This is a genomic window from Kitasatospora sp. NPDC057595 (genome assembly GCF_042800875.1).
Classification (GTDB): domain Bacteria; phylum Actinomycetota; class Actinomycetes; order Streptomycetales; family Streptomycetaceae; genus Kitasatospora.
On record NZ_JBHVGL010000015.1, the window covers coordinates 1 to 104,617 of the forward strand.

Genomic DNA, 104,617 nt, shown 5'->3' on the forward strand with positions numbered 1-104,617 from the left:
CCCGGCCGCGGGGGGCGGGGCCCGGCGCCGGCCGCCCGGGGGGGGCGGCGGCTTGGCGCCCCCGCGGGGACGCCCGGGGCGGGGGGGGGGGGGGGGGGCCCCGCCCCCCCCCCCCCACGTCCGTGCTGTTGCTGCTGCTTTTGCCAGTGCTTGCCGTTGCTGTCGCGTCCGTACCGTCCGCCGGTAGGGGCGGTGCGGTCTCTCGGAGTCCGTCGCTCAGAAGCCGCCGGTCTGCTCGTCGCGCCGACGCTGCCAGCGCTGCTCGACCCGGTCCATCATCCCGGCCTTGCGGCGGGGCGCGGCGGCCTGACCGCCGGAGCGCTGCGCCTGGCCCGCGGGCCCGCGGCGCCAGCCCGTCACGGCGAAGACCGCGCACCCGAGCATCACCAGGAAGCCCACCACACTGACCCAGATCTGGTCGACGACCATGCCGCCCATCAGGAGGCCGATGCCGACCACGAAGCCGCCGATGGCCAGATACACCCGCCGGCGGGTGTAGGTGCGCAGGCCGGTTCCCTCAAGCGCCGAAGCGAATTTGGGATCTTCGGCATACAGCGCTCGCTCCATCTGGTCGAGCAGTCGCTGCTCGTGCTCCGAGAGCGGCACGGAGTCCTCCTACTCGTCGGTCGCGGGTGCGACCGGTCCGCCGCCCCGGTCGGGGTGGCAAGTCCAATCAGCCTTCAGAACACGCGGTCGGACGCCTGTACGGGGGCCCGGGCCCGTGTCGTCCATATGCCCCGAGCATCCGGCGGTCATGCTTTCCGGCTTTACCCAGATCATACGGTCCACGGGCCCGTCGCGGAGTGGTCGACCACGCGTGGGCCCGGCCACTTCGGCGGCTCCTCGCCGCACCCTCCTCAACGCGGAAGGGTGCGGACAAGTGCCCGATCCATTGGAATCGGCCCGGACCTGGGGAGATCCCGAGGAGAGGGCGGGGAGACGAGGTGGAAGGCACACCGATGGTGGGCCGGCGAACGGTGGGAAGTCCGTCGGCGAACGGCGGTGGGCCGACAGTGGACCGGCGGCGGGCCGGCGGCGGGCCGGCCGGTCAGCCCAGGGTGGCCAGCAGGTGGAGCTGGGTCGCCACCGCGTGGAAGGCCGGCTGCCCGGCGGCGGCCTCCTCCAGCTTCAGCAGCGCGTCCAGCGCGCCCGGCTCGGTGTCCACCAGGACGCCCGGCACCAGGTCGGCGAAGACCCGCACACCGTGCACCGACTCCACCCGCAGCCCGGCGCCGGCCGCCAGCCGGTCCAGCTCCTCGCCGGTGAAGCGGCGCGGCATCGGGTCGTTCGCGCCCCAGCGGCCGTCGGCGGCGCCCAGCACCGCGCGGGCGTCGTCGAAGTGGCCGCCGAGCGCGCGGGCGAGCACGGCACCGTTGCGGTTGGCGGCCAGCAGGCTCACGAAACCGCCCCGGCGCAGGGTGCCGGCCAGGCTCGCGAGCGCCTCGGCCGGGTCGTCGACGACCTCCAGCACGCCGTGGCAGAGCACCGCGTCGACGGTGCCGGGCGCGACCAGCTCGGGCAGCGTCTGGGTGTCACCCTGCACGGCGCGGACCAGGTCGGTCACGCCGGCCTCGGCGGCTCGCCGCTCCAGCGCGAACAGCGCGTCCGGGCTCGGGTCGACGACGGTGACCCGGTGACCGAGCCGGGCCACCGGCACGGCGAAGTTGCCGGTGCCGCCGCCGGTGTCGACCACGTCGAGCACCGGCTGGTCCAGCTCGGCCACCCGCTTCTCCAGGGCGGCGCGCACCACCTCCCACACCACGGCGGTACGCAGGGCGCTGCGGGGACGCGTCGGGTACAAGGCGAGGCTCCTTGGCACGTGCAGTGTCGATCAGGTTGTCTCCACCTTAGGCCCTCCCGTCCCGGCGCCCCGTTCGGCCGCCCCTTCGCTCACCCGGCCTCGCGCACCTCCGCCTCCCCCGGTCCGTCGGTCCGCCGCCCGTCGGTCCGCCGCCCGTCCGCCCGCTGCCCGTCGAGGTCGTCCAGTGGCAGCCGCGGGGCGGGCGGGGCGGCGTGCAGGCCGAGCAGGCGCTCGACCAGGCGCAGGAACAGGGCCGAGTTGCGGACCAGGTCGTCCGCGTCCCGGACCGAGGCCGAGCCCCGGATGCCCGCCTCGGCGGCCGCCCGGCGGCGCGCGCCCGCCGCGAAGTACGGCGCCCACTCGGCGAGTTCGGGCGCCACCTCGGGCAGCACCTCCCAGGCGCTGCGGATCGCCCGGCGGCGCCGCTCACTCTTCTCCGGGCGCCCGCGCACGGCGAGCACCGCCGCCACGGTGCGCAGCGCCGCGAGGTGCGCGGCGGCGTACCGCTCCAGCGGGTCCTCCAGGCCGCGGGCCCGGGCGAGGGTGCGGTGGGCCTCGGCGAGCAGGTCGAGCGCGGCGGGCGGGGCGGCGGCCCGGCGCAGCACCGGGTGCACATCGGCACCGGCGGACGGCCGGTGGGCGGAGGAGCGCGGCGCGCTCCCCGGTCGGTAGGCGGCGGAGTGGAGGCGGGCGGTGACGGGCTCAGGGTGGCTGATGGTCATGGTCTCCCCCGTTCCGAGGCAGCGCCCGGGCCGGGTGGCCCGTGCCCCTCCATGGTGAACGGCACCACTGACAATCGGGCCCCCCGGTGACCGGCCCGGCCGGCCACCGAAGCGCCGTCCCCCCACGGACGGCGCTTCGGCACTTCCCGGTCCCCCCGGGCACCGGCTCCCCCGTGGCCCGCACCGCCGCCCCGTGTCGGCGGTGCGCGGCCTCCGGCCGGCTCCGGTGCGGACGGGTCCGTGCGATCGCACCGGCCGTCCGCTCCTCCGGGGCGGGGCGCCCGACGCGCCGCCGTCCCGGTGCCACCACTGTGACGTCCGCGCAGGTCAAAGGCCATCCGTGCAGGTACTCAATCGGCCGTCTGAGTATCCGTACTCAGACGGTCGGCACGGGAACCACCGGTCGGCGCGGCGGCGTCCCGGTACGGTACGGCGAGTCGGGCGGATCCCGGCGGGGACTGCGAGCAGGAACGGACGGGGAAACGGATGACGATCGTCCCGCTGATCTTCACCAGCGGACTGGCGAGCGGGATCAACGCCTACGCGGTGGCGCTGCTGCTCGGCCTGCTGGGCCGGTTCGCCGGGGCCGACTCGGTGCCGGCCGCCCTGGAGCGCACCGACGTGCTGCTCGCGGCCGCCGCGCTGTTCCTGCTGGAGGCGGTGGCCGACAAGATCCCGTACGTGGACAGCGTCTGGGACGTCGCCCACACGGTGATCCGGCCGATCGCGGGCGCCACCGTCGGCGCGCTGATCGCCTCCACCGACCCGGGGTCGCTGAGCGAGGTCGCGGCGGGCGCGATGGGCGGCACGACGGCGCTGGTCAGCCACCTCGTGAAGGCCTCGCTGCGGATGGCGGTCAACACCTCGCCCGAGCCGGCCAGCAACATCGCGGTCTCGCTGGCCGAGGACGTCTCGGTGGCCGGGCTGGTCACGCTGGCGATCTTCCACCCGTGGCTGGCCGCCTCGATCGCCGCCGTCCTGCTGCTGGCCGGCGTCCTGCTGGTGTTGTTCGCGATCAACCGGATCCGCGCCTTCCGCGCCCGCCGTCGCGAACGCCGTGCCGCCCGCGCGGCCGGGACCGCCGGGACCGTCGATGCCCCCGGGACCGTCGGGGCCACCGGGCCGGGCAGCCCGTGACCGGGGGATCCGTCCGGCGGTCCTAGGATCGTCACCATGGCACGGATCGTCATCATCGGCGCAGGTATGAGCGGGCTCGCGGCGGCTTCCCGGCTGGCGACCCTCGGGCACAAGGTGACGGTCTGCGAGGCACGCGGCACCTACGGCGGCATGGTCGGCCGCTACGAGCGCGACGGCTTCGCGTTCGACACCGGCCCCGGACTGCTCACCCTGCCCGCCGTCTACCGCGACCTCGCCCTGAAGACCGGGCGCGAGCCGCTGGAACAGCTGGTCGAGCTCGGCCCGGTCGACCCGGAGAGCCGGCACCTGTTCCCCGACGGGACGGCCGTCTCCCTGCCCAACGCCTCCCGGGGCGGCGTGGTCCAGGCCCTCGACGAGGCCTTCGGCCCGGGCGCGGGCGAGCGGTGGGCCGAGGTGCTGAACCACGGCCGCACGGTCTGGGAGGCCACCCGCCGCCCGCTGCTGGAGGAGCCGCTGCCGGCCGACCCGACGCCGCTGCACACCGACCCGTACCCCGTGCCCGGCCCGGCCCGGCGCGGTCTGTTCGGCCGGCGTCGCCCACCGCGCCGGTGGACGCTCGCCGACGTCGCCGCCGAGCAGCTCGGCGGGCACCCGGGACTGACCGCCCTGCTGCACGAGCACGCGCTGCGGTTCGGCCTCGACCCGCGCACCGCCCCCGCCGGGGCCACCGTACTGCCGTACATGGAGCAGTCCTTCGGCGTCTGGTACGTCAAGGGCGGCCTGCGCGCACTGGCCGACGCGGTGTACCGCCGCTGCGAGCAGCGCAAGGTGGAGTTCCGCTTCGAGACGCCGGTCGCCAAGGTCGTCGTCCGCGACGGCCGGGTCTGCGGCGTGCAGACCAAGGGCGACCGGATCGACGCCGACCTGGTGGTCTCCTCGATCGACGCCCGGGTGCTGCACACCCAGTGGATGGGACCGGCCGAGAGCTCGGACGAGTGGCCCGCCGCCGCCGGCCGGCTGCACGGCGTGCCGGGGCGGGTGAGCGTCCTGCTCGCGCTGCGCGGCGCCCGCCCGGAGGGCACGGCGCACCGCACGGTGGTGCACGCCGGTGACCCGGCCGCCGAACTGGCCGGCGTCTTCACCCCGGGCACCCCGCCGACCGACCGGCCGACCGTGCAGGTGCTGCGGCCCGACGACCCGTCGCTGCACCCGGCGGGACACGAGGCCGTGGTGCTGACGGCGACCACCCCGTCGCTGGACCTCGACTGGGGCACGCCCGGGGTCGCGGACGCCTTCGCCGACCGGATGCTCGACCACGTCGACGCGGCCGGCCTGAACCTGCGCGAGCGGCTGCTCTGGCGCGTGGTCCGCACCCCCGAGCACACCGAGCGCGAGACCGGCTCCTTCTTCGGCTCCGTTCCGGCCCCCGCCCTGGCCGGCCTCGACGGCGACCTCCTCCAGGCCCCGAACGAGGACCACCCCGGCCTCTACCTCACCGGCGGCGCCGCCCACCCCGGCGGCGGCCTCGCCCGTGTCGGCATGTCCGCCTGCATCGTCGCCAACCTCATCGGCCCCGCCTGACCCCCGGCACGGAAAGTCGACCCCACCGACTTCCCACGCCCACACCTACGCACATAGACCCCGTGCGAGGCCGCCAGCGCCGCCCCGCATGCGGCGCAAACAGCGCGGAAAGTCGGCCCGGCCGACTTCCCGTGCGCGCGCCTCGCATCTACGCGCATAGAGCGCGTGGCGGCCAGCAGCCAGAGCCCCTCGGAGCAGAAAGTCGGCCAGGCCGACTTCCCATGCACACCTCCACGCCAGCCCCCATACAGCCGCCCGGCGACCCGAGGCCAGGAGGGGCATGTGGCACGGAAAGTCGACCCCGCCGACTTCCCGTGCACACGACGCCGAATGTATGCGCATAGAAGCCGATGAGGTCCCCGGGCGCCGGCAACCGGCGCCCGGGGATGGATGGAGCGGAAAGTCGGCGGAGCCGACTTCTCGGGCGAGCGCCGCGCGAGCGGCATGGGAAGTCGGCGGGGCCGACTTCCCATGCGTGCGGGCGCGCGTCTACGCGCATAGAGAGCACGCGGGGCCGCGCTGGCGGCCGGAGATCGCGAGGCGGGACGGAGTGGGAAGTCGGCCCCGCCGACTTTCTGTGCGCTTGAGGGCGCGCCGGCGGCCGGAGGCCGCGGGCGTGCGCGGACGTCCCGGGTGCGCTCGGGTCAGGGCTGCTGCTGCCAGGTGGGGTGCTGCTGCTGGTAGCCGTACTGGTCGTAGTGGGGCTGCTGCGGCTGGTGCGGGATGCCGGTGATGGGCTGCTCGGGCTGCGGCTGGGGCTCGGTGGGCTGCCACTGCTGCTGGTCGTAGCCGTACTGCTGCTGTTGCTGCTGTTGCTGCTGCTGGTAGCCGGTGTACGGGTCGGCCTGCTGCTGCTGGTAGTTGCCGTACGCGTCGGGCTGCTGCTGGTAGGTGCCGTAGCCCTGGTCGTAGCCGTACTGCTGCTGCCACTGCTGCTGCTGGTCGTAGCCGTACTGCTGCTGTTGCTGCTGCGCCGGGTCGTAGCCGGCCCGGTAGGCCTCGGTGTAGGCGGCGGCGTCCTGCTGCTGCTCGTAGTAGGACGACGCGTACACGCCGTCGGCGGCGAGCTCCTGCATCTCGAACGCGGCGGTCTGCTCGACGGCCGTCTCCTCCGCCGCCGGCGGCACCACGGCCGGGGCCTCCTCGACCGCGCCCACCTCGCCGACCTGCTCCACCGCGACCGCCGCGGCGGCGACGGCCGCGCCCCCGCCGGTGAGCGCACCGAGCAGCGGCACCTTGGCGAGCGGCCCCGGCAGCCTGCCGTCCGCCGCCCGCAGCGACCACCCGGAGGCGTACCCGCGCTTCACCGAGAGCGTCACGAAGGTCTGGCCGACCGCGAACATCGCGGCGCCCGCGCCGATCACCGGCACGGAGCCCGCCGCCATCCCGGCGGCCACCGCGAGGAAGCCCGCCAGGGCGAGGCCGCGCCAGTGCAGCGGGGCCCGGTTCTGGAACAGCAGCTCGGCGACCAGCCAGAGTGCCACCACCGCCAACGCGACGTACAGCAGCAGGTATCCGATGCCCATCCCGCCCGCTACCTCCAGTCGCGTGCCCGCGCCCGCCGCGCGTGTGCGGCGACTGTACCGGTTCAACGGCCCGGGTACCGCATCGCGTTCCCGTCCCCCGCAGGAACCCGGCGGGAACCCTGCGGGAACCCCGCAGGAACGCGACGCGCCGCAGTTCAGCGCCGGTGCAGACCGAGGTTCTGGTAGATCTCCAGCGTCGCCGTCGAGTGGTTCAGCGTGATGAAGTGCAGCCCGGGGACGCCCTCCGCCAGCAGCCGCTCGGACATCGCGGTGGCGTGCTCCATGCCGATCGCGCGCAGCGCCGCCGGGTCGTCGATCACCGCGCGCAGCCTGGCCTCCAGGTCCGGCGGGAAAGCCGAACCGCTCAGCTGCGGGAAGCGCTCCAGCTGCTTGGCGTTGGTGACCGGCATGATCTCCGGGATGATCGGCGTCTCGCAGCCGGCGGCCGTCACCCGGTCGCGCAGCCGCAGGTAGTCGTCCACCTCGAAGAACATCTGGGTGATCGCGTAGTCGGCCCCGGAGCGGACCTTCGCCACGAAGTGCCGGATGTCGTCGTCCCAGTTGGTCGAGCGCGGGTGCATGTTCGGCGAGGCCGCCACGCCGACGCAGAAGTCGCCGATGCCCTTGATCAGCTCGACCAGCTCGTACGCGTAGGTGACGCCCTCCGGGTGGCTGACCCACTCGCCCAGCGGGTCGCCGGGCGGGTCGCCGCGCACCGCGAGGACGTTGCGCACGCCCTGGTCGGCGTACTGGCCGATGATGTTGCGCAGCTCGGCGACGGAGTGGTCGACGGCGGTCAGGTGGGCGACCGGGGTGAGCGTGGTCTCGGTGGCGATCCGGCCGACCATGTTCACCGTGCGCTCGCGCGAGGAGCCGCCGGCGCCGTACGTCATGCAGACGAAGTTGGGGTCGAGCGGTTCGAGCCGCCGGATGGCGTCCCAGAGCTTCTGCTCGCCGACCTCGGTGCGCGGCGGCATGAACTCGAAGGAGAAGGACCGCTTTCCTGCTGCCAGGAGTTCGCGGACCGTCTGCGCGCGGTCCGGTCTGGTCGAAGCGATACCGAGTGCCATGCTGGCAGGTTAGCCGCCGGTGGAAGGGCGCGGACAACTCGGTCCCAGCCCTTGAGACGCCGGATGGACGACAGGTGGACGCCGGATGGACGACACCGGGGCCCTGCGCGGGATCCGCGCGGACGGCGGACGGACGGCGGACGGACGGCGGGCCGCGCGCCCGGCCGGAGCTCGCGCGTACGGCTGTTCCCCTCCACCCCGGATACGCTTGCTGCGCACCCCAGCTACCTCCGGAGCCCCATCGTGACCTCCTCCAGCCACCGGCCGGCCAACCCGATTGACGTGGAGGACGTGCGCGAGCGCGTCAACGCGGCCCTCGTCGGCTTCATGGACGGCCAGTCGGCCCTGCTCGGCAAGGTCTCCCCGCAGCTGGAGCCGGTCACCGAGGCGCTGCGTGACTTCCTGCTGGACGGCGGCAAGCGGCTGCGCCCGGCGTTCTGCTACTGGGGCTGGCGCGGCGCCGGCGGCCCGGCGGCGGGCGAGGGGATCACCCGGGCGGCGGCGGCCCTGGAGCTGCTCCAGGCCAGCGCGCTCGTCCACGACGACCTCATGGACCGCAGCGACACCCGCCGCGGCCTGCCCTCCGTGCACCGCCGCTTCGAGGCGATGCACCGCGAGCGCGGCTGGCGCGGCGACCGCGAGCAGTACGGCGCCTCGGCGGCGGTGCTGCTCGGCGACCTGCTGCTGATCTGGTGCGACGAGCTGTTCCTGAACTCCGGCCTGGACCCGGCGGCGGTGCTGGCCGCCAAGCCGATGTTCGACCTGATGCGCACCGAGGTGATGGTCGGCCAGTACCTGGACGTACTGGAGCCGGTCGCCGGGGACTCCACCGACCAGGGCGCGCTGGACCGCGCGCAGACCGTCCTGCACTACAAGTCGGCCAAGTACACGATCGAGCGGCCGCTCCAGGTCGGCGCCCTGCTCGCGGGGGCCCCGCCCCGGCTGGTGGAGGCCTACGGGGCGTTCGGCCTGCCGCTGGGCGAGGCGTTCCAGCTGCGGGACGACCTGCTCGGCGTGTTCGGCGACCCGGTGGTCACCGGCAAGCCGGCCGGCGACGACCTGCGCGAGGGCAAGCGGACGCTGCTGGTCGCGCACGCCATGCGGGGCCTGCCGGCCGCCGAGGCACGGCACCTGGACGAGCGGCTGGGCGCACCGGACCTGACCGCCGGGGAGGTCGCCGGGCTGCGCGAACTGGTGGCCCGCAGCGGCGCGCCGGAGCGGGTGGAGCAGCGGATCGAGGAGCTGCTGCGTCAGGCGCTGACCGCGCTGGACGAGGCGCCGCTGGCGGACCCGCGGGCCCGCGGGACGCTGCTGGCGCTCGCCGAGGCCGCCACCGTCCGCAAGTACTGACCCCCTCCGCACAGGCGCGGGGGCGGAGCGGACGGCGGCGGCCCCGGTCGGTCAGCGGGCGCGCAGCCGGCGGGCGAACTCGGCGGCCGCGGCCCCCGGGTCGTCCGCGGCGGTGATGGCCCGGACGACGACCACCCGGCGGGCGCCGGCGGCCAGCACCTCGTCCAGGTTGCCGAGGTCGACGCCGCCGATGGCGAACCACGGGCGGTCGGTCCCCAGCTTCGCCGCGTACTCGACCAGGCCCAGGCCCGGCGCGGGGCGTCCAGGCTTGGTCGGGGTCGGCCAGACCGGACCGGTGCAGAAGTAGTCGACGCCGGGCTCGGCGGCGGCCGCGGCCACCTCGGACTCGGCGTGGCAGGACCGCCCGATCAGCACGTCCTCGCCGATGATCGCCCGGGCGGCGGGCACCGGAAGGTCGTCCTGCCCGAGGTGCAGCACGTCGGGGCCGGCCGCGTGGGCGACGTCGGCGCGGTCGTTGACGGCGAGCAGCTTGCCGTGCCGGCGGCAGGCGTCGGCGAAGACCTCCAGCGCCGCCAGTTCCTGCCGGGCCTCCAGGCCCTTGTCCCGGAGCTGGACGATGTCGACGCCGCCGGCCAGCGCCGCGTCCAGGAACTCGGCGAGGTCGCCGCGCTCGCGCCGGGCGTCGGTGCACAGGTACAGCCGGGCGTCGGCGAGCCGATCCCGTCGGTCCGTCACAGCGCCATCGCCTGGGCGCGGCGCTTGACCTCGGTGGCCCGGTTCTCCCAGAGCGCCTGGACGGGGGTGCCGGGCAGCGACGGGTCCTCGCTGAACATCCATTCGAGGATCTCCTCGTCGCTGAACCCGCTGTCGCGCAGCACCGTCAGCGTGCCGACCAGGTGCTTCACCGGGCCGGTCTCGTCGATGAACGCCGCCGGGACCTGCAGCGACTTGTTGGGGCCGCGGCGGACGGCGATCAGGTCACCCTTCTTGACCATGTTGCGGACCTCGGTGACCACCAGACCCCACTTCTCGGAGATGTCGGGGAGGTACAGCCACGCGGGGACCAGGGCTTCAATCTTGGCTTCGATCTCACTCACAAGCACCAGACTGCCACCTCGGCGGCCCGCCGCGCACCAACCGGGTCCGCCGCCCGGCGCTACCCGGCGGCCAGGGCCGACTTCAGCGGGACCGCCGGGTCGGCGGCGCGGGCCGGGTCGAGCACGGCGCCTCGCTCGATCAGCCGCCGTCCCTGGGTCAGGTCGCGCGGCCGGTCGACCGCGAGCAGCGCGCGCAGGGCGCCGTCGCGCAGCCAGAGCACCGACCAGCCGGCGTCCGACGGCGAGCCGCGCCACAGCAGCTCGTCGCCCGCGCCGTGCCGTCCGGCGTACTGCGCCATCCGGCCGAACTGCTCGGACCAGAAGTACTGCACCGGGTCGTACGGCGGCGCGTCCGTTCCGAGCAGGGTGGCGGCGACGGCCTCGCCGGACTGCAGCGCGTGGTCCCAGTGCTGGACGGTCAGCCGGGTGCCGGAGCGCACCGAGGGGTAGCTGACGCAGTCGCCGGCCGCGAGGACACCCGGCACGGTGGTGCGCAGCCGCTCGTCCACCAGCACGGCGCCGGCCGCGTCCAGGGCGACCCCGGTGCCGGCCAGCCAGCCGGTGGCCGGGCGGGCGCCGATGCCGACCACCACCTCGTCGGCGGGCAGGTGCGAGCCGTCGGCGAGCAGCACCGCGCCCGGTTCGACGGCCGCGACGCCGGTGCCGCAGCGCAGGTCCACCCCGGCCTCGGCGTACCAGGCGGCCATCGCCCGGCCGACCTCGGCGGGCAGCGCGCCGGGGACGGGCGCCGGGCCGGCCTCGACGACGGTCACCTCGCAGCCGGCCGCCCGGGCGGCGGTGGCCACCTCGGCGCCGATCCAGCCCGCGCCGACCAGCACCAGGCGCAGGCCGGGGCGGAGCAGGGCGCGCAGCGCCAGCGCGTCGTCCAGGGTGTGCAGCAGATGGGCGCGCTCGGCGCCGGGCAGGGCCCGCGGCTCGGCGCCGGTGGCGATCACCAGCGCGCCGTACGGCTCGTCCCCGGCGTCGGTGTGCAGCAGGCCCGCGCCGCCGGGGCCGCCGGGGGTGAGTCCGGTGGCGCGGCGGCCGGTGAGCAGCTCGACGCCGAGGCCGGCGAAGTCGAGGTCGAGGGCGGTGCTGTCGGTCTTGCCGAGGAGGACGTCCTTGGAGAGCGGCGGCCGGTCGTACGGCGCGTGCGGCTCCTCGCCGACCAGCGTGATCCGCCCCTGCCAGCCGTCGCGCCGCAGCACCGCGGCGCACTGCGCCCCGGCCAGCCCGGCGCCCACCACGACGACCCGATCCGTCTGTCCCGTTCCGTTCAGCTCAGCCACGCCCGTCACTGTACTGAGGCCGGTCCCGGGTCCGAGGTCCTAGGCCGCCCCTCCCCCGTCCCTCCCCGCCCCGCTCCCGGGCACCTTCAGGGGGCGCACCCCCCGGAGTTAAGGTGGGGGCACCATCACGGGAGCCCGGCGCACCGGGCTGAGAGGCGGGCTGGCACGGCCCGCGACCGTCCGAACCTGATCCGGGTCATACCGGCGAAGGGAGAGCAGCTTTGACACGCCTGGTACGGGGCGCCCATGCCGAGGTGCTGGTCATCGGCGGTGGGATCATCGGCCTCGTCGTCGCCTGGCGGGCGGCCCAGCGCGGGCTGCGCGTCCTGCTGGTCGACCCCTGGCCCGGCCACGGTGCCGCCCAGGTCGCGGCGGGCATGCTCGCCCCGGTCACCGAACTCCAGTACGGCGAGGAGCCGCTGCTGCGCCTCGGGATGGCCTCCAACGAGCGGTACGCGTCCTTCGCCGCCGAACTCACCGAGGCGAGCGGCGGCCGGGACATCGGCTACCGGCAGTGCGGCACCCTCGCCGTCGCCCTCGACGCCGACGACCGCGCGGAACTGCGCGAGCTGCACGCCTTCCACCAGCGGCTCGGCCTGGACTCGCAGTGGCTCACCGGCCGTGAGGCCCGCCGACTGGAGCCGATGCTCGCACCCGGCGTGCGCGGCGGCCTGCACGTCACCGACGACCACCAGGTAAACGGCCGCCGGCTGGCCGAGGCCCTGCTGCACGCGTGCGAGCGGGCCGGCGCGGTGGTGCACCGCACCGAGGTCACCGAGCTGCTGGTCGAGCACGACCGCGCGACCGGAGCCCGGCTGGCCACCGGCGAGAGCGTCACCGCCGACCGGATCGTGCTCGCGGCCGGCTCGCGCAGCCACCTGCTGCCCGGCCTGCCCCCGGGCGTGCTGCCGGCGATCCGCCCGGTCAAGGGGCAGGTGCTGCGGCTGCGGGTGCCGGAGGCGTACCGGCCCTTCCTCTCGCGCAACGTGCGCGCCGTGGTCCGCGGCGGCCACCTCTACCTGGTGCCGCGCGAGAACGGCGAGCTGGTGGTCGGCGCGACCACCGAGGAGCAGGGCCACGACACCACGGTCACCGCCGGCGGGGTGTACGAGCTGCTGCGCGACGCGCACGAGCTGGTCCCCGGCATCACCGAGCTGCCGCTGGTGGAGACCGGCGCCGGGCTGCGCCCCGGTTCGCCGGACAACGCGCCGCTGCTCGGCCCGACCGCGCTGCCCGGCCTGGTCGCCGCCACCGGCCACTACCGCAACGGCGTCCTGCTGACGCCCGTCACCGGCGACCTGCTGGCCGACTACCTGGCCACCGGCACCCTGCCGGAGCTCGCCCACCCGTTCGCCCCCACCCGATTCACGAAGGTCCCGGCATGAGCCCCCGCACCAGCGACATCCCCCTGAGCGTCAACGGCGAGCCCCGCGAGGTGCCCGCCACGACCACCCTCGCCGAGGTGGTCGCCACCCTCAGCCAGGCGCACTCCGGCGTCGCCGCCGCCCTGAACGAGGCCGTGGTGCCGCGCGCCGAGTGGCCGCGCACGCCGCTGTCGGCGGGCGACCGGATCGAGATCCTCACCGCCGTCCAGGGAGGCTGACCGATGGCCGACGACCTTCTCACCATCGCCGGGACGCCCTTCTCCTCCCGGCTGATCATGGGCACCGGCGGCGCCCCCAGCCTGGAGGTCCTGGAGCAGGCGCTGCGGGTGTCCGGCACCGAGCTGACCACCGTGGCCATGCGCCGGGTGAACGCCGGCACCCAGGGCTCGGTGCTGGACGTGCTGAGCCGCAACGGCATCCGGGTACTGCCCAACACGGCCGGCTGCTTCACCGCCGGCGAGGCCGTGCTGACCGCCCGGCTGGCCCGCGAGGCGCTCGGCACCGACTGGGTGAAGCTGGAGGTGATCGCCGACGAGCGGACCCTGCTGCCGGACCCGATCGAGCTGCTGGACGCCGCCGAGACCCTGGTCGACGACGGCTTCACGGTGCTGCCGTACACCAACGACGACCCGGTGCTGGCCCGCAAGCTGGAGGACGTCGGCTGCGCGGCGATCATGCCGCTGGGCTCGCCGATCGGCTCCGGCCTGGGCATCCGCAACCCGCACAACTTCCAGCTGATCGTGGAAGGCGCGGGCGTCCCGGTGATCCTGGACGCCGGCGCCGGCACCGCCTCGGACGTCGCGCTGGCGATGGAACTGGGCTGCGCCGCGGTGATGCTGGCCTCGGCCGTCACCCGCGCCCAGGACCCGGTGCTGATGGCCGACGCGATGCGGCACGCCGCCGAGGCGGGCCGGCTGGCCCACCGGGCGGGCCGGATCCCGCGCCGGTTCCACGCCGAGGCCTCGTCCGCGATGGCCGGCCGCGCCGACCTGGACACCCGCGAGCACCCGGCGTTCTGAGGGTCCGCTCCGTCCGTTCCGAGCACCCGACATTCCGGATAATCAATACGATCATCGTTCTGGTGTCACAAACCGGGCACAGAGCGGCCCCGGGAGCGGTGTCTCCCGGGGCCGGCGGACCCCCACGTCCTAGACTCGCCGGGTGGACATGGCATTGCACGACCCCCTGATCGGTACCCTGCTCGACGGCCGGTACCGGGTCGAGCGGCGGATCGCCACCGGCGGCATGTCCACCGTCTACCAGGGCACCGACACCCGGCTCGACCGGGTCGTGGCGCTCAAGGTGATGCACCCCTCGCTGGCCGGCGACACCGCGTTCACCAGCCGCTTCATCCGCGAGGCCAAGGCCGTCGCCCGGCTCGCCCACCCCAACGTGGTCAACGTCTTCGACCAGGGCGCCGACGGCGCGCACGTCTTCCTCGCCATGGAGTACGTGCCCGGCGGCACCCTGCGCGACCTGCTGCGCGACCGCGGCGCGCTGTCCGTGCGAGCCGCCCTGGACATCCTGGAGCCGGTGCTCGCCGCCCTGGGCGCCGCCCACCGGGCCGGACTGGTGCACCGCGACGTCAAGCCCGAGAACGTGCTGATCACCGAGGACGGCCTGGTCAAGGTCGCCGACTTCGGCCTGGTCCGGGTGCTCGACGCCGCCGACGGCGCCACCACCTCCACCACCGCGACGGCCGGCACCGTGCTCGGCACCGTCTCCTACCTCGCGCCCGAGCAGATCCGCCCGGGCGCCGAGACCGACCAGCGGGTGGACGTCTACGCGGCCGGCATCCTGCTCTACGAGATGCTCACCGGCGCCCGCCCGCACACCGGCGAGAACCCCGTCCAGGTGATGTACCGCCACCTGCACGAGGACGTCCCGCCGCCGTCCGCCGCCGTCCCCGGCGTGACGCCCGGGCTGGACGCCATAGTGGCCGGCGCCTGCGCCCGGGACCGCGCGAACCGCCCGCACGACGCGGTCGAGCTGCTCGCCGCGCTCCAGCGGGTGCGCCGCGGGCTCACCCCGGCCCAGCTGGACGCCGAACCGCCGGCCTCCACCCGGCCCAGCCCGCGGTACCCGACCGGCGAGGCGACCTCGGTGCTCACCCCGGTGCTGCTGCCCGCGCCCCCGGTCGAGCGCACCAGCGTGCTGGACGTGCCGCCGGACCTCATGGACCAGCTGCTCACCGAGCCCCGCCCGTACGACGAGCCGCCGCCCCCGCGCGCGCCGCGCCGCGCCCGGCGCCCCCGGTCCGCCACCGCCCGCCGGCTGCCGCGGGGACCGCTGATCTGGACGGCCGTGGTCGCCGCCCTGGTCCTGCTGGTCGGCGGCGCCACCTACACGATCTCCGGCGCGGTGTACGGCACGGTGCCGGGCGTGCTCGGCAAGGACCGGACCGAGGCGGAGCGGATCCTGGACGCCGCGGGCATGCACGGGCGGGTCTCCGAGGTGTACAGCGAGTCCGTCCCGGTCGGCCAGGTGATGGCCGCCGCCCCCGGGGTGGGCACCCGGACCAGGAAGAGCGACGCGGTCACCCTCACCGTCTCGCGCGGGCCCAAGCGGATCGCCGTCCCGGACGTGGTCGGCCGCCCGTCCGCGCAGGCCTCCTCGACGCTGACCGGGGCGCAGCTGACCGCCGCCACGGTGACCGAGACGTACAGCGACACCGTCCCGGAGGGCTCGGTGATCAGCAGCTCGCCGGCGGCCGGGCAGCAGGTGCCGGAGAACACGCCGGTCGCGCTGGTGGTCAGCAAGGGCATGGTGCCGGTCCCGGACGTCACCGGGATGTCCAAGGAGGCCGCCGAGAAGGCGCTCCAGGCGGCCGGGTTCACGATGCAGAGCAGCGGGGTCAACCTGTTCGGCACCGGCAAGGTGACCGGCCAGTCCCCGGCGGCGGGCGAGCGCCGTCCGCAGCGCACCGTGGTCACGGTCAACTTCCCGTTCCTGTAGGCGTTCCCGCGCGACCCGCCGTCCGCTGCCCGCCGTCCGCTGCCCGCCGGCTCAGCGCAGCGGGCCGTCGCCCGGCTCCTCCTGGTGGGAGTAGCGCTGCTCCCGCCACGGGTCGGCCCGGTTGTGGTAGCCGCGCTCCTCCCAGAACCCGCGCCGGTCGGCCCGCATGTACTCGACCGCCCGGACCCACTTGGGGCCCTTCCAGGCGTACAGCCGGGGGACGACCAGCCGGACCGGGAAGCCGTGCTCGGCGGTGAGCGCCTCGCCGTCGCGGTGGGTGGCTAGCAGCGTGTCGGCGGCGGCGAAGTCCTCCAGCCGCAGGTTGGCGCTGTAGCCGTACTCGGCCCAGACCATGACGTGGGTGACGCCGGTGTCCGGCGGCGCGAGGTCGAGCAGGGCCGCGGCGGCCACCCCGGTCCACTCGCCGTCGAGCACCGAGAAGCGGGTGACGCAGTGCAGGTGGGCCCGGACGGTGGTGCGCGGCAGGGCGTTGAAGCCCTCGAAGTCCCAGCTGTGCTTCTCGGCCGAGGCGGTCGCGCCGAACACCTGGAGATCCCAGGTCAGCGGCTTGAAGCGGGGCACCGGGCCGTAGTGCAGGGCGGGCCAGCCGCGCTGGACGCGCTGGCCGGGCGGGAGCCCGGGGTCAGACGGCGACGACGGTTCTTGTTCGGACTGACCCATGGATCCATGGTGACAGACGGCGGGCGGCACCCGAAGTGCGCCCCTTCCGCACTCCACGCGCCCCGCTCGTACGGGCCAACGACGGGGGCGAGGGTTTTCCTGTGCGCTGGGCAAATCGGATATTCCGACACATGTCCTAGTGAGTGTGAACTTACTGGAATTTCGCCCCAAAGCGGTGCCAGGATGCCTCCAGCCGGAGCCGACGGGCACACGGCCCCGATCCCGCACGCAGAGCAGGAAGGCAACACCATGAAGGGCGACGCAGAGGTCATCGAGTTCCTCAACGAGCAGCTCACCGCCGAGCTGACCGCCATCAACCAGTACTTCCTGCACGCCAAGATGCAGGAGAACTTCGGCTGGACGAAGCTCGCCAAGTACACCCGGCACGAGTCCTTCGACGAGATGAAGCACGCCGAGGTGCTCACCGACCGGATCCTCTTCCTCGACGGGCTGCCCAACTACCAGCGGCTCTTCCACGTCCGGATCGGCCAGACGGTCAAGGAGATGTTCGAGGCGGATCGGCAGGTCGAGGTCGAGGCGATCGACCGGCTCAAGCGCGGGATCGTGGTGATGCGGGCCAAGAACGACGTCACCTCGGCCAACATCTTCGAGTCGATCCTGGCGGACGAGGAGGAGCACATCGACTACCTCGACACCCAGCTCGCCCTGGTGGAGAAGCTCGGGGAGGCGCTCTACATCGCCCAGCTGATCGAGCAGCCGGAGTCCTGAGCGCGGCAGACCGCGGGGCTCCGGCCCGGGGCCGCGGTCAGGCGGCGCGCAGCCGCGCCGGCGCGACGACGGGCACCGGCGCCGCGACCGCGGGCGCGGCGGTGGGCACGACCGCGGGCGCGGCGGCCGGGTCGGCCAGGCCCAGCCTGGCGGCCAGCCGGGCGGTCGGGCAGGGCCGGGCGCCGTGCTCGCCGAGCAGCGCCTGGATCCGCCGCACGCAGGAGCCGCAGTCGGTCCCGGCCTTGCAGCCCTTGGCGATCTGGCGCGGGGTGTTGGCACCGCCGTCGATCGCCTGCTTCACCTGGTCCTCGGTGACCGCATGGCACATGCACACGTACATCGCGGTCTCTCCCGGGGGTGAAGCGGTGAAGCGGACTGGATCTTGACTAAGGCAAGCCTTAGTTCACTGAGCCTCACCTTACCCCGGTGGAGCGAGTACGCAAAAGCCTCCCCGGCCCGGGAAACCCCCAGGCCGGAGAGGCTTTTGTCACATGTACTGTCACATGCGCGGCACCCTCGGGCGCCGCCCGTGGATCGCCGTTCAGTTGCCGCCGCGGTACATCTCGGCGACCAGGAACGCCAGGTCCAGCGACTGGCTGCGGTTGAGCCGCGGGTCGCAGGCCGTCTCGTAGCGCTGGTGCAGGTCGTCGACCAGCACCTCGTCGCCGCCGCCGACGCACTCGGTGACGTCGTCACCGGTCAGCTCGACGTGGATGCCGCCCGGGTGGGTGCCGAGCGCGCGGTGCACCTCGAAGAAGCCCTTGACCTCGTCGAGCACGTCGTCGAAGCGGCGGGTCTTGTGGCCGCTGGACGCCTCGAAGGTGTTGCCGTGCATCGGGTCGCAGATCCAGACCGGCTGCGCGCCCGAGGCGGTGACCTTCTCCACCAGGGTGGGCAGGTGCTCGCGGACCTTGCCCGCGCCCATCCGGGTGATGAAGGTGAGCCGGCCGGGCTCGCGCTCCGGGTCCAGCTTCTCGATCAGGGTCAGCGCCTCGTCGACCGAGGTGGTCGGGCCGAGCTTCACGCCGATCGGGTTGCGGATCTTCGAGGCGAACTCGATGTGCGCGTGGTCCAGCTGGCGGGTGCGCTCGCCGATCCACACCATGTGGCCGGAGACGTCGTACAGCTCGCCGGTGCGCGAGTCCACGCGGGTCAGCGCGGTCTCGTAGTCCAGGATCAGCGCCTCGTGGGACGAGAAGAACTCGACCGTCTTGAACTCCTCCGGCGCCACGCCACAGGCGTTCATGAACGCCAGCGCGTTGTCGATCTCGCGGGCGAGCTGCTCGTAGCGCTGGCCGGCCGGCGAGTTGCGCACGAAGTCCTGGTTCCAGGCGTGCACCTGGCGCAGGTCGGCGTAACCACCGGTGGTGAAGGCACGCACCAGGTTGAGCGTCGCGGCGGACGCGTTGTACATCCGCTTCAGCCGCTCCGGGTCCGGGATCCGGGACTCGGGGGTGAACTCGAAGCCGTTCACCGAGTCGCCGCGGTAGACCGGCAGGGTCACGCCGTCGCGGGTCTCGGTCGACTTGGAGCGCGGCTTGGAGTACTGGCCGGCGATGCGGCCGACCTTGACGACCGGCACCGAGGCCGCGTACGTCAGCACGGCCGCCATCTGCAGCAGGGTCTTGAGCTTGTTGCGGATGTGCTCCGCCGAGACACCGTCGAAGGCCTCGGCGCAGTCACCGCCCTGCAGCAGGAACGCCTCACCACGGGCCACGGCACCGAGCCGGGCGCGCAGCTGGTCGCACTCGCCCGCGAAGACGAGCGGCGGATACGAGGCGAGCTCGGCAAGGGTCTTGCGCAGAGCCTCTTGGTCCGGCCATTCAGGCTGCTGCGCCGCGGGCAGGGTCTGCCAGGTGTGGAGATTCGTCACGGTCACGCGCCCAAGGCTACGGGGTGCGACAACCGATTTGTGACCACCGCCCGAGGGGTGAGACACCGTGCGGACAATCGGGTGACGGGCCTCACTCCCGGCCCGGCATCCGCTAGGCTCGGGCCCGTGAACACGCCGCACACCTTCCCCTGGTGGTGGGCCGACCCCCTGGGTGGCCCACAGCCCGCGCGTTCCTAGACGCAGACGACCGGCCGCCCCTCGGGGCGGCCGTCGGCGTTCTCCAGCCGGTCGACAGCCCTCCCGGGAGCGGAATCCCCACCGCCGCAGAAGCCACCCCGGAAGGAACGCCGTTACCGTGACCAGTGCCGCCGACCTGCTCGCCCGACTCACCGCCGCCGACGCACCGGCCTTCGCCCTGCTGCACCGCCGCACCCCGCGCACCGCCCCGGACACCGTCGAGGTGCTGCTCGGCACCGTCGGCGTCCACGACCGGCTGGCCGACCTGCCGGTCCGGCACGGCGCCCCCGCCGACGGCCCCGTGCACGACCTGCTCGCGCTCGTCCCCTACCGGCAGATCCGCGAGCGCGGCTTCGAGGCGCACGACGACGCCACCCCGCTCCAGGCCCTGGCCGTCACCGAGCAGTACGCCCTGCCGCTCGCCGAGGTCGCCGCCGCACTCCCCCGGCTGCCGGTCACGCTGCGCGACGGCGGCTTCGACATCGACGACGCCGAGTACGCGGCGATCGTGCGCCGGGTGATCGAGGAGGAGATCGGCCGCGGCGAGGGCGCCAACTTCGTCATCCGCCGCGACTTCACCGCGACGCTGGAGGCCCCCGGCGGAGCCGGTGACGGACATTGCTCCCCCGCCCTCGCGCTCACCCTGTTCGGCCGGCTGCTGGAGCAGGAACGCGGCGCCTACTGGACCTTCCTGGTGCACACCGGGGACCGCGTCCTGGTCGGCGCCTCCCCCGAGGTGCACGTCCGGCAGAGCGGCGGGACGGTCGTGATGAACCCGATCTCCGGCACCTACCGCTATCCGGCCGCCGGCGCCGGACTGGACTCGCTGCTCGACTTCCTCCACGACCCCAAGGAGCTGGAGGAACTGACCATGGTGGTCGACGAGGAGCTCAAGATGATGTGCACCGTCGGCGACCTCGGCGGCCAGGTGCTCGGCCCGCGGCTCAAGGAGATGTCCCACCTCGCGCACACCGAGTACGAGCTGCGCGGCCGGACCTCGCTGGACGTCCGCGAGGTGCTCCGGGAGACGATGTTCGCCGCCACCGTCACCGGCAGCCCGGTGCAGAACGCCACCCGGGTGATCAAGCGCTACGAGCGCGGCGGCCGCGGCTACTACTCCGGCGCGCTCGCCCTGATCGGCCGCTCGGCCAGCGGCGGCCAGCTGCTCGACTCGCCGATCTGCATCCGCACCGCCGACATCGACCCGGCCACCGGCCGGCTCGCCGTCCGGGTCGGCGCCACCCTGGTGCGCCACTCCGACCCGCTCTCCGAGGTCGCCGAGACGCACGCCAAGGCCGCCGGGGTGCTCACCGCGATCGGCGCCCGCCCGGCCCCCGCCCGGCCGGCCGGCCCGAGCGGCCCGCGGCTGGCCGACGACCACCGCGTCCAGGCCGCGCTGGACGCCCGGCGGGCCGGCCTCGCCCCGTTCTGGCTGCGGATGCAGCAGCCGGCCCCGGCCACCGAGGCGCTGGAGACCCTGGTCGTCGACGGCGAGGACACCTTCACCGCGATGCTCGCCCATCTGCTGACCTCGCTCGGCCACCGGGTCACCGTGGTCCGCTACGACGAGCCGGGCCTGCGCGAGCGGGTCGCCACCCACCCCGGCCCGCTGGTGCTCGGCCCCGGCCCGGGCGACCCGGCCGCCGCGGACGACCCCAAGATGGCCGTGCTGCGCCCGGTCGTCGCCGACGCGCTGGCCGCCGTCCGCGACGGCCGGCGCACCGCCCCGGTGCTCGCCGTCTGCCTCAGCCACCAGCTGCTGTCCGCCGCGCTCGGCCTGCCGCTGGTCCGCAAGGCGGTGCCCTACCAGGGCGCGCAGGAGGACGTCGACCTGTTCGGGACGCGGCGCACGGTCGGCTTCTACAACGCCTTCACCGCCCGCTGCACGGACCAGGACGCCGCCCGGCTGGCCGCCGAGGGCGTCGAGGTGGCCCGCGACCCGCTGACCGGGGACGTGCACGCGCTGCGCGGGCCGGGCTTCGCCGGGCTGCAGTTCCACCCGGAGTCGGTGCTCACCCGGGAGGGCGTGGAGATCGTCGCCGGGCTGCTGCGCGGCGCGGTGGCCGCCGCCCGCTGAGCCGGGGCGCCGGGCGGGGTGCCGGACCGCACCCCGCCCGGTGGGGCGTCAGATCCCGTCGTCCAGCCCCTGCTCGATCGCGTACCGGACCAGCTCGACCCGGTTGTGCAGCTGGAGCTTGCCGAGGGTGTTCTGGACGTGGTTCTGCACCGTGCGGTGCGAGAGCACCAGCCGATCGGCGATCTGCTTGTACGACAGACCCTTGGCGACCATCCGCAGCACCTCGGTCTCCCGGGCGGTCAGCTGCGGGACGACCGGCGCGGCCGCGGCGGGCGGCTCGGCCGCCAGCCGGCGGAACTCGCCGAGCACCAGGCCGGCCAGGCCCGGCGTGAACACCGCGTCGCCGACGGCCGTGCGGCGCACCGCGTCCAGCAGCTCCTCCCGCCCGGCCGACTTGACCAGGTAGCCGGTCGCGCCGGACTTCACCGCCTCCAGCACGTCCGCGTGCTCACCGCTCGCGGAGAGCACGAGGACGCGCACCGTCGGATCGTGCGCGACCACCTGGCGGCAGACCTCGGCGCCGGGCAGACCGGGCAGGTTGAGGTCGAGCACCACCACCTGCGGCGCGCAGGCGCGGGCCCGGCGCACGGCCTCCTCGCCGTCGCCGGCGGTGGCCACCACGTCCAGTCCGGCCTCGGCGAGGTCGCGGGAGACGGCGTCGCGCCACATCGGGTGGTCGTCCACCACCATGACCCGCACCGGTCGCCCCGCGGGCGCCTGCTGGTCGATCGGCTGCTGGGTCGTCATGCTCGGGGCCCTTTCGCGGGAGGTGTCGGCACGGGGGTTCTCACAGCGCGGCGGCCGGGGCGCCGGAGCCGGCGCGCGGCACCCGCAGCTCCACCTCGACGCCCTCGCCGGGCGCCGAGTACAGCTCGGCCGAGCCGCCGAGGTCACGCAGCCGGCCGCGGATCGACTGGGAGACGCCGAGCCGGCCGGCCCGCTCCGCCTCGCCGAGCCGCCCGGGGGCGAAGCCCGGGCCGTCGTCGCGGATCGAGACGGTGACGGCCTGCGGCTCGTCCTCCAGCAGGATCCAGGCGCGCGCGGCGGGCCCGGCGTGCCGGCGGACGTTGTCCACCGCCGCGCCGACCGCGGCGGCGAGCTCGCCGGCCGCCGGGGCCGCGAGCAGCACCGGGGTGCCGGGGGCGGAGAGGGTGACCCGCTCGTCCGCGTACGGGGCGAGCAGGGCGCGCAGGTCCTGCGGCGGCTCCGGCTGCTCCGCGCCGCGCGGGGCGGGCAGCGGGCCGCCGCTCATCAGCGCGCGCAGGGCGCGCTCCTGCTCGCCGGCCAGCCGGCCCAGCTCGGCGAGGTCCGCGCCGTCGGCGGACCCGGCGCCGGACGGGGCCTCGGAGCCCCGGCGCTGGACCAGGGCGAGCACCTGCAGCACGCCGTCGTGGATGTCCCGGGAGAGCCGCTCGCGCTCCCGGGTGGCCGCCTCGACCTGGAGCGCCCGGGTGAGCGTGGCCTCGCTGGCCCGGGCGAGCTCCATGACGTAGCCGATCGCGCAGCCGGACAGCATCAGCAGCACGATGTTGTGGATGTTGTCGCCGGTCGGGCCGCCGTGGCCGAGGATGTTGGCCACCCCGATCACCGAGCCGGCCGCCGCCGCCCAGCGCCAGCCGCCCCGCCCGGCGAAGCCGAGCACGGTGCCGGCCGCCCAGATGGTGGGCAGGGTCGGCGCGCCGTGGCTGATCCGGGACGGTTCGTCGATCACCCCGCTCATCACGATGCCGGTGACGACGAGGACCAGATCGGTGGCGAGCACGTACCAGGTGCAGCGGTGCGGGCCGGAGAAGGCCCGGGTGGAGGCGAGCGTCCACAGCGTCAGCGCGCCGAGGTAGATCCAGCCGGCGACCGGGTGCAGGAACTGCAGGTAGGAGTCGAAGTACCGGAGCAGCGCGTAGCAGAGCGCCAGCACCCGGAAGAAGGAGATGGCCCGCCAGAGCGGCAGTTCGACGGACATGCCGCCCGCCGCCACCGCCGCGCCGACCGTGCCCGGGCCGGGCCCGGTTCTGCCGCCGTCCGTCATGCCCGCCGTCCTCCCCCCGTGCGGCCGGCCCCGGCTCAGGCCGGCCCGGTCCCCTTCTGCGGCTCCTGGCCGGCCTTCTCGGCCTCGGCCGCCTTCTCCGCCTCCGCCTTCTCCTCGGCCTTCTCGGCCTTGGCGGCGGCCTGCTCGGCCTTCTGGACGGCCTTGCGCTCGGCGTCGGCCTTCTTCTTGTCCTCGGCGATCTGCCGCTTGGCGGCGGTCGCGTAGACGTCGACGTACTCCTGGCCGGACAGCCGCATGATCTCGTACATCACCTCGTCCGTCACCGAACGGAGGATGAAGCGGTCGTTCTCCATGCCCTGGTAGCGGGAGAAGTCCAGCGGGCGGCCGATCCGGATGCCCGGGCGGATGCCGAAGTTCGGGACCACCTGGCCGGGCGGCTGCACCTTCTCGGTGTCGATCATCGCGACCGGGATGACCGGCGCGCCGGTCGCCAGCGCGACGCGGGCCAGGCCGCCGACCTTGCCCCGGTAGAGCTTGCCGTCGGGCGAGCGGGTGCCCTCCGGGTAGACGCCGAACAGCTCGCCGCGGTCCAGCACGGCGATCGCCGACCGGATCGCCGCCTCGCCGGCGCCGCGCACGCCCGAGCGGTCCACCGGGAGCTGGCCGACGCCCTTGAAGAAGGCGGCGGTCAGCCGGCCCTTGATGCCCGGCGTGGTGAAGTACTCGGCCTTCGCGATGAAGGTCACCCGGCGCTTGATCAGCGCGGGGAAGAAGAAGGAGTCCGAGAAGGACAGGTGGTTGCTCGCGATGATCGCGGCACCCTCGGTGGGGATGTTCTCCTCACCCTCGATCCACGGCCGGAAGAAGATCCGCAGCAGCGGCGCGACGATCATCTTCATCAGTCGGTAGAACAACCCGGGCCTCCTGTATTGCGGACCGGTCGATCCTAATGCCCCTCGGTGTCCGCCCGTGCCCCGCCCCGCCCCGACGGGGTGTCCGGGCCGCCGGGTGACGGGGTGTCGGGCCGGCTTCCCGGCGGGGGTGTACGGAGCGGGCGGGCCCGTGGGACGATGCGAATTCCGCAGCCGCCCGCACCGGTCCGCCCCGCACGCCCCCGTCCGTACAGCGCCCCCTCCAGCGTCCTCGCCCGCGAAGGAGTCCGCCATGCCGCTGCTGCCCGGCGCCGAACCGTACCGCCACCGGGGCGGGCCGGTGGGCGTCCTGCTCTGTCACGGCTTCACCGGCTCGCCGCAGTCGCTGCGGCCGTGGGCGGAGGACCTCGCCGCCACCGGGTGCACCGTCTCGCTGCCGCTGCTGCCGGGCCACGGCACCCGCTGGCAGGACATGCAGGTGACCCGCTGGGAGGACTGGTACGCCGAGGTCGAGCGGGAGCTGCTGGCCCTGGCGGCGGAGTGCGAGCGGGTGTTCGTCGTCGGGCTGTCGATGGGCGGCGGCCTGGCGCTGCGGCTCGCGGCGGTGCACGGGAGCACGGTCGCCGGGCTGGTGCTGGTCAACCCGTCGGTGCGCTCGGACAACCCCGCGAGTGTCATTCTGCCGGTGCTGCGGCACCTCCTGCCGAGCCTGCCCGGGGTAGCCAACGACATCGCCCGGCCCGGCGCGGTCGAGCTGGGCTACGACCGGACGCCGCTGCACGCCGCCTGGTCGCTGGCCCGGCTGTGGAAGGAGGTCCAGGCGCGGCTGCCGGAGGTGACCCAGCCGGTGCTGCTCTTCCACAGCCCGCAGGACCACGTGGTCTCGGCGGCCAACTCCGAGCTGGTGCTGGCCCGGATATCCTCGACCGATGTGACGGAGCGGCTGTGCCAGCGCAGCTACCACGTCGCGACGCTGGACCACGACGCGGCGGAAATATTCGCGACCGCCCAGGACTTCATCCGACGGTTGGCCCCCGCGCAGGCGGCGGGCGCCACCTCGGTGAAATCCGACCACCACCAAGGCTGAAGGGCCGGAAGTGCACGAGAGCAGCACGGCGGGCGGCGAGGACGAGACGCCCCGCGAGGAGGGTGCGGCCACCGGCGGCGCGCGGCCGGGTGCCGGGCGGACGGAGGGCGAGCAGACGGGTCGCGGACCTTCCGGTGAGACGGTCGCCGGCTCCGGCGACGCCCCGGCGGCGGGCGAGGAGACGGGCGGCGCGACGGGCGGCACGGGCAACGCGGGCGGGGCGGGCAGCGGCACCACGTCGGGCACCGGCACCACGTCGGGCACCGGCACCACGCCCGGCGCGGGCGCGCCGGCCGGCCAGTCCCGCCCCCGGCGCGCGCCCGAGCGCAGCCAGGCCGAGCAGGACGAGATCTTCGCCGCGCTGGTCGCCCAGTTCGACGACCCGGTCGACCTCAACAACCCGAACTGGCCGGAGATCGAGAACCTCCGGGCGCGCGGCGAGCTCAAGGGCTTCAAGGAGCCCGACGGCCCGCCCGGCGAGCCCGGCGACCTCTCCGACCTGGCCCCCCAGCCGCGCCCCCGCTCCGGCCGGCCGGTCATGCCGGCCGCCGGCTCCGGCCCGCGCGACTTCGAGCTGGCCGAGGAGACCGACGAGGGCCACTTCGAGCCGCCGGAGCCGCCGCCGCTGCCGGAGGCCGACACCACCGCCAAGTTCGCCTGGCTGGCGGTGCTCGGCGGGCCCGCACTGCTGCTCTTCGACGCGGTCGTCTGGCGCGAGGTCTCCGGCTGGCCCGCCTGGGTCGGGGTGGCCGCCTTCCTCGGCGGCTTCGCCACCCTGGTGGTCCGGATGAAGGACCGCGACGAGGACGAGCCCGAGGACCCGCACGGCGGCGCGGTCGTCTGACCGCCGCGGCCGGCCCGGGCGTCCGGCTACCCGGCGGGCAGCTGCAGGACGGCGAGCACCGGGAGGTGGTCGGTGGCGGCCCGCAGGTCGGCGCCGGTGACGCCGGGCAGGCCGTGCGGGACGCCGCAGGCGAGCACCTCGACGCCCGGCGTGGCGAAGACGGCGTCCAGCCGCTGGTAGGGGTTCTCCGGAACGGACGTCATCTCGCCGCCCCAGGGCGCCACCACGTGCCCGTCCTGCAGCCGCGCGGCCAGCGAGCGCCAGCCCGGGCCGTCCGGGTGCTCGTTGAAGTCCCCCGCGATCACGCCGAGTTCGGCGTACCTCAGCTGCCCAATGAGCAGCTCGAACTGGCGCCGCCGCTCGTCCGCGTCCAGGCTGAGGTGGCAGCTGGTGACGGTGAACGGCGCGCCGCCGGGCACCTCGACCAGCGCGGTCGCGAAGCCGCGCGCGTGCAGTCCGCGGGTCTTCGGCAGCAGCCGGTCGTGGACGGCCGCCACCCGGACGCCGGGCCGGCCGAGCAGCAGCGGCCCGGCGGCGGCCCGGCCGCCGCCGGCGAGCACCGCGGTGCCGGTCCGCCGGGCGAGCCAGGCCGCCTGCCCCCGGGGACGCCAGTAGCGCGGTGACTCCTGGACGCAGACGAGGTCGGGCGCGCAGGCCCGGATCACCCGGACCAGGGCGCGCCGGTCGTCGCGCAGCGAGCGGACGTTGTAGCTGAGCAGCCGCAGCCGGCCCGCTGCGGGCGGCGGCAGTTCGGCCGGTTCGGCAGGTGCGGCCGGTGCGGTGGTCATCGCGGTTCCTCCCCTGGGCGTCCTCGGTGACGACCGTACGGCAGGACGGGGGCGTCGAGGGGTGAACACCGACACGGCGCGGCCCGTCCCTCCGGGCGGAGGGACGGGCCGCGGTGCGCGGGTCACGCCGTGCGCGTCGGGGGCCTGCCGGTCAGACCGTGCGGGCCAGGTCGGCCGCGCCGGCGATGCCGGCGGCCGAGCCGGTGGAGGCGAGCACCACCTCGGCGCGCGGGCGGTGCACCCCGCCGGTCAGGTAGTGCTCGAAGGCCTTGGCGACCGGGTCGAGCAGCAGCCGGCCGGAGTCGGAGACCCCGCCGCCGAGCACGAAGACGCCCGGGTCGAAGAGCGCCGCGAGGTCGGCCATCCCCCGGCCCAGCCAGTCGGCCAGCTCGGCGTAGCACTCCAGGGCGAGCGGGTCGCCCTCCTCGGCGGCCTGGGTGATGTGGATGCCGCGGATCGTCTCGGCGACGCCGTCGTTGAGCTCCAGCATCCGCCGGCCGCGCACCGGGTCGGCGGCGGCGCGCTCGCGGCCGTAGCGGCGCAGCGCCCGGCCCGAGCCGTACTGCTCCCAGCAGCCCTTGCCGCCGCAGCCGCAGGGCAGGCCGTCCGGGACCATGTTGAGGTGGCCGATCTCGCCGGCCACGCCGAACCGGCCGCGGTGCAGCCGGCCGTCCAGGACGAGGCCGCCGCCGATGCCGGTGCCGACGGTGATCAGCACCATGTCCTCGTGGCCGGCGCCGGCGCCGAACCGGTACTCGGCCCAGGCGGCGCAGTTGGCGTCGTTCTCGATGACCGCGGGCAGGCCGGTGAGCTCCTCGATCCGGCCGCGCAGGGGCTCGTCCTCCCAGTCGATGTTGGGGGCGAAGATCACCGTCGAGCGGCTGCGGTCGACGAAGCCGGGGGCGCCGATGCCCGCCGCGGTCACGCCGGGGTACTGCTCCTTGAGCTCGCGCACGGCCTGCGCGATCGCGTCGACCGCCCACTGCGGGTCGGCCGGGGTGGGCACCCTGGTCCGGGCGAGGATCTCTCCCGCCTCGTCGACCACACCTGCCGCGATCTTGGTCCCGCCGACGTCGACGCCGATGGTCAGAGCCATGTGTCCCTCAGCTATTCACTCGTTCCCGCTGGACGGAACGCTACCGCCCAACCATGCCCCCGTACACACCGCCGCCTACATTAACCGAAGACATTCTTGCGGCAACCTGCTCAAGACCGTTCAAAAGTCGTACATTTTCACCGGTCACTTTCCAGGATGAAGCCAGAACGTGGCCCACAGGGCATCAGGGGTTCACTGCTTGTCGGACGGTCCCTCAGGCGTGTCGTCCAGGTCCACCCGCTCCGGGCGGGCCGGCCCGCCGGCGGTCCAGCGTCGCTCGTGGCCGGTGACGGCGGCCCGGTAGGCGGCCAGCAGTTCGGTGCCGGCGGCGGCCAGACCGGTGCCGGCGGCGGCGAGGTGGCCGTACACCTCGGGCTGCTTGTCGCGCAGGCGGTCGGCCAGCCCGGCCAGCGAGAGCAGGGTCTCGGCGCTCGCCTCCTGGGCCTTCTCCCCGACGACGGTGGCGAACCGGCGGACCTCGTCCACCAGCGGGCCCAGCTCCGGGCCGAACGGGTGCGGGCCGCCGTCCCGGTCGGCGGTGGGCTCGGTCCGGTCCGTGGTGGTCATCGCGCAGGCCTCCTCAGCAGCGGCGGCCGCACCCGCGGCCGCCCGCCCCGACGCTACCGGACCACGACGGGCCCTCCGGACGCCGAGCGGGCCCTCGTCGAGCGGGCCCTAACTCCGGGGCCAGAGCGCGGGGTCGGGGGCGAAGCGGACGGCGAGGACGCCGTCGTGCAGGCCCGCGCCGGCGACCGTGCAGCGGCGCAGCGCCGAGGGCAGCGCGAGCACCCGCCGGTGGGCACCGAGGCCGACCACCAGTTCGTCGCCGCGCCGCACCAGGTCGAGGTCGGCGCGCTCGGCACCGGGCAGGGCGAGGTGCCAGACCAGCAGGCCCTCCGAAGCCAGCCGGTCCTCGACGGTCCACGGCTCGGCCGGGTACGGCTCGGGGCCGGGACCGGCGCCGTAGAGGCGGTCGGCGACGGCCTCCGGGGCGGTCTCGGCGGGCCCGGTGGTGAGCACCGGGACGCCGTCGCAGGCGACGGCCAGCGCGGCCAGCTCCTCGCGGCGGCGGCGGGCCAGGCCGGCCAGCCAGGGGTCGGGCGAGTCGGCGGCCGCGTCCGGCAGCACGCCGTGCACCACCACGGCGTCCGGGCGGTGACCGTGCAGAGCCAGTCCGGTGCGGATCCGGCGCAGTTCGTCGAAGGGGTGGGCGTCGGCCGCGATGACCAGCCGGACGCTGGTGCCGGGCGCGGTGATGGCGGCGCGCGCCTCGGCGAGCGCGCCGGTCGCCTTGGCGCGCGCCTCGTACAGCCAGTCGGCGGGCATCGGCACCCCGGCGAGGCCGGCCAGCAGCGGGCGCAGCGCCCGGGCGGCCTGGCGCTGCTCGGGGACCAGCCGGGCCAGGTAGCGCTCCAGCTGCTCGGGCAGCGCCAGGGTGGCGATGAGGTCGGCGGGCGGCGGGGCGAGCACCACCAGGACGTCCGCGTCGGCCGCGGGCAGCGCGCGCAGCAGGGCGAGCCGGGCGGTGCCGGGGAGGGCGGTGAGCTCCTCGGCGTCGAGCGGATCGGCGCCCAGCAGGTCGAGGGCGGGCTTCAGCCGGCCGCCGATCCCGTCGAGGGCGCGCCGGAAGGCGGCCTGCTCGTCGGTGCGGGCCACGGTCAGGCCGGGCGCGTAGGCCGTCGGCCCGGCCTCCAGCCGGACGCCGAGGGCGGCGTCCAGGGTGCGGTGCGGGTCGTCGGCCGCCAGCAGCAGGGTGCGCCGGCCCCGCCGGGCGGCGTGCAGCGCGGTGGCGGCGGCCACCGCCGGCGCCGCGTGGTCGCCGCTGACCAGGATGGTGCGTGTCGCCGTCATGCCGTGCCGCCCCCGTTCGTCGGTGCCGTCGGTCCTGCCGGGCGCCCGGTCAGAGCGCCTTGCCGGCAGCGGTGTCCTCGACGCGCTTCTTCAGACCGGCCAGGGCGCGGTCGATGATGACCTTCTCGGCCTTGCGCTTGATCATGCCGAGCATCGGGATCTTGACATCGACCGCGAGCTGGTAGGTGACCTCGGTGCGGTCGGCGCCGAGCGGGGCCAGGGTGTAGGAGCCGTCGAGCGAGCGGAGCATCTGGCTGCGCACCAGGGTCCAGCCGCACTCGCGGTCGCCGTCCCAGGTGTAGGCGAGGACGTGCTCGTCGCGGATCGCGCCGGCGTCGAGCACCAGCCGGACCTGGGAGGCGCGGCCGTTCTCCCCCGTCTCCAGGACCTCGATCTCCTTGACCTCTCCGGTCCAGGCCGGGTACGCGGCGAAGTCGGCGATCACGGCCATGACCGTCGCCGGGGTCGCGTCGATGGTGATGCTCGACCTGGTGTGCTCCGCCATGGAATGGCCCTCCGCGTCGTCCCGTGCTGCTGGTCCGGCCGAGCCTGCTCGGCCGGGTGCGCCCGGAGCAGGCTATCGCGCCCCGCCCCCGGGCCCGTCCTTCGGTGCACCCCCGGAGCCGGACCGGGCGCCGCGGCGGCGGACGGGCCCGCGCGGGACCCGTACGGCGGCCCCCGGCGGGCTACCGGCCGGTACCGGCGGGCTGCCGTAGGGTGCCATTCGAACGACCCGGTTCCCGACCTGGTCGGACGGGTCAAGGTGTGACACTTCGAACACCGGAGCCGACCCCCCTGGTCGAAGCCGCCTACCGGGCAGTAACGTCCTGCCGTCCCGCAGCGTCGCGAACGAGGAGCAGTCTTGCTCGACTTCAGCCTTCCGGCCCTCTACCAGGTACCGAGCGGCGGTAACCTCTCGGACATCGTGGTCCAGAACGCCGAGCGGCACCCCGGTGTCGCGGTGCTCAGCCGCAAGGTGGACGGCCGGTGGCAGGAGTTGACCGCCGCCCAGTTCCTGGTCGAGGTGCAGGCCGCCGCGAAGGGGCTGATCGCCGCGGGCATCGAGCCGGGCGACCGGGTGGGCATCATGTCCCGCACCCGCTACGAGTGGACGCTGCTGGACTTCGCGATCTGGACGGCCGGCGCGATCACCGTGCCGGTGTACGAGACCTCCTCGGCCGAACAGGTCGAGTGGATCCTCGGCGACTCCGGGGTGGTCGCCCTGTTCACCGAGACCGCGACGCACAGCGCGGTGGTCGCCGAGGTCCGGGGCCGCCTGCCGGAGCTGAAGCACACCTGGCAGATCGAGGGCACCGCGCTCGCCGCGCTGGCCGAGTCGGGCCGCGCGGTCACCGACGCCACCGTCACCGAGCGCCGCTCGACGGCCACCCCCGACTCGATCGCCACCATCGTCTACACCTCGGGCACCACCGGCCGCCCGAAGGGCTGTCAGCTGACGCACGGCAACTTCCTGGCCGAGTGCGGCAACGTGGTGGAGCGCCTGGCCCCGCTGTTCCGCACCGGCGAGAGCTCCGTGCTGCTCTTCCTGCCGCTGGCCCACGTGTTCGCCCGGATCGTCGAGATCGCCCCGGCGATGGCCCCGATCAGGCTCGGCCACGTCTCCGACGTCCGGGACGTCACCACCGAGCTGGCCGCCTTCAGGCCGACCCTGATCCTGGGCGTGCCCCGGGTCTTCGAGAAGGTCTACAACACGGCGCGGGCCAAGGCCCAGGCCGACGGCAAGGGCAAGATCTTCGACAAGGCCGCCGACACCGCGATCGCCTACAGCCGGGCGCTGGACGCGGGCGGCGCCGGGCTGCTGCTCAAGCTCAAGCACGCCGTCTTCGACAAGCTGGTCTACAGCAAGCTGCGGGCGGCCCTCGGCGGCCGGGCCACCCACGCGATCTCCGGCGGTGCCCCGCTCGGCGAGCGGCTCGGCCACTTCTACCGGGGCATCGGCTTCACCGTGCTGGAGGGCTACGGCCTGACCGAGACCTGCGCGGCCACCGCCTTCAACCCGTGGGACAAGCAGAAGATCGGCACGGTCGGCCAGCCGGTGCCCGGCTCCTCCGTGCGGATCGCCGAGGACGGCGAGGTCTTCTTCAAGGGCCCGCACGTCTTCACCGGCTACTGGAACAACCCGCAGGCCACCGCGGACACCCTCAAGGACGGCTGGATCGCCACCGGCGACCTCGGCTCGCTGGACGACGAGGGCTACCTCACCATCACCGGCCGCAAGAAGGAGATCATCGTCACCGCGGGCGGCAAGAACGTCGCCCCGGCGGTGATCGAGGACCGGATCCGGGCGCACGCCCTGGTCGGCGAGGTCATGGTGGTCGGCGACCGCAAGCCCTTCGTCGCCTGCCTGATCACGGTCGACGAGGACTTCTTCCCCAAGTGGAAGGAGCTGAACGGCAAGCCGGTCGGCGCCACGGTGGCCGACCTGCGCGAGGACCCGGACCTGCTGGCCGCCCTGCAGACGGCGGTGGACGACGGCAACGCGGCCGTCTCGCACGCCGAGGCGGTGAAGAAGTTCCGCCTGCTCGACACCGTCTTCTCCGAGGAGAGCGGCCATCTGACGCCCTCGCTCAAGCTCAAGCGCAACGTCGTGCTCAAGGACTTCGCGGCCGACGTCGAGGCGATCTACCGGAAGTAGCCGCTCCCCCGCGCCCGCAGGTGCGGCCCGCCCCGCCGTTCGGGGCGGGCCGCACCGGCGTGTGCGCTCAGCCCGCCAGCAGCGAGGTCAGCCGCCCGGCCAGCAGGTCCCAGCGCCAGGAGCGGTCCACCCAGCGCCGCCCGGCCTCGCCCATCCGCCGGCGCAGCTCCTCGTCCTTCAGCAGCCGGACGATCCGCTCGGCCGCCGCCGCGGGCGTGCCGCCCGGCACCACGTAGCCGGTCTCGCCCTCCAGCACCGCGTCCGGCGCGCCGCCGGAGTCCCCGGCCACCACCGGCAGGCCGGTCGCCGAGGCCTCCAGGTACACGATGCCGAGCCCCTCGACGTCCAGCCCGCCGCGCCGGGTGCGGCAGGGCATGGCGAAGACGTCCCCGGCGCCGTAGTGCGCGGGCAGCTCCTCCCACGGGACCGAACCGGTGAACCGGACGGCGGAGCGCACCCCGCGGGCGTCCACCAGCTTCTCCAGGTCCGCCCGGTAGGGGCCGCCGCCGACGATCAGCAGCACGGCGTCCGGCACGTCGGCGAGGATCTGCGGCATCGCCTCGATGAGGGTGTCCTGGCCCTTGCGCGGCACCAGCCGGGAGACGCAGACCACCACCGGCCGGTCGGCCAGCCCGAGCCGCTCGCGCACCGCGGCGCCACCGGAATCCGGGTGGAAGGTCCGCTCGTCCACGCCGGGCGGCAGCTGCACCATCCGGGCGGCGGCCTGCGGGCCGACGGCGGCGGCGATCCGGGAGCGGGTGTACTCGCCGAGGTAGGTCAGCACGTCGGTGCCGGTGCCGATCCGGCGCAGCAGCTGCCGGGCCGCCGGAAGCTGGGCCCAGGCGGCCTCGTGGCCGTGGGTCATGCCGAGCAGCCGCCCGGCGCCGGCCCGGCGCAGCGCGGGGGCCATCAGCCCGAGCGGAGCGGCGGCGCCGAACCAGACCGAGTCGCAGCGCTCGGCGCGCAGGATCTCGGCGGCCCGCCGGGTGACCCGCGGTGTGGGAACCATCACCTTCGTCCGGTCGCGGATCACCGGGAACGGCTGTTCGGCGTCGAAGCGCGCCACCTCGGTGCCGTCGCGCCAGGTGGAGGCGTACACCACGACGCTTCCTGCGGGCTGACGGACGGCCATGTTGTGGACGAAGGCCTGGATGCCGCCGGGCCTCGGCGGGAAGTCGTTGGTCACGATCAAGGTCTTGTGCATCAGGCCACGGCTCGCTCGGTCGGGGGGTGCTCGGTGTACCGCTCAGTGATCCGTACGATAGGTCAACACCATGGCCCGCCGGGAACGGATCCGCGCACGGCAACCGTTCCACCCCCGGGTCTGTCCTAGTACCGGGGTGGTCGGCGCGGCCGGTCCGGCCCGTGACCGCGGCCCGGCGCCGACCCGCCCGGACCGCCCGGGCACCCGTCGCGCGGCGCCGCCGGCGGGACGTCCGAGACGAACGAGGGAGCGCAGTGGAGTTGGCCCCGGCCACCGAGTCCGGTACATCCAGCGGCGCCGAGGGCTCCGGCACGGCGCTCGCCGTCCGCCGCGAGCCGGTGCAGGGCTCCACGCGCCCCTCCGGCCGTTCGGGCGCGCTGCTGGCGCTCGGCGCGACCTGGGTGGCCACCCGGACGCTCCTGCTGCTGCTGGTGACCGGCGTGCTGCGGATGCCCGGCGGGGACATCACCGCCGACGTCTGGCTGATCTACCACGGCTGGTACGGCGTGCTGCAGACCGGCACCTTCCCGCTCGACGACGTCACCTGGCAGTACCCGCCCGGCGCCGCCCTGGTGATCCTGCTGCCGGGCCTGCTGCCCTGGTCGTACCTGGTGTCGTTCTGGGTGATCTGCGGGATCGCCGACGCGGCCGCGATGGCCCTGCTGGTGCGCACCGGGCTGCGCAAGGGCCGGGCGCTGACCGGCGCCTGGGTCTGGGTGGCCGGCGTCCCGCTGCTCGGCCCGATGATCTACAACCGCTACGACGTGATCGTCACCGCGATCGCGGTGGCCGGTCTGCTGGCGCTGGTCCGCCGCCCGGCGATCGGCGGCCTGCTGCTGGGTCTCGGCGGCATCGTCAAGATCTGGCCGCTGCTCGGCCTCATCGGCACCCCGTCCGGGCGGCGCACCCGCCGCTCCTGGACGGCCGCGGCCGCCGCGACCGCCGCGATCGGCTTCCTGCTGGCGGCCGGGATGAACGGCGCGTTCGAGTTCCTGACGTTCCAGAAGGACCGCGGCATCGAGGTGGAGTCGGTCGGCGCGCTGCCGATCCACTTCGCCCGCATCGCCGGCGCCTGGGACGGCAAGGTGATGATGAACTACGGCTCGGTGGAGATGCTCGGGCCGTGGGTCGAGGTGGTCAGCAAGGTGATGCTGGCCGGCACCGTGCTCGGCTTCGGCTGGCTGCTGCTGTGGCGCTTCACCGCCCGCCGGCGCAACGCGGCCACCATGTACGACGCGGCGCTCGCCGCGCTGCTGATCTTCACCGTGACCAGCCGGGTGATCAGCCCGCAGTACCTGGTCTGGCTGGTCGGCGCGGCGGCGGTCTGCCTGACCGTGCGCGGCACCAGCCAGCGGCCGGTGGCGCTGCTGATCCTGGCGGCGACCCCGCTGACCCTGGTGGAGTTCCCGCTGGTCTTCGGCGACGTGGTCGCCAGCCGGCCGGGCGCGATCGCCGTGCTGACCGCGCGCAACCTGCTGCTGCTGGCCGCCACCGGGCTGTCCTGCGTGCGGCTGTGGCGCTCCACCCGGCGCGGCGAGCCGCTCCCGGAGACCGTGGTGATGACCCGCCCGGAGCCGGTGCCGGCGGCCGCGTTCTCGGTCCGCCCGGGCATCGCGTACGAGCAGGACCTGCTGGACGGCATCGACCGGCCGGCCGCCGCGCCCCGCGAGCGGCGCCAGGGCGCCCGGCCCTAGCCGGGCTCACCAGGCCGCGAGTGCCCGGAGCTCGGCCTGCCAGAGGCCGGTGAACTCGGCCAGGCCGAGGCCGAGCCGGTCCCGGAGCAGCCCGTCCAGCCAGGCCCGCCGGTCCGCGCCCGGGCCCGCCGCGCCGACCGCCCGGTAGAGCTCCACCAGCCGCCGCGGCCCGTACCGACGGGCGATCAGGTCGCAGGCCAGCCAGGCCTGCTCGTAGACCTGCGCGAGGCCCTCGCCACCGGCCGTGAAGGCGGCGTCCTCGGGCAGCGCGGCGGGCAGCCGCCCGGCGGCGACGTCCCGGGCCAGCTCCGGGGCGAGCTGCCGGGCCGGGCGGCCCGCGTCGTGGTAGCCGGTCCAGTCGGCGACGCCCTCGGAGAGCCAGAGCGGCGTCCAGGCGCTGGTGTCGGCCCGGGTCGCCACGTGCACCGCCTCGTGGGTGACCACCACCTGGCGGCCGAAGTCGCTCAGGTTCGGGTAGCCGTCCGGATTGACCAGGACCCGGTCGGCCGGGGCGTTCAGCGGCGCGCCGGGCGCGGCCACGGTGACCGCGGCCATGCCCGACCAGCCGGACCGCTCCTCCGCCAGCAGCCGGGTGAACTGCTCACCGGTGGCGGGCAGTTCCAGCAGCAGCCGGCCGGCCCAGGCGGTGCCCCAGAGGGCCTCCACGGCGGTCACCGCGCGGTCGCCGACGGCGGCGAGCCCGGCGAGGGCGGGCGCGCCCGAGGCGTCCGAAGCGTCCGCCCCGAGCACGCCGAGCACCAGACAGCGGGCGCCGGCCCCGGCCCGCACGGCGCCGAGGTCCCACAGCGGCGGCGGCCCGCCCGCGCCCTCCTCGCGTTCGACCCGCCAGCCGGCGGCGGACCGGGCCAGGACCAGCCGGCGCGGGTGGACCACCGGAAGACGGTCGTACCCGGTCACCTCGACGGTCAGCTCGGCGGTGGCGGTGCACCGGCCGGCCGGGTCCACCGGGCCGAGCAGCAGGTTCCGGTACCCCGCCCGCAGCGGCAGCTCCGGCGGTCCCGCGGTCAGCGCCCGGGCCCGCCCGTCGAGCAGCGCCAGGACGTCGGCGTGCGCGTCCGAGGCCGCGGCGGCGGGCCGCGCCGGACCGGCCCCGGGCAGCGAGAGCTGGGCCAGCCCGCCGGCCGCGAGCAGCAGGGCGGTGCGCCGCGACGGCAGGCGGCCGACGGCGGGATCCGGGCGGCTCAGAGCCGGATCACCCCCGCGACCGGCATCGTGCTGACGCTCTCGTAGCGGACCCTGGCGCCCGGGTAGGGGGCGTGCACGATCACCCCGCCGCCGGCGTACATCCCGACGTGGTGCATGTCCCGGTAGAAGATCACCAGGTCTCCCGGCCGCGCTTCGGAGAGGCTGACCCGCTGCCCGGCGTACGCCTGGGCCTGCGAGGTGCGCGGCAGGGTCACTCCGGCCTGCCGCCAGCTCCAGTACATCAGACCGGAGCAGTCGAACGCCTTGGGCCCGGTGGATCCGTAGACGTAGGGCGAACCGATCATCCGCACCGCGGCGGCCAGCGCGGCGGCGCCGCGTTCGGAGGCGGGCGGGGTGCTGCCGAGGTCCAGCCGGTCGGTGCCGCGGGTGACGCGCTGCTCGGCGTCCCGGGCGTCCTGGGCGGCGAGCCGGGCGCGCTCGGCGGTGCCGAGGCTGTTGAGCAGCCGCTGCGCCGTGGCGAGCCGCTGCTGGATCTGCTGCTTGCTCTCGGCCAGCGCCTTGCGGGTCTGCTCCAGCTCGGCGAGCTTGGCGGTGGCCTCGGCCCGGCGCTGGTCGAGCACCCGCTGACGGCCCACCACCTCGTGCAGGGTCTCGTTCTGCCGCTCGGCGGCCTGGTCGAGGGTGCGGGCCCGGGAGAGGTAGCCCTCCGGGTCGGTGGAGAGCATCAGCTGGACGGTCCGGGTCATCCCGCCGCCGCGGTACTCGGCGCCCGCCACGGTGGCGAGGTCGCCGCGCAGCCGGTTGAGCTCGTCCTGGGCGACGGCGATCTGCTGCTGCAGCGTCCCGGTCTCGTTCTGGAGCTTCTGCTGGGCCTCCTGGGCGGCGTTGAACCGCTCCGAGGCCTGCTCGGCCTCGTCGTAGAGCTGCTCCACCTGGGCCTTGACGTCCTTGCGGTCGGCCGGGCCGTCCGGCGAGCCGGGCGCGGCCTGGGCACAGCCGGCGGTCGCCACGCCGAGCGCGGTGGTGGCCGCCGCGGTGAACACCAGCGCCCGGGCGAGCGCGTGCGCACCTGACAGCGGGGAACGGCGGTGCACGGCCATGCGACGTCGGCTCCGATCCTGGGCCCGGCCCGCCGCCGCGCCGGGACGGGCGGCGGTCGAAGCGGGCGTCCGGTGGCAGACGTTAGCGAGTCCGGGCAACCGATTCCAAACCCCTCCGAACCCGAATATTCGGACACTTATCGGACGTCAGATCGGTTCGCGGACCGAGCGCCCCGTCGGGCCGGGGAACGCCGCGGGCCCGGTCCCCCGCATGGGGGACCGGGCCCGACGGAGCCTGCCGACCGTGGGTCAGAGGCGCACGATGGTGTTGACCGGCATGTTGGAGGCCGACTCGTAGCGGACCGACGCGCCCGGCTTCGGGGCGTGGATGACCTGGCCGCCGCCCACGTAGATGCCCACGTGGTGGCGGTCGCCGTAGAAGATCACCAGGTCGCCGGGCTGGGCCTTGGAGATGTCCGACCCGATCTGGGTACCGGCGGTGGCCTGCGCCTGCGAGGTGCGCGGCAGCGACACGCCCGCCTGGGCGTACGCCCAGCCGGTGAGGCCCGAGCAGTCGAAGGAGTTGGGGCCGGTGGCGCCGTAGACGTACGGCGAGCCGAGCTTGCTCTCGGCGGCGGCGATCGCGGCGGCGGCGCGCGAGCCGTTGGCGGCGGGCGCGGCCGGCTTGGTGGCCTCGGCGGCCGGGGCCGACGCGGTCGAGGAGCTCGACGAGCCGGAGGAGCTCGACGAGCCCGAGGACGGCGCGCTCAGGTTGCTGCGGTTGTTGTCCCGGGAGGCGCGCTCGGCGTCGGCCTTCTCCTTGGCGGCCTTGGCGGCCTCGGCCTTGGCGGCGTCCGCCTTCGCCTTGGCCTCGGCGGCGGCCTTCTCCTCGGCCGCGCGGATGGCCTGACGCTCCTGCTCGGTGAGCGTGTTGAGCAGGTCCTGGGCCTTCTGCAGCTTGCCCTGGACCTCCTCCTTGGAGGACTTCAGCTGCTGGGTGGTGGCCTCCAGCTCGCCGAGCTTGGCCTGGGTCTCGGTGCGGTCCTGGTCGAGCCTGCGCTGCTGCTCCTGGAGCTCCTTCAGCGCGCCGGACTGGGTGGAGCCGGCCTGGTTCAGGGCGTCGGCCTGGCTGAGGAAGTTGTCCGGGCTGGCGGAGAGCATCAGCTGGACGGTCTGCGAGATGCCGCCCGTGCGGTACTGCTCGCCGGCGATCTCGGAGAGACCACCCTGCGCCTCGATCACCGAGGCCTGCTGACGGGCCACCTTGTCCTGCAGCTCGGCGACCTGCTTCTGCAGCTCCTGCTGCTTGGCCTGGGCGCCGTTGTACTTCTCGGTGGCGACCTCGGCCTGCTCGTTGAGCTGGTCGACCTGCTCCTTGACCTGATCCTTGGTCGGCGTCGGGTCGGCGTGGGCGCCGGACTGCGCGGAGAGGGCGACGGCAGCGGCGGCCACCCCGGTCAGGATCGAGACACGGGCGCGGCCGGCGGGCTTGGGACGACGATGGGACGCCACGAAGGCGGACTCCTTCTTCCTCATCCGCCTACCGGGTGAGCTGACGGGTTCGGGCGGAAGCGTGCCCTACGACGCCTCACCCGCCGCTCGCGCGGCCGGCCTGGCGCCGATTCACCCCGGAGGAACGTGGTTCCCCGGCTCCGCTCCACAGCGGGCCCCCGACTACTGGGTCCTCACTCGAACGGGCGACCCGAAGGCCCCGTCCCACTGCTTCGCGAACTCGGCGGCGAACCCCGCCGCCACCCAGGCTGGGTGATCGACTGTGCGTGGTTCGAGTCACGACCCTAGTAACAGATCCGTGATCCGTTCAAATCCTTGTCAGAAAAAAGCCGGAAGAATGCCCAAGTTCTTTTGTGAATATGACCGACCGTGACCAACCATCCACGTCCGGCTGATCATTTTCCGTCAGACGGTCGAACGGGCGGGCGAAACGCCAACGCCACCCCCGTGCGGAGGTGGCGCTGATCACAGGAGCCCTCGGCGGGCCGCCCGGGCGTGTCGTGCCGGTCCGTCAGACCCGGCGGATCGTGTTGATCGGCATGGCGTCGGCCTTCATCACCTTCACCACGTCACCGGTGTGCGGCGCGTGCACCACCATGCCGTTGCCGATGTACATGCCGACGTGGCTGCGGTCGCTGCGGTAGATGATCAGGTCGCCCGGCTGGGCCTCGGCCAGCGACGGCACCCGGGTGCCGTAGTTGCCCTGGGCCTGCGAGGTGCGCGGCAGCGAGACGCCGGCCTTCCCGTACGCCCAGACCATCAGACCGGAGCAGTCGAAGGTGCTCGGGCCGGTGGCGCCCCAGACGTACGGCGAGCCCTGCTTGCCCATCGCGTTGGAGACCGCGGCGCCGGCCATGCCGCTGGCCTGCGGCAGGCTGCCCAGGTCGGTGCGCTCGTTGCCGCGCGAGGCGCGGTCGGCCTGCTGCTGCGCCGCCTTCAGCGCGGCGCGGTCGGCGGCGCTCAGCGAGTTCAGCAGGTCCTGGGCTTCCTTGAGCTTCTTGTTGACCTCGGCCTTGGACTGGTTCAGGTCCTTGGTGGTGGTGTCCAGCGAGGCCAGTACGGCGGCCGCCTCGGTCTTCTGCTGGTCGAGCCGGCGCTGCTGGTCCTGCAGGCCCTTGAGCGCCTCGGCCTGGCTGGAGCTGGCCTGCTGCACGCTGGAGGCCTTGTCCAGGTAGCCGGACGGGTCCGAGGAGAGCATCAGCTGGACGGACGGGTCGATGCCGCCGGTGCGGTACTGCTCGCCCGCCACCTCGGACAGCCCGGCCTGGAGCTGGGTCATCTGCTCCTGGCCGCGGGCCACCTGGTCCTGCAGCTGGTCGGCCTGCTTGCGCAGCTGGTCGGCGCGCTCCTTGGCGCCGTTGTACCGCTCGGTGGCCTGCTCGGCCTCCTCCTGCAGCTGGTCGATCTGCGCCTTGACGTCGTCCTTCTTGGGCGACGGGCTGGGCGCGGCGTGGGCGGCGACCTGGGCGGAGAGAGCGACCGCGGTCGCAGCGGCAGCGGTGAGCACGGAGACCCGCGCGCGGCTCGGCTGCTTGGGACGGCGGTGGGAGGCCAAAGGGACCGGCTCCTTCTTCCAATGGCCTCACCCGAAGGGGTGAGAATCCGGAAAATAGGTTTGACGCCAGACCCTAGTGAAGATCCACGCTTCGCGCCACTCCCCCGATCGCGTGAACCCGCGCCGCCGATCTGACTTCACAGAACTCGCACACCATCGCCATCACGGCGCTGACCAGCCGTCATACCGACCGGCTCGCAGCCGGGAGCGGTTACGGCCTGGCCAACCGGTTCAGCAGCAGCACCGATGCGACGGGGCGCGCGCCGGCCTTCCGCACGCCCTCCGCGACCTCCCGGTCGGTGGAGACCACCACCACCGGGCGCCCCTGCGGCTCCGCCCGGACCAGTCGGCGGATCAGCTCGTCCGCCGTCTCCCCGGTCCGGCTGAACCGCACCCGCACCCCGCGCGGCGGCGCCATGATCACCGGCACGTCCAGGTCCTGGCCGTCGAACACGCAGGTGACCTCCGCCTGGGTGCGCTGCGCCAGCATCGCCAGCCCGCCCAGCAGCCGGATCCGCTGCTGCTCCAGCGGCAGCGTCGGATAGCCCGTCTTGGTCACGTTGTAGCCGTCCACCACCAGATGGACCTGCGGGATCGCCAGCAGCTGGTCCAGCAGCGCCGGATCGTCCTCGGCCAGGCCGCGCCGCGCCACGTCGTGCGGCGAGGCCGAGCCCGGCTCCACCGCCTCCACCAGGTCCGCCGGGCGGATCTGGGACACCGGCAGCGCCAGCTCCCGCTGGAGCCCCTGCGCCGACTGCAGCACGGTGTCCAGCAGCAGCCGCAGCCGCATGTCCTCGACGCTGCGCCCCTCGCGGGCCGACCGGCGCCCCTGCTCCGCGACGTTCTCCAGCTCCGTGACCCGGTGCCGCAGCCGGCGTGCCTCGCTCTCCGCCGTGTTCCGCTCGGCCGCCGCCTGCGCCCTGACCGCCTCCAGCTCGGCGGCCACCTTGCGGGTCTCCGCCTGCGCCCTCCGGGTGTCGCTCTCCAGCGACCGCAGCCGGCGGCGCAGCGAGTCCGCCTCCCGGCGGACGTCCTCCGACTCGGCCCGCTGCCGGTCCAGGTCGGCGCGCGCCGCCGAGCGCACCTCGGCCAGCTCGGCCTGCAGCTTCTCCACCAGCCGCGCCGCCTCGGCCGCCGCGCCCTCGGCGCCCGCCCGCTCGGCCTCCTCGCCGGCCTCGGCCACCAGCCGGCTCCATCCGGCGGAGCGCACCAGGTAGGCGGCCGCCGCGACGTCCATCGGGTCCGCGGCGCCCGGCACGGTGCCCGACTCCAGGGCCCTGACCAGGTCCGGCTGGCCCAGCCGCAGCCGCTCCGCTATCCGCGACCGGAAGGCCGGCTCCGCCTCCAGCGCCGCCGCCAGCGCGGTCGCCGCGTACTTGGCCCGGCGCGCGGGGGTGAACTTGGCGTACTGGCGCAGCGACTGGGGCAGTTCCGCGAGCGGCAGCCCGCCGAGCGCGTCGGAGGCGAGGCCCACCACGCGCCGGCGCACGCCCTCGGGCAGCGGCCGGTCCAGGGTCTCGGCGCCGCCCGTCGCGCTGCCCGGGACGTCCCGGTCCGACCCGTCGACGGCTGCCGCCGGCTCGTCACCGCCGCCCGACTCCTCGCCGGCGGCCGCCTCGGCCGGGGCGTCGGTGCCGGAGGGGGCGGCCCCTGCCGCGTCCGGCGTCCGCGCGTCCGCAGCGGGCTGCCGCCCCTGCGGCCCGCCGGGCTCCTTCGCTGCGTCCACCACGTCCTCGGCTCCGATCCTGGTCCAGCGGGGTACGGCCCCCGGCCGCCGTCCCCGTCACACTCCGTGCGTTCTCTCTGTATTGTCCCGTGCGGCGGTCGGCCATGCCCCGCACCGCCCGCCGCACGGATCAGGCGATCAGGCCTGCTCGGAGCCCTCGGCGCCGTCGGCCGCGCCCGGGCGGGCGACCAGTTCGACCTGGTCCACCGCGTTGCACCAGCGGCAGCGCACCGACTCGACGGTCTCGCTGAGCACCTGGGTCTCCTCGATCTTCGACTCGCCGGCCAGGTCGAAGTGGAGGAACTCGGTCACCCGGGCGGTCCGGGTCACGTCGAAGCGGGTCAGGTTGCCGCAGAGCGTGCAGCGCCAGCGCGTCTCGGCGGTCAGGGCGGGGACGGTCATCGGGGGTCCTCTCGGGTGGTCCCTGGGTGGGCTCAGGCGCTCCCCCCGGAGCCCCGGCGTCGGCGGCGGGAGGCGGGATTGCCCGCCCCAAGCCTATTGCCTGGGGCAACCTTCACGGCCACCGGCCGACCGGCCCGCGGCGGGTAGCCCACCTGCCGTAACCGCGCGGTGCCCGCCGCGTGCCGGAGGGATGCTGGGGCCCATGGCCCTCCCGGTCCTCCCCGACCGCACCGGCGTGCGCCGCGGCCGGCCGGCCGCCGCCGCACCGGCCGTCTGCTACGCGCTGATCGCGCTCAACACCGCGGTCTTCCTGCTCGGACCGGCGGCCGGGCTCAACCCGCTCTACGGCCACGGCCGGACCCGGGTCTGCGCGGAGCAGCGCTACGAGCAGCGCTGGGGGGCCGTCCCCGCCGAACTGCTGACCGGTCGCCCGCTGACCGCCGGCCAGCTCGCCGAGGCCCCCGACCCGGTGCCCGGCTGCCCGGCCGCGCCCACCCCGGGCAAGCACCCGGCGCTCTCCGTGCTCAGCGCGCTCTTCCTGCACGGCGGCTGGCTGCACCTGCTGGGCAACCTGCTCTTCCTGCACGTCTTCGGCCCCACCGTGGAGCGGCGGCTGGGTCGCCCCCGGTTCCTCCTCTTCTATCTGGCGTCCGGTGCGCTGACCACCTACGGCTTCGCGCTGGCCGAGGCGCACTCGCCGGACGCGACCCGGGTGCTGATCGGCGCCTCCGGGGCGATCTCCGCCGTGCTCGGCGCCTACCTGCGCTTCCACCCGCGGGCCCGGGTCACCACGCTCGTCCCGCTGCTGCTCTTCCTCCCGCTGCGCTTCCCGGCCTGGCTGGTGCTCGGGCTCTGGTTCGCCCTCCAGTGGTGGTCGGTGCATTCCGCCGGGCCCGGTGTGGCGTACGTGGTGCACGTGATCGGTTTCGCGGCCGGGTTCCTCTACGCCTGCACCCTGACCGGGCGCCGGCCCCGGGCCACCCGCCCCCGCGACGGTGCCGCCGCCGCCCGATACGCTGGCGGCACCTCACAAAGGAGTACGCCACCGTGATCACCGCCATCGTCCTGATCAAGACCAGCGTCGACCGCATCCCGGAGATCGCCGAGGCGATCGCCGCCATCGAGGGCGTCAGCGAGGTCTACTCCGTGACCGGTGGCTACGACCTGGTCGCGATGGTGCGGGTGGGCCGGCACGACGACCTCGCCGAGGTGATCCCCGGCCGGCTCAACAAGGTCCCGGGCGTCGCCCACACCGAGACCCAGATCGCCTTCCGCACCTACTCCCAGCACGACCTGGAAGCGGCCTTCTCGATCGGTCTGGACGAGTAGCGCCGTCGGCGGGGCCTCAGCCCTCCCGGCGGGTGTCCGCGACGCAGCGGCCGCCCTCGTTGCGGTAGGTCCAGGCCGCGCCGTCCGTGACCAGCTCGCGGACGGCGGTCAGGAACCGGTCCACGTGCTCGTCCGGGGTGCCCGCGCCGAAGCTCACCCGGATCGCGTTCAGGCTGCGCTCGCCGGGCAGCGAGGGCTCCGGCGCGCCGCACTCCGAGGGCGCGGCCTCCTCGTCGCCGAGCAGCGTGCGGACCAGCGGGTGGGCGCAGAACAGGCCGTCGCGCACCCCGATGCCGTACTCGGCGGACAGCGCGGCCGAGAAGTGCGAGCTGTTCCAGCCCCGGACGACGAAGGAGAGCACGCCCACCCGGTCCGAGTCCGCGCCGAACAGGTTCAGCACCCGGACCTCGGGGATCTCGGCCAGCCCGGCCTTCAGCCGCGCGACCAGCGCGCGCTCACGGGCCTCCAGCGCGTCGAACCCGGCCTCGGTGAGCGCCCGGCAGGCCGAGGCGATGGCGTAGGCGCCGATGACGTTGGGCGAGCCGGCCTCGTGCCGGGCCGGGCCGGTGTGCCACTGCACGGCCACCGAGCCGTCGGCCTCCCGGGCCACCGTGCGGGTGGCGCCGCCCCCGGCCAGGTACGGGTCGGCCGCGTCCAGCCAGTCGGCCCGGCCGGCCAGCACCCCGGCGCCGAACGGCGCGTACAGCTTGTGGCCGGAGAAGGCGATCCAGTCGACGTCCAGCTCGCGCACCGAGACCCGGTGGTGCGGGGCCAGCTGCGCGGCGTCCAGCACCACCCGGGCACCGTGCCGGTGGGCGGTGCGGGTCAGCTCGGCGACCGGCCAGAGCTCACCGGTGACGTTGGAGGCGCCGGTGACGCAGAGCAGCTTCGGGCCCTCGGGCGAGGCGGCCAGCGCGGCGTCGAAGGCCTCGACCGCCTCGGCGTGCGAGCGGGGGGCGCGCAGGTAGGTGACGGGCAGACCGGCGTGCGCCCAGGGCAGCAGCGAGGCGTGGTGCTCGGTCTCGAAGGCGAACACCTGCGTCCCCGCCGGGACGGCGCCGGCCAGCAGGTTGAGCGAGTCGGTGGTGGCGCGGGTGAAGACCACCTGGTCGCCCTCGCGCAGGTCGAGGAACTCGGTGACGGTGCGGCGGCTCTGCTCGAACAGGTCGGTGGAGAGCTGCGACAGGTAGCCGGCGCCGCGGTGCACGCTGCCGTAGTACGGGGCGTAGGCGGCGACGTCGTCCCAGACCCGCTGGAGCGCCGGGGAGCTGGCCGCGTAGTCGAGCGCCGCGTAGCCGACCTTGTCACCGTTGGCGAGCGGGACCTGGACGTCGTGGCCGAGGACGGCGAGGGGGGCGCAGAGAGAGGTGCCGATGGACATGAGGATGCACTCCTGTACGGGTCAGGGACCCCGGGAGTGCTGTCGGTCCGGCGTCCGCGCTTGCCACGCGGACGATGCGCCACGTGACCCGGTCCTCACCCAGGGCACCCCGCCACGGACGGAGGGTTGCCGGACAGCCAGCTGGGGCTTGACGCTGTCGCTCATGACCTGGCGAAGACTCTAGGTCGCGTCCGTCCCGCGGTCAAACAGGAGTCCGCATCCCGGACAGCCGGAGGGGCCCGGGGGAGGCTGCTCCCCCGGGCCCCGACCACCGCGTCACGGCCGGGCGGTGGCCTCCGACCAGTGCTTCAGCAGATCGCCCGCCGCGCCGGAGTCGATGGCCGCGGCGGTGCGCCGCATGGCCGTCCCGAGCTGCTCGGCGAGCGGCGCGCCGGTCAGCTCCAGTGCCACCAGCGCGGCCGCCGAGTTCAGCAGCACCGCGTCGCGCACCGGCCCGTGCTCCCCGGCCAGCAGCCGGCGCGCGACCTCCGCGTTGTACGACGGGTCCCCGCCGCGCAGCGCCTCGATGCCGACCGGCTCGATGCCGACCTCGCGCGGGTCGAAGGTGGTCTCGGTGACGGCGCCGTCCCGGACGATCCAGACCCGCGAGGTGGTGGTGATGGTGAGTTCGTCCAGCCCGTCGTCGCCCCGGAAGACCAGCGCGCCGGCACCGCGCTGCGCCAGCACCCCGGCGATCAGCCCGGCGAGGCGGGTGTCGAAACAGCCGATGGCGTGCGAGGTCACCCGGGCCGGGTTGGTGAGCGGGCCGAGGATGTTGAAGGCGGTCGGCACCCCGAGTTCGCTGCGGGCCGGACCGGCGTACCGCATCGAGGGGTGGAAGGTGGCCGCGAAGCAGAAGGTGAGCCCGACCTCCTCGGCGATCTCGGCGACCCGGCGCGGGCGCAGGTTCAGGCTGATGCCCAGCTTCTCCAGCACGTCCGAGGAGCCGCTCGCCGAGGAGGCGGCCCGGTTGCCGTGCTTGACCACCTTGGCGCCGGCCGCCGCGGCGACGATCGCCGACATGGTGGAGATGTTGACGGTCTTGGCCCGGTCGCCGCCGGTGCCGACGATGTCCACCGCCGGACCGGGGATGGACAGCGGCTCGGCGTGCGAGTACATAGAGTCCACCAGGCCGGAGATCTCGTCGACCGTCTCGCCCTTGGCCCGCAGCGCCACCATGAAGCCGGCGATCTGCACCGGGGAGGCCTCCCCGCTCATGATCCGGTCCATCGCCCACGCGGTGGCCGCGCGGTCGAGGTCCTCCCCCCTCAGCAGCGCCGACAGGATGTCCGGCCAGGTGCGGACCACCTGCGCGGGCTCGCTACCGCCGTTCGCAGGGTGCACGTTCACCATGGCTGACTCCAGCTCTCGCTCCCCGCGGACGGGGAAGGACGTAGGGACGGAGTCAGCCTATCGAGCGGCGGGTGCCGGGGCTCCGCCGTTCACCCTTCTTCTCTTGTACTGAGACGCGAGGTGAGACGGCCGCCCCGGAGCACCGCCCCGGACGGCCGGACCGGACGGCCGGGCCCGGCCGGGCCCGGCTACCGCGAGGCGGGCGCCCGCTTGGCCAGCCGCGCCCGCAGCAGGGCGGCGACGGCCTCGGCCAGCGCCACCGGGTCCACCGGCTGGGAGATCGCCGCGTCGGCCCGGCTCCAGGCGGCCAGCCAGGAGTCCTGCGGCCGGCCGATCAGCACCAGCAGCGGCGGGCAGCCGTAGATCTCGTCCTTCAGCTGCCTGGCGAGCCCGAGCCCGCCGGCCGGCACCGCCTCGCCGTCCAGGACGCAGAGGTCGATGCCGCCCTTCTCCAGCGCCTTGAGCACCGCGGGAGTGGTCGCGCACTCCAGGTAGTCCAGCTCCGGCAGGTCCTCCGCGGGCCGCCGACCGAGAGCGGTCAGCACCTGCTCGCGGGTGGTGCGGTCGTGGCTGTAGACGAGAACGGTCAGCGTCTCGTCGGTCGTGTACGCCATGGGCCTGCTCCCTCACGTGTGATCCGGACCACGTTCGCCTCTCCCCGGATGCTACTCCCGATCACCCGCCGCCGAGCCCTTCCCGCGAGATCCTCCTCGAACCGCCGCCGCCCGCCACTGGTCCGGGCGGAGCACGGCGCGTCACCCCCGCCCGCACGGACCACCCGTACGGCGGACGGGTGGTCTCTCCCCTTACTACCGACGGCCCCGCAGGAGCGCCGCGACACGCCGCCAGAGCCCCCGGAAGGGCCTTCGAGGAACCGTCAGAAAAGGGACACGCCGCTGCTCAGCACGGGTGGGTGCGGTCTGCGGGGTGCCAGGGGGGCATACCGCACGCACCGGACACTCCGAGGGAGACCCCCCGGCGTGAAGACGGAATAAGGGACCGACATAATGTCCGTCGTGGCGACAGCAACAGCAGTAGAAACCGGGCACGCGCACGGATCGGTCAACCGGCCGAACATGGTCAGCGTCGGAACGATCGTCTGGCTCAGTTCCGAGTTGATGTTCTTCGCGGCCCTCTTCGCGATGTACTTCACGCTCCGCTCCGTCAAGGGGCCGGAGTTCTGGACCGAGAAGGCGCACGCCCTCAACGTGCCCTTCTCCTCGGTCAACACCACGATCCTGGTGCTCTCCTCGCTCACCTGCCAGCTCGGCGTCTTCGCTGCCGAGCGCGGTGACGTGAAGAAGCTCCGCTCGTGGTTCACCCTGACCTTCGTGATGGGCGCGATCTTCATCGGCGGCCAGATCTTCGAGTACACCGAGCTGGTCAAGAAGGACGGCCTCTCGCTGTCCTCCGACCCGTACGGCACGGTGTTCTACCTGACCACCGGCTTCCACGGTCTGCACGTGACGGGTGGTCTGATCGCCTTCCTGCTGGTCCTGGGACGGACGTACGCAGCCAAGCGCTTCACTCACGAGCAGGCCACCGCCGCGATCGTGGTGTCGTACTACTGGCACTTCGTCGACGTCGTGTGGATCGGCCTGTTCGCGACCATCTACCTGATCAAGTAACCAGCTGATCAGGTCGCTGGCCACCGGCCTCGGGTCCCGCCCTCACCGGCGACGGCCCGATTTCGCCGGTGCCGACGCTCCCACCGACCGACCGCGCGCGCAGCCCTAGACAGGCAGCCTCGTGCCGGCCAGACCGGCCGCCGGGTGCACCCACCAGTCGACCAGATCCTGACACCGGGGTTATTCCGTGAAAAAGCTCTCCGCACGACGGCGCCACCCACTGGCGGCGCTGGTCGTCCTACTTCTCGCCCTGGCGGCAACCGGGGGGCTGTACGCCGCGTTCGCGCCCGCCGACAAGGCGCAGGCCGACGTCGCCGCGCAGTCGCTCGCGATCGACGAGGGCAAGAAGCTCTTCGCCGTGGGCTGCTCCTCCTGCCACGGCCTGAACGGCCAGGGTTCCAGTGACGGTCCGAGCCTCGTCGGCGTCGGCTCCGCCGCGGTGGACTTCCAGGTGGGCACCGGCCGCATGCCGGCCCAGCAGCCCGGCGCCCAGGTGCCGCGCAAGCCGAACATCTACTCGCAGGCGGAGATCGACCAGCTCGCCGCCTTCGTCGCCTCGCTCGGCCCCGGTCCGGTGACGCCGACCGAGGAGCAGTACACCTCGACCAACCCCGAGGATCTGTCCAAGGGTGGCGAGCTGTTCCGCACCAACTGCGCCCAGTGCCACAACTTCTCCGGCCAGGGCGGTGCCCTGACCCAGGGCAAGTACGCCCCGTCGCTGGAGGGCGTGGACGCCAAGCACATCTACGAGGCCATGCAGACCGGCCCGCAGAACATGCCGTCGTTCCCGGACAGCACCATGCCCGAGGAGCAGAAGAAGCAGATCGTGGCCTTCGTCCGCCACACCACCAACGATGAGCCCAACCCCGGCGGTCTCACGCTCGGCAGCCTCGGTCCGGTGACCGAGGGCCTGTTCGGCTGGATCTTCGGTCTCGGTGCGCTCATCCTGGTCGCGATCTGGGTCGCCGCCCACACCACCAAGGCCAAGAAGTCATGAGCCACGACATGTCAGAAGAGAACCTGCCGGAGTCGCACGGCTCCGCCGGGCACCACGAGGTGGCTGCCCACGGCGATCCGTTCGCCGACCCCGGTCTGCCGGCCCACGAGCCGCGCCGCACCGACATCGACGAGCGGGCCGCCAAGCGGGCCGAGCGTCAGGTGTCGCTGATGTTCGTCCTCTCGATGCTCGCCACCATCGGCTTCATCGCCTCGTACGTGGCCATCGACCCGGACAAGATCGTCTACATCTGGCCGCTGGGCCACGTCAGCGCGCTGAACTTCGCGCTCGGCATGACCCTGGGCGCGGCGCTGTTCCTCATCGGCGCGGGCGCGGTCCACTGGGCCCGCACCCTGATGTCGGACCACGAGATCCCGGCCGAGCGTCACCCGATCGAGGCCGACGACGAGGTCCGCGCGGACGTCATCGAGCAGTTCAAGACCGGTGCCGCGGAGTCCGGCTTCGGCCGCCGCAAGATGATCCGCAACACCCTCATCGGTTCGATGGCGCTGGTCCCGCTCTCCGGCGTGGTCCTGCTCCGCGACCTGGGCCCGCTGCCCGAGGACAAGCTGCAGCACACCGGCTGGGACGAGGCCACCGACGCCAAGCCGCTCCAGCTGATCAACATGAACACCAACCTGCCGATGAAGGCCGAGGACATCGTTCAGGGGTCGCTGACCTTCGCGATGCCCGAGGGCCTGACCACGCACTCCGAGGACTTCCAGGTTCGCATCGCGAAGGACGCCCTCATGCTGGTGCGCATCGCGCCGGAGGACATCAAGGACGAGAAGTCCAAGGAGAAGGGTTTCGAGGGCATCCTCGCCTACTCCAAGATCTGCACCCACGTCGGCTGCCCGATCAGCCTGTACGAGCAGCAGACCCACCACGCGCTCTGCCCCTGCCACCAGTCGACCTTCGACCTGGCGGACGGCGCGCGCGTCATCTTCGGCCCGGCCGGCCACCCGCTGCCGCAGCTGAAGATCACCACTGACGAGAAGGGCTTCCTGGTCGCCCACGGCGACTTCGACGAAGCCGTCGGCCCGAGCTTCTGGGAGCGTGCTCGATGAGCAGTGCGAGCAGCACCACCTCCGGCGCCGCCAAGCCCGCCAGCACCCGCGCCAAGCCCGCGAACAAGTGGGAGCAGGCCGCGGACTGGACGGACGGCCGGCTGGGGATCTACTCCCTCGCCAAGGCCAACCTGCGGAAGATCTTCCCGGACCACTGGTCCTTCATGCTGGGCGAGATCTGCCTCTACACCTTCATCATCATCATCCTGACCGGCGTCTACCTGACGCTGTTCTTCAAGCCCTCGATGGGCGAGGTCATCTACGACGGCTCGTACGTGCCGCTCAAGGGCCTCCCGATGTCCGAGGCCTACGCCTCGACCGTCGACATCAGCTTCGAGGTGCGCGGCGGTCTGCTGGTCCGCCAGATCCACCACTGGGCCGCCCTGGTCTTCGTCGCGGCGATGCTCGTGCACATGCTGCGCGTCTTCTTCACGGGCGCGTTCCGCAAGCCGCGCGAGATCAACTGGGTCTTCGGCTTCCTGCTGCTGGTCCTCGGCATGTTCGACGGCTTCTTCGGCTACTCGCTGCCCGACGACCTGCTCTCCGGCACCGGTATCCGGTTCATGGAAGGCGCGATCCTCGCCGTCCCGCTGGTCGGCACCTACATCCAGATGTTCCTGTTCGGGGGCGAGTTCCCCGGCACCGACATCGTGCCGCGGTTCTTCACGATCCACGTGCTGCTGATCCCGGGCATCATGCTCGGCCTGCTGGTGGCGCACCTGATCCTGGTCTTCTACCACAAGCACACCCAGTGGGCGGGCCCGGGCAAGACCGAGAAGAACGTCGTCGGCATGCCGCTGATGCCGGTCTACATGGCCAAGGCCGGTGGCTTCTTCTTCCTGGTGTTCGGCCTGATCGCCGCCATCTCGGCGCTCGCCACGATCAACCCGATCTGGTCGGTCGGCCCGTACCGCCCGGACCAGGTGTCCACGGACGCCCAGCCCGACTGGTACATGGGCTTCTCCGAGGGTCTGATCCGTGTCATGCCGGGCTGGGAGATCGGCCTCTGGGGCCACACCCTGAACCTGGGTGTCATGGTCCCGCTGGCGATCTTCCCGCTGGTGCTGGTCTCGATCGCGCTCTACCCCTTCATCGAGGGCTGGATCACCGGCGACAAGCGCGAGCACCACATCCTGGACCGCCCGCGCAACGCCCCGGTCCGCACCGCCCTGGGTGCCGCCTGGATCAGCCTCTACCTGCTCCTCCTGGTGGCCGGTGGCAACGACCTGTTCGCCACCCACCTGCACCTGTCGATCAACTCGGTCACCTACTTCGTCCGCGTCGGCTTCTTCGTCGTCCCGGTCGTGACCTTCATCGTCACCAAGCGCTGGTGCCTCGGCCTCCAGCGCCGCGACAAGGAGAAGGTGCTGCACGGCCGCGAGACCGGCGTCATCAAGCGCCTGCCGCACGGCGAGTTCATCGAGGTGCACGCCCAGCTGCCGCAGAAGGACCTGCACAAGCTCACCGCTCACGAGCAGGTGCAGCCGTACGAGCTGCCGGCCGAGACCGACGAGAACGGCGTGGCCCGCAAGGCCGGCGTCGTCAGCCGGACCCGGGCGAAGCTCGCCCGCGGCTTCTACGGCGAGGGCAGCCAGATCCCCAAGCCGACCGCCGAGGAGCACCACGAGATCACCAGCGGCCACGGCCACCACTGATCCCGTACGCGTCGCCGCGTCGCACCCGAGGGCCGCTGACCAGAGTTCTTCTGGTCGGCGGCCCTCGGGCTTTGCCGTACCCGCGTCCCCCCGCATCCGTGTCCCCCGTCCGCAGCGAACGCCAGGAGTCCACCGTGCAGCTGTCCGTCGACCCCGCCTCCGCCACTCCCCCGTACGAGCAGATCCGCGCCCAGATCGCCGAGCAGGCCCGCGGCGGCGAGCTGGCCACCGGTCTGCGGCTGCCCACCGTCCGCGCGCTGGCCGAGCGGCTCGGGCTGGCCGCCGGGACGGTCGCCCGCGCCTACCGCGAGCTGGAGGCCGACGGGGTGGTGGAGACGCACGGCCGGCGCGGCACCCTGATCGCCGCGGTCGGCGACTCCGCGCACCGACTGGCCGCAGCGGCGGCCGCCGAGTACGCCGAGCGGGTCCGGCGGCTCGGACTGCCGCTGGCGGACGCCCTGGGCGCCGTGGACGGCGCGCTGCGGGTGGCGTACGGGGACGACGCCGCGGCGGGCTGAGCGGGCCGCTCAGAGCTGCGGGGCGATCATCCCGGTGGCGGGCGCCCGGGTGACCGGGGCGGTGGTGCTGACGGGTCCGCCGAGGGCGCTGTGCTTGGCCCAGTCGGTCCAGGCGATGTTCCAGTCGCCGAAGCCGTTGCCGAACGGCTCCATCGACTTGCCCGCGCTGTTCACCACCGTCACCAGGTCCCCCACCCTGGTGTTCTGGTAGAACCAGTGGGCGTTCTCGGTGCTCATCCCGGTACAGCCGTGGCTGACGTTCTCCACCCCCTGGGAGCCCACCGACCAGGGCGCGGCGTGCACGTACTCGCCGCTCCAGGTGACCCGGGTGGCCCACTCGACGTCGAGGTCGTAGGACTCCTGGCTGCCGGCCGCTATGCCGATGGTCTCGCCGCTCATCCGGACCTTGCGCTCCTGGCCGAGCACCACCTTGACGCCGTTGCGGGTGTCGAAGCCGGGCTTGCCGGTGGTCACCGGGATCGTCCGCACCGGCCGGCCGTCCCGCTTGAGGGTGAGTTCGTGCGCGGCGGCGTCCACCACGGTCTCGACCCGCTCGCCGATCCGCAGCGCCAGGGCGGCGCGGTCGCCGCCGTACAGGCCGTCGGAGATCCGGCTGCCGGTGCCCTCGAAGGCCAGGCTGACGGTGGTGCCGGTGGGCCAGTACTCCTCGGGGCGGAAGTGCAGGTTCTTGTCGTCCACCCAGTACCAGCCGCCGGTGACGGCGGGCTGCGAGGTCACCGTCAGCGCGCGCTCCACCTCCTGGCGGGCCTGCGGGTCCTTGACGGCCTCGGAGAGCTGGACGGTGAGCGGCTGGCCCACGCCGTAGACGCCGCTGCCGGAGGAGTCCGGGCCGAGCTTGGCGGTCAGCAGGTGCTGGGCGGCCAGGGTGGAGAAGCCTGCGGTGGTCTCGCCGCGGCCGCCGCGGCCGTCGTCGGCGGCGATCCGCACGCTGTAGGAGGTGCCGGCCTTGAGCCGGCCGGTGGTCTGCCAGCTGCGCTGGTCGTCCGAGAGCCGCCCGGCGACCACCCGCCCGTCCGGGCCGACCACGGTGACGTCGGTCAGCCGGCTGCCCGCCTCGGCGGTCACCGTGACCGGCTGGGAGGGGTCCGCCCGGTCGGTGGCGGACAGGTGCACCAGCGCGGCGGCGTCGACCTTGCGGACCGCCTCGGCGACGTCCTCGCCACCGCCGGCGGTGCAGCCCGCCAGCGGGACCAGTACGGCGAGGGCCAGGGTGATGCCACCGAGACCCGCGACTGCGCGTCTGTCGGCCATGACCGCCTCCCGGGGTTTCGCACGATTGGTCAGATCGTAGGAACCGCCTCCGGCGGAGCGACATCCGAACGGGGCGCCGTTGGGCCGGCAGGGTGAGGCCGTCACTCCGGGGACGCAACAGGGCCGGGCATCCCGTGCGGGATGCCCGGCCCTGTGCGAGGGGGAGCCAGTGCCTACTGGTTCTGGTTCTCGCCCCGGTAGAACTCGAAGACCCAGCCGAACAGGCCGATCAGGATGATCGGGAGCGACCAGAACATCAGCCACCAGCCGAAGATCACGCCGAGGAAGGCGAGCGCGCCGCCGATCGCGAGCGAGAGCGGCTGCCAGCTGTGCGGGGCGAAGAAGCCCAGCTCGCCGGAGTCGTCCGCGACCTCGGCCTCGGGGTTGTCACCCGCGCCGCTGTCCACCCGGCGGGCGGTGAAGGCGAGGTAGTAGCCGATGAAGGCGCACAGACCGAAGGCGAGGAACAGCGCGGTGGTGCCGGCCGCCTCGATGCCGTGGTCGGAGCTGTTGGTCCACAGGCCGTAGGTGATCGCCATGGCCAGCACGAAGACCGACAGGCCCAGGAAGATCTTGCCCTGTTCCTTCATCAGACGTCACCCTCCTTCTTGCCCTTGCCCAGCTGCGGCGCGTCGTACTTCGCCGGGGTCACACCGGCGAGGTGCTTGGCCGGCTCGCCGTGGTTCTCCAGGTAGTCCAGCGCGGCGATCTCCGGGTAGTGGAGGTCGAAGGCCGGGGATTCGGAGCGGATCCGGGGCAGGGTGAGGAAGTTGTGCCGCGGCGGCGGGCAGGAGGTCGCCCACTCCAGCGAGCGGCCGTAGCCCCACGGGTCGTCGACCTCGATCTTCTCGCCGTACTTGGCGGTCTTCCAGACGTTGTAGAGGAACGGCAGGATCGACAGACCGAGCAGGAACGAGCCGATGGTCGAGACGGTGTTCAGGGTGGTGAACCCGTCGGCGGCCAGGTAGTCGGCGTAGCGGCGGGGCATGCCCTCCGCGCCGAGCCAGTGCTGCACCAGGAAGGTCGTGTGGAAGCCGAAGAACAGCGTCCAGAAGGTGATCTTGCCGAGGCGCTCGTCCAGCATCTTGCCGGTCATCTTCGGCCACCAGAAGTGGAAGCCGGCGAACATCGCGAAGACGACGGTGCCGAAGACCACGTAGTGGAAGTGGGCGACGACGAAGTACGAGTCCGAGACGTGGAAGTCGATCGGCGGGGAGGCCAGCAGCACACCGGTCAGACCACCGAAGAGGAAGGTGACCAGGAAGCCGACGGTCCACAGCATCGGGGTCTCGAAGCTGAGCGAGCCCTTCCACATGGTGCCGACCCAGTTGAAGAACTTCACACCGGTCGGGACGGCGATGAGGAACGTCATGAAGGAGAAGAACGGCAGCAGCACCTGGCCGGTGACGTACATGTGGTGGGCCCACACCGTCACCGACAGACCGGCGATCGCGATGGTGGCCGCGATCAGGCCGGAGTAGCCGAACATCGGCTTGCGGCTGAAGACCGGGATGATCTCCGACACGATGCCGAAGAACGGCAGCGCGATGATGTACACCTCGGGATGGCCGAAGAACCAGAACAGGTGCTGCCAGAGCAGCGCACCGCCGTTGGCCGGATCGAAGACGTGCGCCCCGAACTTGCGGTCCGCCTCCAGGGCGAACAGCGCGGCGGCCAGCACCGGGAAGGCCAGCAGGATCAGCACCGCGGTCAGCAGGACGTTCCAGGTGAAGATCGACATCCGGAACATCGTCAGGCCGGGGGCCCGCATGCAGATGATCGTGGTGATGAAGTTGACCGCACCGAGGATGGTGCCGAAGCCGGAGAAGGCCAGACCCATGATCCACATGTCGGCGCCGATGCCCGGCGAGCGGACCGCGTCCGACAGCGGCGCGTAGGCGAACCAGCCGAAGTCGGCGGCGCCCTGCGGGGTGAGGAAGCCGGCGACGGCGATCAGCGAGCCGAACAGGTACAGCCAGTAGGCGAACATGTTCAGACGCGGGAAGGCGACGTCCGGCGCGCCGATCTGCAGCGGCATGATCCAGTTCGCGAAACCGGCGAACAGCGGCGTCGCGAACATCAGCAGCATGACCGTGCCGTGCATCGTGAACGCCTGGTTGAACTGCTCGTTCGACAGGATCTGGGTCCCGGGACGAGCCAGCTCGGCGCGCATGACCAGCGCGAGGATGCCGCCGATCAGGAAGAAGGCGAACGACGTCCCCAGGTACAGGGTGCCGATCGTCTTGTGGTCAGTGGTGGTGAGCCACTTGATGATGGTGGAACCCGGCTTCCGGGTCCGCTGCGCCCCGACCGTGACGGCCCCGGCGCCCCCGCCGGCCGCGGCGGGCTCGTTGAGGATGGTCACTTCTCTTCACTTCCCATGGTCGTGATGCCGGAGGGCACCGCGCCGGTCTGACCCTTGGCCCGCAGGTCCTTCAGGTGCTGGTCGTACTCGGCACGGTCGACGACCTTCACGTTGAACAGCATGCGCGAGTGGTCGACGCCGCAGAGCTCGGCGCACTTGCCCATGTACTCACCCTTGACGGTCGGGGTGACCTCGAACTTGTTGACCACGCCCGGCACGACGTCCATCTTCATCATGAAGTTGATGGGCCAGAAGTCGTGGATCACGTCACGAGAGGTGAGGCGGAACTGCACCGTCTCGTCGACCGGCAGGTACAGCGTCGGCGGCTCGCCGGGGGTACCCACCTCGTACGCGGCCTGCTCGTTGGCCGGGTCCGGGTTCTCGGTGTTCTCGTAGTTGAACGCCCAGCTCCACTGGAAGCCCACCACGTTGACGGTGTGCTGCGGCTTCTCGGAGACGGCGGTCAGCTTCGACTCGTCGCGGGCGACGAAGTAGAAGAGGACCGACACGATGATGATCGGGACCGCGGTGTAGAGCGCCTCGATGGGCACGTTGTACCGGGTCTGCGGGGGGATCTGCACGCCGGTGCGGCTGCGCCGGTGGAAGATCACGCTCCAGATGATCAGACCCCACATCAGTACGCCGACCACCAGCGCCGCGATCCAGGAGCCCTGCCACATGTGGAGGACCATCGGCCCTTCCTTGGTGACGGGGCTCGGGAGGCCAAGCCTGGGGAGGTCGTTGGCCGAGCAGCCGGTGGCGGTCGCGATGACGAGGCCCAGTGCCAGCGCCTGAGGCAGCTTCCGCCGCATCGTGCGCCGCGGCGAGCGGTCGGAGCCGTTGGGACTCACGTAGCGCCTTCCCGAAGTCTCGCCCGCCTTCGCGTCGCCCCGGGGAGGTTTCCCCTCCTCGGCGACCCGTCCACGGGCACGGTTTGAATGCTTATGCGGGCCAAACCCTACTCCAGCCTTATGCGCTGCTGACGGGCAGGTCCCGGTAACGCGCCGCCCGAGCACCCGATCAGGCCCGGCAGGGGCTGCGCCGCAGGTCATCCTAGGCATTCGGGGTCCGTACGCCCGATCGGGGGATGACCTCGGACAACACGAGTGACGCCCCGTCGGACGCGGACGATTCGGACATTCGGGGTGATCGACTGACGACCGGTGAGCCACCGCCGAAGCCCGGAATGCACCCGGGAGTGTCGTTAAATGTGACCGTGTACTTCGATGTGGCCTCCACCGCACCGCTCCACCCCGTCGCCCGGCAGGCGCTGACCGCCGCCCTCGACGAGGGGTGGGCCGACCCCGCCCGGCTCTACCGCTCCGGGCGACAGGCCCGGATGCTGCTGGACGCGGCCCGGGAGACCGTGGCCGAGGTGCTCGGCTGCCGGGCCGACGAGATCTCCTTCACCGCCAGCGGCACCCAGTCCGTCCAGCTCGGCATGCTGGGCGCGCTGCACGGCAACCGCCGGCGCGGGCGGCACCTGGTGCACTCCGCCGTCGAGCACTCCAGCGTGCTGCACACCGCGGAGCGGCACCAGGCGGCGGGCGGCGAGGTCACCGCGGTGCCGGTGGACCAGCAGGGCCGGGTCGACCCGGCGGAGTTCGCGGCCGCCCTGCGGCCGGACACCGCGCTCGCCGTGCTGCAGTCCGCCAACCACGAGGTGGGCACCGTGCAGCCGGTCGCCGAGACGGCCGCGCGCTGCGGGGAGGTGCCGCTGCTGGTGGACGCGGCGCAGAGCGCCGGGCGGATGGACGTGCCGGCCGGCTGGTCGCTGCTGGCCGCCAGCGCGCACAAGTGGGGCGGGCCCGCCGGGGTCGGGGTGCTGGCGGTGCGCAAGGGCGTGCGGTACGCCTCGCCGCTGCCCGCCGACGAGCGTGAGGGCGGCCGGGTGCCGGGGTTCGTCAACGTGCCGGCGATCGTCGCGGCGGCGGCCTCGCTGCGGGCGGTGCGGGCCGAGGCGGAGCGGGAGAACGCCCGGCTGCACGAGCTCGTCGAGCGGATCCGGGCCCGGGTGCCGCGGCTGGTGCCCGAGGTCGAGGTGGTCGGCGACCCGGTGCGGCGGCTGCCGCACCTCGTCACCTTCTCCTGTCTGTACGTGGACGGCGAGGTGCTGCTGGGCGAGCTGGACCGGGCCGGGTTCGCCGTCTCCTCCGGCTCCTCGTGCACCTCCTCCACGCTGACCCCGAGCCATGTGCTGGCGGCGATGGGCGTGCTCACCGAGGGCAATGTCCGGGTCTCGCTGCCGTTCGGCACCGCCGAGGCGGACGTCGAGCGGTTCCTGGCCGTCCTGCCGGAGGTGGTGGCGGGCGTCCGCGCGCCGCTGGGGCTGGACCTGGCACCGCCCTCGGCCGCCGGGAAGGACTCCGGGGAGGACGCCGGGTCGGAGCGCCCGGAGGCGAGCGGGCGAATCGCCGGGCGGCTGCTGGTGCTCGACGCGCTGGGCAAGCGGTGCCCGCTGCCGGTGATCGAGCTGGCGAAGCGGATCGGCGAGGTGCCGGTGGGCGGGACGGTCGCGGTGCTGGCCGACGACGAGGCGGCCCGGCTGGACGTCCCCGCCTGGTGCGGGATGCGCGGCCAGGAGTACCTGGGCGAGGCCCCGGCCGCCGAGTACGGCGGCGACCGGGGGTCGGCCTATCTGGTGCGGCGGGTCAGTTGACCAGGTGCGCGCGGACCTCGGCGCCGGCCTCGTCGCCGTAGGCGGCGGTGAAGCGCTGCAGGAAGTCGTGCGGGCGCAGCTCGTACTCCTGGGTGCCGACGGTCTCGATCACCAGGGTGGCGAGCATGCAGCCGATCTGGGCGGAGCGCTCCAGCTCCAGGTCCCAGGAGAGGCCGGCCAGGAAGCCGGCGCGGAAGGCGTCGCCGACACCGGTCGGGTCCACCTTGGCGGTCTCGGGGGCGCAGCCGACCACCACCGGGGCCTCGCCCTTGCGGTCGATCCGGACGCCCTTGCTGCCCAGGGTGGTGATCCGGGTGCCGACCCGGGTGAGGATCTCCTCGGAGTCCCAGCCGGTCTTGGACTCGATCAGCGCGGCCTCGTACTCGTTGGTGAAGAGGTACGCGGCGCCGTCGACGATCTGGCGGATGTCGTGGCCGTCGAGGCGGGCCAGCTGCTGGGACGGGTCGGCGGCGAAGGCGTAGCCGCGGGTGCGGCACTCCTGGGTGTGGCGGACCATCGCCTGCGGGTCGTCGGCGCCGATCAGCACCAGGTCCAGGCCGCCGATGCGGTCGGCGATCGGCTTGAGCTCGATGTTGCGGGCCTCGGCCATGGCACCGGTGTAGAACGAGGCGATCTGGTTGTGGTCCTCGTCCGTGGTGCACATGAAGCGCGCGGTGTGGCGGGTCTCGGAGATGTGGACGGAGCGGCAGTCCACGTTGTTGCGCTCCAGCCAGCTGCGGTACTCCGCGAAGTCCGCGCCGGCCGCGCCGACCAGGACCGGGCGCAGGCCCAGGACGCCCATGCCGAAGGCGATGTTCGGCGCGACGCCGCCGCGGCGGATGTCCAGGGTGTCGACCAGGAAGGACAGCGACACGGTGTGCAGCTGCTCGGCGACCAGCTGGTCGGCGAACCGGCCGGGGAAGGTCATCAGGTGGTCGGTCGCGATCGAGCCGGCGACGGCGATACGCACGGGGTCTCCTCAGGATGGCGGCGGGGCCATGGGACAGCGGGGTGGAACGGCGGTGCAACCCACCCACGGTACCCGGCGGGGACGGGGCACCAGCAAGACAGCGGGTACCGCTCCCCCGTCCGCTGTCACCCGCCGTCCCCGAAGGTGTACTACCCCGCGGTAGCTCTGGTGGGCTCCGGTCCGCCCGGCCTAGGGTCGGCAGGAAGGGGCCGTTTCGGCCCTGCCCAGGCCCGCGGCGACGCTGCCGCGGCACCGGTGGATCGGAAGTGATGGCCGATGATGCCCAGTCACCACCCGCTGCGGGTTCAGCCCGCCCTGCGCGGCGACGCGGACGGCGAGTCGCTGGACGCGCTGGTGGACTCCTCGCGCCGGCTGCGGCGGTTCTGGCCGCTGCTGGCGGCCGGCCGGCAGGACAGCGCGCCGGTCGGGTCCGGCTTCCGGGTCCCCGCCGGGGCCCAGCGGCTGGTCGCGGGGATGCCCGAGTACGGACCCTGAGCCCGCCCCGGCCCGGGGAGGCGCACGGGAACCGGAATCGCCCGGGGCACGTCACATCCGCGCGGTGCGGCCGGCACGGCGCACCGCTGAACCCTCGGGAGGATGTGCAGATGGATCTGGAGACCATGCCCCGGCGCCCCGGCCGGGTGCGCGCGACGGCACTGGCGGGCCTGGCGCTGGCGGCGGCCACCGTCCTGGCCGGATGCGGCGGCGCGGCGAAGGCGGGATCGGGGGCGGCGTCCGCCACCGCGGAGCCGGCGGCGGCGAGCGCGTCCGCCTCTCCCGGCCCGGCCACCGACGGCGCCGCGACCGCGCCGGCTCCGGTGACCACGCCGCCGTCCGACCCCTCGGCCACCGCCCCGGACCCGCGGCCGGCCGGCACGGGCCCGGCGCTGACCCCGACCCCGGCGCCCACTCCCCCGGGTGCGGGCGGCAACGGCATCGCGGTGGGCGAACCGGCGCCGAACGGCTCCGGGACCGGCTCGCCGGTGCACCCCGCGATCACCTACCGGTCGGACGGCAACCGTCTGACGGTCTGGTTCTACGGCGGGGTCTGCCAGAAGTACGCGCTCAAGGCGGACGAGTCCAAGCCGGGCCGGGTGGACATCCGGGTGACCACGGCGGCGCCGGTGCCCGCCGGGCAGGACTGCATCGCGGTGGCCCAGCGGCAGACGGTGACGGCCGACCTGAAGGAGCCGCTGCGGGGCCGGACGGTGACCGATCTGGCGACCGGGCAGGAGGTGCCGCTGGAGGCGGACCCGAAGATCGGCCCCGACCCGGTGGTCCCGGACATCCCGGGCGCCCCGTGACGGTACGACCGGCGTGACCGGCACGGCCAGTGTGATCGGAATGACCGGTGTGACCGGCATGGCCGGCACGACCGGTGCCCGGACACGACGAAGGCGGCCCCGGGCATCCGGGGCCGCCTTCGCGTCAGGCCATTAGCTGAACGAGTCGCCGCAGGCGCAGGAGCCGGTGGCGTTCGGGTTGTCGATCGTGAAGCCCTGCTTCTCGATGGTGTCCACGAAGTCCACCGTGGCGCCGCCCAGGTACGGGGCGCTCATGCGGTCCGTGACGACCTTGACGCCGTTGAAGTCCTTGACCACGTCGCCGTCGAGCGAGCGCTCGTCGAAGAACAGCTGGTAACGCAGGCCGGAGCAGCCACCGGGCTGGACGGCGACCCGCAGCGCGAGGTCCTCCCGGCCTTCCTGCTCCAGCAGGGCCTTGACCTTGCCCGCGGCGGCATCGGTGAGGAGGATGCCACTCTCGACAGTGGTCTCGTCCTGGACGGTCATCTGCTTTCTCCCGGTCTTGACGACGGTCTGCCGCCAGTGCCAACCGACGGTCGCCCGGATTCATTTCCCGGACGGCGGTGTTTTCGGAGGATTCGTGGCGGCGTGATTCCGTGGGCCGGGCGTGCACCCGCTCCCCATACGCTCCCCATGCTCGCACACCGGCGGACCCCGGTCACCGCCCGATGGGGCCGATCCGGGTGAACGGGCCACGCGGCGGCGCCCGGACGGCCAGGATGGTGGGCATGATCCTGCGCCCGATCCAGGACACCGCCGCCGACGCGGAGGTGGTCCAGTACGTCGCCCGTGCAGCGTTCGCCTCCCTCCCCGACGCCCCGCCCGCCACCGAGCCGCCCCGGCCGGCCGTCTACCAGCTGGCCCGGACGAGACACCTGGCGCGCACCGATCCGCAGGGCTGCTGGCTCGCCGAACTCGACGGCGAGCCGGTCGGCGCGGTGCTCTCGCTGCGCCGCGAGGGCGTCTGGGTGCTGGCGCTGCTGGTGGTGCTGCCCCACGTCCAGGGCAAGGGGGTGGGCCGGCTGCTGCTGGACCGGGCCCTCGTGTACGGGCGCGGCTGTCTGCGCGGCATGCTGTGCGCCTCGCCGTCGCCCGCCGCGGTGCGCCGCTACCGGCTGGCCGGCTTCACGCTGTACCCGGCGATGCGGCTGACCGGGCGGGTGGACCGGTCCGGGCTGGTCGACCCCGGGGACATCCCGGTGCACCCGGGGAACGTCACCCACCGGCACCTGCTGGACTCGGTGGACCGCCGGCTGCGCGGCTCCGCGCACGGCCCGGACCACGAGCTGCTGCTCGCCCACAGCGAGGAGCTGCTGATCGCGGACGCGCTGGCGGGCAGCGGCTACTGCTACCGCGACGGCGGCGAGGTGAAGCTGCTGGCGGCCACCTCCAAGCGCATCGCCACCCGGCTGCTGCGCGAGGCGCTGGCCCGGGTGCCGGAGGGGGTGGAGGCCCTGGTGGAGGCGCTGACCGCGGAGCAGGAGTGGGCCCTGGACGTCGGTCTCGAAGTGGGCCTGACGGTGGAGACCCGCGGCTTCGTGGGCCTGCGCGGGATGCGCCCGCCGATGCCGTACGTGCCGAACGGCGGGCTGCTGTAGGGCTTGTCCTGGAGCTGCGGCGGGAACGGACGGACCCCCGCCGGGCCGGGGCCCGGCGGGGGTCCGTCGGTGCGCGCGTGTGCGCGTCGGGTGTGCGTCACACCATGGTGTCGAGGATCTCCCCGACCATCTCCATGGTGGTGCCGGGGTGCAGGAAGGCGAAGCGGGCGACGGTCTCGCCGTCCCAGCCGGTGGGGGTGACGAAGCCGATCTGGTCCGCGAGCAGCTGCTGCGACCAGCGGTAGTAGTCGTCGTTGGTCCAGCCCGTGCGCTTGAAGCAGACCGCGGAGAGCTGCGGGTCGAACAGCAGCTCCAGGTGGTCGGTGTCGCGGATCAGCTGCGCGGTCTCCCGGGCGAGCGTGAGGCCGGCCTCGATGGCGTCGGTGTAGGCCTGGACGCCGTGCACGGCGAGCGAGAACCAGAGCGGCAGGCCGCGGGCGCGCCGGGTCAGGTGGTAGGCGTAGTCGGTGGGGTTCCACTCGTCGCCCTCGGTGTGCAGGACGTCCAGGTAGGAGGCGTCCTGGGTGTGCACGGCGCGGGCGAGCTGGGGGTTGCGGTAGATCAGCGCGGCGCAGTCGAACGGCGCGAAGAGCCACTTGTGCGGGTCGACGACGAAGGAGTCGGCGAGCTCGATGCCGTTGTAGCGCTCCCGGACGGAGGGGGCGAACAGGCCCGCGCCGCCGTAGGCGCCGTCCACGTGGAACCAGAGCCCGCGCTCACGGGCCACCTCGCCCAGGCCCAGGAGGTCGTCGACGATGCCCTCGTTGGTGGTGCCGGCGGTGCCGACGACGGCGATCACCGTCTCCGGGTTCGGGTCGGCGGCCAGCGCGGCGCGCAGCGCCTCGCCGGTGAAGCGGCGGTTCACGGTCGGTACCTTGAACGCCTCGACACCGATGATGTTGAAGGTGTTCTTGACCGAGGAGTGCACCTGGTCGGCGACGGCGACCCGCAGCCGGGCCTCCGGGCCGACGCCCAGGCGGCGGCGGGCGGTGTCGCGGGCGACCACCAGCGCGGAGAGGTTGCCGGCCGAGCCGCCGGAGACGAAGGTGCCGCCGGCCGACTCCGGCAGGCCCGCTCGGTCCGCTATCAGGCGCAGCACCTGGTTCTCGGCGGCGATCGCGCCGGCCGCCTCCAGCCAGGAGATGCCCTGGAGCGAGGCGCAGGAGACGACCATGTCGAAGAGCAGCGCGGCCTTGGTGGGGGCGCACGGGATGAAGGACAGGTAGCGCGGGCTGTCGGCGGAGATCACCGCGCGGGAGAGCTCGTGGTCGTAGAGCTTGAGCACGTCGGCCGGGTTGTTGCCGTCCTGGTTGAGCAGGCCGGACAGCTGGGCGCGCAGGTGCTCGCCGTCACCGGGGTGGTCGAGCGGGACGGGGTCGTACTGCAGCCGCTCGCGCATGTAGTCGAAAACCAGGTCGACCAGGTCGCTGTCGGGCCGGTGCATGCGGTCGGGGGCTGCGGACACGGGTGTCCCTCTCGGCTGTGGGGTGTCGGGGGGTCCGGCGGCGCGGGGGGTTGGCACCGCACGGCCGGACATGATCAGCGTAGGCAGCGACGGGCCCGGTCCGCGCGTCGGAACGCGGCCGGTCGGGCAGCTTTCGGGCGTCTTCGACGGGCCGCGCGCAGGATTCCTGCGCCGGCCCCGGACGCGGCCGGCCGATCAGCCGATGAGCTGGGAGAGGACGACGGAGGAGCGGCTGCGCTGGACGCCCGGCTCGCGGCGGATCCGCTCGATGACGGCCTCCAGGTGCCGCATGTCGGCGGCCCGCAGGTGGACCAGCGCGTCCGGGTCGCCGGTGACCGTCCAGGCGGCGACCACCTCGGGGAACTGGCGCAGGCTGGCGAGGATCTCCTCGGGGGCGGTCCGCTCGCGGCAGTAGACCTCGACGAAGGCCTCGGTCTGCCAGCCGAGCACCGAGGGGTCGAGCACCACGGTGAAGCCGCGGACCACCCCGCGCGCCCGCAGCCGGTCGATGCGGCGGCGGACGGCGGTGGCGGAGAGGTTCACCTGGAGGCCGATCTCCGCGTAGGAGGCGCGGCCGTCCCCGGCCAGCCGGGCGAGGAGGAGGCGGTCGGTCTCGTCCAGGGAGGCCCCGACCAGCTCGTGCGCTCGGCTGCTGCTCATCGGTGCGGGGCTCCACGGGTCGTGCGGCGTCGGGAACGGCGGCGGGGCGACGGCGGCCCGCCGAAACGGTTCGGCAACCATTCTGGCTGATGTCAGGAGTGAGAGCACCGCTGACGGATGACGCGGGGTGTCCGCGCGCCCCGGAGGCGTCAGTCCACGAGCAGGACGATCTTGCCCCGGGTGCGGCCCTCCGCGCTGAGCGCCTGGGCCGAGGCGGCCTGGGCGAGCGGGAAGGTGGAGGCGACGGTCACGGTCAGCCGCCCCTCGTCGGCGAGCGCGGCCAGCTCGGCCAGCCCGGCGGCGTCCGGACGGACCCAGACGTACCGGCCACCGCGCGCCCTGACCCCGAAGTCGGCGACCGAGGCGATCCGGGAGGGGTCGGCGACCAGGGCGGCCGAGACCTCGACGGCGTCGCCGCCGACCAGGTCCAGCGCGGCGTCCACGCCCTCCGGGGCGAGCGCCCGGACCCGGTCGGCCAGGCCTTCGCCGTGCCGGACCGGCTCGGCCCCGAGGGAGCGCAGGTAGTCGTGGTTGCGCTCGCCGGCGGTCCCGATCACCCGGGCCCCGAAGGCCCTGGCGAGCTGGACGGCCAGGTGGCCGACCCCGCCCGCGGCGGCGTGCACCAGGACGGTGTCCCCGGCGCCGACGCCCACCGCCCGCAGCGCCTGGAGGGCGGTCAGCCCGGCCAGCGGCAGCCCGCCGGCCTGTGCCCAGTCCAGCGCGGCCGGTCTGCGGGCCAGGGTGCGGACCGGCGCTGCGACCAGCTCGGCGTAGGTGCCGTGCTCGACGGCGTCCTTGCGCAGGTAGCCGTAGACCTCGTCACCGGGGGCGAACTCGGTGACCCCGCCGCCGACCGCGCGGACCACCCCCGCCGCGTCCCAGCCCATCACCAGCGGGAAGTGCGCGTCGAGCAGGCCGTCCAGCCGGCCCTCCCGCACCTTCCAGTCGACCGGGTTCACCCCGGCCGCCCTGACCTGCACCAGGACCGAGTCGGGACCGACCTTCGGGTCGGGCAGGTCGGTGTACTCGACCACCTCGGGGCCGCCGTAGCGGTGGATCGCGATTGCCTTCATGCCACCAGCGAAACCCGGACGGACCGGGATCCCGTTTCGGCCACGCCGCGAGCGCCCGGGAAGGCTCCGAACCGGCGAGCGGTTCTCGTCACATCGACAGGATGGCCATCGTCACTCTGACGCTAACCGGTTATCATAGATTGCGTCAGATAGACGAAAAGGCTGCACCGCTTGATCGGCCGCACAGAAGGGCGCCCGCCCGTGACCACCACCATCACCGAGACCTACGGCGTCGACCCCACTCCGACGCCGCTCGCTCTGCTGCTGCTCGGCCGCGAGGCCGACCCGAACAGCGAGCGCGGCGTCGAGTGCCCCGGCGACCTCCCGCCGGCCTCCGACCCGGACCTCGTCGAGCGCGCCCGGGCGGCCAAGGCCGCGCTCGGCGACCGCGTCTTCATCCTGGGCCACCACTACCAGCGCGACGAGGTGATCGAGTTCGCCGACGTCACCGGCGACTCCTTCAAGCTCGCCCGCGACGCGGCGGCCCGCCCGGAGGCCGAGTACATCGTCTTCTGCGGTGTGCACTTCATGGCCGAGTCGGCCGACATCCTCACCGGCGACGACCAGCGGGTCGTCCTGCCGGACCTCGCGGCCGGCTGTTCGATGGCCGACATGGCCACCGCCGAGCAGGTCGCCGAGTGCTGGGACGTACTGACCGACGCCGGCATAGCCGACGTCACCGTCCCGGTCTCGTACATGAACTCCTCCGCCGACATCAAGGCCTTCACCGGCCGGCACGGCGGCACCATCTGCACCTCCTCCAACGCCAAGCGGGCGCTGGAGTGGGCGTTCGAGCAGGGGCAGAAGGTGCTCTTCCTGCCCGACCAGCACCTCGGCCGCAACACCGCGGTGCGCGACATGGGCTTCTCGCTGGACGACTGCGTCGTCTACAACCCGCACAAGCCGAACGGCGGCCTGACCGCCGAGCAGCTGCGGGACGCCAGGATGATCCTCTGGCGCGGCCACTGCTCGGTGCACGGCCGGTTCACCCTGGAGTCGGTGAACGACGTGCGCGAGCGGATCCCCGGCGTCAACGTCCTGGTGCACCCGGAGTGCCGGCACGAGGTCGTCGCGGCCGCGGACATGGTGGGCTCGACCGAGTACATCATCAAGGCGCTGGACGCCGCCGAGCCCGGCTCCAAGTGGGCCATCGGCACCGAGCTGAACCTGGTCCGCCGGCTCGCCAAGGCCCACCCGGACAAGGAGATCGTCTTCCTGGACCGGGCGGTCTGCTTCTGCTCCACCATGAACCGGATCGACCTGCCGCACCTGGTGTGGGCGCTGGAGTCGCTGGTCGAGGGCCGGGTGCCGAACGTGATCACCGTCGACCCGGAGACCGAGAAGCACGCCAAGGCGGCGCTGGACCGGATGCTGGCCCTGCCGTAACGCGGGGCGGTCCGCCGCTCGCGCGGCACGGACGAAGGGCGGGCCCCCTCCCGGTGGGAGGGGGCCCGCCCCTGTGTCTGGCCGAGACGGCGGCTACTCGGGAACGCCCGGGATGAGACCGTCGCCCTCGTCGCGCAGCAGCACCCGGACCTCCTCGATGGAGGCCTCGGCATCCGGCAGGATCAGGTCGGACGGCTCCAGCGAGTCGTCCGGCAGCGGGGTGCCGAACTTCTTCACGGCGCCCAGCAGCTCACCGAGCGCCCGGCGGAAGTGTTCCTCGTCCCCCGAATCCAGTGCGGCGAGGAGCTCCTCGTCGAGCTCGTTGAGCCGGTTGAGGTGGGCCTCGCCCACCTCGAACTGCCCCTCACCCATGACCCTCATGATCATGCCGTGCGTCTCCCTGTTCCTGGGGGATGTCTCCCGGAGCTGCTCCTCGGTGGAGCTCAGGTCACTTGTTGTAGTTGATCCGCGGGGTGTCCTGCTGCTGCTGCGGCGCGGCGTCCTGCGGGCGGCCCTGCTCGATCGCCTGCGGGCCGGAGGCCGGGGAGCCGCCGGTCAGCTCGGCCTTCATGCGGGCCAGCTCCAGCTCGACGTCGGAACCGCCGGCCACCCGCTCCAGCTCGGCCTCGATGTCGTCCTTGCGGCCGAGACCGCTGGCGTCGTCGAGCGCGCCGGAGGCCAGCAGCTCGTCGATCGCGCCGGCCCGGGCCTGCATCTGCGCGGTCTTGTCCTCGGCCCGCTGGATCGCGAGACCGACGTCGCCCATCTCCTCCGAGATCCCGGAGAAGGACTCGGCGATCCGGGTCTGCGCCTGGGCCGCGGTGTAGGTGGCCTTGATGGTCTCCTTCTTGGTGCGGAAGGCGTCGACCTTGGCCTGCAGCCGCTGGGAGGCGAGCGTGAGCTTCTCCTCCTCGGCCTGGAGCTGCTGGTACTGCACCTGCAGGTCGTTGATCTGGGACTGCATGTTCGCCTTGCGGGTCAGGGCCTCGCGGGCGAGGTCCTCCCGGCCGAGCGAGAGCGCCTTGCGTCCCTGGTCCTCGTACTTCGACGACTGCTGCTGCAGCTGGGTCAGCTGCAGCTCCAGGCGCTTGCGCGAGGTGGCCACGTCCGCGACGCCACGACGTACCTTCTGCAGCAGCTCCAGCTGCTTCTGGTACGAATAATCCAGCGTCTCACGCGGGTCTTCCGCCCGGTCCAGGGCCTTGTTCGCCTTGGAGCGGAAGATCAGCCCCATACGCTTCATGATTCCGTCGCTCATGGGCCTCGGGTGCCCCCTTCTCCGGCCTGCGGTCTCTATCTCGTTACCAGACACGACGAGTGTATGTGCAGCGAGCCCGTCGCCGCAGTGCACCTGCCTGCAACAAGAGTGCTACAGGTCGGTCCCGTAAAGCCTCCTCCGCGGGGTGGATCCCGTTCTCGTACCACCCGCCGGTCAGCGGAGTGATCCCCTACGGGGAACCCCGGGGAAACCCGGGGCCGGCCGCCCGGGACGCGATCGATATGCGTTTGGTTCCCGGGGGACCGGAGGAAGCCGTCCCGCACCCCGTACGCTGGTGGTGTGTTCCGACGCCGTTCAGATGATGCCGCTGCCTCCGCCGCCGTGCTGGAGAAGCAGGACGAGACGACCCAGCCCCGCGACCCGCAGGCGAAGAAGGGCCGCCCCACGCCCAAGCGCAGTGAGGCCGAGGCCAACCGGCGGACCAGGGTGAACGTGCCCAAGGACCGCAAGGAGGCCACCCGCCAGGCCCGCGAGCGGATGCGTGCCGAGCGCGAGAAGCAGCGCACCGCGCTGCTGGAGGGCGACGAGCGCCACCTCCCGGCCCGCGACAAGGGCCCGGTGCGCAAGTTCACCCGCGACTACGTGGACGCCCGCTGGTCGCTGGCCGAGTTCTTCCTGCCGGCCGCGGTCGTGATCCTGGTGCTCAGCATCGTCAAGGTGCCGGCCCTCCAGCTGCTCTCCACGCTGCTGTTCCTGCTCTTCTTCGTCCTGGTGGTGCTGGACTTCGTCCGGCTCGGCTTCGGCCTGCGCAAGCAGCTCGCCGAGCGCTTCGCCGGGCAGAACACCCGTGGCGCGGTCGCCTACGGCCTGATGCGCATCCTGCAGATGCGCCGGCTGCGACTGCCCAAGCCGCAGGTGCGGCGCGGGGAGAAGCCCTGACCGCCGAACCGGTGGACTCCGGCTGGGCCCCTCCCGTCTGGGACGGGCCCGGCCTCTACGCGCTCCCCGGCCAGGGCGGCGGCGGCCACGACCGGTTCGCCCAGGAGCGCGCCGGCCACGACCGCGGCGGGTACGAGCTGACCGGGTACGAGCGGCGGCTGCCCTCGCGCAGCGGCTCCTTCGCCGGTGCCGGCCCGTCCCCCGGGCGGCCCGGTTCGCTGCGCAACCTCGTCCGGCAGGAGATGGTCGCCCGGCAGCTCGCCGAGCAGCTGACCGGCCGCGACGCGCAGCGCGTCCTCGACATCGGCTGCGGCCAGGGCACCCAGGCGCTGCGGCTGGCCCGGGCCGGGCACTACGTCACCGGCATCGACTCCGACCCGGCCGCGCTCGGCGCCGCCCAGGGCGCGCTCGCCGAGGAGCCCGAGGCGGTGCGGGAGCGGGTCCAGCTGCTGATCGGCGACGGCCACCAGTGCGGGCGCTGGTTCGGGGCGCGCAGCTTCGACGTCGTGCTCTGCCACGGCGTGCTGATGTACCTGCCGGACCCCGATCCGATGATCGCCTCGTTGGCCCGGCTGCTCGCCCCCGGCGGACTGCTCTCCCTGGTGGTGCGCAACCGCGACGCGCTCGCCCTGCGGCCCGCGGCCGCCGGTGACTGGCGCGCCGCCCTGGAGGCCTTCGAGAGCGACCGGTACTACAACCGGCTCGGGCTGGCGGCCCGCGCCGACCGGATCGCCGACCTCGCCGTGACCCTCTCCGAGGTGTCCGTGCCGCTGCGGCACTGGTACGGCGTGCGGGTCTTCACCGACCACGCCCCCGACGACGCGGCGCCGGTCGACGGCCGGCAGCTCGCCCAGCTGCTGGAGGCCGAGGAGCGGGGCGGGCGCACCGACCCGTACCGGCAGGTCGCCGCGCTGCTGCACGTCGTCGGCATGAAGTAGCCCCGGAGCCGGCCCGGCTCCGGGGCCACCCCCGACGGCTCAGTCCTCGTGCAGGCTCATCGTGTAGACCTCGCGGCCGTCGTCCAGCAGCAGCGCGCGGTCCACGCCGTCCTCGGCCAGCTGCTTCCAGTTCTCCCCGATCCAGGTCTCCGCGTCCCCCTGGCCGGCGAACTCCTCCGCCTGGCCGCTGTCCGGGGCCACCACGGCGCCGTCCGCCTTCTCGTACCGCCACGTCCAGACCATGCCCGGCTCCTCCCGCCGACGATCAGCGATGCGCTGTGTGCGCACCCTAAGCCCTCAGGTTGCCCGGCCGGATCTTCGCTATGCGCGGTGCGCGAGGATGGGGCGCATGACATCCGACGCCCCACTCCCCCGCACCCTGCTGCTCGGCGGCGCCCGGTCCGGCAAGTCCACCAGGGCCGAGCAGCTGCTCGCCCGCCACGAGGACGTGCTGTACGTCGCCACCGGCGGTACCCGGGACGGCGACGCCGAGTGGGCGCAGCGGGTCGCGCTGCACCGGGAGCGGCGGCCGGCGAGCTGGCGCACCGCCGAGACCTGCGACCTGGAGGCGGTCCTGGCCGACCCCGCCGACCCGGCGCCGGTGCTGGTCGACTGCCTGGCGCTGTGGCTCACCGCCGTCATGGACGAGTGCGGTGCCTGGGACGACGCGGTCTGGGCGGACGGCGGCGAGGCCGCGGTGCAGCGGCGCTGCGCGGCGCTGGCCCGGGCCTGGGCCGGCACCCGGCGGCAGGCGGTGGCGGTCAGCAACGAGGTCGGCATGGGCGTCGTCCCGGCCACCGCGGCCGGCCGCCGGTTCCGCGACACCCTGGGCCGGCTCAACATGGCGATCGCCGACGCCTCCGAGCGTGTGCTGCTGGTGGTCGCGGGGCAGGTTCTCACCGTCAAGCCCGCCGCCGACTGAACGACGGCGGCGTGTAGCCTTCCGGACGATGGACACGACCGTGGATCTCGATACGTTCTCCTCGCTCGTCGAGCGCCCCGACGAGAGCGCCCGGCGCGCCGCCGAGGAGCGGTGGCAGGAGCTGGACCGGCCTCGCAACGGCCTCGGCAAGCTGGAGGAGCTGGGCGCCTGGCTGTCGTCCGTGCAGGGGCGCTCCCCGGTGCGGCCGCTGTCGGCGCCCAAGGTGGTGCTGTTCGCCGCCGACCACGGGGTGGCCCGCCTCGGGGTGTCCCGGCTGCCCGCGCAGGGCGGTACGGCGGCGCGGGTGCGCGCCGTGCTCGACGGCACCGCGCCGGTCGCACTGCTCGCCCGCCGCTTCGGCGCCGGGGTGCGGGTGGTGGACGTCGCGGTCGACGCCGACGCCGCCGGCTTCCCCGGCGAGGTCACCGAGCACCGGGTGCGGCGCGGCTCCGGGCGGATCGACGTCGAGGACGCGCTGAGCCCCGAGGAGACCGCCAAGGCGTTCCGGGCCGGCATGGCGGTGGCCGACGAGGAGGCCGACGCCGGGACCGACCTGGTGGTGCTGGGCGACCTCGGGGTCGGCGCGACCACGGTGGCGGCGGTGCTGATCGGCGCGCTCTGCGGGACGGACGCGGCGGCGGTCACCGGGCGCGGCTCGGGCATCGACGACCGGGTGTGGATGGTCAAGTGCGCGACCGTGCGGGACTCGCTGCGCCGGGCCCGCCCGGTGCTGGGCGACCAGCTGGCGCTGCTCGGGGCCACCGGCGGGGCGGACTTCGCGGCGATCACCGGGTTCCTGCTGCAGGCCGCGGTGCGCAAGCTGCCGGTGGTGCTGGACGGCGTGGTCTCGGCGGCGTGTGCGCTGGTCGCGCAGCGGATCGCGTTCCGGGCGCCGGAGTGGTGGCGGGCCGGGCAGACCAGCGGCGAGCCGGCGCAGGCGAAGGCCTACGACCGGCTGACGCTGACACCGCTGCAGGAGCAGGGCATCACGATGGGCGAGGGGGTCGGCGCGCTGATGGCGCTGCCGCTGCTCCAGGCCGCGGCGGACACGCTGGCCGAGGAGGTGCCGGAGGTGTTCGTGTCGGCGGCGCCGAAGGAGCCGGCGCGGCTGCCGACGGCGGCGGAGCTGCTGGGGAAGCTGTAGGACGGGTCGGGGGCCCGGGTCCGGTCGGTGACGACGGGTCCGGGCCCTTCGGCTGTTCCGAGTGGTCGGTGGGTGGTCGGTGTGCGGGACGGGTTGCGGGACGGGTTGCGGTTCGCGTTCGGGACCTTGTCGGTGCTGCGGGTGCGGGTCGAGCGGTGGGACCGGGAGGCCGGCGGGCGGGCGATGGTGCTCGCTCCGGTGGTCGGGGTGGTGCTGGGGGCGCTCGCCGCAGGTACGGGGGCCCTGGTCGCCTGGCGGGCGGGCGGGCCGCTCGGGGCGGTGGCGGCGGTCGGGGTGCTTGCGGCGCTGACCCGGGGGCTGCACCTGGACGGGCTCGCGGACGTCGCGGACGGCCTGGGCAGCGGGAAGCCCGCCGAGGACGCCTTGCGGATCATGAAGCAGTCGGACATCGGCCCGTTCGGCGTGCTCACCCTCGTCCTGGTGCTGCTGGCGCAGGTCGCGGCGCTGGCCGGGCAGTTCGCCGTCTCCCCGCTGCGCGGTGCGCTCGCGGTGCTCGCGGCGGCGGTGGCCGCGCGGTGCGCGCTCGCCTGGGGGTGTCTGCGGTCGGTGCCGGCGGCCCGGCCGGGCGGGCTGGGCGCGATGGTGGCGAGCACGGTGACGCCGGGTGCGGCCGTCCTCTCGACGGGTGCGGCGGCGGCGCTGCTCGCCCTCGCCGGAGCAATTGACGGATGGTCAGCGGCCGTGCTGCCGACGGCCGTTGCGCTGGGCCTCGGCGGATCCTGGCTGCTGCTGCGGCGCTGTGTGCGGCGGTTCGGCGGGATCACCGGGGACGTGCTCGGCGCGATGGCGGAGACCGGCGCGACCGGTGCGCTGCTGGCAGTCGCGCTGCTGCGCTGAAGGGGACGCCAAAGCCCCTGCGCCGAAAGGCGGTACACCGGGCGGCGCGTGATCCCAGCATGCGGACTACCATGCGGGGAGCACCGCAGCCCTGCACCGCCGCAGGTCCTGCCCGTCCTGCGCACGTCGAGGCGCCGGGGCCTCTGGTGTGCGCGACCGCCGCGGCGGTGGGCGCGCGCAGCCAGGGGCCCCGGGTCCGGCGGACGCCGGCCGGTCGGCCTGGCCGGCGGACCGGGCTGCGCCGGTGCGGCACACGCGCCGCGACCGGTCGTGGACCGCGAAAGAACAGGACGTTTTACGTGACTGCATTGTCTGTGAGCACCTCCTCCGCCGCCTCGCTGCGCGCGGACGCCCTGGTGGTCGGCGTGGCGAAGGGCCCCAAGGGCATCGTGCTGGCCCCCGGCGCCGAGGCCGTGGCCGAGGCGTTCGAGGGCAAGCTGACCGAGGTTCTCAGCACGCTGGGCGCCACCGGCGCCGAGGGCGAGACCGTCAAGGTTCCCTCCCCGGCCGGTCTCAAGGCCGCGCTCGTGCTCGCGGTCGGTCTCGGTGACGCCGCCGAGGGCGGGTACGAGCTGGAGGCGCTGCGCCGCGCCGCCGGTGTGGCCGCCCGCGCCCTGGCCGGTGCCAAGAAGGCCGCGCTGGCCCTGCCGGCCGAGTCGGCCGACGAGATCGAGGCGGTCGCGCTGGGTGCCCTGCTCGGCGCCTACGCGTTCGGCACCTACAAGAACAACGGCAACGGCGGCAAGGAGCCGGTCGGCGAGCTGGTGCTGCTGTCGACCCGCAAGGGCAGCAAGGACGCCAAGGCCGCGGTCGAGCGCGCCCTGGTCGTCGGCGAGGAGATGAACCGCGCCCGCGACCTGGTCAACACCGCCCCGAACGACCTGAACCCGAAGTCCTTCGCCGCGCTCGCCCAGGCGGCCGGCAAGGAGCACGGCCTCAAGGTCGAGGTGCTGGACGAGAAGGCGCTGCTCAAGGGCGGCTTCGGCGGCCTGCTGGGCGTCGGCAACGGCTCGGTCAACCCGCCGCGCCTGGTGAAGGTGGCCTACACCCACCCGAAGGCCAAGGCCACCCTGGCGTTCGTCGGCAAGGGCATCACCTACGACTCGGGCGGCATCTCGCTGAAGCCGGCCGGCCACAACGAGACCATGAAGTGCGACATGGCCGGCGCCGCCGCGGTGTTCGCCGCCGTGGTCTCCGCCAAGCGTCTGGGCCTGCAGGTCAACGTCACCGCCTGGCTGGCGCTGGCGGAGAACATGCCGTCCGGCTCGGCCACCCGCCCGGGCGACGTGCTGCGGATGTACGGCGGCAAGACCGTCGAGGTGCTGAACACCGACGCCGAGGGCCGCCTGGTGCTGGCCGACGCCATCGTGCGCGCCGGCGAGGAGAACCCGGACGTGATCGTCGACGTCGCCACCCTGACCGGCGCGATGATGATGGCGCTGGGCAACCGCACCTTCGGTGTGATGGCCAACGCCGACGAGCTGCGCGACACCCTGCACGCGGTCGCCGGCGAGGTGGGCGAGCAGTCCTGGCCGATGCCGCTGCCGGCCGAGCTGCGCAAGGGCATGACCGAGTCGACCGTCGCCGACCTGGCCAACATGGGCGAGCGGATGGGCGGCGGCCTGGTGGCCGGCCTGTTCCTCAAGGAGTTCGTGGCCGAGGGCATCGACTGGGCGCACCTGGACATCGCCGGTCCGGCGTTCCACGAGGGCGCGCCGTTCGGCTACACCCCCAAGGGCGGCACCGCCTCCGCGGCGCGCACCCTGGTCCGCTTCGCCGAGCAGAAGGCGGCGGGCGGCAAGGCCTGACGGCCCGGCACGACCGACGGACGGGGTCCGGTGCGCACACCGCGCCGGGCCCCGTCCGGCTCTCCGGGGCGGGTTACCTGCCGGTAGGGGACACGGGGCGGCCGTCGCACCTCTGTTCGCTGCGGGCGAAACTTTGTTCCACAGTGCGGAACCCGGGGGCCCGAGGGCTCGCCGACCGCTCGCCGCCCTCCCGGCCAACCCCGCTCTGAGCTGCGACGATGGCCCCGGACATGGACTGTTCCCGGTGTTGCCACCGCCCCTCGGGCCGCCCCCGGGGCGGACCCGGACATCAGTCGCCGCGAACAAGTGCGAAGATGTATTTCCGGCACGACTGGGCGCCCCACAAAGGCTTCCGACCCACCGGACCGCGACCGGCCCGGCGATCCACACCCCTTGCTTGGAGGACGTGACGTGGCGAACGACGCCAGCACCGTTTTCGACGTAGTCATTCTCGGAGGCGGAAGCGGCGGTTACGCCGCGGCGCTCCGCGGCGCCCAGCTGGGCCTGAGCGTCGCCCTGATCGAGAAGGGTGAGCTGGGCGGTACCTGCCTGCACCGCGGCTGCATCCCGACCAAGGCCCTGCTGCACGCGGCCGAGATCGCCGACGAGACGAAGGAGGCCGCCGAGTTCGGCGTGCTGGCCACCTTCCAGGGCATCGACATCAACGGCGTCCACAAGTACAAGAACGACGTCGTCGCCGGCCTCTACAAGGGCCTGCAGGGCCTGGTGGCGTCCCGCAAGGTCACCTTCATCCAGGGCGAGGGCAAGCTCTCCTCGCAGACCTCGGTGGACGTCAACGGCCAGCGCGTCGAAGGCCGTCACATCGTCCTGGCCACCGGCTCCGTGCCGCGCTCGATCCCGGGCCTGGAGATCGACGGCAACCGCGTCATCTCCTCGGACCACGCCCTCAAGCTCGACCGCATCCCGAAGTCGGCCGTCATCCTCGGTGGCGGCGTGATCGGCGTCGAGTTCGCGTCCGTCTGGAAGTCGTTCGGCGTCGACGTCACCATCGTCGAGGCCCTGCCGCACCTGGTCCCGCTGGAGGACGAGAGCTCCTCCAAGCTGCTGGAGCGCGCCTTCCGCAAGCGCGGCATCAAGTTCGAGCTGAAGGCCCGCTTCTCGGGCGTCGAGTACACCGAGACCGGTGTGCGCGTCTCCACCGAGAACGGCAAGCAGATCGACGCCGACCTGCTGCTCGTCGCCATCGGCCGCGGCCCGGTCTCGGCCGGCCTGGGCTTCGAGGAGAACGGCGTCGCGATGGACCGCGGCTACGTCCTCGTCGACGAGTACATGCGCACCAACGTGCCGACCATCTCGGCCGTCGGCGACCTCGCCCCGACCCTGCAGCTGGCGCACGTCGGCTTCGCCGAGGGCATCCTGGTCGCCGAGCGCCTGGCCGGCCTCAAGCCGGTGCCGATCGACTACGACGGCGTCCCGCGCGTGACCTACTCCAACCCCGAGGTGGCCTCCGTCGGCATCTCCGAGGCCAAGGCCGTCGAGCTGTACGGCAAGGAGAAGGTCGTCACCGTCAAGTACAACCTGGCCGGCAACGGCAAGAGCAAGATCCTGAAGACCGCCGGCGAGATCAAGCTCGTCCAGGTCAAGGACGGCGCCGTCGTCGGTGTCCACATGGTCGGCGCCCGTATGGGCGAGCAGGTCGGCGAGGCCCAGCTGATCTACAACTGGGAGGCTCTGCCGGCCGAGGTCGCGCAGCTCATCCACGCCCACCCGACCCAGTCCGAGGCCCTCGGCGAGGCGCACCTGGCGCTGGCCGGCAAGCCGCTGCACGCGCACGACTGATCGCGCCCCCCACCCCCCATTCCAGTTCGCAAGACTTGATAGGAGTCGCTGAAACCATGGCGGTCTCAGTAACACTGCCCGCGCTGGGCGAGAGCGTTTCCGAGGGCACCGTCACCCGTTGGCTGAAGGCCGAGGGTGAGCGCGTGGAGGTCGACGAGCCGCTGCTCGAGGTCTCCACCGACAAGGTCGACACCGAGATCCCGGCCCCGGCCTCCGGCATTCTGGCCTCGATCAAGGTCGCCGAGGACGAGACCGTCGAGGTCGGCGCCGAGCTGGCGATCATCGACGACGGCTCGGGCGCCCCGGTCGCCGCTCCGGCCCCGGCCGCCGAGGCCGCTCCGGCCGCCCCGGCCGCTCCGGTCGCCGCCCCGGCCCCGGTCGCGGAGGCCCCGGCCGCCGCTCCGGCTCCGGTCGCCGAGGCTCCGGCTGCCGCCGCTCCGGCCGCCGACGCCACCCCGGTGCTGCTGCCGGCGCTGGGCGAGTCGGTCACCGAGGGCACCGTCACCCGCTGGCTGAAGGCCGAGGGCGACACGGTCGAGGTCGACGAGCCGCTGCTCGAGGTCTCCACCGACAAGGTCGACACCGAGATCCCGTCGCCGGTCGCCGGCACGCTGGTGAAGATCCTGGTCGGCGAGGACGAGACCGCCGAGGTCGGCGCCCAGCTCGCGCTGATCGGTGCCGCGGGTGCCGTCGCCGCCGCTCCGGTCGCCGCTGCTCCGGCCGCTCCGGTCGCCGCCCCGGCCCCGGTCGTGGAGGCCCCGGTCGCCGCTCCGGCCCCGGTCGCCCCGGCTGCCCCGGCTCCGGCCCCGGCCGCTCCGATCGCCGCCCCGGTTGCCGCTCCGGCTCCGGTTGCCGCCGCTCCGGCCGCCCCGGCCCCGGTCGCCCCGGCTGCCCCGGCCGCGCCGGTCGCCGACGCCGGTGACGCCTACGTCACCCCGCTGGTGCGCAAGCTCGCCGCCGAGCACGACGTCGCGCTGTCCGCCGTCACCGGCACCGGTGTCGGCGGCCGCATCCGCAAGCAGGACGTCCTGGCCGCCGCCGAGGCCGCCAAGGCCGCCCAGGTGCAGGCCCCGGCCCCGGTCGCCGCCGCTCCGGCCGCCGCGCCCAAGGCCGCCGCCGCGCCGTCCGCCCTGCGCGGTCAGACGGTCAAGATGACCCGCATGCGCAAGGTCATCGGCGACAACATGATGAAGGCCCTGCACGAGCAGGCGCAGCTCACCAGCGTGGTCGAGGTGGACGTCACCAAGATCATGTCGCTGCGCGCCAAGGCCAAGGACGGCTTCCTGGCCCGCGAGGGCGTCAAGCTCTCCCCCATGCCGTTCTTCGTCAAGGCCGCCGCCCAGGCGCTGAAGAGCCACGCGGTCGTCAACGCGCGGATCAACGACGCCGAGGGCACCATCACCTACTTCGACACCGAGAACATCGGTATCGCGGTGGACTCGGAGAAGGGTCTGATGACCCCGGTCATCAAGGGTGCGGGCGACCTCAACATCGCCGGCATCTCCAAGAAGACCGCCGAGCTGGCCGGCAAGGTGCGCGACAGCAAGATCACCCCGGACGAGCTGTCCGGCGCCACCTTCACCATCAGCAACACCGGTTCGCGCGGTGCGCTGTTCGACACCGTCATCGTGCCGCCGAACCAGGCCGCGATCCTGGGCATCGGCGCCACGGTCAAGCGCCCGGTGGTCATCGAGGCCGACGGCGGCACCGCCATCGGCATCCGCGACATGACCTACCTGTCGCTCTCCTACGACCACCGCCTGGTGGACGGCGCCGACGCCGCCCGCTACCTGGTGGCCGTCAAGGAGATCCTGGAGGCCGGCGAGTTCGAGGTCGAGCTCGGCCTGTAAGGTCCCGGGAGTTCACCTCCGGCAGCACCGGAACCCCGCGCCGTCCCCGGACGGCGCGGGGTTCCGCGCGTCCGGGGCCCTTCCGGTGGCCGCCGCCGGGGGCTTCGCGCCGTTCCGGGTTTTTCGCGCGGTTCCGGGTGATTCACCCGTTCTTCGCATGCGCGCGTGCGACCGAACAGGGATGCTGGAGCGGTGATGGACGAGACCGACTTCTGGCTGATCATCGACGAGACCCGGGAGGCCGCCGAGGGCGACCCGGACGAGCAGGCGGACCGCCTGGTGGAACGGCTCGGTGAGCTGGCCCCGGACGACGTCATCGACTTCGCCCGGCTCTTCGAGGCCCGCTTCCAGCGCGCCTACCGCTACGACCTGTGGGGCGCGGCGTACCTGCTGCTGGGCGGCGCCTCCGAGGACTCCTTCGACTACTTCCGGTGCTGGCTGATCGGCCAGGGCCGGGACGTCTTCGAAGGCGGCCTGTACGAGCCCGACGACCTGGCGGACCTGCTGCCGGAGTTCGACGAGGAGGAGGACGGCGAGGCCGAGGACCTCGGCTACGCCGCCGACGAGGCCTACGAGCAGCTGACCGGACTGCCGCTGCCCGAGGTGGGCGGGCGGCAGCCCGCGCGGCCGTCCGGGGCCGCCTTCGACTTCGACGACCCGGACGTCATGGCGAAACGGTTCCCCAAGCTCTGGGAGCGGTACGGGGATTGAGGACGGGGGACTGAGGGGACGGCCGACACCGGGCGCGGCCGGGGGCTCAGGCGCTCGAACCGCCCGCCGCGCCGGTGTCCTGCTTGATGCCCTTGAGGATCTGGTCCAGGGCCGAGGGGTCGGGCGCGCCCGCGGCGTCGTCCACCCCGCCCTCGAAGGCCACGTAGCCGCCGCCCTTGGCCGGGACGGCCGCCAGCAGGATGTAGCCCTTGCTGCCGTCCGAGGTCACGATGTGCCAGCGCACCGCGTACCCGGCGATGCCCGCCACCGTGGTGCTGGAGGAGCCGGCGTCGGTGTGCGAGCTGATGTCGGTGAAGATCGCCGCCGCGTAGGCCGGCATCGCCGCCTCGGCCGCCGCGCGGGCGGTGGTGCCGGAGATGGTGTCCTTCTCGACCGAGAACTGGCCGCGGATGCAGTTGCCGCCGCCGGGGCAGGTGTACTGGCCGGTGCCGAGGAAGACGGTCGAGTGCTCGCCGCTGGTGTTCGCCTCCCAGCCTTCGAAGACCGGCACGGTGATGCCGTGCTGCGGATCGGCGACGGTGTCCTTGGGTGCCGGGGCCGGGCGCGCCGACGTGGTGGGCGACGGCGAGTCCGGCCTGGTCGGGGCCGGGGTGTCGGTGACGGTGACCGTGGTCACCGGCCGGGACCTGTCGGCGGACGGACCGTCACCGCCGCTGTTGAGCGCGATGGCGGCCACCACGCCGACCACGGCCAGCACCGCGACCCCGATGCCGACGGCCGTACCCGTCCTGATCCGGTTCGGCTTGGAGGGCGGCGGGTAGGCGGCCGGCGGGTAGCCGTAGGCCGGCGGGTTCTGCGCCGGGTAGCCGTAGCCGGGCTGCCCCGGCTGCGGCGGGCCGTAGGCGTACGAGGGCGGCGGGGGCGCGGCGGACGGGCCGCCGGGGCTCTGCCAGGAGACCTGCGTCGGGGCGTCGGCAATCGGGCCGCCGCCCGCCTGGACGGGGCGCACGTCACTGGTCCAGGCCGTGCCGTCCCACCAGCGCTCATGACCGGCCGTGCCGTCCGCACCCGGAACCGGGTACCACCCGGGAGGCGTCGAGTTGCTCACGGCAAGACGGTACCCGCCCGGGTGATGCTCCAGACAGGCCGGGTCCGTCACGACTCTGCACCACCCGGGCAACGGCTCTGACGGAACGTCAGTCGGGCGCCGGGCGGTGCGGGGTCCGGCCGGGGTCCGCCGGGTCGGCGGGGCCGGCCGGTTCAGTCGGTTCAGTCGGTTCAGTCGGTGAGGGGGCGGGCCATCCAGACGTCGTCGACGTACTTGCCGTCGATCAGGAACTCCTCGGCCAGCACGCCCTCGACCACGAAGCCGCAGCGCCCGTAGAGGGCGCGGGCCGGGGCGTTGTGGCCGAGCACCCGCAGGGTGAGCTTGCGGGCGCCCTGGCCGCGGGCCGTCCGGCAGGCCTCCTCGACCAGCGCGACACCGATGCCCCGGCCGCGGACGGAGGCGTCGACGGCCAGTCCCTGGATCTGGCGCACGTGCTGGTTGCTGGGCACCGGGGTCGGCGGAGCGATCCGGATGTAGCCGACGATCCGGCCGTCGAGCAGGGCGAGGCGGTACTGGTCCGGGGGGTGGCGCTCGTCGAAGACCCCCGCGTCCTCGGCGGGCCGCGGGCTGACCTCGGCCAGCGGGGTCCAGGTGGTGCGGTTGAGGACGGCGAGTTCCTTCTCGTCCTCGGGCCGGGCCGGGCGGATGATCAGATCGTCGGTTTGGTGCATGCGCGGCATGCTAACCACGGGCCGCGCTGACGTACACGGAATTTTCCCCCGCCGCCGCTTCGCTCTCCCCTCTCCCCGCCGGAGCCGCACGGCACCGGCGCTCCCGTGAACGGGCGCGACCGGCTGCGAGGATGGACGCATGAGAATCGCGGTCACAGGATCCACGGGACTGATCGGCTCGGCACTCGTCGACTCACTGCTGGCGGACGGGCACCAGGTGGTGCGGCTGGTCCGGCACCGCTCGAAGACCGGGCCCCGGCCGGACGGCACCACCGCCATCGGCTGGAACCCGCTGCTGGGCCAGGTCGACCGGGCCGGGCTGGCCGGGGTCGACGCGGTGGTGCACCTCGCGGGCGCCGGAGTCGGCGACCGTCGCTGGAGCGAGGGCTACAAGCGGGAGATCCGGGAGAGCCGGGTGCTCGGCACCGAGACGCTGGCCGCCGCGCTGGCCGGGCTGGACGAGCCGCCGAAGGTCCTCGTCAGCGCCTCGGCCGTCGGCTACTACGGCCAGACCGGGGACCGGGTGATCGACGAGTCCTCGCCCGCCGGGGACGACTTCCTGGCCGAGGTCTGCGTGGAGTGGGAGTCCGCCGCCGCACCGGCCGAGCGGGCCGGGATCCGGGTGGTCCACCCGCGCACCGGCCTGGTGCTCTCCGCGGCCGGCGGCGCGGGCGGCCGGCTCGTGCCGCTGTTCCGGCTGGGCCTCGGCGGGCGGCTCGGCGACGGCCGGCAGTACTGGAGCTTCATCTCGCTCGCCGACGAGGTCGCCGCGCTGCGCTTCCTGATCGACCGGGAGGACATCAGCGGTCCGGTCAACCTGACCGCCCCGGAGCCGGTGACCAACGCGGAGCTGACGGCGGCGCTCGGGCGGGCGCTGCGCCGGCCGACGCCCTTCCCGGTGCCGCGGGCCGTCCTGGAGGCGGTCCTCGGCGAGTTGGCGGTCGAGGTGGTCGGCAGCCACCGGGTGGTGCCGCGCCGGCTGCTGGACGCGGGCTTCCGGTTCGAGCACCCGGACGTCGACTCGGCGGCGCGGGCGGCGCTCTGAGGAAGGGGCGGGAGCCTTCGGGGGCCGGGCTCGTGGTCGCGCCCGGCCCCGGCGCGTAGGCGCCGCTACGACGTTCACCCTGGCCAGGGGCATATGCCGAACGGAGGCCGGGCGGTGGCGGGACGCCTGCCGGGCGCTTGCGAGGTGAATTCCCGGGAGGGGCTCCGGGAGGGGGCGCACGGGAGCACAGGGCGGGCGCGCTACGCGCCCCCGGTGACGGTGTGCGCCCGCCGGACGCCATCACGGCCGGATCGGCGCACAGTCCGTGACGGTGTCCCCACTGGATGCGATCACTCCTCTTCCCCGCCTCGGATCGGGCCCGATGCGCTTGTCTGACCGTCGCACTGACTGGGCATCACACCGGTCGGACCGTGTCCCAGCACCCCGCTGCCTGCGCCGGCCCGAAACATCCGGGACCAGGGAGGGAGCCACCCGTGCCCACGTACGACTTCACTCGCCGAACCCGCCGACAGTCCGATCCGGACGTCGTCGTGGTGGGAGCAGGCCTCGCGGGCCTCGCCGCCGCCCGCGTGCTCACCGGCCACGGCATCACCGTCCAGGTCCTGGAGGCCGCCGACCGGATCGGGGGCCGCGCGGCCTCCCACGAGCAGGACGGCTTCCGACTCGACCACGGCAGCCATCTGCTGAACACCGCCTTCCCCGAGCCGCGCCGCGTGCTCGACCTCGACCGCCTCGACCTGCGCCCGCTCGCCCCGGGCGTCCTGGTGCACAACGGCGGGCGCCGGTACCGGGTCGGGGACCCGCAGCTGACCACCGCCCGACAGGCCGCCGCCCGGGTACCGCTGGGCAGCCCGCTGGACAAGGCACGCCTCGGCAGCTGGCTCAACCGACTCGCCGCCACCCCGCCCGGCCGGCTGAAGGCCCGGCCGGAGACCACCGCCGCCCGGGCCCTCGGCGAACGCGGGCTCGCCCCGCGCACCGTCGACGGCCTGCTGCGCCCACTGCTCGGCGCCCTGCTCAGCGACCCCGCCCTCGGCACCAGCAGCCGGGTCGCCGACCTGGTGCTGCGCTGCTACGCGCGCGGCCGGCTCTGTCTGCCCGCCGGGGGGATCGCGGCCGTGCCGGCCCAGCTGGCCGCCGCACTGCCCCCCGGCACCGTCCGCACGGGAGTGCGGGTCACCGCGATCGCGGCCGACGGCGTGGAGACCGCCGAACACGGGCGGATCGGCGCACAGGCCGTGATCGTCGCGACCGACCCCCGCTCCGCCGCCGATCTGCTGCCCGGGCTGCGGCTGCCGGACTTCCACCCCGTCACGACCTTCCACCACGCGGCCGACCGGGCGCCGCTGGGCGAGGCCGCGCTGCTGCTGGACGGCGACCGTCCGGGTGGGCGGCCGTCGCTGGTCTCGCACTCGCTGGTGCTCAGCGCGCTGCACCCCTCGTACGCCCCACCCGGGCAGGCGCTGATCGCCACCACCGTGCTCGGCCGCCGCGCCTTCGACGCCGGCGGGCCGGCCGCGCTGGAGCCGGCCGTGCGCAAACGGCTGGCGGAGCTGTACGGCACGCCGACCGGCGGCTGGCAGTTCCTCGGCGTGCGGCACCTGCCGGACGCGGTGCCCGCCATGCCGCCGCCGCACAACACCCGGCGACCGGTGCGGCTGCTGGCCGGGCTGTACGTGTGCGGCGACCACCGGGACACCAGCAGCGTGCAGGGGGCGCTGGTCTCCGGACGGCGCGCGGCCGAGGCCGTGGCGCGCGACCTCGGGCTGCCGACCAGCACCCCGGAGGCCGCCGCGGCCTGACGGGCCCGGGGGCACGCGGTCCGTCGCCGGTCCGGGCTGTCGGACGGGTGACGGACCGCATGCCAGTATGCCGATATGACCGCTGATCGGATGATTCCCGTCACCCCACCGGCCATCCCACCGGCCACCCCACCGGCCGCCGCGTGAGCGCCGGACCCACCGTCCAGCCGCTCGCGCTGATCCTGGTCCCCGCCGCCGCGGTCGCCGCCCCGCTGCTGGCCGACCGGCTGCTGCGGTGGATCGCCGTGCCCACCGTGGTGTTCGAGATCCTGCTCGGCGTCCTGATCGGCCCCGACGCCCTGGGCTGGGTGCACGTCGACGTCCTGACCGACGCGCTCTCGCGGTTCGGGCTGGCCATGCTGATGTTCCTGGCCGGGTACGAGATCGACTTCGCCAGACTGCGCGGCGGCCCGCTGCGCCGGGCCACCGCCGCCTGGCTGGTCACCGTGCTGGCCGCGCTCGTCCTCGGCGCGCTGGTCGACCCGCACCCGCTGGACGGCGCCTTCGCCGGGCTGGCGCTCACCACCACCGCGCTCGGCACCATCCTGCCGGTGCTGCGCGACTCCGGGGAGCTGCCCACCCCGTTCGGCTCGCTGGTCATGGCCACCGGCGCGGTCGGCGAGTTCGGGCCGATCATCGCCGTCGCCGTGCTGCTCAGCGGCAACACCCCGGCCCGCACCGCCGTCGTCCTGGCCGCCTTCGCGGTGATCACCGCCGTCGCGGTCGGCGGCGCCCGGCGCCCGCGGCCGGCCTGGATGACCGGGCTGATCCGGCGCACCCTGCGCACCTCCGGTCAGTTCGCCGTGCGCACCGTGGTCCTGGTGCTCGCCACCATGGTGGCCGCCGCGCTCTGGCTGGAGCTGGACATGCTGCTCGGCGCGTTCACCGCCGGCATCGTCTCCCGGCTGCTGCTCCGCGACATGCCCCGGCACACCGAGGAGGTCATCGAGGCCAAGCTGGAGGGCATCGGCTTCGGCTTCCTCGTCCCGGTGTTCTTCGTCGTCAGCGGGATGGGCTTCGACCTGGACGCGCTGCTCGGCGACCCGGGCACGCTGCTGCTCGTACCGGTCTTCCTGCTCCTGCTGCTCGCCCTGCGCGGAGTGCCCGCCGCGCTGCTCGCGCCCGCCGGGCTGGGGCGGCGTGACCGGGCCGCGCTCGGCCTGTACGGCGCGACCGCGCTGCCGCTGGTCGTGGTGATCACCACGATCGAGGTGGACACCGGCCACCTGCCGTCCTCGACCGCGGCCGCCCTGGTCGGCGCGGGCATGCTCTCGGTGCTGCTGTTCCCGCTGACCGCGCAGCGGCTGCGCGGGGACGTCCGGCCGCCGGCCGCCGTCGGGGGCGGCCGGCCGCGGGTGAACGCCGAGAGCTGGTGACGCCTCGGACCGGTCGGGGCCGGTGCGTTCTCGGGCCGGTCAGATCACCCCCGCCTGACGGGCCGTTTCCTCGAACGCCCGCGCCACCGGGCTGCCCCGGTACGGGGTGAGCCGGCGGTGGAAGTCGCGCACGTACTCCAGCGACCGGGCCGACCGCATCTCCCCCGCCGCCCGCAGCGCGTCGGTCGCCATGCCGCAGGCCTCGTCGAGGTCCCCCATGCCGAGCCGGGCAGTGGCCAGCACCAGCCGGCAGAAGATCCGGCTGCGGGCGTACGCGGGCGAGCGCAGCCGCAGCGACTTCTCGGCGTGCTGGGCGGCCGTGCGCCACTGCTGGAGGTCCCGGTAGCAGTGCGCGAACTCGTCGGAGAGCTGCGCCTCGTCGAAGAACCGGGCCCAGGACGGCAGGTCGTCGCCGGTCCGGGCGGCCGCCAGCGCGCGCTCGGCCCGGACCAGCGCGGTGGTGCAGGAGCGGACGTCGCCGAGCAGGCCGTGCCCGCGCGCCTCGGCGGCGTGCAGCAGGGCCTGCACGGTCGGCGGCACCGCCGTGCCCACGCCCTGCTGGGCGACCCGGGCCAGCTGGACGGCCTCCCGGCCGTGGCCGAGGTGGACGGCCTGCTGGCTCATCGTCACCAGCACGTACCCGCCGAGCGCGCGGTCCCCGGCGGCCTGGGAGAGCCGCAGCGCCTGGACGAAGTAGCGCTGGGCCAGACCGTGCGCGGCGATGTCGAAGGACGTCCAGCCGGCCAGCCGGGTGAGGTCGGCGACGGCCCCGAACAGGGCACGGCCGATCTGCTCGCCGTAGCGGCCGCGCAGCATCGGCTCGGCCTCGCTCTCCAGGTAGCGGACCAGCGCCTGGCGGGCGTGGCCGCCGCCGTAGGCGTGGTCCAGCGCGCGGAACAGGTCGCCGACGGCGCGGATGGCGGCGATGTCGCCCCGGCCGACGCGCAGCGCCGGGCGCTGATCGCGGCCCGGGTCGTGGAAGGGCGGCTCGACGGCGATCGGGGGGCGCCGGCTCTGGGTGGGCACCCGGGCGCCGAGCGCGGCGGACCCGGCGGCGCCGGCCGGCGGGGCAGTACCGCCGCCGGCGGGGCCGGTCCGGGCGACCGGGGCCGGGCCGCGCGGCGCGGGGCCGACGGGGTGGCCGACGGCCGCGCCGGGCGGGCCGACGGGCGGCACCCCGGTTCCGGGATCGGGCCGGACCAGGGTGGAGCCGTCCCTGGCGACCCGCTCGTCGGTGCGGCCGATCAGCCAGTCGCGGCTGGGCACCACCAGGCCGGCCGGGGTGAAGGCGATCCGGCGCAGCTCGGACTGCGGCCCGATGTCCTTGCGCCACATGCTCGCCACGATGTCCACCGCCTCCTGCGGCGTCTCGGCGAACTCCAGGCCGGCGTAGACCGGGGCGCAGGCGTCCAGGCCGAGGTCCTGCGCGGTGAGGCGGCGGCCGAGCCGGCGGGTGAACACCTCGGCGATCAGCGCCGGGGTGGCGCCGCGGGGCTGCTGGCCGCGGAGCCAGCGGGTGACGGAGGTCTTGTCGTAGCGCAGGTCCAGGCCGTGCTCCAGGCCGAGCTGGTCGACCCGGCGGGCCAGGCCGGCGTGCGAGAAGCCGGCCTCCTCGATCAGCGCGGCGAGCTGGAGGTTCTGGGTGGTGCCGGCCGGCTGGTGCCGCTCCGGGGCGTGCGGCCGCTCGGGCGCGTGCGGCCGCTCCGGGGCGTGCCGGTCGGCGGCATGACGCTCTGCGGCGTGGTGCTCGGCGGCATGGAGCTCGGCACCGTGGTGCTCTGCGGCGTGCCGGTCGGCGGGTGTGGCCTGCTCGGGCAGCCGCAGGTCGTCGGCGGCGGTCGGGGCGTCGGGGGCGTCCGGAAGGGCCCGGCCGACCGGACCTCGGTGCTGGTCGAGCGGGTCGAGCGGTCCGTACGCCGGGCTGTCGGTTGCAGGCCTTTGGGGCATAGTCAGTCAACACCTCTCGGACGCCGCACCGGCTCCACCAGCGGTTCGGCTGCCTGTGGCGACGCCCCCTGTCGGGAATCGGCGTGAATGTAGCGAGCATTCGGGCGCTATGGGTGGTTCTGACCCAGCAATCCTCCGAACGGGTGAAGCATCCGCGCCCATTGTGGGGAAGACACCTCTGGATGGGTTTGGCTTGGAGGACGCTCTTCGGCCATCGGCCGCGCCGACGGCGTGATGGCGGGGAACACCACAGTTCAGCGGGGTGCTGTAGGGAGCCGCCACATGGGAGGCGGAGCCGGCCTGTGCCGATGTCGCGGTCGAAAACGCGCCCCCGCGGTCGAGCACCGGACCGCCGGCCGGACCGCCGCCCGGACCACCGACCGGGCCGCTCGACGGCTTCCGGACGCCCCGTCGAGGACGTGGGCCGCACACCTATGACGATCCGCCGGGATGTAGCGGCCGTCCACATAGTGTCGCTCCCCCGCGCTTCCTACCGTGGGCCGGCAGGGGCCTGACGGGGAGTCCGGAGCTCGGCGCGCACTACCGCATGCCGGCCGGCCCCCGACGACCGGCGGGGCCGAACAGCTACGATCTCGCTTCCCTCCTTGGGGCACGAAACACCCACTGTCGACGGGCGGCCGCACCTTGAACGACCTCCACACCAGCTCGGCACCCGCGCTCCGCCGTCTGCTGGACCTGCTCGTCTCCGGCGCCGCCACCGAGGACTTCGCCGACGTACTCGCCGACGCCCGCCGGCAGGGCGCCCCGGCGGCGGTGCTGAGCGAGATCGACGACGCCACCTGGCAGGCCCTGCGCGTCCACCGCACGATGCGCCAGCACCGGCGCCGCGAGACCGAACTGACGGCGCTCTTCGACACCGCCGGCGACCTCGCCGCCTCCCGCGACCTGGACACCGTGCTGCAGGCGATCGTCCGCCGGGCCCGGATGCTGCTGGGCACCGACACCGCCTATCTGACCCTCCCGGACGAGGCCGCCGGCGACACCTACATGCGGGTCACCGACGGCTCGGTCTCGGTGCTCTTCCAGACCCTGCGGCTCAGCCTCGGCGACGGCCTCGGCGGCCTGGTCGCACAGACCGCCCGCCCGTACGCCACCCCCGACTACCGCACCGACGGCCGCTTCCACCACACCGGCACCATCGACGCGGGCGTGCTCGACGAGGGCCTGGTGGCGATCATCGGCGTGCCGCTGCTGCTCGGCGGCCGGGTGATCGGCGTGCTCTTCGCCGCCGACCGCTCGCCGCGCGCCTTCTCCCCCGACGAGGTCGCGCTGCTCTGCACGCTGGCCGCGCACGCCGCCATCGCGCTGGACACCGCCAAGTCGCTGGCCGACACCCGGGCCGCGCTCACCGAGCTGAACAGCGCCAACGAGCTGATCCGCGCCCACTCCGCCGCCGTCCAGCGCGCCGCGCAGGGCCACGACCGGCTCACCGACCTGGTGCTGCGCGGGGCCGAGGTGCCGGACGTCGCCGCGGCGGTGGCCGCCCTGCTCGGCGGCGAGATAGCCGTTCTGGACGCCGAGGGCGAGCCCCTGGCCGGCCGGGCCGCCGCACCGGGCACCGGACAGGCCGAGGCGGCGGCCGCGTCCCGGGCCGAGGGGCGGTCGGTGCGGCACGGCGCGGCCTGGGTGTGCGCGGTGCTGGCCGGGCAGGAGCAGCTCGGCACCCTGGTGCTGCGCGGCCGTCCGGACCTCGACGACGCCGACCGCCGGCTGTTCGAACGGGCGGGCGTGGTGACCGCGCTGCTCCTGCTGCTGCGGCGCTCGGTCGCCGAGACCGAGAACCGGGTGCGCGGCGAGCTGCTGGCCGATCTGCTCACCGCTGCGGACCGGGACCCGGCCGGGCTGACCGCGCGCGGCCGGCGGCTGGGCGTGGACCTCGGCCGCCCGCACCTGGTGCTGGTCGCGGAACCGGGCGACCCGCGGGACGCCGCTGCCCGCTCCCGGCTGGCGGGCGCGGCCGGGCGGTACCTGTTCGGCTCGCGGGGCATCGGCGCGGAGCACGGCGAGGCGGTGGTGCTGCTGGTCCCGGCCGGCGAGGGCGGGGCCGCCGAAGGGGATGCCACGGGAGGCTCCGAGGCCGCCCGGCACGCCGCCGAGCGGCTCGCCCGGCTGGCCGGGTTCCCGGTCACGGTGGGCGCCGGCCCTCCCGCCGCCGGACCGGTCGCGCTGGCCGCCGCGTACGGGGAGGGGCTGCGCTGCGTCCGGGCGCTGCGGGTGCTCGGCCGGTCCGGCGAGGGCGCCTCGGCGCGGGCGCTCGGCTTCCTGGGCGTGCTGCTCGGCGACGGCCACGACGTGGCGGGCTTCGTGCGCGCGACGCTGGGCCCGCTGCTGGAGTACGACGCCCGGCGCGGCACCGAGCTGGTCCGCACCCTGCGCGCGTACTTCGACTGCGGCGGCAGCCTCACCCGGGCCAAGGACGAGCTGCACGTCCACGTGAACACGGTGGTGCAGCGGCTGGACCGGGTCGAGGTGCTGCTGGGCGGGGACTGGAACGGCCCGGAGCGCTCGCTGGAGCTCCAGCTGGCGCTGCGGTTGCAGCTGCTGTCCGGGCCGTGAGCGGCCCGCCGGGCGCCGTTCGGGCCGTGCTGTCCGGACAGGGGCCCGGCCGGTCCGCCGACGGGCGGGCGTACAGTGGGGAGGTTGGTCTCGAACGCCTGGCAAGGAGCAGTGGTGAGCGAGAACGTGCGGTTCATACGCATGGGCATCGGCGAGGGCGCCGTCCCCTACCAGGAGGCCTGGGAGGAGCAGCAGCGGCTGCACGCCCTGCGGGTCGCGGACGAGATCCCGGACACGGTGCTGCTGCTGGAGCACCAGCCCGTCTACACCATGGGCAAGCGCACCAACCCGGCCGATCTGCCGCTGGACGGCACCCCGGTGGTCGAGGTCAACCGGGGCGGCGAGATCACCTGGCACGGCCCCGGCCAGCTGGTCGGCTACCCGATCGTCAAGCTGCCGGACCCGATCGACGTGATCGCGTACGTGCGGCGGCTGGAGGAGGCCCTGATCCGCGGCTGCGGCGCGTTCGGCGTGGAGAGCACCCGGGTCGAGGGCCGCAGCGGCGTCTGGGTGCTGGGCGAGACCATCCCGGACGCGGTGGTGGACCCGGAGCAGGTCGTCGACATCGGCAAGCTCACCCTGCGGATGGGCCTGCCGCTGGGCATCGACCCGCGGCTGGCCGGCCCCGAGTACGCGCCGTCCAACGCCGGACAGCGCGGTGACGACCGCAAGCTGGCCGCGATCGGCGTCCGGGTCGCGCGCGGGGTCACCATGCACGGCTTCGCGCTGAACTGCGATCCGGACATGACCTGGTTCGACAAGATCGTGCCGTGCGGCATCCGGGACGCCGGGGTCGCCTCGCTGACCGGCGAGCTGGGCCGGGACCTCACCGTCTCCGAGGCGCTGCCGCTGGTCGAGAAGCACCTGGCCGAGGTGTTCGCCGAACTGCCCGAGCCGGCCCCCGGCCGCTGAGGCCCCCGCCCCGGCACCCGCTCGTCCCCAGAGCCGCTCGTCCCCCGTCAACACCCCCCGGGAATCTACCCACCGGTAGCCCTGTTGCCCTGCGACTGCGGGGCCGCTGCCCCGGCGAAGGCCGTACAAGCACAGGCGTACCCTGGGGGTACCCCGTCTAGTTCTAGGAGTCGCACGTGTCCGCTGTCGCACCCGACGGCAGGAAGCTGCTCCGCCTGGAGGTCCGCAACAGCGAGACCCCCATCGAGCGGAAGCCCGAGTGGATCAAGACCCGCGCGAAGATGGGCCCGGAGTACAACGCCCTCCAGTCGCTGGTGAAGAAGGAAGGGCTGCACACGGTCTGCCAGGAGGCCGGCTGCCCCAACATCTTCGAGTGCTGGGAGGACCGCGAGGCCACCTTCCTCATCGGCGGTGACCAGTGCACCCGCCGCTGCGACTTCTGCCAGATCGACACCGGCAAGCCCGCCGAGTTCGACCGGGACGAGCCGCGCCGCGTCGCCGAGTCCATCGTCACCATGGACCTCAACTACGCCACCATCACCGGTGTCGCCCGCGACGACCTGCCGGACGGCGGCGCCTGGCTGTACGCCGAGACGGTGCGCCAGGTGCACGCGATGACCGCCGGCCGCGAGGGCGGCCGCACCGGCGTCGAGCTGCTGATCCCGGACTTCAACGCGGTGCCGGAGCAGCTGGCCGAGGTCTTCTCGTCCCGTCCCGAGGTGCTGGCGCACAACGTCGAGACGGTGCCGCGGATCTTCAAGCGGATCCGGCCGGCCTTCCGCTACGAGCGCTCGCTGGACGTCATCACCCAGGCGCGCGCCGCCGGGCTGGTCACCAAGTCCAACCTGATCCTGGGCATGGGCGAGACCCGCGAGGAGGTCAGCCAGGCGCTGGCCGACCTGGTCGGGGCCGGCTGCGAGCTGATCACCATCACCCAGTACCTGCGCCCCTCGCTGCGCCACCACCCGGTGGAGCGGTGGGTCAAGCCGCAGGAGTTCGTCGAGCTGCAGGAGGAGGCCGAGGAGCTCGGCTTCGCCGGGGTCATGTCCGGTCCGCTGGTCCGCTCGTCGTACCGCGCCGGGCGGCTGTACCGGCAGGCACTGGAGCGCCGGGAGCAGGCCGCGGTCTGAGCCGACCGGCCGAGAGCCGAACCGGCCGGGCGTGCTCGCCGAGCGTGAGCGTGTTTGAGCCATTGGAAGGGCGGAGCCGAGGCTCCGCCCTTCCGCGTTCATCACGCTTTGACTGCCTGGTCACGGGCTGGTAACACGGGGTGGTGACGATGGACTCGTCGCGATTGTTCGATTCTTCTCAGCCACGGCCACGGCCGCGAGGGGAGCTGTTCGGCATGCAGATGCGGATCCGGTCGATGGGGGTTGCGCTGCGGTTCGCCGAGAGCGTCCTGCTGTCCGGCGGACAGCGGCAGGCCCGGCGCAACGCCTGGGCGGCGGTGTGCGAGAACCGCCGGTACGCGGCCGACCGGCGGCACGACGCACTGGTGTCGGGGGCTCCGGCGGGCCTCCCGTCCGGCCCCGCGGCCGGTTCCGCGGCCGGCCCCGTCGCAGGGTCGGCAACGGGCCGGGCGGCGCGCCGCCGACCGCTTCCGTAACGGCACCCGGGTCACGGTTCGGGGCGAACGGGCACCCGGGCTTGGATATCCCGTACCCACGCCACGTACCATGAGCCTTATGGCGAGGGAAACATCCGAGAACCCCGGGCGACTGAAGCAGATCCGCCTGGCGTACACCATGACCAAGAAGGTCGACACCAAGATCGGCCTGATCATCGCCGGCGTCGGCCTGCTGACCTTCGGCGTGTTCCTCGCCATCGGCTTCGCGATCGAGCACCCCGTCTACCTGGGCATCCTGGGCTTCATCGTGGCCGTCCTGGCCATGGCGATCGTCTTCGGGCGCCGGGCCGAGCGTGCCGCGTTCGGGCAGATGGAGGGCCAGCCGGGCGCCGTCGCGGCGGTGCTGAACAACATCCGGCGCGGCTGGAGCGCCAACACCACCCCGGTGGCCGTCACCCGCAGCCAGGACGCGGTCTACCGCGCCGTGGGCCGGGCCGGCATCGCGCTGATCGGTGAGGGCAACCCGAACCGGGTCCGCCAGCTCCTCGCGTCCGAGAAGAAGAAGATGGCCCGGGTCGTCGGCGACGTGCCGGTGCACGACATCGTGGTGGGCAACGGCGAGGGCGAGGTCCCGCTCAAGAAGCTGCAGATCCACCTGATGCGTCTGCCGCGCGCCATCACGCCCGCCCAGGTCACCGAGACCAACGACCGGCTGCGCGCGCTGGGCGACCTGCTCTCCAAGGCCCCCATCCCCAAGGGCCCGATGCCCAAGGGCGCCCGGATGCCCAAGGGCGGCCAGGTCCGCTGACCCCCTCCCCCGTCGACAGCACGAGAACGGCCCCGCCGCGGAAGCTCCGCGGCGGGGCCGTTCGTCGTTCTCGTGCGTTCCCGGTGCGCTCCCGGTGCGTTCCCCGAGGGGCCCGGGGTGCCCGGGTCCGGGCCTCGACGGCCGGACCGGGGTCCTCAGATCCGGACCTCGACGGTGCCGACCGCCTTGTCGTGCAGCCCGCGGGTGTCCCGGTCCCAGACCAGCGCCGGCACCAGCAGGCAGAGCAGCACGGTGCGCAGCAGCACCTGCGGAATGGTCGCCCGGCTGCCGTCCAGGCGGACGACCCGCAGCCCGAACAGCCGCTTGCCCACGGTCGTCCCGGTGGTGGCGAGCAGCAGCACGGTGACCGCGAAGAACAGCGGGGTGGTCCACATGTTCGCCGAGGACGCGGAGCCCTTGGCGATCAGCCCGTAGGAGACCAGGGCGACCAGCCAGCCGTCGACGAACAGCGCGCCCATCCGGCGGCCGGGTCCGGCGATCGAGCCGGGGCCCTCCTTGGGCAGTCCGAGGCGCTCACCGCGGTGGCCGAAGTCGGCGCCCATCTTCTCGGCGGCCGCCTTCGGGCCGTCGATCCACGATCCCAACGCTTCTCTGGTGTCCACGAATCCACACTAACCGGGCGAACGCCGGGGACGGCCACCGCCTCCCCCGCCGGACCCGCCACCGACGGGTGAATCGGCTGTCGCCGGCTTTCCACCACTCCCACCGAATGGTCCAGACCACTCTGGTGGCCCCACCTGGCAGGCCAAGGCGTTTTGTCCGGTCCCGTACGGCTTTGCCGCCCTCCGGACAGGTGTGGTTAACATTCAGGAAACGACTGGGTCACCGACCGGAAACGGCCCGTTCCTAGGGTGAGCCACATTCGCAACACCGAGGAGGATGGATGTTCAACAACGCCGCCGAAGTGAAGCAGTTCATCCAGGACAACGACGTGAAGTTCGTCGACGTCCGCTTCTGCGACCTGCCGGGCGTCTTGCAGCACTTCTCCGTACCCGCGGCGACGTTCGACCCGTCCGAGATCCTGATGTTCGACGGCTCGTCGATCCGCGGCTTCCAGGCCATCCACGAGTCCGACATGGCGCTGGTCCCCGACCTCGCCACGGCCCGGCTCGACCCGTTCCGCCAGGAGAAGCACCTCAACATCAACTTCTTCATCCAGGACCCGGTGACCGGCGAGGCCTACAGCCGCGACCCGCGCAACGTCGCCAAGAAGGCCGAGGCCTACCTCGCCTCCTCCGGCATCGCGGACACCGCGTTCTTCGGCCCCGAGGCGGAGTTCTACGTCTTCGACTCGGTCCGGTTCGACACCAGCGCCAACGCCTCGTACTACCACATCGACTCCGAGGCCGGCGCCTGGAACAGCGGCTCCACCGAGGGCGACGTCCGCGGCTACAAGGTCAAGTACAAGGGCGGCTACTTCCCCGTCCCGCCCGTCGACCACTTCGCCGACCTGCGCGCCGAGATGTCCCTGGAGCTGGCCAGGGCCGGCCTGGAGGTCGAGCGCCAGCACCACGAGGTCGGCACCGCCGGCCAGGCCGAGATCAACTACAGGTTCAACACCCTGCTGCACGCCGCCGACGACCTGATGCTGTTCAAGTACATCATCAAGAACGTCGCCTGGCGGAACGGCAAGACGGCCACCTTCATGCCGAAGCCGATCTTCGGCGACAACGGCTCGGGCATGCACGTCCACCAGTCGCTGTGGACCCAGGGCACGCCGCTCTTCTACGACGAGCAGGGCTACGCCGGGCTCTCCGACACCGCCCGCTACTACATCGGCGGCCTGCTCAAGCACGCCCCGTCGCTGCTCGCCTTCACCAACCCGTCGGTGAACTCCTACCACCGCCTGGTCCCCGGCTTCGAGGCCCCGGTCAACCTGGTCTACTCCCAGCGCAACCGCTCCGCCGCGATCCGCATCCCGATCACCGGCTCCAACGCCAAGGCCAAGCGCATCGAGTTCCGCGCCCCCGACCCCTCCTCCAACCCCTACCTGGCCTTCTCCGCCATGCTGATGGCCGGCCTGGACGGCATCAAGAACAAGATCGAACCCCTCGAGCCGGTCGACAAGGACCTCTACGAGCTGGCCCCCGAGGACCACGCCAACGTCCCCCAGGTCCCCTCCTCCCTCCCCGCCGTCCTGGAGGCCCTCGAAGCCGACCACGAGTACCTCCTCGCCGGCAACGTCTTCACCCCCGACCTCATCGAGACCTGGATCGACTTCAAGCGCACCCAGGAGATCGCCCCCATCGCCCTCCGCCCCCACCCCCACGAGTTCGAGCTCTACTACGACCTGTAGAGGTCCCTCCGACCTGCGGAAACGCAGTTCGACCGCTCATCGTTTCCGCAGGTCAGCACCTCGCTGACCTGCGGAAACGCTGGCCTGCCGACTCACGCCGAGTGCTCCTTCGAGCCGTTCCGCCCGGTCTTCGCCGAGCAGGAACGCGGCGCGTTCCTAGTCCGCGGCCAGCGCGGACAGGATGTCGAGGCGAACCGCCCGCGCAGCCGGGGTCAGCGCCGCGAGGACGCCGGCGATCACGGCAGCCGCCACCAGTTCCGCGAGGGTGATCCAGGGCACTGACAGGACGGTTTGACCCTCACCCGCCATGCGATGGAGGGCGATCCCCCAGGCGACGCCGAGCGACACCCCTGACACAGCCCCCAGAGCAGTGATCACGACCGACTCCAAGCGGACCATACGGCGGACTTCGCGGCGTGAGGCGCCGACCGCGCGCAGCATGCCGATCTCGCGCGTCCGTTCCCCGACCGACATGGCCATCGTGTTGGCCACGCCCAGCACCGCGATGACGACCGCGAGGGCCAGGAGCCCGTACGCCATCGAGAGCATCTGGTCGGCGCTGCTTCGGACGGATGCCTTGTAGGCCGCCCGGTCCTGCACGGCCAGCTGCGGATACCCGGCCAGCGCCGTGGTGAGCGCCTTCCCGACCGCTGTCGGGTCCGCGCCGCGGGCCGCGAAGGCGAACAGGGTGGTGTCGGAGGCGGTGGGAGCCAGGGCGGACAGGACGTCGAATCCGACGCTGGGCGCGAGTCGTACCCGGCCCATCGACATGCCGGGCGGTTCTTGGCGTTGAACGGCGCCGATCGTCAGGGTCACCGGGGGGCCGCCCGGTCCGGCGAGGGTGACCTGGTCGCCGATGCCGACGCCGAGCCGCTCGGCCATGGCGTCCACGAGGACGATCTGGCCGTGGGCGAGCGCGGCCCGCGGATCGCCCGCTGTGTAAGTCTCGTGCATCGCGGTGGGGAAACCGGGCTCGTCGCCGTAGACGGTGGTGGACAGCGTGGTCGCTCCCGCGGTGAGCGTGGCCCTGGTGATCCGTTCCCTGACGACCTCGGCGATTCCCGGTACGCGCCGCGCCGTCCCGGCGGCCTCGGGTCCGAACTGCGCCTGCGCGTGCTGTCCGCTGATGATGAAGTCCGCGCCGAGCATCCGGTCGGTGCGAGCCGCCATGGAGTCCGAGGCGGAGGCCGCCGAGACGGCCATCGCCGTCGCCACGCAGATACCGATCATCAGCGCGGCAGAGGTGGCCGCGGTGCGGCGCGGATTGCGCAGCGTGTTCCCGACGGCGATCGCGCCCATCGGCCCGAAGAGCCGCGGGAAGGCGGCCGTCAGGACCGGGACGACGCCGCGGACGAGAGCGGGCCCGAGCGGGAAGAAGGCGATCAGGGTCAGGACCATGCCCGGCGCCGCCGCGGCATGGCCCGCGATCAGCAGACCGGCCCCGGCCAGCAGCAGCACCGCGCCGGTCAGCGTTCGGCCCCGGCCGGGCCGGGTGCTCGGCGCGGCCGCCTCGCGAAGAGCGGCCATCGCCGGGATGCGTCCCGCACGCCGCGCCGGGATCACCCCGGCGGCCAGCGTGGCCACGGTGCCGACGGCGTAGCCGACGAGCACGGCGGCGGGCCCGACGACCAGCGGGGTCGAGCCCAGGTCGAGGCCGAAGGAGGCCATCGCCGCGTGCAGCCCGACGGCCAGCCCGATCCCGGCGCCGATGCCGAGGGTGGAGCCCAAGAGGCCGAGGACCAGGGCTTCGAGCAGGACGGACCGGTTCACCTGCCGGCGGCTCGCGCCGATCGCGCGCAGCAGGCCGAGCTCGCGGGTCCGGGCCCCGACCAGCATCGAAAACGTGTTGAAGATGAGGAGCACGCCGACCAGGACGGCCACCCCCGCGAAGCCCGTCATCACCATGCCGAGGAAGTCAGTGGTCTGACCTGCCCCGTTGTCCGGGCTCACGGCGGTCGGATCCTTGGCCTGGACCTGGACCGCGTCACCCAGGGCGGCAGCCAGGCTGCGACGGAGATCGGCGGGCGTCACACCGGCGGCGGCGTCCACCCCGATCGAGGTGGCCGCGCCGGGCCTGCCGAGCAGCCGCCGCTGGGCAGTGGCGGTGTCGACGTAGACGCGGGTGTTGCCCTGGCTGGCGGCCTTGAAGTCGGCGATGCCGGTGACCCTGGCCTCGAACGTGCCGGGGACGGCGACCACCCGGATCGTGTCCCCGATCCGCACGTGGGCGCGGTCGGCCGAGATGCGGTCGAGCATGGCCTCGTCAGGGCCCTGCGGGGCACGGCCGCCGGCGAGCCGCACCGGCGACCGGTCGGAGTCGAACCAGTTGCCCGCCAGTACGGGGATGCTGCTCTTGGCGCCGAAGCCGGACATCCCGCCGGCCGCGTCGATCGCCTTGCCCCGCGAGTCGGTCAGCGTCGCGGTGTCGACCGTGACGTCGAGGTACGCCGCCGCCACGCCCGGAACGGCGCGCACCTTCCCGACCAGGGTGTCGGCGTCCGACAGCGTGCCGCCCTCGCCGACCACGGCCCGCCGCACCGCGTCGCCGACCTCGGCCGACCCCGTGCCCGCCGGCAGCGGGGCGGTGACGGTGACGTCCGGGGCGCTCGCCGCCGCGGCGTCGTCCAGGGCCCGGTTGATCGTGCCGGTGAAGATCATCGTGCCGGTGACGAAGGCCACCGAGAGCACCACGGCAAGGCAGGACATCGCGAGTCGTCCCTTGTGCGCGAAGATGCCGCGCAGCGCCACCTTCAGCATCAGCGGTGCCCCCCGCCTTCGCGCATCCGCTGCAGGACGGCCTCAGCGGTCGGGGACCGCAGCTCGCCGGCCACCCGGCCGTCGGCGAGGAAGACCACGCGGTCGGCGAAGGACGCGGCGGTCGGGTCGTGGGTCACCATGACGACGGTCTGTTCGAGCTCGTCCACGCTCCGGCGCAGCAGCCGCAGCACCTCGGTCCCGGCCTGGGAGTCCAGGTTCCCCGTGGGCTCGTCGGCGAACACGATCTCCGGCCGGCCCGCGAGGGCGCGAGCACAGGCGACCCGCTGCTGCTGCCCGCCGGACAGTTCCGAGGGCCGGTGGCGCAGCCGGTCCGTCAGGCCGAAGGTCACCACGATCTCGTTGAGCCAGGCCCGGTCGGGCGTGCGGCCCGCGATCGCCATGGGCAGGGTGATGTTCTCCAGGGCGGACAGGGCCGGGATGAGGTTGAACGACTGGAAGATGAAGCCGATCCGGTCGCGGCGCAGCTCGGTGAGCTCGCGCTCGCGCAGCGCGGTGAGCTCGATGTCGTCGATCCAGATCCGGCCGCCGTCCACTGAGTCCAGGCCCGCCAGACAGTGCATCAGGGTCGACTTGCCCGAGCCGGACGGACCCATGATCGCGGTGAAGGCGCCGCCCTCGATCTCGACGTCGACGGCATCCAGCGCTGTGACCTTCGCGTCGCCCGTGCCGTGGATCTTGGTGATCTTCTCGCCGCGGGCGGCGGGCTCGGACACGGGAGCCGGTGTCCGGCCGGAACCCGGTGCTTGATCCGGAGCGGGTGCTCGGTCGAGAGTCATGCGGATGCTCCATCCTTCGAAGATCGTCAGGTACCGGATGGCTTTCCACGATGGCGGTCGCGGCCGGTCCGCCGGATCAGGCCGCGGCACGGAGTCGGTGTCCGGGCCCGGGGCCCGGACACCGTGTGCGCCCCTGGCCTGAGGTACAGGTCCGAAGATGCGACCGCGGACGGATGACCCGCCCACGCGACCGCGAATAGTGTCAGGGCGTGCACCTTCGGCCCCCGCTCACCAAACGGCTGACCCGCGTCCAACTCGTCGGGCTGGACGTCGCGGTCGGCATCGCGCTCCTGCTGTGGGGGCGTCCCACCGACGCCCAGCTCGCCACCGCCGGACTCTCGCTCCGGGGCTGGTACGCGCTGTTGACCTTGCTGGCCTGCGCGGTGGCGGCCAAACGGCTGTGGCCCCGGCCGGCCCTCGGGGTGTCGCTGGCGACGTACGCCACGATGGCGGCCTACGGGTTCGTCAAGTTCCCGTCGCTGGCGGTCGCGTTCTGCCTCTACCAGTTCGCGCTCTCGCAGCCACGGTGCCGGGCCTTGGTCGGCCTGGTGCTCGCCGAGGCCGTCGTCGGCGTCGGCATGGCGATGGGCAGCAGCTCGATGCTCTTCGACAACGTGTGGGCCGCGATGTGGTTGGGACAGAGCGCGCCGATCGTGGCCTTCTGGGCGGCCGGCATGATGATCAGGTCACAGCGCGCCCACGACGCCGGACTGCGGGCCCAGGCGGAACGCCAGGCGCAGGCCCGCATCGAGGAGGCGCAGCGGACGGTCATCGAGGAACGTCTGCGCATCGCCCGCGAGTTGCACGACGTGATGGCCCACAGCATGAGCGTGATAGCCGTGCAGGCCGGCGTCGGCCGCCACGTCATCACCGGACACCCCGACGAGGCCGCCAAGGCGCTGACCGCGATCGAGACGGTCAGCCGCACGGCTCTCCGCGAGATGCGGGCCCTGCTCGACGTGCTGCGGGAGGAGCCACCCGCCGCCGACGCGGCGGCCGCCTCGGACCTGGCGAGACCCGGCCTGAGCGACCTCCCCTCCCTGATCGAGCAGACCGGCCGCACCGGGCTCCAGGTCGAGCTGCGGATCAGAGGCGCCGCCCGGCAGCTCCCGCCGTCGATCGACCTGGCCGGCTACCGGATAGTCCAGGAGGCGCTGACCAACTCCGTCAAGCACTCAGCGACCGCCCGCGCCCGGGCCCAGGTCAGCTACCACCCGGACGGCATCGAGATCGAGGTGACCGACGAGGGCCGCGACTGCGCCGGTCTGCCCGGCCGCCCCGGGCCCGCCGTCGCGCCCGACAGCCCTGGCGGCCACGTCGGTCACGGCCTGATCGGCATGCGAGAACGGGTCGCGCTCTCCGGCGGCGACTTCGCCGCCGGCCACCTCCCGCTCGGCGGCTTCCGCGTCTGGGCCCGGTTCCCCACCGGGGAACCGGCGTGAGCGGGGACGTGCGGGTGGTGATCTGCGACGACCAGGCCCTCGTCCGCGCCGGCTTCCGCGTGCTCGTCGACACCACGCCGGGCCTCACGGTGGTCGGCGAGGCCGGCGACGGAGCCGAGGCGGTCGAGGTCATCCGACGGGAACGGCCGGACGTCGCCCTGATGGACATCCAGATGCCCGGGATGGACGGGATCGAGGCCACCCGGCGACTGCTCGGCGGCGAAGACCCACCACCGGTGCGGATACTGATCCTCACCACCTTCGACCTCGACCGTTATGTGTTCACCGCGCTCCACGCGGGCGCCAGCGGCTTCCTGCTGAAGGACACCCCACCGGAAGACCTCCTCGCGGCCATCGGCGTCATCGCGGACGGCGAGGCTCTGCTCTCCCCCCGCGTGACCCGGAAACTGGTGGCCGAGTTCACCAGGCGCCCCCAGGTGGCGGTCGGAGCGAACCGCCGCCTCGACGAGATCACCGACCGGGAGCGCGAGGTTCTCGTCCTGATCGCGAATGGCATGTCCAACACGGAGATCGCCGACGAACTGCACCTGTCGCACTCCACGGTCAAGTTCCACGTCAGCAGACTCCTCGCCAAGCTCGGTGCCCGGGACCGGGCCCAGCTCGTCATCGCCGCCTACGAGAGCGGCCTCATGAACCACCGGTGAATCGGCCCTCGTGCTTCCGCCGTGGTCCCTCGGGACTCGCCACCCGGTGGGGCGTACTTCCCAGCCGATCCCGCACTCGCGTTCCGGGGCCGGGTGGCGGTGGGTCGGAGGCTGGTGGATCTCGGTGGCCGTGGGTAGGGATGGGCGGGAGACTTGGGACATGGGAACGAGGGGTGGGTCGGCGGGCAAGGTCACGCCGACGGTGTACGTGTCGGTGGACGTCGAGGCGGACGGGCCGATTCCCGGACCGTACTCGATGGTCAGCTTCGGTGCGGTGGTGGCCGGTTGGCACGACGGGGAGGGCTTCCGGCGGGCTCCGGGTGCGGCGGCGGCGTTCTACCGGGAACTGCGGCCGGTCTCCGACGAGTGGGTGCCCGAGGCGCTGGCCGTCTCCGGGCTGGACCGGGCGGCGCTGATCGCGGGCGGCACCGATCCGGGCGTCGGCATGCGCGAGTTCACCCGCTGGCTGGAGCGGCTGCGCACCGGTCCGGACGGGCGGCGGTACCGGCCGGTGATGGTGGGCTATCCCGCCGTCTACGACTGGCAGTTCCTCTACTGGTACCTGGTGCGGTTCACGGGTTCCAGCCCGTTCGGCCACTCGGGCTGCCTGGACGTCAAGACGCTGTACGCGGCGCGGGCGGGCGTGCCGTTCGCCGGGATCGGCAAGCGCTCGATGCCCGAGGAACTGCTGCCCGACCTGCCGCACACCCACAACGCCCTGGACGACGCCCGGGAGCAGGCCGCGCTGTTCGCCAACCTGATGGAGTGGGACGGGCCGGACGGGCCGCCCCGGCAGCGGGTCAGCGGACCGTGATCGGGAGGGTCTCGTAGCCGCGCAGGACGAGGCGGTCGCGGCGGGTGGGGACGCCGGCGGGGGCGAGGCGGGGAAAGCGGTCGAGCAGGGCGGGTACCGCGATCTCGCCCTCCAGGCGGGCGAGTTGGCTGCCGAGGCAGAAGTGCGGGCCGCCGCCGAAGCTGAGCGGCTGGCTGTCGGTGCGGGTGGGGTCGAAGCGGTCCGGGTGGGGGTAGCGGGCCGGGTCGTGGTTGGCGGCGCCCAGCAGGGTGATGACCACGGTGCCGGTCGGGGCGGGCACGCCGGCCACCGTGAGATCGGGCCCGGTGGAGATCCGGGAGGTCAGCTGGACCGGGGAGTCGTAGCGCAGCACCTCGTCGATGAAGAGCTGGGGGTCGAACGCGCCGGTGCGCAGGCCCTCGGCGGCCGCCGGGTGGCGGAAGAGCAGGGCGAGGCCGTTGCCGAGGAGGTTGGTGGTGGTCTCGAAGCCCGCCACCAGGAGGAGGGCGAGGTTGCTCAGCAGTTCCTCGCCGGAGATCCGGTCCGGGGAGTCGGCGGCGATCCGGGCCAGGTCGCTGACCAGGTCGCCGGTCGGGCGGGCCAGCCGCTCGGCGGTCAACTCCTCGAAGTAGGCCGACAGTTCAACGGCCGCGACATCGGCGGCGGCCAGTTCGCCGAGGTCCTGGATGAGTTCCAGGGCGATGGTGAGGTCCGAGGCGAGGCCGCGGAAGCGGTGGCGGTCGGCGGCGGGGATGCCGAGCAGTTCGCAGATCACCTCGACCGGGAGCCGGAAGGCGAAGGCGTCCATGAAGTCGACGGGCGAGCCGTCGGCGCCCCGGTCGGCCAGTTCGTCGAGCAGCCGCTCCACGGTGGCCTCGATCGCCGGCCGCAGCGCGGCCACCCGGCGGGCGTTGAAGGCCGAGGCGATGAGCGAGCGGACCCGGCCGTGGTCGGGGGCGTCGCGTTCGAGGATCGAGCGGCCGAAGAGCGCGACGGAGGGATGGGCGAACAGGTCCGCGCGGTCGTCGGAGGGGGTGCCGGTCTCCTCCCGGGCGAAGGCGGGGTTGCGCAGCACCTGGTTGGCGGCGGTGTGCCCGACCACCAGCACCGCCCCGGGGCCGGCCGGGGCGGCCGCGCCGAGTTCGTGCGCCCGCGCGTAGAGCGGGTAGGGGTCGAGGCGCCCCTCGGTGGTCATGAGCTGCTCGATGATCGACGCGCCGTCCATCCGGTCTTCCCCTCCGTGGATCCAACTCCCGGACGGACAACTGTTGGTGGGCGGAGGGGAGTTCCCGGGGGGTCCGAAGGCGGTCCCGGGCAGGGCCGGGCCTGCGACGCGGGAGGGGCCTCGGGACGGGGACGGTCGGTAGGCTGGCGGGATGGAGATCTGGATCAACCCCCGCTGCGGGAAGTGCCGCACCGCGCTGAACGAGCTGAACGGCGCCGGCGTCACGTTCACCGTGCGGCGCTACCTGGAGGACCCGCCGAGCGTCGCCGAACTGGAGCAGGTGCTGGAGCGGCTGGGCCTGGAGCCGTGGGACATCACCCGGGCCGACGAGCAGGTGGCCAAGGACCTCGGCATGAAGCAGTGGGGCCGGGAGGCCGGTGACCGGGCGCGCTGGCTCGCGGCGATGGCCGAGCACCCGATCCTGATCCAGCGCCCGATCATCACCGCCGACGACGGGCACGCCGTGGTCGCCCGCACCCCCGAGGCCCTCAAGTCCGTCATGCCCTGAGGCGTGGAACGGGCGACCGGGCGGGGCGGCCGGAGAGCGCGGCCGGGCGGCGGGACGGCCGTCAGCGGCGTTCGAACCGCCGCACCGGCTCGCCCGGGCGCCAGGAGCTGATCCGCACCGCATCACCCTCGACGGTGGTGTGCACGACCTGCTCCAGCTCCAGCCGGAAGGCGTGGTACGGGCCGGGCGGCGGCTCGGGCAGCTCGGCCTCGTAGGCGGCGATGTCCGTCGCGTCGGTGAGTTCGACGGCCCGGCCGGACAGCTTGGAATCGCCCTCGGCCAGCGTCGGGTCGCTCGGGTTGCTGTGCAGCGCGAAGCGGGCGTCGCGGCGCAGGTCCAGCGCCTTGACCGCGCCGTGCATCGACCCGAGCATGACGTCGGCCCCGATGAAGTCCACCTCGGTGCCGCTCACCCGGGGCGAGCCGTCCTCACGGAGCGTCGCCAGGACGTGGTGCTTGTTGGCCTCGAAGCGGGCCCGTACGACGGGGGCCAGGTCCGGTGCCTCGTGCTCGAAATCCTGCCAGGTAGCCATGGCGCCAGTGTGGCACCGGGGCCCCACAACCCCCCGCCGGGGGGGGGTGCCCGTGACACACACGCCCGGTGACCCCAACCACCACCGAAAAACCCAACCGGGG

At 73.7% G+C, this 104,617-nt stretch carries 94 protein-coding genes, 2 pseudogenes and 3 riboswitches; of the genes and pseudogenes, 47 read left to right on the forward strand and 49 right to left on the reverse strand.

Features of this window, described 5'->3' with window-relative positions:
• Positions 1–216: 216 nt before the first annotated feature.
• The 3 genes from ACFU9E_RS22300 to ACFU9E_RS22310 form a co-directional block, all read right to left on the reverse strand.
• Positions 217–606 (reverse strand): DUF3040 domain-containing protein, encoded by a 390-nt coding sequence (locus tag ACFU9E_RS22300; RefSeq protein ID WP_355361718.1) that lies wholly within the window; start codon positions 604–606, stop codon positions 217–219.
• A gap of 442 nt (positions 607–1,048) precedes the next feature.
• A complete protein-coding gene (locus ACFU9E_RS22305; RefSeq protein ID WP_380689950.1) occupies positions 1,049–1,801 on the reverse strand; it encodes a methyltransferase domain-containing protein in 753 nt (250 codons plus the stop codon).
• Between the two features lie 89 nt (positions 1,802–1,890).
• Positions 1,891–2,523, reverse strand: a complete 633-nt coding sequence (locus tag ACFU9E_RS22310) for an SAV_6107 family HEPN domain-containing protein (protein ID WP_380689952.1) — start codon at positions 2,521–2,523, stop codon at positions 1,891–1,893.
• Between the two features lie 486 nt (positions 2,524–3,009).
• Here ACFU9E_RS22310 and ACFU9E_RS22315 point away from each other — a divergent pair, with 486 nt between their 5' ends.
• Positions 3,010–3,660 carry a DUF4126 domain-containing protein gene (locus ACFU9E_RS22315; protein WP_380689777.1) on the forward strand — a complete coding sequence of 217 codons (651 nt, stop codon included), beginning with the start codon at positions 3,010–3,012 and terminating at the stop codon, positions 3,658–3,660.
• 36 nt (positions 3,661–3,696) lie between these two features.
• On the forward strand, positions 3,697–5,202 hold the full coding sequence (locus ACFU9E_RS22320) for a phytoene desaturase family protein (RefSeq protein WP_380689775.1): 1,506 nt from the start codon (positions 3,697–3,699) through the stop codon (positions 5,200–5,202).
• A 644-nt stretch (positions 5,203–5,846) separates the two neighbouring features.
• On the opposite strand, the gene ACFU9E_RS22325 is transcribed toward ACFU9E_RS22320, so the two are convergent.
• Together ACFU9E_RS22325 and metF are read right to left on the reverse strand one after the other, a co-directional pair.
• A complete protein-coding gene (locus tag ACFU9E_RS22325) occupies positions 5,847–6,728 on the reverse strand; it encodes a hypothetical protein (protein ID WP_380683770.1) in 882 nt (293 codons plus the stop codon).
• Positions 6,729–6,883: 155 nt separating this feature from the next.
• The gene (metF, locus tag ACFU9E_RS22330; RefSeq protein ID WP_380683771.1) at positions 6,884–7,798 is read right to left on the reverse strand and encodes a methylenetetrahydrofolate reductase [NAD(P)H]; all 915 of its coding nucleotides are present in this window, start codon (positions 7,796–7,798) and stop codon (positions 6,884–6,886) included.
• Positions 7,799–8,041: 243 nt separating this feature from the next.
• Here metF and ACFU9E_RS22335 point away from each other — a divergent pair, with 243 nt between their 5' ends.
• Complete coding sequence (locus ACFU9E_RS22335; protein ID WP_380683772.1) at positions 8,042–9,148, forward strand: polyprenyl synthetase family protein; 1,107 nt, start codon at positions 8,042–8,044, stop codon at positions 9,146–9,148.
• A 51-nt stretch (positions 9,149–9,199) separates the two neighbouring features.
• Here ACFU9E_RS22335 and thiE read toward each other — a convergent pair whose 3' ends face one another.
• Genes thiE through ACFU9E_RS22350 form a run of 3 tightly spaced genes read right to left on the reverse strand, consistent with a single transcriptional unit; the run spans position 9,200 to position 11,495 of the window.
• On the reverse strand, positions 9,200–9,844 hold the full coding sequence (gene thiE / locus ACFU9E_RS22340) for a thiamine phosphate synthase (RefSeq protein WP_380683773.1): 645 nt from the start codon (positions 9,842–9,844) through the stop codon (positions 9,200–9,202).
• Entirely contained in the window at positions 9,841–10,206 is a 366-nt protein-coding gene (locus ACFU9E_RS22345; protein ID WP_350549447.1) for an Rv2175c family DNA-binding protein, read from the reverse strand. Before ACFU9E_RS22345 ends, thiE begins: the two co-directional genes overlap by 4 nt.
• Before the next feature lie 59 nt (positions 10,207–10,265).
• A complete protein-coding gene (locus tag ACFU9E_RS22350; RefSeq protein ID WP_380683774.1) occupies positions 10,266–11,495 on the reverse strand; it encodes an NAD(P)/FAD-dependent oxidoreductase in 1,230 nt (409 codons plus the stop codon).
• A gap of 120 nt (positions 11,496–11,615) precedes the next feature.
• Positions 11,616–11,722, forward strand: a riboswitch (TPP riboswitch).
• Here ACFU9E_RS22350 and thiO point away from each other — a divergent pair.
• The 4 genes from thiO (at position 11,717) to pknB (ending at position 15,835) form a co-directional block, all read left to right on the forward strand.
• Positions 11,717–12,880 carry a glycine oxidase ThiO gene (gene thiO, locus ACFU9E_RS22355; protein ID WP_380683775.1) on the forward strand — a complete coding sequence of 388 codons (1,164 nt, stop codon included), beginning with the start codon at positions 11,717–11,719 and terminating at the stop codon, positions 12,878–12,880. It overlaps the preceding riboswitch by 6 nt.
• The gene (gene thiS / locus ACFU9E_RS22360; protein ID WP_380683776.1) at positions 12,877–13,098 is read left to right on the forward strand and encodes a sulfur carrier protein ThiS; all 222 of its coding nucleotides are present in this window, start codon (positions 12,877–12,879) and stop codon (positions 13,096–13,098) included. Before thiO ends, thiS begins: the two co-directional genes overlap by 4 nt.
• Before the next feature lie 3 nt (positions 13,099–13,101).
• Complete coding sequence (locus ACFU9E_RS22365) at positions 13,102–13,899, forward strand: thiazole synthase (protein ID WP_380683777.1); 798 nt, start codon at positions 13,102–13,104, stop codon at positions 13,897–13,899.
• Positions 13,900–14,047: 148 nt separating this feature from the next.
• Positions 14,048–15,835 carry a Stk1 family PASTA domain-containing Ser/Thr kinase gene (gene pknB / locus ACFU9E_RS22370; protein WP_380683783.1) on the forward strand — a complete coding sequence of 596 codons (1,788 nt, stop codon included), beginning with the start codon at positions 14,048–14,050 and terminating at the stop codon, positions 15,833–15,835.
• Between the two features lie 51 nt (positions 15,836–15,886).
• On the opposite strand, the gene ACFU9E_RS22375 is transcribed toward pknB, so the two are convergent.
• Positions 15,887–16,516, reverse strand: a complete 630-nt coding sequence (locus ACFU9E_RS22375) for a molybdopterin-dependent oxidoreductase (protein ID WP_380683778.1) — start codon at positions 16,514–16,516, stop codon at positions 15,887–15,889.
• Between the two features lie 249 nt (positions 16,517–16,765).
• On the opposite strand from ACFU9E_RS22375, the gene bfr reads away from it, so the two are divergent.
• Positions 16,766–17,245: a bacterioferritin gene (gene bfr / locus ACFU9E_RS22380; RefSeq protein ID WP_355361745.1), complete on the forward strand. Its 480-nt coding sequence runs from the start codon at positions 16,766–16,768 to the stop codon at positions 17,243–17,245.
• Positions 17,246–17,282: 37 nt separating this feature from the next.
• On the opposite strand, the gene ACFU9E_RS22385 is transcribed toward bfr, so the two are convergent.
• Both ACFU9E_RS22385 and ACFU9E_RS22390 read right to left on the reverse strand, forming a co-directional pair.
• A complete protein-coding gene (locus ACFU9E_RS22385; RefSeq protein ID WP_380683779.1) occupies positions 17,283–17,585 on the reverse strand; it encodes a bacterioferritin-associated ferredoxin in 303 nt (100 codons plus the stop codon).
• A gap of 201 nt (positions 17,586–17,786) precedes the next feature.
• Positions 17,787–19,124, reverse strand: a complete 1,338-nt coding sequence (locus ACFU9E_RS22390; protein WP_380683781.1) for a class II 3-deoxy-7-phosphoheptulonate synthase — start codon at positions 19,122–19,124, stop codon at positions 17,787–17,789.
• Positions 19,125–19,434: 310 nt separating this feature from the next.
• Here ACFU9E_RS22390 and ACFU9E_RS22395 point away from each other — a divergent pair, with 310 nt between their 5' ends.
• Positions 19,435–21,393 (forward strand): anthranilate synthase family protein, encoded by a 1,959-nt coding sequence (locus tag ACFU9E_RS22395; protein WP_380683782.1) that lies wholly within the window; start codon positions 19,435–19,437, stop codon positions 21,391–21,393.
• A 48-nt stretch (positions 21,394–21,441) separates the two neighbouring features.
• On the opposite strand, the gene ACFU9E_RS22400 is transcribed toward ACFU9E_RS22395, so the two are convergent.
• The 3 genes from ACFU9E_RS22400 to ACFU9E_RS22410 are packed head-to-tail and all read right to left on the reverse strand — an operon-like array spanning position 21,442 to position 24,279.
• Positions 21,442–22,140 (reverse strand): response regulator, encoded by a 699-nt coding sequence (locus ACFU9E_RS22400; RefSeq protein WP_380688240.1) that lies wholly within the window; start codon positions 22,138–22,140, stop codon positions 21,442–21,444.
• A gap of 40 nt (positions 22,141–22,180) precedes the next feature.
• A complete protein-coding gene (gene macS / locus ACFU9E_RS22405; protein ID WP_380688238.1) occupies positions 22,181–23,419 on the reverse strand; it encodes a MacS family sensor histidine kinase in 1,239 nt (412 codons plus the stop codon).
• Positions 23,420–23,454: 35 nt separating this feature from the next.
• On the reverse strand, positions 23,455–24,279 hold the full coding sequence (locus ACFU9E_RS22410; protein ID WP_380688242.1) for a lysophospholipid acyltransferase family protein: 825 nt from the start codon (positions 24,277–24,279) through the stop codon (positions 23,455–23,457).
• Positions 24,280–24,544: 265 nt separating this feature from the next.
• Here ACFU9E_RS22410 and ACFU9E_RS22415 point away from each other — a divergent pair, with 265 nt between their 5' ends.
• Complete coding sequence (locus ACFU9E_RS22415; protein ID WP_380688236.1) at positions 24,545–25,339, forward strand: alpha/beta hydrolase; 795 nt, start codon at positions 24,545–24,547, stop codon at positions 25,337–25,339.
• A gap of 10 nt (positions 25,340–25,349) precedes the next feature.
• Positions 25,350–26,183 (forward strand): hypothetical protein, encoded by an 834-nt coding sequence (locus ACFU9E_RS22420; protein WP_380688234.1) that lies wholly within the window; start codon positions 25,350–25,352, stop codon positions 26,181–26,183.
• A gap of 26 nt (positions 26,184–26,209) precedes the next feature.
• On the opposite strand, the gene ACFU9E_RS22425 is transcribed toward ACFU9E_RS22420, so the two are convergent.
• From ACFU9E_RS22425 to ACFU9E_RS22445, 5 genes are all read right to left on the reverse strand, one after another.
• Positions 26,210–26,971, reverse strand: a complete 762-nt coding sequence (locus ACFU9E_RS22425) for an endonuclease/exonuclease/phosphatase family protein (RefSeq protein WP_380688232.1) — start codon at positions 26,969–26,971, stop codon at positions 26,210–26,212.
• Positions 26,972–27,122: 151 nt separating this feature from the next.
• On the reverse strand, positions 27,123–28,067 hold the full coding sequence (locus ACFU9E_RS22430) for an ROK family glucokinase (protein WP_380688252.1): 945 nt from the start codon (positions 28,065–28,067) through the stop codon (positions 27,123–27,125).
• Between the two features lie 192 nt (positions 28,068–28,259).
• On the reverse strand, positions 28,260–28,634 hold the full coding sequence (locus ACFU9E_RS22435; protein WP_380688254.1) for a DUF5304 family protein: 375 nt from the start codon (positions 28,632–28,634) through the stop codon (positions 28,260–28,262).
• 108 nt (positions 28,635–28,742) lie between these two features.
• Positions 28,743–29,918 (reverse strand): ArsA family ATPase, encoded by a 1,176-nt coding sequence (locus ACFU9E_RS22440; protein WP_380688256.1) that lies wholly within the window; start codon positions 29,916–29,918, stop codon positions 28,743–28,745.
• Between the two features lie 49 nt (positions 29,919–29,967).
• Positions 29,968–30,423, reverse strand: coding sequence for an SRPBCC family protein (locus ACFU9E_RS22445; protein WP_380688258.1), 456 nt, complete (start codon positions 30,421–30,423; stop codon positions 29,968–29,970).
• 357 nt (positions 30,424–30,780) lie between these two features.
• On the opposite strand from ACFU9E_RS22445, the gene ACFU9E_RS22450 reads away from it, so the two are divergent.
• Positions 30,781–32,574 carry an AMP-dependent synthetase/ligase gene (locus tag ACFU9E_RS22450; RefSeq protein WP_380688260.1) on the forward strand — a complete coding sequence of 598 codons (1,794 nt, stop codon included), beginning with the start codon at positions 30,781–30,783 and terminating at the stop codon, positions 32,572–32,574.
• A 67-nt stretch (positions 32,575–32,641) separates the two neighbouring features.
• Here ACFU9E_RS22450 and ACFU9E_RS22455 read toward each other — a convergent pair whose 3' ends face one another.
• Positions 32,642–33,778 (reverse strand): glycosyltransferase family 4 protein, encoded by a 1,137-nt coding sequence (locus ACFU9E_RS22455; protein ID WP_380688384.1) that lies wholly within the window; start codon positions 33,776–33,778, stop codon positions 32,642–32,644.
• Between the two features lie 254 nt (positions 33,779–34,032).
• On the opposite strand from ACFU9E_RS22455, the gene ACFU9E_RS22460 reads away from it, so the two are divergent.
• Positions 34,033–35,472: a glycosyltransferase 87 family protein gene (locus tag ACFU9E_RS22460; protein WP_380688382.1), complete on the forward strand. Its 1,440-nt coding sequence runs from the start codon at positions 34,033–34,035 to the stop codon at positions 35,470–35,472.
• A 6-nt stretch (positions 35,473–35,478) separates the two neighbouring features.
• On the opposite strand, the gene ACFU9E_RS22465 is transcribed toward ACFU9E_RS22460, so the two are convergent.
• From ACFU9E_RS22465 to ACFU9E_RS22490, 6 genes are all read right to left on the reverse strand, one after another.
• Complete coding sequence (locus ACFU9E_RS22465; protein WP_380688380.1) at positions 35,479–36,438, reverse strand: hypothetical protein; 960 nt, start codon at positions 36,436–36,438, stop codon at positions 35,479–35,481.
• A gap of 236 nt (positions 36,439–36,674) precedes the next feature.
• On the reverse strand, positions 36,675–37,739 hold the full coding sequence (locus ACFU9E_RS22470; RefSeq protein ID WP_380688378.1) for an NlpC/P60 family protein: 1,065 nt from the start codon (positions 37,737–37,739) through the stop codon (positions 36,675–36,677).
• A gap of 249 nt (positions 37,740–37,988) precedes the next feature.
• A complete protein-coding gene (locus ACFU9E_RS22475) occupies positions 37,989–39,191 on the reverse strand; it encodes an NlpC/P60 family protein (RefSeq protein WP_380686650.1) in 1,203 nt (400 codons plus the stop codon).
• 10 nt (positions 39,192–39,201) lie between these two features.
• Positions 39,202–39,358: riboswitch (cyclic di-AMP (ydaO/yuaA leader) on the reverse strand.
• 344 nt (positions 39,359–39,702) lie between these two features.
• Positions 39,703–40,746 (reverse strand): NlpC/P60 family protein, encoded by a 1,044-nt coding sequence (locus tag ACFU9E_RS22480; RefSeq protein WP_380686652.1) that lies wholly within the window; start codon positions 40,744–40,746, stop codon positions 39,703–39,705.
• Between the two features lie 211 nt (positions 40,747–40,957).
• Complete coding sequence (locus ACFU9E_RS22485; RefSeq protein ID WP_380686654.1) at positions 40,958–42,475, reverse strand: NYN domain-containing protein; 1,518 nt, start codon at positions 42,473–42,475, stop codon at positions 40,958–40,960.
• Positions 42,476–42,610: 135 nt separating this feature from the next.
• Positions 42,611–42,874 carry a hypothetical protein gene (locus ACFU9E_RS22490; RefSeq protein WP_380686656.1) on the reverse strand — a complete coding sequence of 88 codons (264 nt, stop codon included), beginning with the start codon at positions 42,872–42,874 and terminating at the stop codon, positions 42,611–42,613.
• 202 nt (positions 42,875–43,076) lie between these two features.
• On the opposite strand from ACFU9E_RS22490, the gene ACFU9E_RS22495 reads away from it, so the two are divergent.
• Together ACFU9E_RS22495 and ACFU9E_RS22500 are read left to right on the forward strand one after the other, a co-directional pair.
• Positions 43,077–43,925 carry a rhomboid family intramembrane serine protease gene (locus tag ACFU9E_RS22495; protein ID WP_380686658.1) on the forward strand — a complete coding sequence of 283 codons (849 nt, stop codon included), beginning with the start codon at positions 43,077–43,079 and terminating at the stop codon, positions 43,923–43,925.
• Positions 43,922–44,203, forward strand: coding sequence for an Lrp/AsnC ligand binding domain-containing protein (locus ACFU9E_RS22500; RefSeq protein ID WP_355361788.1), 282 nt, complete (start codon positions 43,922–43,924; stop codon positions 44,201–44,203). Before ACFU9E_RS22495 ends, ACFU9E_RS22500 begins: the two co-directional genes overlap by 4 nt.
• Before the next feature lie 16 nt (positions 44,204–44,219).
• Here the strand turns inward: ACFU9E_RS22500 and ACFU9E_RS22505 are convergent, their stop codons facing one another.
• The 3 genes from ACFU9E_RS22505 to ACFU9E_RS22515 all read right to left on the reverse strand — a co-directional run bounded on the left by ACFU9E_RS22505 (position 44,220) and on the right by ACFU9E_RS22515 (position 47,551).
• A complete protein-coding gene (locus ACFU9E_RS22505; protein WP_380686660.1) occupies positions 44,220–45,584 on the reverse strand; it encodes an aminotransferase class V-fold PLP-dependent enzyme in 1,365 nt (454 codons plus the stop codon).
• A 51-nt stretch (positions 45,585–45,635) separates the two neighbouring features.
• Positions 45,636–45,753, reverse strand: a riboswitch (SAM riboswitch).
• Between the two features lie 107 nt (positions 45,754–45,860).
• Positions 45,861–46,937 carry an anthranilate phosphoribosyltransferase gene (gene trpD, locus ACFU9E_RS22510; RefSeq protein ID WP_380690286.1) on the reverse strand — a complete coding sequence of 359 codons (1,077 nt, stop codon included), beginning with the start codon at positions 46,935–46,937 and terminating at the stop codon, positions 45,861–45,863.
• A gap of 188 nt (positions 46,938–47,125) precedes the next feature.
• Positions 47,126–47,551: a hypothetical protein gene (locus tag ACFU9E_RS22515; RefSeq protein WP_380687297.1), complete on the reverse strand. Its 426-nt coding sequence runs from the start codon at positions 47,549–47,551 to the stop codon at positions 47,126–47,128.
• Between the two features lie 393 nt (positions 47,552–47,944).
• On the opposite strand from ACFU9E_RS22515, the gene ACFU9E_RS22520 reads away from it, so the two are divergent.
• The 5 genes from ACFU9E_RS22520 (at position 47,945) to ACFU9E_RS22540 (ending at position 52,802) form a co-directional block, all read left to right on the forward strand.
• Positions 47,945–48,565 carry a heme-copper oxidase subunit III gene (locus ACFU9E_RS22520; RefSeq protein WP_355361795.1) on the forward strand — a complete coding sequence of 207 codons (621 nt, stop codon included), beginning with the start codon at positions 47,945–47,947 and terminating at the stop codon, positions 48,563–48,565.
• 187 nt (positions 48,566–48,752) lie between these two features.
• Positions 48,753–49,562: a c-type cytochrome gene (locus ACFU9E_RS22525; protein WP_355361797.1), complete on the forward strand. Its 810-nt coding sequence runs from the start codon at positions 48,753–48,755 to the stop codon at positions 49,560–49,562.
• On the forward strand, positions 49,559–50,629 hold the full coding sequence (locus ACFU9E_RS22530) for a Rieske 2Fe-2S domain-containing protein (protein ID WP_380687300.1): 1,071 nt from the start codon (positions 49,559–49,561) through the stop codon (positions 50,627–50,629). The genes ACFU9E_RS22525 and ACFU9E_RS22530 overlap by 4 nt, the downstream gene beginning before the upstream one ends.
• Positions 50,626–52,284: a cytochrome bc complex cytochrome b subunit gene (locus ACFU9E_RS22535; protein ID WP_380687302.1), complete on the forward strand. Its 1,659-nt coding sequence runs from the start codon at positions 50,626–50,628 to the stop codon at positions 52,282–52,284. The genes ACFU9E_RS22530 and ACFU9E_RS22535 overlap by 4 nt, the downstream gene beginning before the upstream one ends.
• A 134-nt stretch (positions 52,285–52,418) precedes the next feature.
• Positions 52,419–52,802 carry a GntR family transcriptional regulator gene (locus ACFU9E_RS22540; protein WP_380687304.1) on the forward strand — a complete coding sequence of 128 codons (384 nt, stop codon included), beginning with the start codon at positions 52,419–52,421 and terminating at the stop codon, positions 52,800–52,802.
• 9 nt (positions 52,803–52,811) lie between these two features.
• On the opposite strand, the gene ACFU9E_RS22545 is transcribed toward ACFU9E_RS22540, so the two are convergent.
• From ACFU9E_RS22545 to coxB, 4 genes are all read right to left on the reverse strand, one after another.
• Entirely contained in the window at positions 52,812–54,074 is a 1,263-nt protein-coding gene (locus ACFU9E_RS22545; RefSeq protein ID WP_380687306.1) for an Ig-like domain-containing protein, read from the reverse strand.
• A gap of 173 nt (positions 54,075–54,247) precedes the next feature.
• On the reverse strand, positions 54,248–54,664 hold the full coding sequence (locus ACFU9E_RS22550) for a cytochrome c oxidase subunit 4 (RefSeq protein ID WP_350549522.1): 417 nt from the start codon (positions 54,662–54,664) through the stop codon (positions 54,248–54,250).
• On the reverse strand, positions 54,664–56,439 hold the full coding sequence (gene ctaD, locus ACFU9E_RS22555; protein ID WP_380687175.1) for a cytochrome c oxidase subunit I: 1,776 nt from the start codon (positions 56,437–56,439) through the stop codon (positions 54,664–54,666). The genes ACFU9E_RS22550 and ctaD overlap by 1 nt, the downstream gene beginning before the upstream one ends.
• On the reverse strand, positions 56,436–57,290 hold the full coding sequence (gene coxB, locus ACFU9E_RS22560) for a cytochrome c oxidase subunit II (protein WP_380687177.1): 855 nt from the start codon (positions 57,288–57,290) through the stop codon (positions 56,436–56,438). The genes ctaD and coxB overlap by 4 nt, the downstream gene beginning before the upstream one ends.
• 335 nt (positions 57,291–57,625) lie before the next feature.
• Here coxB and ACFU9E_RS22565 point away from each other — a divergent pair, with 335 nt between their 5' ends.
• Complete coding sequence (locus ACFU9E_RS22565; RefSeq protein ID WP_380687185.1) at positions 57,626–59,098, forward strand: cysteine desulfurase/sulfurtransferase TusA family protein; 1,473 nt, start codon at positions 57,626–57,628, stop codon at positions 59,096–59,098.
• Here the strand turns inward: ACFU9E_RS22565 and ACFU9E_RS22570 are convergent.
• Positions 59,091–60,068, reverse strand: a complete 978-nt coding sequence (locus ACFU9E_RS22570) for a carbohydrate kinase family protein (protein WP_380687179.1) — start codon at positions 60,066–60,068, stop codon at positions 59,091–59,093. The genes ACFU9E_RS22565 and ACFU9E_RS22570 overlap by 8 nt on opposite strands.
• Positions 60,069–60,344: 276 nt before the next feature.
• On the opposite strand from ACFU9E_RS22570, the gene ACFU9E_RS22575 reads away from it, so the two are divergent.
• Both ACFU9E_RS22575 and ACFU9E_RS22580 read left to right on the forward strand, forming a co-directional pair.
• Positions 60,345–60,563 carry a hypothetical protein gene (locus ACFU9E_RS22575; protein WP_380687181.1) on the forward strand — a complete coding sequence of 73 codons (219 nt, stop codon included), beginning with the start codon at positions 60,345–60,347 and terminating at the stop codon, positions 60,561–60,563.
• A 110-nt stretch (positions 60,564–60,673) separates the two neighbouring features.
• Entirely contained in the window at positions 60,674–61,372 is a 699-nt protein-coding gene (locus ACFU9E_RS22580; protein WP_380687183.1) for a hypothetical protein, read from the forward strand.
• A gap of 132 nt (positions 61,373–61,504) precedes the next feature.
• On the opposite strand, the gene erpA is transcribed toward ACFU9E_RS22580, so the two are convergent.
• Entirely contained in the window at positions 61,505–61,858 is a 354-nt protein-coding gene (gene erpA / locus ACFU9E_RS22585; RefSeq protein WP_355361817.1) for an iron-sulfur cluster insertion protein ErpA, read from the reverse strand.
• Between the two features lie 242 nt (positions 61,859–62,100).
• Here erpA and ACFU9E_RS22590 point away from each other — a divergent pair, with 242 nt between their 5' ends.
• Positions 62,101–62,970, forward strand: coding sequence for a GNAT family N-acetyltransferase (locus ACFU9E_RS22590; RefSeq protein WP_380690290.1), 870 nt, complete (start codon positions 62,101–62,103; stop codon positions 62,968–62,970).
• Between the two features lie 97 nt (positions 62,971–63,067).
• On the opposite strand, the gene ACFU9E_RS22595 is transcribed toward ACFU9E_RS22590, so the two are convergent.
• The 3 genes from ACFU9E_RS22595 to ACFU9E_RS22605 form a co-directional block, all read right to left on the reverse strand.
• Complete coding sequence (locus ACFU9E_RS22595) at positions 63,068–64,435, reverse strand: pyridoxal phosphate-dependent decarboxylase family protein (protein ID WP_380688843.1); 1,368 nt, start codon at positions 64,433–64,435, stop codon at positions 63,068–63,070.
• 195 nt (positions 64,436–64,630) lie between these two features.
• On the reverse strand, positions 64,631–65,095 hold the full coding sequence (locus ACFU9E_RS22600) for an Lrp/AsnC family transcriptional regulator (protein WP_380688845.1): 465 nt from the start codon (positions 65,093–65,095) through the stop codon (positions 64,631–64,633).
• 149 nt (positions 65,096–65,244) lie between these two features.
• Positions 65,245–66,168 carry an NADP-dependent oxidoreductase gene (locus ACFU9E_RS22605; RefSeq protein ID WP_380688847.1) on the reverse strand — a complete coding sequence of 308 codons (924 nt, stop codon included), beginning with the start codon at positions 66,166–66,168 and terminating at the stop codon, positions 65,245–65,247.
• A 201-nt stretch (positions 66,169–66,369) separates the two neighbouring features.
• Between ACFU9E_RS22605 and nadA the strand changes: the two genes are divergently transcribed.
• Positions 66,370–67,554 (forward strand): quinolinate synthase NadA, encoded by a 1,185-nt coding sequence (gene nadA, locus ACFU9E_RS22610; RefSeq protein ID WP_380688849.1) that lies wholly within the window; start codon positions 66,370–66,372, stop codon positions 67,552–67,554.
• A 93-nt stretch (positions 67,555–67,647) separates the two neighbouring features.
• On the opposite strand, the gene ACFU9E_RS22615 is transcribed toward nadA, so the two are convergent.
• Both ACFU9E_RS22615 and ACFU9E_RS22620 read right to left on the reverse strand, forming a co-directional pair.
• Complete coding sequence (locus tag ACFU9E_RS22615; protein ID WP_380684855.1) at positions 67,648–67,941, reverse strand: hypothetical protein; 294 nt, start codon at positions 67,939–67,941, stop codon at positions 67,648–67,650.
• Positions 67,942–68,002: 61 nt separating this feature from the next.
• Positions 68,003–68,812 carry a PspA/IM30 family protein gene (locus ACFU9E_RS22620; protein ID WP_380684856.1) on the reverse strand — a complete coding sequence of 270 codons (810 nt, stop codon included), beginning with the start codon at positions 68,810–68,812 and terminating at the stop codon, positions 68,003–68,005.
• Positions 68,813–69,112: 300 nt separating this feature from the next.
• Between ACFU9E_RS22620 and ACFU9E_RS22625 the strand changes: the two genes are divergently transcribed.
• Positions 69,113–69,712 (forward strand): DUF3043 domain-containing protein, encoded by a 600-nt coding sequence (locus ACFU9E_RS22625; RefSeq protein WP_355361831.1) that lies wholly within the window; start codon positions 69,113–69,115, stop codon positions 69,710–69,712.
• A 242-nt stretch (positions 69,713–69,954) separates the two neighbouring features.
• The gene (locus ACFU9E_RS22630; protein ID WP_380684864.1) at positions 69,955–70,650 is read left to right on the forward strand and encodes a class I SAM-dependent methyltransferase; all 696 of its coding nucleotides are present in this window, start codon (positions 69,955–69,957) and stop codon (positions 70,648–70,650) included.
• Between the two features lie 39 nt (positions 70,651–70,689).
• Here the strand turns inward: ACFU9E_RS22630 and ACFU9E_RS22635 are convergent, their stop codons facing one another.
• The gene (locus ACFU9E_RS22635; RefSeq protein WP_380684857.1) at positions 70,690–70,893 is read right to left on the reverse strand and encodes a hypothetical protein; all 204 of its coding nucleotides are present in this window, start codon (positions 70,891–70,893) and stop codon (positions 70,690–70,692) included.
• A gap of 130 nt (positions 70,894–71,023) precedes the next feature.
• On the opposite strand from ACFU9E_RS22635, the pseudogene cobU reads away from it, so the two are divergent.
• From cobU to ACFU9E_RS22670, 7 genes and pseudogenes are all read left to right on the forward strand, one after another.
• Positions 71,024–71,572: pseudogene (gene cobU / locus ACFU9E_RS22640) on the forward strand (bifunctional adenosylcobinamide kinase/adenosylcobinamide-phosphate guanylyltransferase); the annotation flags it as partial.
• Between the two features lie 28 nt (positions 71,573–71,600).
• Positions 71,601–72,716: a nicotinate-nucleotide--dimethylbenzimidazole phosphoribosyltransferase gene (locus ACFU9E_RS22645; protein WP_380684858.1), complete on the forward strand. Its 1,116-nt coding sequence runs from the start codon at positions 71,601–71,603 to the stop codon at positions 72,714–72,716.
• A 126-nt stretch (positions 72,717–72,842) separates the two neighbouring features.
• Positions 72,843–73,574, forward strand: coding sequence for an adenosylcobinamide-GDP ribazoletransferase (locus tag ACFU9E_RS22650; RefSeq protein WP_380684859.1), 732 nt, complete (start codon positions 72,843–72,845; stop codon positions 73,572–73,574).
• A 299-nt stretch (positions 73,575–73,873) separates the two neighbouring features.
• Complete coding sequence (locus tag ACFU9E_RS22655) at positions 73,874–75,382, forward strand: leucyl aminopeptidase (protein ID WP_380684861.1); 1,509 nt, start codon at positions 73,874–73,876, stop codon at positions 75,380–75,382.
• A gap of 393 nt (positions 75,383–75,775) precedes the next feature.
• The gene (gene lpdA / locus ACFU9E_RS22660) at positions 75,776–77,182 is read left to right on the forward strand and encodes a dihydrolipoyl dehydrogenase (RefSeq protein WP_380684862.1); all 1,407 of its coding nucleotides are present in this window, start codon (positions 75,776–75,778) and stop codon (positions 77,180–77,182) included.
• Between the two features lie 56 nt (positions 77,183–77,238).
• Positions 77,239–79,032 (forward strand): 2-oxoglutarate dehydrogenase, E2 component, dihydrolipoamide succinyltransferase, encoded by a 1,794-nt coding sequence (gene sucB, locus ACFU9E_RS22665; protein ID WP_380684863.1) that lies wholly within the window; start codon positions 77,239–77,241, stop codon positions 79,030–79,032.
• Positions 79,033–79,227: 195 nt separating this feature from the next.
• Complete coding sequence (locus tag ACFU9E_RS22670; protein WP_355361845.1) at positions 79,228–79,743, forward strand: DUF4240 domain-containing protein; 516 nt, start codon at positions 79,228–79,230, stop codon at positions 79,741–79,743.
• A gap of 46 nt (positions 79,744–79,789) precedes the next feature.
• Here the strand turns inward: ACFU9E_RS22670 and ACFU9E_RS22675 are convergent, their stop codons facing one another.
• A complete protein-coding gene (locus tag ACFU9E_RS22675; RefSeq protein WP_380686966.1) occupies positions 79,790–80,812 on the reverse strand; it encodes a DUF2510 domain-containing protein in 1,023 nt (340 codons plus the stop codon).
• Positions 80,813–80,982: 170 nt separating this feature from the next.
• Positions 80,983–81,492 carry a GNAT family N-acetyltransferase gene (locus ACFU9E_RS22680; protein WP_380686968.1) on the reverse strand — a complete coding sequence of 170 codons (510 nt, stop codon included), beginning with the start codon at positions 81,490–81,492 and terminating at the stop codon, positions 80,983–80,985.
• A gap of 130 nt (positions 81,493–81,622) precedes the next feature.
• On the opposite strand from ACFU9E_RS22680, the gene ACFU9E_RS22685 reads away from it, so the two are divergent.
• From ACFU9E_RS22685 to ACFU9E_RS22695, 3 genes are all read left to right on the forward strand, one after another.
• Entirely contained in the window at positions 81,623–82,528 is a 906-nt protein-coding gene (locus tag ACFU9E_RS22685) for a TIGR01777 family oxidoreductase (protein ID WP_380686970.1), read from the forward strand.
• 434 nt (positions 82,529–82,962) lie between these two features.
• Entirely contained in the window at positions 82,963–84,291 is a 1,329-nt protein-coding gene (locus tag ACFU9E_RS22690; protein WP_380686975.1) for an NAD(P)/FAD-dependent oxidoreductase, read from the forward strand.
• Positions 84,292–84,434: 143 nt separating this feature from the next.
• Positions 84,435–85,667, forward strand: coding sequence for a cation:proton antiporter (locus ACFU9E_RS22695; RefSeq protein ID WP_380686978.1), 1,233 nt, complete (start codon positions 84,435–84,437; stop codon positions 85,665–85,667).
• A 39-nt stretch (positions 85,668–85,706) separates the two neighbouring features.
• Here the strand turns inward: ACFU9E_RS22695 and ACFU9E_RS22700 are convergent, their stop codons facing one another.
• Positions 85,707–87,614: a regulator gene (locus tag ACFU9E_RS22700; protein ID WP_380715274.1), complete on the reverse strand. Its 1,908-nt coding sequence runs from the start codon at positions 87,612–87,614 to the stop codon at positions 85,707–85,709.
• A 645-nt stretch (positions 87,615–88,259) separates the two neighbouring features.
• Between ACFU9E_RS22700 and ACFU9E_RS22705 the strand changes: the two genes are divergently transcribed.
• The 5 genes and pseudogenes from ACFU9E_RS22705 (at position 88,260) to ACFU9E_RS22725 (ending at position 93,478) form a co-directional block, all read left to right on the forward strand.
• Complete coding sequence (locus tag ACFU9E_RS22705; protein WP_380687513.1) at positions 88,260–90,191, forward strand: helix-turn-helix domain-containing protein; 1,932 nt, start codon at positions 88,260–88,262, stop codon at positions 90,189–90,191.
• 141 nt (positions 90,192–90,332) lie between these two features.
• Positions 90,333–91,103 (forward strand): lipoyl(octanoyl) transferase LipB, encoded by a 771-nt coding sequence (lipB, locus tag ACFU9E_RS22710; RefSeq protein ID WP_380687517.1) that lies wholly within the window; start codon positions 90,333–90,335, stop codon positions 91,101–91,103.
• Positions 91,104–91,279: 176 nt separating this feature from the next.
• Positions 91,280–92,233 carry a lipoyl synthase gene (gene lipA / locus ACFU9E_RS22715; RefSeq protein WP_380687515.1) on the forward strand — a complete coding sequence of 318 codons (954 nt, stop codon included), beginning with the start codon at positions 91,280–91,282 and terminating at the stop codon, positions 92,231–92,233.
• A gap of 215 nt (positions 92,234–92,448) precedes the next feature.
• Positions 92,449–92,628, forward strand: a pseudogene (locus ACFU9E_RS22720) (hypothetical protein); the annotation flags it as partial.
• A gap of 160 nt (positions 92,629–92,788) precedes the next feature.
• Positions 92,789–93,478, forward strand: a complete 690-nt coding sequence (locus tag ACFU9E_RS22725; RefSeq protein ID WP_355361867.1) for a DUF4191 domain-containing protein — start codon at positions 92,789–92,791, stop codon at positions 93,476–93,478.
• 155 nt (positions 93,479–93,633) lie between these two features.
• Here ACFU9E_RS22725 and ACFU9E_RS22730 read toward each other — a convergent pair whose 3' ends face one another.
• Positions 93,634–94,101 (reverse strand): RDD family protein, encoded by a 468-nt coding sequence (locus ACFU9E_RS22730; protein ID WP_380685059.1) that lies wholly within the window; start codon positions 94,099–94,101, stop codon positions 93,634–93,636.
• 281 nt (positions 94,102–94,382) lie between these two features.
• Between ACFU9E_RS22730 and glnA the strand changes: the two genes are divergently transcribed.
• Complete coding sequence (glnA, locus tag ACFU9E_RS22735) at positions 94,383–95,795, forward strand: type I glutamate--ammonia ligase (protein ID WP_380685060.1); 1,413 nt, start codon at positions 94,383–94,385, stop codon at positions 95,793–95,795.
• Positions 95,796–95,951: 156 nt separating this feature from the next.
• On the opposite strand, the gene ACFU9E_RS22740 is transcribed toward glnA, so the two are convergent.
• Together ACFU9E_RS22740 and ACFU9E_RS22745 are read right to left on the reverse strand one after the other, a co-directional pair.
• Positions 95,952–98,552 carry an ABC transporter permease gene (locus ACFU9E_RS22740; RefSeq protein ID WP_380685061.1) on the reverse strand — a complete coding sequence of 867 codons (2,601 nt, stop codon included), beginning with the start codon at positions 98,550–98,552 and terminating at the stop codon, positions 95,952–95,954.
• Positions 98,552–99,349 (reverse strand): ABC transporter ATP-binding protein, encoded by a 798-nt coding sequence (locus ACFU9E_RS22745; protein WP_380685062.1) that lies wholly within the window; start codon positions 99,347–99,349, stop codon positions 98,552–98,554. The genes ACFU9E_RS22740 and ACFU9E_RS22745 overlap by 1 nt, the downstream gene beginning before the upstream one ends.
• A gap of 209 nt (positions 99,350–99,558) precedes the next feature.
• Here ACFU9E_RS22745 and ACFU9E_RS22750 point away from each other — a divergent pair, with 209 nt between their 5' ends.
• The 3 genes from ACFU9E_RS22750 to ACFU9E_RS22760 all read left to right on the forward strand — a co-directional run bounded on the left by ACFU9E_RS22750 (position 99,559) and on the right by ACFU9E_RS22760 (position 102,270).
• A complete protein-coding gene (locus tag ACFU9E_RS22750; RefSeq protein ID WP_380685063.1) occupies positions 99,559–100,791 on the forward strand; it encodes a sensor histidine kinase in 1,233 nt (410 codons plus the stop codon).
• Positions 100,788–101,456, forward strand: a complete 669-nt coding sequence (locus tag ACFU9E_RS22755; RefSeq protein ID WP_380685064.1) for a response regulator — start codon at positions 100,788–100,790, stop codon at positions 101,454–101,456. The genes ACFU9E_RS22750 and ACFU9E_RS22755 overlap by 4 nt, the downstream gene beginning before the upstream one ends.
• Before the next feature lie 160 nt (positions 101,457–101,616).
• Positions 101,617–102,270 carry an exonuclease gene (locus ACFU9E_RS22760; RefSeq protein ID WP_380685065.1) on the forward strand — a complete coding sequence of 218 codons (654 nt, stop codon included), beginning with the start codon at positions 101,617–101,619 and terminating at the stop codon, positions 102,268–102,270.
• Here the strand turns inward: ACFU9E_RS22760 and ACFU9E_RS22765 are convergent.
• Positions 102,257–103,474, reverse strand: a complete 1,218-nt coding sequence (locus ACFU9E_RS22765; RefSeq protein WP_380685066.1) for a cytochrome P450 — start codon at positions 103,472–103,474, stop codon at positions 102,257–102,259. The two genes, ACFU9E_RS22760 and ACFU9E_RS22765, sit on opposite strands and share 14 nt — an antisense overlap.
• 151 nt (positions 103,475–103,625) lie before the next feature.
• Between ACFU9E_RS22765 and ACFU9E_RS22770 the strand changes: the two genes are divergently transcribed.
• Positions 103,626–103,982, forward strand: a complete 357-nt coding sequence (locus tag ACFU9E_RS22770; protein ID WP_355361899.1) for an arsenate reductase family protein — start codon at positions 103,626–103,628, stop codon at positions 103,980–103,982.
• Positions 103,983–104,043: 61 nt separating this feature from the next.
• Here the strand turns inward: ACFU9E_RS22770 and ACFU9E_RS22775 are convergent, their stop codons facing one another.
• Positions 104,044–104,514: a pyridoxamine 5'-phosphate oxidase family protein gene (locus ACFU9E_RS22775; protein WP_380685067.1), complete on the reverse strand. Its 471-nt coding sequence runs from the start codon at positions 104,512–104,514 to the stop codon at positions 104,044–104,046.
• Between the last annotated feature and the right edge of the window lie 103 nt (positions 104,515–104,617).

Bases quoted from the DNA above. Each gene is read 5' to 3' on its own strand.
- ACFU9E_RS22310 (WP_380689952.1), bottom strand. From the start codon at position 2,523: ATGACCATCAGCCACCCTGAGCCCGTCACCGCCCGCCTCCACTCCGCC.
- ACFU9E_RS22315 (WP_380689777.1), top strand. From the start codon at position 3,010: ATGACGATCGTCCCGCTGATCTTCACCAGCGGACTGGCGAGCGGGATC.
- ACFU9E_RS22320 (WP_380689775.1), top strand. From the start codon at position 3,697: ATGGCACGGATCGTCATCATCGGCGCAGGTATGAGCGGGCTCGCGGCG.
- ACFU9E_RS22325 (WP_380683770.1), bottom strand. From the start codon at position 6,728: ATGGGCATCGGATACCTGCTGCTGTACGTCGCGTTGGCGGTGGTGGCA.
- metF (WP_380683771.1), bottom strand. From the start codon at position 7,798: ATGGCACTCGGTATCGCTTCGACCAGACCGGACCGCGCGCAGACGGTC.
- thiS (WP_380683776.1), top strand. From the start codon at position 12,877: ATGAGCCCCCGCACCAGCGACATCCCCCTGAGCGTCAACGGCGAGCCC.
- ACFU9E_RS22365 (WP_380683777.1), top strand. From the start codon at position 13,102: ATGGCCGACGACCTTCTCACCATCGCCGGGACGCCCTTCTCCTCCCGG.
- pknB (WP_380683783.1), top strand. From the start codon at position 14,048: ATGGCATTGCACGACCCCCTGATCGGTACCCTGCTCGACGGCCGGTAC.
- ACFU9E_RS22375 (WP_380683778.1), bottom strand. From the start codon at position 16,516: ATGGGTCAGTCCGAACAAGAACCGTCGTCGCCGTCTGACCCCGGGCTC.
- bfr (WP_355361745.1), top strand. From the start codon at position 16,766: ATGAAGGGCGACGCAGAGGTCATCGAGTTCCTCAACGAGCAGCTCACC.
- ACFU9E_RS22385 (WP_380683779.1), bottom strand. From the start codon at position 17,585: ATGTACGTGTGCATGTGCCATGCGGTCACCGAGGACCAGGTGAAGCAG.
- ACFU9E_RS22400 (WP_380688240.1), bottom strand. From the start codon at position 22,140: ATGACGACCCAGCAGCCGATCGACCAGCAGGCGCCCGCGGGGCGACCG.
- macS (WP_380688238.1), bottom strand. From the start codon at position 23,419: ATGACGGACGGCGGCAGAACCGGGCCCGGCCCGGGCACGGTCGGCGCG.
- ACFU9E_RS22410 (WP_380688242.1), bottom strand. From the start codon at position 24,279: ATGAAGATGATCGTCGCGCCGCTGCTGCGGATCTTCTTCCGGCCGTGG.
- ACFU9E_RS22415 (WP_380688236.1), top strand. From the start codon at position 24,545: ATGCCGCTGCTGCCCGGCGCCGAACCGTACCGCCACCGGGGCGGGCCG.
- ACFU9E_RS22425 (WP_380688232.1), bottom strand. From the start codon at position 26,971: ATGACCACCGCACCGGCCGCACCTGCCGAACCGGCCGAACTGCCGCCG.
- ACFU9E_RS22430 (WP_380688252.1), bottom strand. From the start codon at position 28,067: ATGGCTCTGACCATCGGCGTCGACGTCGGCGGGACCAAGATCGCGGCA.
- ACFU9E_RS22435 (WP_380688254.1), bottom strand. From the start codon at position 28,634: ATGACCACCACGGACCGGACCGAGCCCACCGCCGACCGGGACGGCGGC.
- ACFU9E_RS22440 (WP_380688256.1), bottom strand. From the start codon at position 29,918: ATGACGGCGACACGCACCATCCTGGTCAGCGGCGACCACGCGGCGCCG.
- ACFU9E_RS22445 (WP_380688258.1), bottom strand. From the start codon at position 30,423: ATGGCGGAGCACACCAGGTCGAGCATCACCATCGACGCGACCCCGGCG.
- ACFU9E_RS22455 (WP_380688384.1), bottom strand. From the start codon at position 33,778: ATGCACAAGACCTTGATCGTGACCAACGACTTCCCGCCGAGGCCCGGC.
- ACFU9E_RS22470 (WP_380688378.1), bottom strand. From the start codon at position 37,739: ATGGCCGTGCACCGCCGTTCCCCGCTGTCAGGTGCGCACGCGCTCGCC.
- ACFU9E_RS22490 (WP_380686656.1), bottom strand. From the start codon at position 42,874: ATGACCGTCCCCGCCCTGACCGCCGAGACGCGCTGGCGCTGCACGCTC.
- ACFU9E_RS22495 (WP_380686658.1), top strand. From the start codon at position 43,077: ATGGCCCTCCCGGTCCTCCCCGACCGCACCGGCGTGCGCCGCGGCCGG.
- ACFU9E_RS22505 (WP_380686660.1), bottom strand. From the start codon at position 45,584: ATGTCCATCGGCACCTCTCTCTGCGCCCCCCTCGCCGTCCTCGGCCAC.
- trpD (WP_380690286.1), bottom strand. From the start codon at position 46,937: ATGGTGAACGTGCACCCTGCGAACGGCGGTAGCGAGCCCGCGCAGGTG.
- ACFU9E_RS22515 (WP_380687297.1), bottom strand. From the start codon at position 47,551: ATGGCGTACACGACCGACGAGACGCTGACCGTTCTCGTCTACAGCCAC.
- ACFU9E_RS22520 (WP_355361795.1), top strand. From the start codon at position 47,945: ATGTCCGTCGTGGCGACAGCAACAGCAGTAGAAACCGGGCACGCGCAC.
- ACFU9E_RS22530 (WP_380687300.1), top strand. From the start codon at position 49,559: ATGAGCCACGACATGTCAGAAGAGAACCTGCCGGAGTCGCACGGCTCC.
- ACFU9E_RS22535 (WP_380687302.1), top strand. From the start codon at position 50,626: ATGAGCAGTGCGAGCAGCACCACCTCCGGCGCCGCCAAGCCCGCCAGC.
- ACFU9E_RS22545 (WP_380687306.1), bottom strand. From the start codon at position 54,074: ATGGCCGACAGACGCGCAGTCGCGGGTCTCGGTGGCATCACCCTGGCC.
- ACFU9E_RS22550 (WP_350549522.1), bottom strand. From the start codon at position 54,664: ATGAAGGAACAGGGCAAGATCTTCCTGGGCCTGTCGGTCTTCGTGCTG.
- ACFU9E_RS22565 (WP_380687185.1), top strand. From the start codon at position 57,626: ATGCACCCGGGAGTGTCGTTAAATGTGACCGTGTACTTCGATGTGGCC.
- ACFU9E_RS22575 (WP_380687181.1), top strand. From the start codon at position 60,345: ATGATGCCCAGTCACCACCCGCTGCGGGTTCAGCCCGCCCTGCGCGGC.
- ACFU9E_RS22580 (WP_380687183.1), top strand. From the start codon at position 60,674: ATGGATCTGGAGACCATGCCCCGGCGCCCCGGCCGGGTGCGCGCGACG.
- erpA (WP_355361817.1), bottom strand. From the start codon at position 61,858: ATGACCGTCCAGGACGAGACCACTGTCGAGAGTGGCATCCTCCTCACC.
- ACFU9E_RS22590 (WP_380690290.1), top strand. From the start codon at position 62,101: ATGATCCTGCGCCCGATCCAGGACACCGCCGCCGACGCGGAGGTGGTC.
- ACFU9E_RS22600 (WP_380688845.1), bottom strand. From the start codon at position 65,095: ATGAGCAGCAGCCGAGCGCACGAGCTGGTCGGGGCCTCCCTGGACGAG.
- ACFU9E_RS22605 (WP_380688847.1), bottom strand. From the start codon at position 66,168: ATGAAGGCAATCGCGATCCACCGCTACGGCGGCCCCGAGGTGGTCGAG.
- ACFU9E_RS22615 (WP_380684855.1), bottom strand. From the start codon at position 67,941: ATGATCATGAGGGTCATGGGTGAGGGGCAGTTCGAGGTGGGCGAGGCC.
- ACFU9E_RS22620 (WP_380684856.1), bottom strand. From the start codon at position 68,812: ATGAGCGACGGAATCATGAAGCGTATGGGGCTGATCTTCCGCTCCAAG.
- ACFU9E_RS22630 (WP_380684864.1), top strand. From the start codon at position 69,955: ATGGTCGCCCGGCAGCTCGCCGAGCAGCTGACCGGCCGCGACGCGCAG.
- ACFU9E_RS22635 (WP_380684857.1), bottom strand. From the start codon at position 70,893: ATGGTCTGGACGTGGCGGTACGAGAAGGCGGACGGCGCCGTGGTGGCC.
- ACFU9E_RS22645 (WP_380684858.1), top strand. From the start codon at position 71,601: ATGGACACGACCGTGGATCTCGATACGTTCTCCTCGCTCGTCGAGCGC.
- sucB (WP_380684863.1), top strand. From the start codon at position 77,239: ATGGCGGTCTCAGTAACACTGCCCGCGCTGGGCGAGAGCGTTTCCGAG.
- ACFU9E_RS22670 (WP_355361845.1), top strand. From the start codon at position 79,228: ATGGACGAGACCGACTTCTGGCTGATCATCGACGAGACCCGGGAGGCC.
- ACFU9E_RS22680 (WP_380686968.1), bottom strand. From the start codon at position 81,492: ATGCCGCGCATGCACCAAACCGACGATCTGATCATCCGCCCGGCCCGG.
- ACFU9E_RS22685 (WP_380686970.1), top strand. From the start codon at position 81,623: ATGAGAATCGCGGTCACAGGATCCACGGGACTGATCGGCTCGGCACTC.
- ACFU9E_RS22700 (WP_380715274.1), bottom strand. From the start codon at position 87,614: ATGCCCCAAAGGCCTGCAACCGACAGCCCGGCGTACGGACCGCTCGAC.
- lipB (WP_380687517.1), top strand. From the start codon at position 90,333: ATGGGCATCGGCGAGGGCGCCGTCCCCTACCAGGAGGCCTGGGAGGAG.
- ACFU9E_RS22725 (WP_355361867.1), top strand. From the start codon at position 92,789: ATGGCGAGGGAAACATCCGAGAACCCCGGGCGACTGAAGCAGATCCGC.
- glnA (WP_380685060.1), top strand. From the start codon at position 94,383: ATGTTCAACAACGCCGCCGAAGTGAAGCAGTTCATCCAGGACAACGAC.
- ACFU9E_RS22740 (WP_380685061.1), bottom strand. From the start codon at position 98,552: ATGCTGAAGGTGGCGCTGCGCGGCATCTTCGCGCACAAGGGACGACTC.
- ACFU9E_RS22745 (WP_380685062.1), bottom strand. From the start codon at position 99,349: ATGACTCTCGACCGAGCACCCGCTCCGGATCAAGCACCGGGTTCCGGC.
- ACFU9E_RS22760 (WP_380685065.1), top strand. From the start codon at position 101,617: ATGGGAACGAGGGGTGGGTCGGCGGGCAAGGTCACGCCGACGGTGTAC.
- ACFU9E_RS22765 (WP_380685066.1), bottom strand. From the start codon at position 103,474: ATGGACGGCGCGTCGATCATCGAGCAGCTCATGACCACCGAGGGGCGC.
- ACFU9E_RS22770 (WP_355361899.1), top strand. From the start codon at position 103,626: ATGGAGATCTGGATCAACCCCCGCTGCGGGAAGTGCCGCACCGCGCTG.
- ACFU9E_RS22775 (WP_380685067.1), bottom strand. From the start codon at position 104,514: ATGGCTACCTGGCAGGATTTCGAGCACGAGGCACCGGACCTGGCCCCC.